This is a genomic window from Rhizobium sp. R86522 (assembly GCF_042466255.1).
Lineage (GTDB): Bacteria > Pseudomonadota > Alphaproteobacteria > Rhizobiales > Rhizobiaceae > Allorhizobium.
Genome location: NZ_JAXHBX010000001.1, coordinates 569,471 through 680,836 on the forward strand (window position 1 = coordinate 569,471; position 111,366 = coordinate 680,836).

The 111,366-nt window shown below is 61.9% G+C and carries 112 protein-coding genes, 1 tRNA gene and 1 other RNA gene (2 of these 114 only partly in view); 40 read left to right on the forward strand and 74 right to left on the reverse strand.

All coding sequences use genetic code 11. The annotated features are described in order from the left end of the window. Positions 1–534 carry the start of an outer membrane beta-barrel protein gene (locus SJY08_RS02640; RefSeq protein WP_377274627.1) on the reverse strand. The gene continues 1,002 nt to the left of window position 1, outside the view, so 534 of the gene's 1,536 nt are visible here — the first part of the coding sequence; its start codon is at positions 532–534; the stop codon falls past the left edge of the window. Between the two features lie 154 nt (positions 535–688). Between SJY08_RS02640 and SJY08_RS02645 the strand changes: the two genes are divergently transcribed. Then, positions 689–1,684 (forward strand): SIS domain-containing protein, encoded by a 996-nt coding sequence (locus tag SJY08_RS02645; RefSeq protein WP_153762745.1) that lies wholly within the window; start codon positions 689–691, stop codon positions 1,682–1,684. Between the two features lie 7 nt (positions 1,685–1,691). On the opposite strand, the gene SJY08_RS02650 is transcribed toward SJY08_RS02645, so the two are convergent. The 17 genes from SJY08_RS02650 to SJY08_RS02730 all read right to left on the reverse strand — a co-directional run bounded on the left by SJY08_RS02650 (position 1,692) and on the right by SJY08_RS02730 (position 17,815). Beyond that, the gene (locus SJY08_RS02650) at positions 1,692–1,952 is read right to left on the reverse strand and encodes a type II toxin-antitoxin system RelE/ParE family toxin (RefSeq protein ID WP_377278451.1); all 261 of its coding nucleotides are present in this window, start codon (positions 1,950–1,952) and stop codon (positions 1,692–1,694) included. A gap of 26 nt (positions 1,953–1,978) precedes the next feature. Further along, entirely contained in the window at positions 1,979–2,215 is a 237-nt protein-coding gene (locus SJY08_RS02655) for a CopG family ribbon-helix-helix protein (RefSeq protein WP_054148226.1), read from the reverse strand. A gap of 46 nt (positions 2,216–2,261) precedes the next feature. Then, entirely contained in the window at positions 2,262–2,720 is a 459-nt protein-coding gene (locus SJY08_RS02660; RefSeq protein WP_006726899.1) for an NfeD family protein, read from the reverse strand. A gap of 5 nt (positions 2,721–2,725) precedes the next feature. Then, the gene (locus SJY08_RS02665) at positions 2,726–3,727 is read right to left on the reverse strand and encodes an SPFH domain-containing protein (RefSeq protein ID WP_153762742.1); all 1,002 of its coding nucleotides are present in this window, start codon (positions 3,725–3,727) and stop codon (positions 2,726–2,728) included. A 190-nt stretch (positions 3,728–3,917) separates the two neighbouring features. Continuing rightward, entirely contained in the window at positions 3,918–5,879 is a 1,962-nt protein-coding gene (locus SJY08_RS02670) for a methyl-accepting chemotaxis protein (protein WP_377274628.1), read from the reverse strand. Between the two features lie 79 nt (positions 5,880–5,958). Further along, positions 5,959–6,567 carry a hypothetical protein gene (locus SJY08_RS02675; RefSeq protein WP_377274629.1) on the reverse strand — a complete coding sequence of 203 codons (609 nt, stop codon included), beginning with the start codon at positions 6,565–6,567 and terminating at the stop codon, positions 5,959–5,961. A gap of 410 nt (positions 6,568–6,977) precedes the next feature. Beyond that, entirely contained in the window at positions 6,978–8,012 is a 1,035-nt protein-coding gene (gene hemH, locus SJY08_RS02680; RefSeq protein ID WP_054148229.1) for a ferrochelatase, read from the reverse strand. A 121-nt stretch (positions 8,013–8,133) separates the two neighbouring features. Beyond that, a complete protein-coding gene (locus SJY08_RS02685; RefSeq protein ID WP_377274630.1) occupies positions 8,134–10,032 on the reverse strand; it encodes a 5'-nucleotidase C-terminal domain-containing protein in 1,899 nt (632 codons plus the stop codon). Between the two features lie 202 nt (positions 10,033–10,234). Further along, the gene (gene omp10 / locus SJY08_RS02690; RefSeq protein ID WP_054148231.1) at positions 10,235–10,597 is read right to left on the reverse strand and encodes an outer membrane lipoprotein Omp10; all 363 of its coding nucleotides are present in this window, start codon (positions 10,595–10,597) and stop codon (positions 10,235–10,237) included. Positions 10,598–10,783: 186 nt separating this feature from the next. Further along, a complete protein-coding gene (locus tag SJY08_RS02695; protein ID WP_153762739.1) occupies positions 10,784–12,226 on the reverse strand; it encodes a homospermidine synthase in 1,443 nt (480 codons plus the stop codon). A 136-nt stretch (positions 12,227–12,362) separates the two neighbouring features. Further along, a complete protein-coding gene (locus tag SJY08_RS02700; protein ID WP_377274631.1) occupies positions 12,363–13,232 on the reverse strand; it encodes a DUF3445 domain-containing protein in 870 nt (289 codons plus the stop codon). Then, complete coding sequence (locus SJY08_RS02705; protein ID WP_377274632.1) at positions 13,229–13,627, reverse strand: type II toxin-antitoxin system HicB family antitoxin; 399 nt, start codon at positions 13,625–13,627, stop codon at positions 13,229–13,231. The genes SJY08_RS02700 and SJY08_RS02705 overlap by 4 nt, the downstream gene beginning before the upstream one ends. A 20-nt stretch (positions 13,628–13,647) precedes the next feature. Continuing rightward, positions 13,648–13,830 (reverse strand): type II toxin-antitoxin system HicA family toxin, encoded by a 183-nt coding sequence (locus SJY08_RS02710; protein WP_153762737.1) that lies wholly within the window; start codon positions 13,828–13,830, stop codon positions 13,648–13,650. A 56-nt stretch (positions 13,831–13,886) separates the two neighbouring features. Beyond that, the gene (locus tag SJY08_RS02715) at positions 13,887–14,171 is read right to left on the reverse strand and encodes a YciI family protein (protein WP_377274633.1); all 285 of its coding nucleotides are present in this window, start codon (positions 14,169–14,171) and stop codon (positions 13,887–13,889) included. A gap of 8 nt (positions 14,172–14,179) precedes the next feature. Beyond that, positions 14,180–14,800, reverse strand: coding sequence for an aminotransferase class IV family protein (locus SJY08_RS02720; protein ID WP_083229681.1), 621 nt, complete (start codon positions 14,798–14,800; stop codon positions 14,180–14,182). Beyond that, positions 14,785–15,948: an aminodeoxychorismate synthase component I gene (locus SJY08_RS02725; RefSeq protein ID WP_377274634.1), complete on the reverse strand. Its 1,164-nt coding sequence runs from the start codon at positions 15,946–15,948 to the stop codon at positions 14,785–14,787. The genes SJY08_RS02720 and SJY08_RS02725 overlap by 16 nt, the downstream gene beginning before the upstream one ends. 19 nt (positions 15,949–15,967) lie before the next feature. Beyond that, complete coding sequence (locus SJY08_RS02730) at positions 15,968–17,815, reverse strand: M3 family oligoendopeptidase (protein WP_377278453.1); 1,848 nt, start codon at positions 17,813–17,815, stop codon at positions 15,968–15,970. 256 nt (positions 17,816–18,071) lie between these two features. On the opposite strand from SJY08_RS02730, the gene SJY08_RS02735 reads away from it, so the two are divergent. Further along, the gene (locus tag SJY08_RS02735; RefSeq protein ID WP_377274635.1) at positions 18,072–19,589 is read left to right on the forward strand and encodes a sigma-54-dependent transcriptional regulator; all 1,518 of its coding nucleotides are present in this window, start codon (positions 18,072–18,074) and stop codon (positions 19,587–19,589) included. Positions 19,590–19,777: 188 nt separating this feature from the next. Further along, positions 19,778–21,622 (forward strand): DUF882 domain-containing protein, encoded by a 1,845-nt coding sequence (locus tag SJY08_RS02740; RefSeq protein WP_054148240.1) that lies wholly within the window; start codon positions 19,778–19,780, stop codon positions 21,620–21,622. A gap of 79 nt (positions 21,623–21,701) precedes the next feature. Here SJY08_RS02740 and SJY08_RS02745 read toward each other — a convergent pair whose 3' ends face one another. The 3 genes from SJY08_RS02745 to SJY08_RS02755 form a co-directional block, all read right to left on the reverse strand. Next, on the reverse strand, positions 21,702–21,968 hold the full coding sequence (locus SJY08_RS02745; RefSeq protein ID WP_054148241.1) for a DUF2312 domain-containing protein: 267 nt from the start codon (positions 21,966–21,968) through the stop codon (positions 21,702–21,704). 105 nt (positions 21,969–22,073) lie between these two features. After that, positions 22,074–22,379: a DUF1244 domain-containing protein gene (locus SJY08_RS02750; RefSeq protein ID WP_377274636.1), complete on the reverse strand. Its 306-nt coding sequence runs from the start codon at positions 22,377–22,379 to the stop codon at positions 22,074–22,076. Positions 22,380–22,390: 11 nt separating this feature from the next. Continuing rightward, positions 22,391–23,200: an N-formylglutamate amidohydrolase gene (locus SJY08_RS02755; RefSeq protein ID WP_054148243.1), complete on the reverse strand. Its 810-nt coding sequence runs from the start codon at positions 23,198–23,200 to the stop codon at positions 22,391–22,393. 302 nt (positions 23,201–23,502) lie between these two features. Between SJY08_RS02755 and SJY08_RS02760 the strand changes: the two genes are divergently transcribed. Beyond that, entirely contained in the window at positions 23,503–23,892 is a 390-nt protein-coding gene (locus SJY08_RS02760) for a DUF1036 domain-containing protein (RefSeq protein WP_085942941.1), read from the forward strand. Then, entirely contained in the window at positions 23,892–25,331 is a 1,440-nt protein-coding gene (gene pyk / locus SJY08_RS02765) for a pyruvate kinase (protein ID WP_054148245.1), read from the forward strand. Before SJY08_RS02760 ends, pyk begins: the two co-directional genes overlap by 1 nt. 57 nt (positions 25,332–25,388) lie before the next feature. Here pyk and SJY08_RS02770 read toward each other — a convergent pair whose 3' ends face one another. The 6 genes from SJY08_RS02770 to SJY08_RS02795 all read right to left on the reverse strand — a co-directional run bounded on the left by SJY08_RS02770 (position 25,389) and on the right by SJY08_RS02795 (position 29,370). Next, positions 25,389–26,429, reverse strand: coding sequence for an alpha/beta fold hydrolase (locus tag SJY08_RS02770; protein WP_377278456.1), 1,041 nt, complete (start codon positions 26,427–26,429; stop codon positions 25,389–25,391). A gap of 105 nt (positions 26,430–26,534) precedes the next feature. Beyond that, positions 26,535–27,170 (reverse strand): tetratricopeptide repeat protein, encoded by a 636-nt coding sequence (locus tag SJY08_RS02775; protein WP_377274637.1) that lies wholly within the window; start codon positions 27,168–27,170, stop codon positions 26,535–26,537. Positions 27,171–27,283: 113 nt separating this feature from the next. Then, complete coding sequence (gene ykgO / locus SJY08_RS02780) at positions 27,284–27,409, reverse strand: type B 50S ribosomal protein L36 (protein WP_006726873.1); 126 nt, start codon at positions 27,407–27,409, stop codon at positions 27,284–27,286. A 178-nt stretch (positions 27,410–27,587) separates the two neighbouring features. After that, on the reverse strand, positions 27,588–28,652 hold the full coding sequence (locus SJY08_RS02785) for a 5-(carboxyamino)imidazole ribonucleotide synthase (protein ID WP_377274638.1): 1,065 nt from the start codon (positions 28,650–28,652) through the stop codon (positions 27,588–27,590). Next, a complete protein-coding gene (purE, locus tag SJY08_RS02790; RefSeq protein ID WP_006726871.1) occupies positions 28,649–29,149 on the reverse strand; it encodes a 5-(carboxyamino)imidazole ribonucleotide mutase in 501 nt (166 codons plus the stop codon). The genes SJY08_RS02785 and purE overlap by 4 nt, the downstream gene beginning before the upstream one ends. Positions 29,150–29,166: 17 nt before the next feature. After that, positions 29,167–29,370, reverse strand: coding sequence for a YdcH family protein (locus SJY08_RS02795; protein WP_006726870.1), 204 nt, complete (start codon positions 29,368–29,370; stop codon positions 29,167–29,169). A 234-nt stretch (positions 29,371–29,604) separates the two neighbouring features. Here SJY08_RS02795 and SJY08_RS02800 point away from each other — a divergent pair, with 234 nt between their 5' ends. Then, the gene (locus tag SJY08_RS02800) at positions 29,605–29,781 is read left to right on the forward strand and encodes a YdcH family protein (RefSeq protein WP_069043460.1); all 177 of its coding nucleotides are present in this window, start codon (positions 29,605–29,607) and stop codon (positions 29,779–29,781) included. 145 nt (positions 29,782–29,926) lie between these two features. Here SJY08_RS02800 and SJY08_RS02805 read toward each other — a convergent pair whose 3' ends face one another. Both SJY08_RS02805 and SJY08_RS02810 read right to left on the reverse strand, forming a co-directional pair. Then, complete coding sequence (locus SJY08_RS02805) at positions 29,927–30,187, reverse strand: helix-turn-helix transcriptional regulator (RefSeq protein WP_040300270.1); 261 nt, start codon at positions 30,185–30,187, stop codon at positions 29,927–29,929. A gap of 84 nt (positions 30,188–30,271) precedes the next feature. After that, positions 30,272–31,048, reverse strand: a complete 777-nt coding sequence (locus tag SJY08_RS02810) for a sulfite exporter TauE/SafE family protein (protein ID WP_054148249.1) — start codon at positions 31,046–31,048, stop codon at positions 30,272–30,274. Between the two features lie 104 nt (positions 31,049–31,152). Between SJY08_RS02810 and SJY08_RS02815 the strand changes: the two genes are divergently transcribed. The 7 genes from SJY08_RS02815 to SJY08_RS02845 all read left to right on the forward strand — a co-directional run bounded on the left by SJY08_RS02815 (position 31,153) and on the right by SJY08_RS02845 (position 39,216). Then, entirely contained in the window at positions 31,153–31,800 is a 648-nt protein-coding gene (locus SJY08_RS02815; protein ID WP_054148250.1) for a thiamine phosphate synthase, read from the forward strand. Between the two features lie 8 nt (positions 31,801–31,808). Further along, positions 31,809–32,999 (forward strand): tetratricopeptide repeat protein, encoded by a 1,191-nt coding sequence (locus SJY08_RS02820; protein ID WP_377274639.1) that lies wholly within the window; start codon positions 31,809–31,811, stop codon positions 32,997–32,999. A gap of 112 nt (positions 33,000–33,111) precedes the next feature. Next, positions 33,112–34,377, forward strand: coding sequence for an MgtC/SapB family protein (locus SJY08_RS02825; RefSeq protein ID WP_377274640.1), 1,266 nt, complete (start codon positions 33,112–33,114; stop codon positions 34,375–34,377). A 139-nt stretch (positions 34,378–34,516) separates the two neighbouring features. Then, entirely contained in the window at positions 34,517–35,317 is an 801-nt protein-coding gene (locus tag SJY08_RS02830) for an inositol monophosphatase family protein (RefSeq protein WP_054148253.1), read from the forward strand. Positions 35,318–35,417: 100 nt separating this feature from the next. Then, positions 35,418–36,449, forward strand: a complete 1,032-nt coding sequence (locus SJY08_RS02835) for a flagellar motor protein MotA (protein WP_054148254.1) — start codon at positions 35,418–35,420, stop codon at positions 36,447–36,449. Then, complete coding sequence (locus tag SJY08_RS02840) at positions 36,450–37,481, forward strand: peptidoglycan -binding protein (protein WP_054148255.1); 1,032 nt, start codon at positions 36,450–36,452, stop codon at positions 37,479–37,481. It abuts the gene before it with no gap. 88 nt (positions 37,482–37,569) lie between these two features. After that, entirely contained in the window at positions 37,570–39,216 is a 1,647-nt protein-coding gene (locus SJY08_RS02845) for an FAD-binding dehydrogenase (protein WP_377274641.1), read from the forward strand. 12 nt (positions 39,217–39,228) lie between these two features. Here the strand turns inward: SJY08_RS02845 and SJY08_RS02850 are convergent, their stop codons facing one another. Further along, complete coding sequence (locus SJY08_RS02850; RefSeq protein WP_054148257.1) at positions 39,229–41,031, reverse strand: ABC transporter transmembrane domain-containing protein; 1,803 nt, start codon at positions 41,029–41,031, stop codon at positions 39,229–39,231. 188 nt (positions 41,032–41,219) lie between these two features. Here SJY08_RS02850 and rpmE point away from each other — a divergent pair, with 188 nt between their 5' ends. Further along, on the forward strand, positions 41,220–41,441 hold the full coding sequence (gene rpmE, locus SJY08_RS02855) for a 50S ribosomal protein L31 (RefSeq protein ID WP_054148258.1): 222 nt from the start codon (positions 41,220–41,222) through the stop codon (positions 41,439–41,441). 82 nt (positions 41,442–41,523) lie between these two features. Here the strand turns inward: rpmE and SJY08_RS02860 are convergent, their stop codons facing one another. The 4 genes from SJY08_RS02860 to SJY08_RS02875 all read right to left on the reverse strand — a co-directional run bounded on the left by SJY08_RS02860 (position 41,524) and on the right by SJY08_RS02875 (position 45,092). Beyond that, positions 41,524–42,585, reverse strand: coding sequence for a patatin-like phospholipase family protein (locus SJY08_RS02860; RefSeq protein WP_377274642.1), 1,062 nt, complete (start codon positions 42,583–42,585; stop codon positions 41,524–41,526). A 141-nt stretch (positions 42,586–42,726) separates the two neighbouring features. After that, entirely contained in the window at positions 42,727–43,245 is a 519-nt protein-coding gene (locus SJY08_RS02865; RefSeq protein WP_054148260.1) for a DUF1465 family protein, read from the reverse strand. A 360-nt stretch (positions 43,246–43,605) separates the two neighbouring features. Continuing rightward, entirely contained in the window at positions 43,606–43,800 is a 195-nt protein-coding gene (locus tag SJY08_RS02870; RefSeq protein WP_377274643.1) for a DUF1192 domain-containing protein, read from the reverse strand. Further along, a complete protein-coding gene (locus tag SJY08_RS02875) occupies positions 43,797–45,092 on the reverse strand; it encodes an MFS transporter (RefSeq protein WP_069043466.1) in 1,296 nt (431 codons plus the stop codon). Before SJY08_RS02875 ends, SJY08_RS02870 begins: the two co-directional genes overlap by 4 nt. A gap of 207 nt (positions 45,093–45,299) precedes the next feature. Here SJY08_RS02875 and SJY08_RS02880 point away from each other — a divergent pair, with 207 nt between their 5' ends. Further along, on the forward strand, positions 45,300–45,455 hold the full coding sequence (locus SJY08_RS02880; protein WP_171901601.1) for a hypothetical protein: 156 nt from the start codon (positions 45,300–45,302) through the stop codon (positions 45,453–45,455). A 9-nt stretch (positions 45,456–45,464) separates the two neighbouring features. Here SJY08_RS02880 and SJY08_RS02885 read toward each other — a convergent pair whose 3' ends face one another. From SJY08_RS02885 to tkt, 8 genes are all read right to left on the reverse strand, one after another. Further along, the gene (locus tag SJY08_RS02885) at positions 45,465–45,908 is read right to left on the reverse strand and encodes a PACE efflux transporter (protein ID WP_377274644.1); all 444 of its coding nucleotides are present in this window, start codon (positions 45,906–45,908) and stop codon (positions 45,465–45,467) included. A 150-nt stretch (positions 45,909–46,058) separates the two neighbouring features. Next, positions 46,059–46,982, reverse strand: a complete 924-nt coding sequence (locus tag SJY08_RS02890) for a PhzF family phenazine biosynthesis protein (protein ID WP_377274645.1) — start codon at positions 46,980–46,982, stop codon at positions 46,059–46,061. A 125-nt stretch (positions 46,983–47,107) separates the two neighbouring features. Beyond that, on the reverse strand, positions 47,108–48,022 hold the full coding sequence (locus tag SJY08_RS02895) for a fructose bisphosphate aldolase (RefSeq protein ID WP_377274646.1): 915 nt from the start codon (positions 48,020–48,022) through the stop codon (positions 47,108–47,110). A 428-nt stretch (positions 48,023–48,450) separates the two neighbouring features. Next, positions 48,451–49,650 (reverse strand): phosphoglycerate kinase, encoded by a 1,200-nt coding sequence (locus SJY08_RS02900; RefSeq protein ID WP_377274647.1) that lies wholly within the window; start codon positions 49,648–49,650, stop codon positions 48,451–48,453. Positions 49,651–49,734: 84 nt separating this feature from the next. Continuing rightward, complete coding sequence (locus tag SJY08_RS02905) at positions 49,735–51,564, reverse strand: potassium/proton antiporter (RefSeq protein WP_377274648.1); 1,830 nt, start codon at positions 51,562–51,564, stop codon at positions 49,735–49,737. Positions 51,565–51,780: 216 nt separating this feature from the next. Then, the gene (locus SJY08_RS02910; RefSeq protein ID WP_377274649.1) at positions 51,781–53,439 is read right to left on the reverse strand and encodes a BCCT family transporter; all 1,659 of its coding nucleotides are present in this window, start codon (positions 53,437–53,439) and stop codon (positions 51,781–51,783) included. A 250-nt stretch (positions 53,440–53,689) separates the two neighbouring features. Further along, positions 53,690–54,700: a type I glyceraldehyde-3-phosphate dehydrogenase gene (gene gap / locus SJY08_RS02915; RefSeq protein WP_054148269.1), complete on the reverse strand. Its 1,011-nt coding sequence runs from the start codon at positions 54,698–54,700 to the stop codon at positions 53,690–53,692. A 76-nt stretch (positions 54,701–54,776) separates the two neighbouring features. Further along, on the reverse strand, positions 54,777–56,759 hold the full coding sequence (gene tkt, locus SJY08_RS02920) for a transketolase (RefSeq protein ID WP_377274650.1): 1,983 nt from the start codon (positions 56,757–56,759) through the stop codon (positions 54,777–54,779). A 342-nt stretch (positions 56,760–57,101) separates the two neighbouring features. On the opposite strand from tkt, the gene SJY08_RS02925 reads away from it, so the two are divergent. From SJY08_RS02925 to ssrS, 3 genes are all read left to right on the forward strand, one after another. Then, complete coding sequence (locus tag SJY08_RS02925) at positions 57,102–57,374, forward strand: DUF4164 domain-containing protein (protein WP_006726844.1); 273 nt, start codon at positions 57,102–57,104, stop codon at positions 57,372–57,374. Positions 57,375–57,445: 71 nt separating this feature from the next. Continuing rightward, entirely contained in the window at positions 57,446–57,826 is a 381-nt protein-coding gene (locus SJY08_RS02930; RefSeq protein ID WP_054148272.1) for a cell division protein ZapA, read from the forward strand. 54 nt (positions 57,827–57,880) lie between these two features. Next, positions 57,881–58,039: non-coding RNA, 6S RNA (gene ssrS / locus SJY08_RS02935), on the forward strand. A gap of 80 nt (positions 58,040–58,119) precedes the next feature. On the opposite strand, the gene SJY08_RS02940 is transcribed toward ssrS, so the two are convergent. Beyond that, positions 58,120–60,144 (reverse strand): methyl-accepting chemotaxis protein, encoded by a 2,025-nt coding sequence (locus SJY08_RS02940; protein ID WP_377274651.1) that lies wholly within the window; start codon positions 60,142–60,144, stop codon positions 58,120–58,122. Between the two features lie 164 nt (positions 60,145–60,308). Here SJY08_RS02940 and SJY08_RS02945 point away from each other — a divergent pair, with 164 nt between their 5' ends. Then, positions 60,309–60,890 (forward strand): 5-formyltetrahydrofolate cyclo-ligase, encoded by a 582-nt coding sequence (locus SJY08_RS02945; protein ID WP_054148517.1) that lies wholly within the window; start codon positions 60,309–60,311, stop codon positions 60,888–60,890. Between the two features lie 10 nt (positions 60,891–60,900). Continuing rightward, complete coding sequence (locus tag SJY08_RS02950) at positions 60,901–61,725, forward strand: TIGR00282 family metallophosphoesterase (protein ID WP_054148274.1); 825 nt, start codon at positions 60,901–60,903, stop codon at positions 61,723–61,725. A gap of 35 nt (positions 61,726–61,760) precedes the next feature. On the opposite strand, the gene SJY08_RS02955 is transcribed toward SJY08_RS02950, so the two are convergent. After that, on the reverse strand, positions 61,761–63,116 hold the full coding sequence (locus SJY08_RS02955) for a methyl-accepting chemotaxis protein (RefSeq protein ID WP_377274652.1): 1,356 nt from the start codon (positions 63,114–63,116) through the stop codon (positions 61,761–61,763). Between the two features lie 225 nt (positions 63,117–63,341). Between SJY08_RS02955 and SJY08_RS02960 the strand changes: the two genes are divergently transcribed. Continuing rightward, positions 63,342–64,184, forward strand: a complete 843-nt coding sequence (locus SJY08_RS02960) for an MBL fold metallo-hydrolase (protein WP_377274653.1) — start codon at positions 63,342–63,344, stop codon at positions 64,182–64,184. Positions 64,185–64,199: 15 nt separating this feature from the next. Here SJY08_RS02960 and SJY08_RS02965 read toward each other — a convergent pair whose 3' ends face one another. Then, entirely contained in the window at positions 64,200–64,703 is a 504-nt protein-coding gene (locus SJY08_RS02965; RefSeq protein ID WP_377274654.1) for a pyridoxamine 5'-phosphate oxidase family protein, read from the reverse strand. A gap of 147 nt (positions 64,704–64,850) precedes the next feature. Here SJY08_RS02965 and SJY08_RS02970 point away from each other — a divergent pair, with 147 nt between their 5' ends. Then, the gene (locus SJY08_RS02970; protein WP_054148278.1) at positions 64,851–65,597 is read left to right on the forward strand and encodes a YebC/PmpR family DNA-binding transcriptional regulator; all 747 of its coding nucleotides are present in this window, start codon (positions 64,851–64,853) and stop codon (positions 65,595–65,597) included. A gap of 80 nt (positions 65,598–65,677) precedes the next feature. Here SJY08_RS02970 and glmM read toward each other — a convergent pair whose 3' ends face one another. The 20 genes from glmM to ruvC form a co-directional block, all read right to left on the reverse strand. After that, entirely contained in the window at positions 65,678–67,033 is a 1,356-nt protein-coding gene (glmM, locus tag SJY08_RS02975) for a phosphoglucosamine mutase (RefSeq protein ID WP_054148279.1), read from the reverse strand. Between the two features lie 250 nt (positions 67,034–67,283). Continuing rightward, positions 67,284–69,215 (reverse strand): ATP-dependent zinc metalloprotease FtsH, encoded by a 1,932-nt coding sequence (ftsH, locus tag SJY08_RS02980; RefSeq protein ID WP_054148280.1) that lies wholly within the window; start codon positions 69,213–69,215, stop codon positions 67,284–67,286. Positions 69,216–69,335: 120 nt separating this feature from the next. After that, positions 69,336–70,661 (reverse strand): tRNA lysidine(34) synthetase TilS, encoded by a 1,326-nt coding sequence (gene tilS / locus SJY08_RS02985; RefSeq protein WP_377274655.1) that lies wholly within the window; start codon positions 70,659–70,661, stop codon positions 69,336–69,338. Continuing rightward, entirely contained in the window at positions 70,661–71,659 is a 999-nt protein-coding gene (ybgF, locus tag SJY08_RS02990) for a tol-pal system protein YbgF (protein ID WP_054148282.1), read from the reverse strand. Before ybgF ends, tilS begins: the two co-directional genes overlap by 1 nt. A 162-nt stretch (positions 71,660–71,821) precedes the next feature. Beyond that, positions 71,822–72,361, reverse strand: coding sequence for a peptidoglycan-associated lipoprotein Pal (gene pal / locus SJY08_RS02995; protein WP_054148283.1), 540 nt, complete (start codon positions 72,359–72,361; stop codon positions 71,822–71,824). 165 nt (positions 72,362–72,526) lie between these two features. Beyond that, a complete protein-coding gene (gene tolB / locus SJY08_RS03000; RefSeq protein WP_054148284.1) occupies positions 72,527–73,831 on the reverse strand; it encodes a Tol-Pal system beta propeller repeat protein TolB in 1,305 nt (434 codons plus the stop codon). A gap of 21 nt (positions 73,832–73,852) precedes the next feature. Further along, positions 73,853–74,887: a hypothetical protein gene (locus SJY08_RS03005; protein WP_300889140.1), complete on the reverse strand. Its 1,035-nt coding sequence runs from the start codon at positions 74,885–74,887 to the stop codon at positions 73,853–73,855. A gap of 10 nt (positions 74,888–74,897) precedes the next feature. Beyond that, the gene (gene tolR / locus SJY08_RS03010) at positions 74,898–75,350 is read right to left on the reverse strand and encodes a protein TolR (RefSeq protein WP_054148286.1); all 453 of its coding nucleotides are present in this window, start codon (positions 75,348–75,350) and stop codon (positions 74,898–74,900) included. A gap of 24 nt (positions 75,351–75,374) precedes the next feature. After that, positions 75,375–76,094 (reverse strand): protein TolQ, encoded by a 720-nt coding sequence (gene tolQ, locus SJY08_RS03015; RefSeq protein WP_377274656.1) that lies wholly within the window; start codon positions 76,092–76,094, stop codon positions 75,375–75,377. A 246-nt stretch (positions 76,095–76,340) separates the two neighbouring features. Beyond that, entirely contained in the window at positions 76,341–76,781 is a 441-nt protein-coding gene (gene ybgC / locus SJY08_RS03020; RefSeq protein WP_377274657.1) for a tol-pal system-associated acyl-CoA thioesterase, read from the reverse strand. Positions 76,782–76,961: 180 nt separating this feature from the next. After that, a complete protein-coding gene (locus SJY08_RS03025) occupies positions 76,962–77,627 on the reverse strand; it encodes a hypothetical protein (RefSeq protein WP_054148289.1) in 666 nt (221 codons plus the stop codon). 269 nt (positions 77,628–77,896) lie between these two features. Beyond that, a complete protein-coding gene (locus SJY08_RS03030) occupies positions 77,897–78,463 on the reverse strand; it encodes a DinB family protein (protein WP_377274658.1) in 567 nt (188 codons plus the stop codon). Continuing rightward, entirely contained in the window at positions 78,460–78,969 is a 510-nt protein-coding gene (locus SJY08_RS03035) for an NUDIX hydrolase (protein ID WP_377274659.1), read from the reverse strand. Before SJY08_RS03035 ends, SJY08_RS03030 begins: the two co-directional genes overlap by 4 nt. 4 nt (positions 78,970–78,973) lie before the next feature. Continuing rightward, complete coding sequence (gene ruvB / locus SJY08_RS03040) at positions 78,974–80,014, reverse strand: Holliday junction branch migration DNA helicase RuvB (protein WP_054148290.1); 1,041 nt, start codon at positions 80,012–80,014, stop codon at positions 78,974–78,976. Next, positions 80,011–80,415: a PIN domain-containing protein gene (locus SJY08_RS03045; protein WP_377274660.1), complete on the reverse strand. Its 405-nt coding sequence runs from the start codon at positions 80,413–80,415 to the stop codon at positions 80,011–80,013. Before SJY08_RS03045 ends, ruvB begins: the two co-directional genes overlap by 4 nt. Continuing rightward, the gene (locus SJY08_RS03050) at positions 80,412–80,678 is read right to left on the reverse strand and encodes an AbrB/MazE/SpoVT family DNA-binding domain-containing protein (RefSeq protein ID WP_377274661.1); all 267 of its coding nucleotides are present in this window, start codon (positions 80,676–80,678) and stop codon (positions 80,412–80,414) included. The genes SJY08_RS03045 and SJY08_RS03050 overlap by 4 nt, the downstream gene beginning before the upstream one ends. 94 nt (positions 80,679–80,772) lie before the next feature. Next, complete coding sequence (gene ruvA / locus SJY08_RS03055; protein WP_069043484.1) at positions 80,773–81,390, reverse strand: Holliday junction branch migration protein RuvA; 618 nt, start codon at positions 81,388–81,390, stop codon at positions 80,773–80,775. A 16-nt stretch (positions 81,391–81,406) separates the two neighbouring features. Then, complete coding sequence (locus tag SJY08_RS03060; protein WP_054148294.1) at positions 81,407–81,823, reverse strand: type II toxin-antitoxin system VapC family toxin; 417 nt, start codon at positions 81,821–81,823, stop codon at positions 81,407–81,409. A 3-nt stretch (positions 81,824–81,826) separates the two neighbouring features. Further along, complete coding sequence (locus SJY08_RS03065; RefSeq protein WP_054148295.1) at positions 81,827–82,078, reverse strand: AbrB/MazE/SpoVT family DNA-binding domain-containing protein; 252 nt, start codon at positions 82,076–82,078, stop codon at positions 81,827–81,829. A 57-nt stretch (positions 82,079–82,135) separates the two neighbouring features. Beyond that, positions 82,136–82,648 carry a crossover junction endodeoxyribonuclease RuvC gene (ruvC, locus tag SJY08_RS03070; RefSeq protein WP_377274662.1) on the reverse strand — a complete coding sequence of 171 codons (513 nt, stop codon included), beginning with the start codon at positions 82,646–82,648 and terminating at the stop codon, positions 82,136–82,138. Between the two features lie 152 nt (positions 82,649–82,800). Here ruvC and SJY08_RS03075 point away from each other — a divergent pair, with 152 nt between their 5' ends. The 8 genes from SJY08_RS03075 (at position 82,801) to SJY08_RS03110 (ending at position 94,235) form a co-directional block, all read left to right on the forward strand. Beyond that, positions 82,801–83,802, forward strand: coding sequence for an LLM class flavin-dependent oxidoreductase (locus SJY08_RS03075; RefSeq protein ID WP_377274663.1), 1,002 nt, complete (start codon positions 82,801–82,803; stop codon positions 83,800–83,802). A gap of 155 nt (positions 83,803–83,957) precedes the next feature. Then, positions 83,958–86,237, forward strand: coding sequence for a methyl-accepting chemotaxis protein (locus tag SJY08_RS03080; RefSeq protein WP_377274664.1), 2,280 nt, complete (start codon positions 83,958–83,960; stop codon positions 86,235–86,237). A gap of 231 nt (positions 86,238–86,468) precedes the next feature. Continuing rightward, positions 86,469–87,305, forward strand: coding sequence for an outer membrane protein (locus SJY08_RS03085; protein ID WP_054148299.1), 837 nt, complete (start codon positions 86,469–86,471; stop codon positions 87,303–87,305). A 199-nt stretch (positions 87,306–87,504) separates the two neighbouring features. Then, entirely contained in the window at positions 87,505–88,683 is a 1,179-nt protein-coding gene (locus tag SJY08_RS03090; RefSeq protein ID WP_377274665.1) for a phosphoserine transaminase, read from the forward strand. Between the two features lie 88 nt (positions 88,684–88,771). Further along, the gene (gene serA, locus SJY08_RS03095; RefSeq protein ID WP_377274666.1) at positions 88,772–90,367 is read left to right on the forward strand and encodes a phosphoglycerate dehydrogenase; all 1,596 of its coding nucleotides are present in this window, start codon (positions 88,772–88,774) and stop codon (positions 90,365–90,367) included. Positions 90,368–90,575: 208 nt separating this feature from the next. Beyond that, entirely contained in the window at positions 90,576–91,988 is a 1,413-nt protein-coding gene (locus tag SJY08_RS03100; RefSeq protein WP_153762687.1) for a cytochrome ubiquinol oxidase subunit I, read from the forward strand. Next, on the forward strand, positions 91,978–92,982 hold the full coding sequence (gene cydB, locus SJY08_RS03105) for a cytochrome d ubiquinol oxidase subunit II (protein ID WP_069043490.1): 1,005 nt from the start codon (positions 91,978–91,980) through the stop codon (positions 92,980–92,982). Before SJY08_RS03100 ends, cydB begins: the two co-directional genes overlap by 11 nt. A gap of 239 nt (positions 92,983–93,221) precedes the next feature. Next, positions 93,222–94,235 carry a Tim44 domain-containing protein gene (locus SJY08_RS03110; protein WP_377274667.1) on the forward strand — a complete coding sequence of 338 codons (1,014 nt, stop codon included), beginning with the start codon at positions 93,222–93,224 and terminating at the stop codon, positions 94,233–94,235. 66 nt (positions 94,236–94,301) lie between these two features. On the opposite strand, the gene SJY08_RS03115 is transcribed toward SJY08_RS03110, so the two are convergent. Beyond that, entirely contained in the window at positions 94,302–94,775 is a 474-nt protein-coding gene (locus SJY08_RS03115; RefSeq protein WP_246727402.1) for a GNAT family N-acetyltransferase, read from the reverse strand. A gap of 153 nt (positions 94,776–94,928) precedes the next feature. Continuing rightward, positions 94,929–95,513, reverse strand: coding sequence for a transglycosylase SLT domain-containing protein (locus SJY08_RS03120; RefSeq protein ID WP_069043493.1), 585 nt, complete (start codon positions 95,511–95,513; stop codon positions 94,929–94,931). 161 nt (positions 95,514–95,674) lie between these two features. On the opposite strand from SJY08_RS03120, the gene SJY08_RS03125 reads away from it, so the two are divergent. The 3 genes from SJY08_RS03125 to SJY08_RS03135 all read left to right on the forward strand — a co-directional run bounded on the left by SJY08_RS03125 (position 95,675) and on the right by SJY08_RS03135 (position 97,967). Further along, entirely contained in the window at positions 95,675–96,076 is a 402-nt protein-coding gene (locus tag SJY08_RS03125) for a four-helix bundle copper-binding protein (RefSeq protein ID WP_082347569.1), read from the forward strand. Positions 96,077–96,202: 126 nt separating this feature from the next. Further along, positions 96,203–97,303: a Gfo/Idh/MocA family protein gene (locus SJY08_RS03130; protein WP_377274668.1), complete on the forward strand. Its 1,101-nt coding sequence runs from the start codon at positions 96,203–96,205 to the stop codon at positions 97,301–97,303. 22 nt (positions 97,304–97,325) lie between these two features. Continuing rightward, positions 97,326–97,967 (forward strand): ThuA domain-containing protein, encoded by a 642-nt coding sequence (locus tag SJY08_RS03135; RefSeq protein ID WP_377274669.1) that lies wholly within the window; start codon positions 97,326–97,328, stop codon positions 97,965–97,967. Between the two features lie 7 nt (positions 97,968–97,974). Here the strand turns inward: SJY08_RS03135 and SJY08_RS03140 are convergent, their stop codons facing one another. The 3 genes from SJY08_RS03140 to mnmA all read right to left on the reverse strand — a co-directional run bounded on the left by SJY08_RS03140 (position 97,975) and on the right by mnmA (position 99,870). After that, positions 97,975–98,289 (reverse strand): hypothetical protein, encoded by a 315-nt coding sequence (locus tag SJY08_RS03140; RefSeq protein ID WP_377274670.1) that lies wholly within the window; start codon positions 98,287–98,289, stop codon positions 97,975–97,977. 148 nt (positions 98,290–98,437) lie between these two features. Continuing rightward, a tRNA-Met gene (locus tag SJY08_RS03145) sits at positions 98,438–98,514 on the reverse strand. A gap of 159 nt (positions 98,515–98,673) precedes the next feature. Continuing rightward, a complete protein-coding gene (gene mnmA, locus SJY08_RS03150; RefSeq protein WP_377274671.1) occupies positions 98,674–99,870 on the reverse strand; it encodes a tRNA 2-thiouridine(34) synthase MnmA in 1,197 nt (398 codons plus the stop codon). Positions 99,871–100,051: 181 nt separating this feature from the next. On the opposite strand from mnmA, the gene dgcA reads away from it, so the two are divergent. Next, on the forward strand, positions 100,052–101,035 hold the full coding sequence (gene dgcA, locus SJY08_RS03155; protein WP_377274672.1) for an N-acetyl-D-Glu racemase DgcA: 984 nt from the start codon (positions 100,052–100,054) through the stop codon (positions 101,033–101,035). Between the two features lie 201 nt (positions 101,036–101,236). On the opposite strand, the gene SJY08_RS03160 is transcribed toward dgcA, so the two are convergent. Then, the gene (locus SJY08_RS03160; RefSeq protein ID WP_377274673.1) at positions 101,237–101,926 is read right to left on the reverse strand and encodes a hypothetical protein; all 690 of its coding nucleotides are present in this window, start codon (positions 101,924–101,926) and stop codon (positions 101,237–101,239) included. A 186-nt stretch (positions 101,927–102,112) separates the two neighbouring features. Between SJY08_RS03160 and SJY08_RS03165 the strand changes: the two genes are divergently transcribed. Both SJY08_RS03165 and SJY08_RS03170 read left to right on the forward strand, forming a co-directional pair. After that, complete coding sequence (locus SJY08_RS03165) at positions 102,113–102,883, forward strand: HpcH/HpaI aldolase/citrate lyase family protein (RefSeq protein ID WP_069043501.1); 771 nt, start codon at positions 102,113–102,115, stop codon at positions 102,881–102,883. Positions 102,884–102,916: 33 nt separating this feature from the next. Next, on the forward strand, positions 102,917–103,909 hold the full coding sequence (locus SJY08_RS03170) for an Ldh family oxidoreductase (protein WP_377274674.1): 993 nt from the start codon (positions 102,917–102,919) through the stop codon (positions 103,907–103,909). Between the two features lie 20 nt (positions 103,910–103,929). Here SJY08_RS03170 and SJY08_RS03175 read toward each other — a convergent pair whose 3' ends face one another. Together SJY08_RS03175 and SJY08_RS03180 are read right to left on the reverse strand one after the other, a co-directional pair. Then, complete coding sequence (locus SJY08_RS03175) at positions 103,930–105,267, reverse strand: sigma-54-dependent transcriptional regulator (protein ID WP_377274675.1); 1,338 nt, start codon at positions 105,265–105,267, stop codon at positions 103,930–103,932. Next, positions 105,264–107,096: an ATP-binding protein gene (locus SJY08_RS03180; RefSeq protein WP_377278458.1), complete on the reverse strand. Its 1,833-nt coding sequence runs from the start codon at positions 107,094–107,096 to the stop codon at positions 105,264–105,266. The genes SJY08_RS03175 and SJY08_RS03180 overlap by 4 nt, the downstream gene beginning before the upstream one ends. 260 nt (positions 107,097–107,356) lie before the next feature. On the opposite strand from SJY08_RS03180, the gene SJY08_RS03185 reads away from it, so the two are divergent. Continuing rightward, positions 107,357–108,688, forward strand: a complete 1,332-nt coding sequence (locus tag SJY08_RS03185; RefSeq protein WP_150127506.1) for a dicarboxylate/amino acid:cation symporter — start codon at positions 107,357–107,359, stop codon at positions 108,686–108,688. Positions 108,689–108,768: 80 nt separating this feature from the next. Here SJY08_RS03185 and SJY08_RS03190 read toward each other — a convergent pair whose 3' ends face one another. Continuing rightward, positions 108,769–109,077, reverse strand: coding sequence for a ribbon-helix-helix domain-containing protein (locus SJY08_RS03190; RefSeq protein ID WP_054148520.1), 309 nt, complete (start codon positions 109,075–109,077; stop codon positions 108,769–108,771). 232 nt (positions 109,078–109,309) lie between these two features. On the opposite strand from SJY08_RS03190, the gene SJY08_RS03195 reads away from it, so the two are divergent. The 3 genes from SJY08_RS03195 to SJY08_RS03205 all read left to right on the forward strand — a co-directional run. Further along, the gene (locus tag SJY08_RS03195) at positions 109,310–109,705 is read left to right on the forward strand and encodes a VOC family protein (RefSeq protein WP_377274676.1); all 396 of its coding nucleotides are present in this window, start codon (positions 109,310–109,312) and stop codon (positions 109,703–109,705) included. 123 nt (positions 109,706–109,828) lie between these two features. Further along, positions 109,829–110,359, forward strand: a complete 531-nt coding sequence (locus SJY08_RS03200) for a twin-arginine translocation signal domain-containing protein (protein ID WP_153762673.1) — start codon at positions 109,829–109,831, stop codon at positions 110,357–110,359. Positions 110,360–110,460: 101 nt separating this feature from the next. Beyond that, on the forward strand, positions 110,461–111,366 hold the 5' portion of the coding sequence (locus SJY08_RS03205) for a GMC family oxidoreductase (protein ID WP_377274677.1). Its footprint extends 666 nt past the window's final position; only the first 906 of its 1,572 coding nucleotides appear in the window; the start codon lies at positions 110,461–110,463; the stop codon falls past the right edge of the window.

Genomic DNA, 111,366 nt, shown 5'->3' on the forward strand with positions numbered 1-111,366 from the left:
CAGTCCGGTTTCCGAGAATGTGCGGTTGGTTTTGACGTCGCCGGACTTCTCCCGCTCGGTGCCCAGTTTCTGGCTGATCGACGGCCGAAGGATCATGCTGCCAAGGCGAATGCCGGTGCCGTCTTCGGCGTCCAGGGCGTCGCGGCGAATGCGGGCAGCGGTCGGGTCGTCTAGCCTGGTCTCGCGCAGGTTCTGGCGTCCAATGTCGTCGTCCACCGGCAGGGCATCGGGATCTGAAAGCGGGTCCACCGGGAATGTGTTCGGGGCAATCGTGGCCGTCGTGGTCGGATCGGTCGCCACGGCAGGTGCCGATGTCGACGTTTCGCCCGCGCGAGTCGCGATGCCTTCCGGGCCGATTCCCCGCGTCTGCGTGCCGCTTGTCGCAGCGCCTGTCGAGGATTGCGGCGTGGGGCGGGTCTCTTGGGCTGCGACCAATGACGGGTGCACAAGTGCCGACAGCGCGAGTGCGCCGGCAAAAGCGCGCAGTCCCAGGCGGCGTGCGCCGCGCGTGTCCCGATTTTCGACTGAAGTCATGCTTGCGCCCGGCGATCTGTAATGCTTACCCAATCGTAAAGCCTGGTGGTTAATGTTTGGTTTCGCCGGTGAATGGCGATCAGACAGGCGTTGCCGAAGACGCGGCATGCACCACGAGAATTTACAGCAGCCGACAAACGCAGTATGGGACGACATGATCAAGCGCGCAGTCAATCTCGTTGAAGCCAGTGCCACCGAATCCGCTCTTCGCGTCATCTCGACCGAGCGGGAGGGGCTTCGTGTCCTCGAAGAGGCCTTGGCCGGGCCCTTGGCCGCACCCTTTTGCAATGCGGTGAAGACGATCGGCGGGATCGGCGGTCGCGTAATTGTCACCGGGGTCGGCAAGAGCGGGCATATCGGTTCGAAGATTGCCGCCACCTTTGCCTCGACCGGCACGCCGGCCTTCTTTGTCCACCCATCGGAAGCCAATCACGGCGATCTCGGTATGATCGCGCAGGATGATGCGATCCTGGCGATCTCCTGGGGGGGCGAAACGACGGAACTTCAGGGCATTCTGAGCTTCTCGCGCCGTTTCTCGATCCCGCTGATCGCCATTACGGCGGGTGAAAATTCCACGCTCGCCCGCAATGCCGATGTCGTGCTGTTGATGCCGAAGGTTCAGGAGGCCTGCCCGCACGGGCTCGCGCCGACGACCTCGGCTGTGCTGCAGCTTGCCATCGGCGATGCGATTGCGATTGCCCTTCTTGAAGCCCGCGGGTTCTCGCCGTCGGACTTCCGTACCTTCCATCCAGGCGGCAAGCTCGGTGCGGCGCTCACCCATGTGCGCGACATCATGCATACCGGCGAGCGCCTGCCGCTGGTGGCGCTCGGTACGCCCATGCCCGAGGCGGTCAAGACCCTGTCTCACAAGCATTTTGGCTGTGTGGGCATCGTGGACGACGCCGGCAAGCTCTGCGGCATCGTGACGGAAGGCGACATGGCGCGTAATCTCGCCCGGGATCTGTCTATCCTTGACGTCGATGATGTGATGACCCGCAATCCGAAGGTCATCAAGGGCGACGCCCTCGCGACGACCGCCGCGGCGATGATCAACAAACATGGCATAGGTGCGCTGATCGTCGTCGATGACGAGAACACGCCCGTCGGCCTCATTCACTTCCACGATCTGCTCAGGATCGGTGTCGCCTAAGCGGGCCTCAAGAGAAGCTCTCAGGCCAATCTCGTGCGCCATGAATGATCGCCAGGATTTCCACGCGCGCGCCCACTCTGTAAACGACGATGTAGGGTGTGCGGGAAACCACGAGTTCCCGCGTGCCGCTCACCCTGCCTAGGCGGCCGACGTTCGAATTTTTAGCCAATAGCGCCTTCGTTTGATCGAAGATCCTTTTGGCCAGACGTGTCGCTGCCGCTGGTCGCCTGTCTGCAATGTAATCCTGGATCGCTTCCAGATCTTGGATCGCTGGAAGTGTTCAGACCACCAGCATTAGCCGGGCCGATACTTGTTCAATACCCGGTCTATTTCCGCCTCAGACGCGAAGTCACCCCGATCGGCTGCTTCGATTGCAGCCTTAACTTTGCCGATGAAGTGCTCCTGCCAGGCAATCGAGTGACCCTGCTCCAGGGCATCCTGGATGATCCTGGAACGCGATACGCCCGCGCGCGCGGCAAGCGCATCGATCCTGGCTGCGAGATCCGGCGTGATGTCGAGTTCGATTGTCATGGACCCACTATGCCATGCTTTGCCGCGCATTCAAGCGTGGCCCGACTCAAGCCTCTTCCACTGTCAGATCGCGACCATCGCTTGAGACGATCCGCACACGGGCGCCGCCGGGCAGGTCCGGGCCGGAGACCAGCCAGAAGGTGTCGTCCAGCCGGATACGGCCGCGGCCCTCGCGGATGGGCTCGGCGAGCACGGCGGTGCGGCCGACGAGGCTTGCGCCACGCTGATTGAGGAGTGGTTCGTCGCTCGACGTCTCGAGGCGGGTGAAGAGACGGCGACCGGCAAGCGTGAAGGCGACGGCGCTTGCCGCAAAGACCAGCGACTGGATTTGCCACGACCAGAAGCCCGCATCCCAAAGCAGCAGCGACAGCACACCTGTCAGGATGGCGCCGAGGCCGATCCAGACCAGGAAGACGCCGGGCATGACCAGTTCGGCCGCAAGCAGCAGCATGCCGAGGACCCACCAGCTCCAGGGGCCGAGTTCGGCGATGATCCGCGCCAGCATGGCGATCACTCGCCGTTCGGGTTGAAGGAACTGATCGGCGGCGTGGTGCGCGGCGCGGCGGTCGGGCGCGGTGGTGCAGGGCGCTTGTCGTCGCCGAAGACCTCGCGGGCAATCGCGCCGATGCCGCCGAGCGAACCGATCAGCGACGTCGCTTCCATCGGCATCAGAACCACCTTGGAATTGCTGGAGGTGCCGATCGCGGCCATTGCTTCTGTGTATTTCTGGGCGACGAAGTAATTGATGGCGTTGACGTCGCCGGCGGCGATCGCTTCCGAGACGAGGCGGGTGGCCTTGGCTTCGGCTTCCGCCAGACGCTCACGGGCCTCGGCCTCGCGGTAGGCTGCCTCACGCTCGCCTTCGGCCTGAAGGATGGCGGCCTGCTTGGCGCCTTCGGCCCTCAGGATCTGGGCATTGCGGAAGCCTTCGGCTTCCAGGACCTGGGCGCGCTTCTCGCGCTCGGCCTTCATCTGGCGGCCCATGGCGTCCACCAGGTCGGCCGGCGGCTGGATATCCTTGATCTCGACGCGCGTGACCTTGATGCCCCAGGGGCGGACGGCCTCGTCGACGACGCGCAGCAGGCGGTCGTTGATGACCTCGCGGTTGGAAAGCAGTTCATCGAGATCCATCGAGCCCATGACCGAGCGGATATTGGTCATCGTCAGGTTCAGGATGGCATTTTCGAGGTTCGAGACCTGATAGGCGGCTTCTGCAGCGTTCAGCACCTGATAGAAGGCGACAGCATCGGCAGAAACCGAGGCGTTGTCCTTGGTGATGACTTCCTGGGTCGGCACATCGAGTACCTGCTCCATGACGTTCATCTTCGCGCCGATCCGCTCGAAGAACGGGATGATCAGGTTAAGGCCCGGCTCCAGCGTGCGCGTGTAGCGGCCGAAACGCTCGATCGTGTAGCGGAAGCCCTGCGGTACGGTCTTGATGCCGGCAAAGAGGACCAGGATCACAAGCAGTACGAGTGCGATGACGACGATGTCCGGACCGGTAACGGGCATGAATTCCTCCAGCATTGGCGCAAACGGAAATTGCGCCCCTTTGGTCTAACATCGTGGCGTGACAGGGTAAATGCAAGGGATCGCGGTCACACACGGCGTGCGTTTGCGATTCGGACTAGTGGGCTACACGAAAAAGAATAGCGGCGGGATTTCTCCCGCCGCCTCGGTTTTCAGGCTGATCGACCTGAGCTTAAAACTCTTCCCAGTTGTCCTGGGCCACTGCCGCGTTGCCGTGGCTGCGTGGCGCCGGGGCGGCGCGCCGGGCAGGCTCTGCCGCACGCGGTGCAGGAGCGCGGCTGGGCGATGCCGTGGGTTGTGCCATCGTACGGGCCGTTTCGCGCAGCGCCGATGCCTGGGTTTGCTGGACGCCGTCGATGCTGAAGTGCGAGATCAGTTCGCGGAGCTTTGCGGCTTCGCTCGCAAGCGCGCCGGAGGCAGCGTTGGATTCCTCGACCATGGCGGCGTTCTGCTGGGTCGTCTGGTCCATCGAGTTGACCGCATGGTTGACTTCCGAAAGGCCGGTCGCCTGTTCCTTGGCGGAAAGGGCAATCGCATCCATGTGGGTGTTCATCTCGGTGATGAAGCCGCCGATGGTGCGCAGCGCTTCGCCGGTCTTGCGGACGAGATCCACGCCGCCAGCAACCTCGGTCGAGGAGTTCTGGATGAGAGCCTTGATCTCCTTCGCAGCATTGGCAGAACGCTGGGCGAGCTCGCGAACTTCCTGGGCGACGACTGCAAAGCCCTTGCCGGCTTCACCGGCACGCGCTGCCTCGACGCCAGCATTCAGGGCGAGCAGGTTGGTCTGGAAGGCGATTTCGTCGATGACGCCGATGATGTTCGAGATCTGCTGCGAGGAGTTTTCAATCCGACGCATGGCTTCTTCGGCGCGGGAAACGACTTCCGACGACTGGTTGGCGGAGGTGTTGGCATGGGCTGCCACGCCGCGGGCCTCTTCAGTCCGCTTGGTCGAGTTGACGACGTTGGCGGTAATCTCTTCGACTGCGGCTGCCGTCTGCTCAAGGGCGGCGGCCTGCTGCTCGGTGCGCTTCGACAGGTGATCGGTCCCCGAGGCGATCTCGCGGGTGCCGGTCTCCATGGTCGCGACGCTGTTGTTGATCGAGGCCATGGTCTGGTTCAGCTGGCGGATAGACTGGTTGAAGTCGTGGCGGAGTGCCTCAAAATCAGGGGCGAAGGCTTCGTTGATCTGGAATGCGAGATCGCCGGCGGCGAGGCGCTTCAGACCGGCAGCCAGGCCGGACGTGGCAATGCGCAGACGTTCGGCGGCTTCAGCTTCGGCACGCTGCTGTGTCGCGATGCGATCGGCCTCTGCCTGACGACGGTTACCGTCGGCCTCGGCTTCGAGCCGCTTGTTGGCGATGGCTGCCTCACGGAAGATCTGCATCGCAGCGGCCAGGCGCCCGATTTCGTCCTTGCCACCCTGATCGATCGTGACGTCGAGGTCGCCGTTTGCGAGGCGCGTCGTGTTGTCGGCGAGCTTGCCGAGCGGACGGGAAACAAGTTGGAAGTTCAGGAAGCCGAGGAGAGCAGCAGCGATGCCGACGATGATCGAAGCGGCGAGGCTGACCGTTTCCACAAGCGAGAGGGCTGCGGTCTGGTTTTCACCAGCGGTGACGGCACGCGCCGAGAGAGAAGACTTGATCTCGCGGATTCGCACCTCGAAGGCCTGGACTAGAGCCTCTCCTTCACCAGTTACTTCGATGGCGCGGGCAAGTTCAACCGTTTCCGGGGCGCGCATCAAGAGGATCTGGCGGTCCATGAAGTTTGTCTTCCACGCGTCGAAGTCGACCACCGCGTCTCTGAACTTCGTAAGTTCTTCCGGTGCCGATGCCGATAGCATTGCTTCGATGTTGGGACGGTCCGCGCTCATTTCCGCAGCAATCTCTTCTGCGCCAGCTGCGTAGTCGCGGTTGCCGGTCAACAGGAAGGTCTTCAGCTTGAGGTCCGCGACATAGAGATCGGCGGCGAATTCGTCGATCACCGCAACGGCGCGATTCATCGTCGTGGTTTCCGCGACCTGTTCACGGGCCATAATGGTGCGATTGTGCATGAAGGTCGAGGCTGCGATCGCGATGGCGGCGAGGAGTCCGAAAGCGAGAAAGCCTTTGGCGCTTACGGATAGATTCTTGAGCATAGTAAAATCCTGTCCCGGTCGGGGTCGAATTGAATCATGGTTTACAGGACGGCCGCCATCATGGGGTCGTGTCGACGGATCAGCTGCCGGCCAGCGCCCGGCGCTCAAGTTCCGTCAGGTTGAGTTCGACGGTAACGGCACCAATCTTCTTCTTGGCGCTATCGACCAGCGTCAGGCTCACCTGGTTTCGCCAGATCTTCATGTCGTCGTCCCACTCGGCTTCATCGATGAAGATCGCGTCCTCCGAGACGTCATAGGTCTTTTGGAACTTCGCCTCGTCGCCCTGCCAGAAGTCGCTGGTGATCGAGCTCTGGCCGACATTCAGGCCGTTCTTGTCCATCACGAAGATTTCCGGATAGAGGCCGAGCGATTTACCCTGAATGCGGGCGAGATAGACGGAGAGCGGGCTGGAGAGCGTCGCGGCGATCAGCGGCTTGTCGGCTGCCTCGCGCTCGGCCTTCCATTGATTGTCCAGCTCGTCGATCTTGTCCTGGGACAGGTCTGTGAGCCGAGCGTTCTGTGCCTCGACCGATACGGTGACAATCTCGGTGGACACGAATTCCTGGATCTGCTTGATGAGCTCGGGCGAGACGAGCTTGGCGATATCAGGCTGGGCCGGTTCTGCATGGGCAGTGGCGAGTGACGCTACGATGAACGTCGATGCCAATGCTGTCGTGACGAATTTCATGATGGTCTCCTTCAACTCCCCCTAATTCTAGGGATCATTACTAAACGGACCATTAATATAAGAAATTGCCTATCTAGAATTGTAATTAAATCCAATGATTTAAGTAGGCTTTTCCGTCTCGGATTTGCGCTTGTGGGCAGCTTGAGGTTGTCTTTTCGGTTGTGTTGTTTCGGAGCCCGACACGCTAAGCAAATGAAAAGATGCGTTAAAGCTGGGCATATGTACCGAAGATTGGGCTTTTTCTCATTAGCTCGCCATGCGTGTTCGCCGTCTCGGTTGTACCGCTACCGTAGCTCAAATGCCCCTCCGGAAGGCACGGTGCGACGCGAAGTGACATTGATATAAATGAAAAAAGGACCGCCTTCCGGCAGTCCCTTGGTCATGTTGCATGTAGCTTAGCCTATTGAGCTTCAGGCCCAGCCCTGGAGCTCGCGGCGGACGACGTTCTCGATCACGCGCATGCCGTCGTCGCTGTCGTTGAGGCAGGGAATGTGGGTGAACTTCTCGCCGCCATTGTGCAGGAAGTCCTCGCCGGCTTCACCGGCGATTTCCTCCAGTGTTTCCAAACAGTCGGAGACGAAGCCCGGGTTCATGATGGCGATGCGCTTGACGCCTTCCTGGGCCAGCTTTTCGACCGTCTTGTCGGTATAGGGCTGCAGCCATTCCTCGGGCCCGAAACGCGACTGGAAGGTCACCATCAGCTTTTCCTTCTCCCAGCCGAGATGCTCGCGCAAGAGACGCGTCGTCTTGTGACACTGGCAGTGATAGGGGTCGCCCTTCATGAAGTAGGACTTCGGAATGCCGTGATAGGAGGTGATCACCAGTTCAGGCTCCCAGTCGAGGGTCGCCAGATGCTGGTTGATGGAGTTGGCAAGGGCGGCAATGTAGACCGGATCATCGGCATATTGCGGCACGGTGCGCAAAGCCGGCTGCCAGCGCATCTTCAACAGCGCCTTGAAGGCTTCATCGTTGACGGTCGCCGTGGTTGCCGCCGCATAGTGTGGGTAGAGCGGATAGACGAGAATCTTCTCGCAACCCGCCTTCTGCATCTCGTTCATCTTCGCCTGGATCGCCGGCTGGCCGTAGCGCATGGCCCAATCGACATGCACGTTCGGCAGATCCTTCAAGGCAACCGCGAGCTTTTCCGCCTGGCTGCGGGTGTAGGTGCGCAGGTAGCTTTCGTCGAGATCCTTGTTCCAGATCTCTTCATAGGCCTTGCCGACCTTCTGCGGGCGTCGGTTGAGAACAATCCCGTACAGAATGGGGTACCAGAACCACCGTGACCACTCGATGACGCGCTTATCCGTCAGGAATTCCTCGAGATAGCGGCGCATGGACTTGTAGTCCGTGCCATCGGGCGTTCCAAGGTTGACGAGGAGGACGCCGACCTTGCCGAAATTGACGGGCGGATGGTCGGAGGGCCAATGGGCAGGCATTACATTCATCTTGATATCCTGGTGATGAGATCTCGACCGATACGTGGCGAAGGCCAGTTGAGATCATCTGATAAAAGCAAAAGCCGGCCCGGGGAAGCCCGGACCGGCTTTTGTCATGCGTCAAACGGTCTTACTTCGGCGGAAGCTGCAATTCCCGGCCGATCGAGAGCACGTTCGGATTGCGCAGCGTGTTCGCCTCGGCGATCTTGCTCCACATCATGCCGTCACCATAGGTGGCCTCGGCGATCTTCCAGAGGCTGTCGCCGGCAACCACCTTGTAGACGGTTTCGGCAGTCGCCATGGCCGCATCCGCGGCGGTTGCCGCCGGAGCTTCTGCGGCAGCCGGAGCCTCGGTTGCTGCCGGAGCCTGAGCGGGCGCTTCGGTTGCCGGCGTGGTCGTGTCGCCTGCCGGCGGTGCCGTCGCGGAGATCACGGTGATGCGACCGTCGGTGTAAGGCCTGTAGGGGCTGTTCTTGGCGATGTAGTCGGCCACGACAGTTTCGAGGCCCGGGCCGAAATCGTAGGCGTTCTGTCCGCCGCTCTCGAACACGCCATAGCCATCACCACCGGTGCGCATATAGTTGTTGGTGGCCACGCCGTAGACCTTCTCGGGGTCAATGGCGACGAAGGCGTCACCTTCCTTGACCTCGACGGAGGAGATGCGGCTGCCGGCCGGCTTGGTCAGGTCGGCGGTGTATTTCAGACCGGATACCTGCGGGAAACGGCCGGCCGCTTCCTCGACCTGGCTCACGCCGTTCTCGAGGGCGGCCACGATGTCGGAGCCCTTGAGCTGGAAGGAGGCAAGCGTGTTCTGGAAGGGAAGCACCGTCAGGACCTCGCCCATGGTGACGGTGCCGGCGTCGATCGACGCGCGCAGACCGCCGCCATTCTGGATGGCGATGGTGATGCCCTGATCGCTGAGGCGATCGACCATGGCGTCCGCCACCAGATTGCCCATGGTGCATTCAACTGCACGGCAGGTTTCACGCGAGCCGTCGATGGCTTCGGCGCTCTCGCCGATCTCCTTCAGTTTCAACTCCTCGATCGGGCCACCGAGTTCGGCCACCTTGGCGACGAAGCCTTCATCCGGGGTCACGGAGGCGTCTAGCAGCTTCGGTTCGCCAGTCGCGGTCTTGACGACGCCTGCGTCATCAAAAACGACCGTCAGGTCGCCGAGATACTTGGAATAGGCATAGGCCTGGACGATCGGCACATCCGCGCCGGACGGGTTCTTCACCAGGGTCGGGTAGGGGCCCGCTGCCTTCTCGTCGGTATTGGACAAAAGCGTATGGCTGTGGCCGCCGACGATCACGTCGATGCCGTCAACGGCTGCCGCGATTTCCTGATCCTTGACGTAGCCGACATGCGAGAGCAGCACGATCTTGTCGATGCCCTGGCCTTCGATTTCGGCCACGGCTTCCTTCAGGTAGCCGATCTCGTCGGCAAACAGGATGGTGTCGCCAGGCGAGGAGGTCTCGTCCGTGTCGGTTGCGAGGACCGAGACAATCGCGACCTTCTCCGCGCCGAATTCCTTGACGATGTAGGGCTTGAACTTGTCGGCGACCGGAGAGTTGAGGCCAGCCAGCGTGTTGCCGGAGATCATCGGGAATTTCAGCGCGTCGATGAACTTCGCCAGTTCTTCCGGGCCGTCATCGAATTCGTGGTTGCCGATGGCCATGGCGTCGAAGCCGATGCCGTTCATGAAGTCGGCAATCGGCGCGCTCTTGTAGGTGGTGTAGAAGAGCGAGCCCTGGAACTGGTCGCCAGCGTCGAGCGTCAGCACGTTCTTGCCCGTGAGTTCTGCGCGGCGCGCATCGATGGCGGCCTTCACGCGGGCGATCCCGCCGAAGCATTCGTTGGCGGCCGCATCTTTTGCCGAGCAGGTCGAATCGGATTTGCTGATGGCCTCGATGCGGGAATGCAGGTCATTGATGTGCAGGATATTGAGTTCGAAATCGGCCAGAGCTGTTCCGGCGGTCAGGGCCAGCACCGAGGCGCTGAAAAGGCCAATCTTCAAATGTCTGAACATCTTATCTCTCCTGTTGCAATCGATCACCGGAAGTCTGGCACGGATTGATGACAGTCACGCGCCAGAATTCGGATGGCGGATGTTTTCATCAAGACCGGAACAGGGCAAGCAAAATTCACTTGATGTCCGCATGTTAGCGGGGCCAGAAACGAAAGAAGCGGCCACTTGGGCCGCTCCTCGATAAGTCTGTCCTGGCGCCGGCTCAGCCGCGTCGGGCGAGCGAGAACTGGGCGCCGCTGTCGGAGGTGCAGTTCAGCTGTGTCGGCGTGACGAGTGCGCAATTCACCTTCTGCTGCGTGTTGCGAACCAGAGACGTCATGTTGATCTCGACCAGGCGGTCATTGACCAGCGTGTAGGTGCCGGATGCGAGGATCTGGTTGGAATCGGTCGTCCGCGTGGTGAAGGTGCCGCCCTGGAAGGTCGAGGCGATGCCATTCGGATCAACCCAGGCGCCTTCGATCGACGGACCCTGCTGAACGGCCGGCAACTGGCGGGGAGGGCTGGAATAGCAGGACGAAAGGGCAAGGCTCATCGCCGTTACAGCCACCAGGGATCTGATTTTCATTCTTGTCTCCCACCATCTCGGCGGTTCGGTCCGGCCGCCCACCGTTTGCGTTGTCATCGAGAACATGCCGCGAAGCCTCGGCCAAAGCAAGGCGAAAGCCTTGTATTGCCGGGGTTATCCCGTCCTTGCTTGCAACGAGAAAGGCCCGCCGCGAGCGACGGGCCCCAAGCTCTGGCCTGAAACCGTTTATCGGACCAGGATGTTCCGGAACTGCCACGGATCCTTTTCATCGAGGTCTTCCGGGAAGAGGCCCGGGCGACCATCAAGAGGCGTCCAGTCGGTGTAGTGGCCTTCGACCGGGCCGAGATAGGGCGACTGCACTTCCAGGCAGCGCTTGTAGTCCATCTCGTCGGCTTCGACGATGCCGGCCTTCGGGTTCTCGAGCGCCCAGACCATGCCGGCGAGCACGGCCGAGGTCACCTGCAGACCGGTTGCGTTCTGATAGGGCGCGATGCGGCGGGTTTCTTCGAGCGACAGGCGCGAACCGAACCAGTAGGCGTTCTTTTCGTGGCCGTAGAGCAGCACACCGAGCTCGTCGACGCCATCAACCAGTTCGTCTTCGTTCAGCACGTGCAGAACAGGCTGCTGCGTGCCGCCATTGCCGAACATCTCGTGCAGCGAAAGCACGGCGTCGTTGGCCGGGTGGTAGGCATAGTGGCAGGTCGGACGATAGACGACTTCGCCGTCTTTCTCGACGGTGAAGTAATCGGCGATCGAGATCGACTCGTTGTGGGTTACGAGGAAGCCGTATTGCGGGCCGGGCGTCGGGCACCAGGTGCGGACACGGGTGTTGGCGCCCGGCTGCTCCAGATAGATCGCGGCCTTGCAGCCCTTCTTGTGCTTCTTGGCGTTCTTCGGCATCCAGTTTTCATGGGTGCCCCAGCCGAGTTCGGAGGGCTGCAGACCTTCCGAGATGAAGCCTTCGGCCGACCATGTGTTCCAGAAGACGTTGAGCGGCTTCGGGTTCTTGGTGCGCTGGGTATCGCGTTCGGCGATGTGCACGCCCTTGACGCCGACCTTCTTCATCAACTTGGCCCAGCCGTCACGATCGTTCTGGTCGGGCTCTTCGAATTTCAGGCCGATTTCATGGGCGAGGTTGACGAGGCCCTGCTTGACGAACCAGGACACCATGCCCGGGTTTGCGCCGCAGGTGGACACGGCCGTCGTGCCGCCCGGGTTCTTCGCCTTTTCCTGGCGCACGGTTTCGCGCAGCGCATAGTTGGTGCGCTCGGAATTCTTCATGTTCTTGTCGAAGTAGAAGCCGAGCCAGGGCTCGACAACCGTATCGATGTAGAGCACGTCGAGCTTGCGGCAGAGCTTCATCAGATCGAGCGAGCCGGTGTCGACCGACAGGTTGACGCAGAAGCCCTGGCCTTCGCCTTCGGTCAGAAGCGGCTTCAGGAGCTTCTTGTAGTTGTCCTTGGTGACATGCGCCTGGATGTGCTTGATGCCATGCTTGGCAAGCAGGTCGGCTTCATCATTTCGGGGATCGATGACGACCATCCGGCTCTTGTCGAACTTGAAGTGGCGTTCGATCAGCGGCAGGGTGCCGCGGCCGATCGAGCCGAAACCGATCATCACGATCGGGCCGGTGATCTCGCCATAAACCGGGTAGGTCATTTCGCTCATTTCCGTCTCCTTGGAGGCCCGGTCGTTGTGCCTGGGCCATGTTTCCGGCCTGTCTTGTGCGGCCGGAGCGATACTGGCGGTTCTAGATCACAAAAATCTGACACAATAAAGGGTAGGGGCATGGGGGTGAGGGGCCTCACCGCTGATTTTCGAGTGCTGTATCTTGCCGCAGGTGGGCGACGAGCCGGTCACGCTGGGTGTCGAGGCCCTTGTATCGGAGCTGATCGCCGGCGAGGCCCTCCAACTGCTCGGCCAGGGCGGCGCCGAGCCTTCTGCCGTCAGGATGGTTCCTGAACGCTGTGACCGGATCCAGATAGATGCGGATCGTGAAGACGATAGCGCCTGTCACAGGCAGTTTCGTCAGCGTTTGGCGCTCGACGCGTACCACGGCCTCATGCGGTTGGGCGTCGTCGTTGCGGCCGGTTTCCGGGTGAAAGAGCTTTTCCTTCCAGTTGACCGACCAGTTGAAACGCTCGGCGGGCAGGTCGGGCGCCAGATTGTCGAAGATGCGGTTGATCATGGCCGCGTTGCGCGTGCCGCCCTGGAACCCCGGCACATGCTCGTGGACCTCCTCCATTGGCCGATCGAACTTTTCCGCAAGCGACCAGGAGGATGGGAAGGAGAGATGAGCAGCCGCGATGGACCAGCCGGCGTCGCGCTTCATCATGATGACCAGGTCGTCCTGTACGAGCATTCCGGCGCGGAGCAGCGGGGAGAGGGTTTCGTCGGTCAGGGAGGGCGCATGCATGTGTTGCGGATGATGGGCCTTGAGATGGGCGACGAGGGCTGCCAGACATTCCTCCTGGGCGGGGAGACTGTCTTCGGTCGCCCGGAAGACGTCCTCGTGCCGTGCCGCTGCCAGCGCGCGCTTTTCGTTCAGGTAGCGATCGCAGTCGGCATCCGGTTCGATCCAGCGGGTCGGGGCGAGGGCGGACAGGCCGATGGTGAAGGGGCGCGTCGGGCCGGCGTATGGTGTGTGGGTGAGTTTCGGTCGCGCCTTGATCACGCCGAGCGCTCGATCTCTTTGCGAGCGCAGCTTGCCAGGAAGGCCGACCGGGTGAGGCCTCGCTGCTTGGCTGCCTGGTCGATTGCGGCCAGCGTTCCTGCTTCCATCGTGATGTTCGCCCGGACAGTCCGTGTATCTTCTTCGATCAGGGGCACGCGGATGAGGAATGCGCCGGCAGCCAATTCGTCACGAACATCGGAACGCTCGACGATATCCTGATGAGAGGAGGGGACCGGAAGCTCTTCATCCTCTGCCCAAAGCCTCAAGGCTTCGATTGCGTTGATGACAAGGTCTTCATCGCGATCCGCTGCCGAGAATACGGTTGGCAAATCGGGGAAGCTGATGCCGTAGGCACTCTCCAGGTCCTTATGGACCAAAGCCACGTAGTATCGCATATGCCGATTTCTCTTGCTCTTCAGATCCAGCCCGCCTGTTTCGCAATCGCCCGGGCGGTGCCAAGCGGGAGATCCTTCTTCGGATGGGGCACGATGATCGTCTTGCCACCTTTCCGAAGCTTGTGATGGGAGCCAGACACCGAAACAAGTTCATATCCCTCGGCCTTCAGGCGCTGGATGATCTTGCGCGAGTCCTTCTCCATTACCTTTCTCCATGCGCAAATATATGCGCATCAATTCTTTTCTTCAAGGGATTAACCTAGCCCTTCAACCCTTCCAGCCCCGCCGCCGTCCGGGTGACCACAACCTCCGTCACTTCATACATCGCCACACCCTCGACCTTGAAGGGATCGGCCGCGACATAAGCCTCGATCTCGGCCTGGTCTCCTCTGGCCAAAATCACGCCGCCGGTGCGCGGGTTCTTGCGCCCCGACGCCAGAAACAGGCCGTTGTCATAGCCGGCGTTCACCCAATCCATATGCGGGGCCATGAAACGATCGGCCTCTTCGGTGGGCTTTACATAGGTGAGGGAGAGAATGAACATGTGTGGCCCTAATCAATGAGTTCTGCGCGGATCAGGCCGCGCAGGGAATTGCCGACGAAAAGCTTGCGCTGGTGAAGGTCGTTGAGTTTCAGCACCTCGCCACGCGCCTTGCGCTCCCGGATGAGTTCGGCCCGCAACACGCCGGGCAGGAGGCCGCTGGCAAGCGGCGGGGTGAGCAGCATGCCGTCGGCGGCTTCGGCGAAAATGTTGGTGATCGTGCCTTCACAGACCTCGCCACGCTCGTTGAGCAGGATCACTTCGTCGACCTCATCCCTGGAAAACTCGGCGCGCGCGGCCTCGTAAGGCTCGCGGCGGGATGTCTTGTGGCGGAAGAGGCTGTCTTCGGACTGCAGACGGGTCTTGGCGACCTTCAGGCGCCAGACCGTTTCCTCCGGGATCGGCTCGAAGGGTGTCGCCGTCACCTCCATCTTGCCGCGATAGGTCATGACGAGGCGCACACGCAGTGATGTATCGCCGGAGACTGCCTTCTCCAGCTTGCCCTTCGCGTCCTGCGGCTGCCGAAAACCCAATGCATCGGCAGACCGGGACAGACGACGCAGATGCTGGTCGAGCCGCAGAAAGCCTGCGTCCGGCTGCCACCGCATCGTCTCGATCAGCGAGAAATCCATTGGTCTCCCAGGGCAAAACGCGCCTTCAGCAGGCATTCCTCGTATTCCGCCTCGGCCTTCGAATCGAAGACGATGCCGCCGCCGACATTGAAGACGGCGCGTCCGCCGTTGAAAAGGGAGATGGTGCGGATTGCCACTGAAAATCGCATGGGGCCTGCCGGGTCGCACCAACCGATCGCGCCGCAATAGACGTCACGCGGACCGGCTTCGAGTTCATGCAGGATGCGCATCGCCCACATTTTCGGCGCGCCGGTCACCGAGCCGCAGGGGAAGAGGGCGGCCATGATCTCGGGCAGGCCGATTTCGGGCATGAGCTTGGCGCGCACATAGCTCACCATCTGGTGGACCGTCGGATAGGTCTCGATCGCGAAGAGTTTGGGGACCGAGAGGGTGCCGACCTCTGTGATGACGGAGACATCGTTGCGCAGAAGGTCAACGATCATCCGGTTCTCGGCCTGGGTCTTTTCGTCGGCGAGCATCGCTTCGATGATTGCCTCGTCCTCCTCGGGGCTTGCGCCGCGCGGTGCCGTACCCTTCATCGGGCGGGTTTCGATCCAGCCATCCTCGTCGACCGAGAAGAAGAGTTCGGGCGAGCGGGACAGTATGACAGGGCCGGTGCCGTAGTCGATCAGTGCGCCATAATACACGGGCTGGCGACCGACGAGCGACCAGAAGGCGGCACGGGGATCCCCCTCCCAGCGGGCTTCCACCGGCATGGTCAGGTTTGCCTGATAGCAGTCACCCTTGCGCAAGTGATGATGCAGGCGATCGAAGCGGGCGCTGTAGGCTTCGAAATCCCAGCCGGCCCGGGGATCAGTCAGGAGAGGCGCATTCGGGATGTTCGAGGGCGCCTCAGCCAGCGGGTGTTCGGCCGGTGCTGGGGCGGCGAAGACCCCCATGGCGATGAGCGGGGTTTCCCGTCCGTCTTCCACCAGAGGACGCAGCTTCGGTTCGAAAACGAAGCCCGCCTCATAGGATATGTACCCCGCCAGCCACTTGCCGGCCTTCCGGGCTGCCTCCAGTCGGGCAAGCGCCGGTTCGACCTCGTCCGCCGTCCGGGCGACGACGAGCGTCTCCGGTTCGGCAAAGACGAGGCTTGTCCCCGCGCGGTCGTCGCGGAAGAGCGCATAGGGCGCGTGGTCATGCATGGATGTCGGCTGCTCCGGTTCAGGCGGCCTTATCTAGCGCTTCCAGCTCGTCGATCAGCCCCTCGATCATCGACAGTCCCTTGGCCCAGAACGACGGATCGGTGGCGTCGAGGCCGAAGGGGGCGAGAAACTCGGAGTGATGCTTGGTGCCGCCGGCCTTCAGAAGCTCGAAATACTTGTCCTGGAATCCCTGGTCGGCGTTCTGGTAGACGGCATAGAGCGAGTTCACCAGGCAGTCCCCGAAGGCATAGGCATAGACGTAGAAGGGCGAGTGGATGAAGTGGGGGATGTAGGCCCACCAGTTCTCATAGCCTTCCGAGATCTTGATCGCCGGCCCAAGGCTTTCCTGCTGCACGGAGAGCCACAATTCGCCGATTTTTTCGGCCGTCAACTCACCTTCCTTGCGAGCCGTGTGGATCTTGCGCTCGAACTGGTAGAAGGCGATCTGGCGGACGACCGTATTGATCATGTCCTCGACCTTCTGGGCGAGCATGGCCTTCCTCTCGCGCTTGTCCGTCGTCTTGTCGAGGAGGGCGCGGAAGGTCAACATCTCGCCGAAAACGGACGCGGTTTCAGCCAATGTCAGCGGGGTCTGGCACATCAGGGCACCCTGACCGCCGGCCAGAACCTGATGCACGCCGTGGCCAAGCTCATGGGCAAGCGTCATGACATCGCGCGGCTTGCCGAGGTAGTTGACGAGAACATAGGGGTGAGCCGAAGGCACCGTCGGATGGGCAAATGCACCCGGAGCCTTGCCGGGGCGGGCGGGGGCATCGATCCAGCCGCCGTCGAAAAAGCGCCCGGCGATGTCAGCCATTTCGGGCGCAAAGCCGCCATAGGCCGAGAGCACCATGTCCTTGGCCTCGTCCCAGGAGATCAGGCGGTCCGGTGTTTCGGCAAGCGGCGCATTACGGTCCCAGAAGTTCATCTGGTCCATGCCGAGCCACTTTGCCTTCATCTTGTAATAGCGATGCGAAAGGCGCGGATAGGCTTCGCGCACGGCTTCAGCGAGCGCATCGACCACTTCGCGTTCCACGCGGTTGGCGAGATGGCGGCTGTCAGCGATGTCGTCGAAACCGCGCCAGCGGTCGGAGATGTCCTTGTCCTTGGCGAGCGTGTTGGTCACCAGGGTGAAGATGCGGATATTGTCCTTGAAGGTCTTCGACAGGGCTTCGGCGGCGAGCTTGCGCTTGGCCGGGTCGGCATCCTGCAGAAGCGTCAGCGTCGGCTCCAGCGGCATCTCGTCTTCGCCCACCTTGAAGCGCAGCGAAGCCAGCGTCTCGTCGAACAGGCGGTTGAAGGCGGCGGCACCCGTCTGCGACTTCTCAAGGAAGAGCTGCTCGATCCGGTCATCGAGCTGGAAGGGCTTGTCCTTGCGCAGGTCGACGATCCAGGGGCGGAAGTGGGCGAGAGCGGGATCACGGTCCATGGCGGCGTCGACGGCGTCGTCGGGCAGGCGGTTGAGTTCCAGCGGGAAGAAAAGCAGGCGTGACGACATGTCCGTCAGCGTGGCCTGGATATCACCGAAGAACTTGCCGTTCGCCGGATTGGTCATGTCGGAGTAATAAGTGAGGCCCGCATAGGAGGCGATCCGGCCGAGCAGGTCTTCCAGTGCCTCCATCTCGCGCAGCGTTTCGGCCAGAGAGCCGTCACCAACGGTTTCGAGAGACGCTGCGAGTTTGCCCTTCCACTTCGTCTCAAAGGCAAGCGCATCGGCGCCGGCCTTTTCCACGGCGCCGAGAAATTCCGGCGAGGTCTGGCCGGGATAGAGGTCGCCGAGTTTCCAGACGGGAAGGTCGCCGAGGTTTTGATCCCTGCTCGCGGAGGCCTGGGTAACGGGGCTTAAGGCGGGGCGGCGGTCGATCATCATGGTGACGTCCTTTCTCTCGTTCTTTGCGGAGATGTAGTCAGTCGCCCGCCGATGGGCAAGCAGCCGGGTGTGTCGGAGTGGTGCGACCTGAGCGAGCCGATTGCCGCAGCGCCTCTGTGGATTGTGCCAGAAACGGTTAAGGACCGTTAAAATGCTAGGTTTTCTCCCAAGAACATCTTCAGGCCTTTCTGCCAGTCTCCCTCGCGATAACCCAGGAGCGCGAACGCGCCGAAACAGCCTCGGGGAGCGCAAGTTGACCGCACAAATTCTACTCATCGATGAAGATGCCGCCGAGCGCCGCAGCATGAAGGCTGCGATAGAAGCGCACGGCCATGCCGTTCATATCGCCGACACCGCGCCTGCGGGCCTCGAACTCTTCCGCCGCCAATCCGAGCAAATCGGTGTTGTGGTGCTCGACGTAACATCCGCAGACGGCCCAAACCCCAGCGTCATTCCCATGCTCGCCGAGATCAATCCGAGCGTACCGGTCATCGTCTGTACCACGGAAGGCGCGACCGAAACCGCGCTCAACGCCGTGCGTGCGGGCGCCTTTGACTTCCTCGTCAAGCCGATCGCCCAGGAACGGCTGATCGGCGCCATCGAGTCGGCACTGAAGATCCATCGTACCAGCCTGCAGGGCCGCGCGCCGCGCCGGGCTCGGAGCGGTTCGGTCAGCTTCTCTGACGTCGTTGCCGCGAGTGCGGCCATGTCGCGCGTCGTGGAACTCGGTCGTCGGGCAGCGCAGTCGATGATCCCCGTGATGCTCGAAGGGGAAGCCGGCGTCGGCAAGGAACTCGTGGCGCGCGCCATCCATGCCGCCAGCGATCGGTCGTCCCGTCCGTTTGTTTCGGTCAACTGCAATGCCATCACGCCTGGACAGATCGAAGATGTGCTGTTCGGCAGCGAAGCCCAGATGGGCAAGGTTGCCGAGGCTGAAGGTGGCACGCTTTTCATCGAAGAAATCAGCGAGTTGCCGCCCGTTGGCCAGATGCGCTTGCTTGAGATCGTGCAGTCCGGCGAAGTTCATCGCAGCGGACATGCCAAGCCTTTGAAGGCCAATGTGCGGCTGGTTCTGGCGACCAACAAGGATCTGATCGAGGAAGTGAAGGCCGGACGTTTCCGCGAGGATCTCTACTACCGGGTCAACGTCTTTCCGATCACCATTGCCGCGCTCCGCCGCCGCAAGGAGGACATTCCGCATCTCATCAGGGCCTTCGTCGAGCGCTTTTCGCTCGAGCAGCGCCTGCCGCGGACCCTGCCGGTCGAATCTTCCGCACTCGCCTTGCTGACCTCCTTCGACTGGCCCGGCAACACGCGCCAGCTTGAGAACGCGATCTTCCGCGCCGTTGTTCTGGCCGAGGGCGCCAGTCTCAAGGAAAGTGACTTTCCGCAGATCGCAGCGCAGGTCACCAGTCATCGAAGCGCGACTGTCGGTAGCGAGGCGCAGGCCGTCGTTTATGAGCCGAGCCCGATCGCCAAGGTTCAGGCCGCTCTTGCCGAGCGTGCAGCGAGCTTCAGCGGCGGCCAGTCGGCTCCATCCACAGGTTTTCAGGGATCGGCCTCCGGCAATGTCATCGTCAGCACCGACGAGGCCGGCAATGTGCGCAAGCTGGCGGAGATCGAGGAGGAACTGATCCGCTTCGCGCTGAAGTTCTATCGCGGCCAGATGAGTCAGGTCGCCCGGAAGCTCGGCATCGGCCGGTCCACGCTCTACCGCAAGCTCAAGGATTACGGAATCGATCCCGACGATCCGCAGAAGGATGCCGCTTGATTTACCTCAACCGTTCGATGTTAACTCTGGGGTAAGCTTAATCGCTTACCCAAGGGCTAAGCATTTGTTAGGCAAGCGTTCACCATAAAGGGATAGCTTGTGCGGATGTGGCAAATTTGCCATGGTATGACCGCATTTGACGTTCAATTCGGTTGGCGTGGGACGTAGTCTTTCGGACGGGGATTGCATTGCAGGCATCGCAGGACATCAGCGCGCTCTCTAGACGAAACGAGCGCAAAATCCGGCTTGCGTCTGCACAGTCGGTAAACCGGCTGTTGTCTCCGCTGTTTGCCGCCGTTCTGATGAGTTTCTGCTTCTTGCTTGGCAATGCCGCCACAGCGCGCGCCGAGAGCCGCACCCTCAACATCGAGTTCGTGCATACCGGCGAACGCGCTTCGATTACCTTCAAGCGCAACGGGCGCTATGACCCCAAGGGGCTGAAACAGCTCAATTATATTCTTCGTGACTGGCGCCGCAACGAGCCGACGAAGATGGACCCGCGCCTCTTCGATCTCGTCTGGGAAGTTTATCGCCAGTCGCGTGCCAAGGGTTACATCAAGGTCGTCTCGGCCTATCGTTCGCCTGCTACAAACAACATGCTGCGTTCGCGCTCCAAGGGTGTCGCGAAGGAAAGCCAGCACATGCGCGGCACCGCGATGGACTTCTACATTCCCGGTGTGCCGCTGAAGACGCTGCGCGAAATCGGCGTGAAGATGCAGGCCGGTGGTGTTGGCTATTATCCGAATTCCGGCTCGCCTTTCGTCCACATGGACGTGGCCGGTGTGCGTGCCTGGCCGCGCATGAACCGCCAGGATCTCGTCCGTCTCTTCCCCGACGGCAAGACCGTCCACATTCCTTCCGACGGCAAGCCGCTGCCCGGCTACCAGCAGGCGCTCGCCGAATACAAGCGCCGTGTCGCATCCGGCAACACAGTGATGATCGCCGAGGAAAAGTCCTCCGCGCGTCCGCGCAACTTCCTCGCCATGCTGTTTGGCGGTGGCGATGAGGATGAGGTCGAGGATGTGCCGGAACCTGCCGCTCGCCCGGCAACGGCCCAGCCGCAGCCGGTACCCGCTGCGCCGCGCCAGCAGCCGGTCGGCGCGGCACAAGACCCGGTCATGGTCGCCAATGCGCTCCCGGGCGTCGATGCGGCCGATGCGCCTGTCCCGCAGGCCCGCCCTTCGCTTCGCCCGGCTGACAACAGTCTTGCCGTTGCGCTCTATCAGCCGCCGCGCAATGCCGCCGAGGACGCGCTGCAGCAGGTCGCAAGTGGCGTGCCCACGCCGGCCAGCGCGCCGTCTGATGAATTTCCTGATCTCGCCTCGGTGAACGTGCCTGTACCGACGCTTTTGAATACGCGTCCTGGTGCTGGTCCCGAGGAAGGGGTGATGACGGCATCGATCGATCCGAGCTCGGAAGCCATGCTTCTGGCCGAGGGAATGGCCGTGCCGGTTCCGGCAGCCCGTCCGCAGGTCGCCGAAGCACTGCTCGCCTCCGCCCAGGCGGAAGCCGAAGCGGAAGTCGACGAAGTCGAGCAGGCGATCCTGTCGCCTGAGGCCGCTGCCGCCCTTGAAGATAGCACCATGCCGGAAATGGCCGCACCGATCCCGGCGAGCCCGCCTGCCCAGGCTGAACTTCGTGCCGCACCGGCACCGGCTGCAAAGCCTGTCGAGGTGGCCGCAATCCCGCCACAGCCGGAAACCGTGGTGGAGTCGACCACGCAATTTGGCGACATGTTCGATGCGCCGTCCGAACCCGTGGCGGATGCCGATGCGGCGCTGCCGAAGAAGGGCGGTCGTCCGGGACAGGAAGATGCGGAGCGCGCGCACATGGCCATGTATGGCGGCACCCAGCTGACCAAGAACATGATCGAGCAGTGGGCGCTGAACCAGGGCAAGTTTGAATCCGTCGCCAAGCCGGTGAAGGCCCCGCGCGTCGTGTCCCGTTCGCTCGTGGCTCCTGCGACTGCCGTTCCGGATGGGTTCCGCCTCGATGCGACCACGGTCGATCCGAGCCGCTTTGGCGCTCCCTGATCTCAGGCTTTTTCCGCAGCGCAGACAAAAAGAAACCCGCCGGATCGGCGGGTTTTTTGTTGGTCGCAGCGAGGGTGCCTCAGCCTTCCGGCGGGCTCTCGATCATGCCGAGCGCGTGCAGGTAGGTGTCGAGGATCAGATCCTCTTCCATGCGCTCCTGGTCGTCCTTCTTGCGAAGCGCGATGACCTTCTTGAGGATCTTCGTGTCGAAGCCCATGGACTTGGCTTCGCCGTAGACATCCTTGATGTCGTCGGCGATGGTCTTCTTTTCTTCTTCCAGGCGCTCGATGCGTTCGACAAAGGCACGGAGCTGGTCGCGGGCGACGCCGTGAGCGGCATCAGACATGGGCAATCTCCTTCATTGCGGGGATGGCATTCTCGGGATGGTTTTCGTGGCGTCCACGTGCCGCGAAGCAGCGTCCGCGTCAAGTCCCAAAGCTTGAGGGACGCGTCATTCCTTCGGGCGGTTCTCTTCGAAGGCTTGCTGTTTCTCGGCGCTTGCCTCGCGCTGATTGAGCGACTTCCACGCGTCATAGGGCATGCCGTAAACGATCTCGCGGCTTTCGTCCTTGGTGAGGTCGATACCGCTTTCCTTGGCGGCGTCGAGATACCAGTTCGACAGACAGTTTCTGCAGAAGCCGGCGAGGTTCATCAGGTCGATGTTCTGGACGTCAGGCCGATTGCGCAGATGGGAAACGAGCCGGCGAAAGGCGGCCGCTTCGAGTTCGGTCTGCTGGTCCTTGGTCGGGAGCGTCATGCTGTCCTCCTTCAGGGCGCGATGGGTTGAGCGGGGTAGGGGCCGGTGCGCGAGGCATGGATTTCATATTCGTGCAGCTTCGGGTCGGCATTGAGGCGTTCGAAGATCGGCGCGAGGCGATCGGCCCAGGCGGTGACGCCGGCCTCGTCGGCGATCAGATCCTGACGCACTTCGAGAAGCGCATGCGGAATGCCCGTGATCATGCAATGACGATACATGGTGTCGCCCTTCAAGGCGCCGTCATAGGGCTCGTTGTCGCCGACGAGGATGTCACCCGATGCCTGCAGACCCTCGATCAGCGGGCGGACGGCGCGGGCGTCGGTGTCCCAGAGAACGGCGGCGTGCCAGGGGCGGGGCACGCCCTTCCAGGCGGGTGTATAGGAGTGCAGGGAGAGAACGAGCGGCGCCTTGCCCGAGGCGTCCGCGACCTTGGCGATCACATCGGAGACCGCACGGTGGTAGGGCCGATGATAGGTCTCGATGCGGTGCTGCCATTCGTCTGCGGTGATCGGATGATTGCCAGGCACAATGGCGCCGTCGGAGATGCGCATGATGATGGTCGGATCATCCTCGCCGCGATTCGGATCGATCAGCAGGCGGGAGAAGCGCGACATGACGGCGGGGACGCCAAGACGGGCGGCCAGCTGCCGGGTCAGCGGCTCGATCCCGATGTCATAGGCAATGTGACGGCCGAAGGCGCTGTCGGGCAGGCCAAGCTTTTCGTAGGGCTCGGGCACGATATTCGTCGCGTGGTCGGCGAGAAGCACCAGGCCGGCGTCAAAACGGCCATCCAGAATCTCAAAAGCGGGGGAAACATTCATCAGTTTGAAGCCATCGTCTGGTACAAGTGCTTGATCGCATGGGGAATGGGGGAGCGCAAGCTTTCATGGCTGTCACGTTTGTGCCAAGATCGAACATATAGGTTCTGAGCTTGGCCAAAGGCAGAAAATATAATCGATTAGAGTTGCGTTGACATTCTCTGGTCAGCATCGCAAGAAGGCATCCCATGCGCATTTTTGGAGTTCCGGCGGCAATCGTGCATCAACCGATCAGACAGACTTTCGACCGTGCTGCGGCACGTTTTCTGAAGCCCCTCCTGATCGCGGGTGCGCTGTTTTCGCCCATGCTGGCAGCCTCTGCCGCCCATGCCGAGTTTCGTGTCTGCAACGGCACGCAGAACCTGGTCGGGGTCGCGGTCGGCTACCGGGCTGAAGAGGGCTGGATCACGGAAGGTTGGTGGCAGGTCCCTGCCGGCACCTGTGCCACGCTCATCGAGGGCGAGCTCCAGTCGCGCTATTATTATCTCTACGCTGAGGATGCCGCTCGCGGTGGTCGCTGGACTGGTGACATCAACATGTGTGTCGCCGAAAACGAGTTCAAGATCGTTGGTGTGAAGGACTGCTTCGCACGCGGCTATCAGCAGATGGGATTCAAGGAATACGACACCGGCAGGCAGGGGAGCTGGATGGTCCAGCTGTCCGATACGTCGGGCACCCAGGAAAGCCAGAACTGATGAAGCGAAACCGCAAAGTAAAGATCCTCGCCACGCTTGGTCCCGCCTCTTCCGATGAAGCGATGATCCGGAAGCTGCACGAAGCAGGGGCCGATCTTTTCCGCATCAACATGAGCCATTCAAGCCATGAGATGCTGCGGACGCTCATTCAGCGCATTCGTAGCGTCGAGGCTGCCTGTGGTCGCCCGATCGGTATCCTCGCCGACCTGCAGGGTCCGAAACTGCGGGTGGGCAAGTTTGCCGAAACGACCGTCGAGCTGAAGCCCGGCCAGACCTTCACGCTGGACAGCAACGAAGCGCCCGGTGATGCAAGCCGCGTCTACCTGCCGCATCCGGAAATTCTCGAATCGGTCAAAGTTGGTGACCGTCTGCTCATCGATGACGGCAAGCTGCACCTGAAGGCTGTCAAATGCGACGGCAAGACGATCGTCACGGAAGTCGTTTCGGGCACGAAGATCTCTGACCGCAAGGGTGTCAGCCTGCCCGACACCATTCTCGCCACCGGTGTGCTCACCGACAAGGACCGCGCCGACCTGGATGCCGTGCTCGCCACCAATGATGTCGACTGGGTGGCACTTTCCTTCATTCAGCGCCCGGAAGATCTGGCGGAAGTCCGCAAGATCGCCAAGGGGCGTGTTGGCCTGATGTCGAAGATCGAAAAGCCGCAGGCCATCGAGCGGATCGACGAGATCATTGCGCTCTCCGACGCTCTGATGGTCGCCCGTGGTGACCTTGGCGTTGAAATGCCGCTCGAGCGCGTACCCGGCATCCAGAAGCAGCTGATCCGCGCCTGCCGTCGCGAAGGCAAGCCGGTCGTCGTGGCCACCCAGATGCTGGAATCGATGATCACGGCACCGGTTCCAACCCGCGCTGAAGTCTCTGACGTCGCGACCGCCGTCTTCGAAGGCGCCGACGCCATCATGCTTTCGGCCGAGTCGGCTTCCGGCCAGTATCCGGTCGAGGCCGTCGCCACCATGGCTTCCATCGCCCACACGGTCGAGCGCGAGCCTCACTATCCGGGCATCATCTATGCCCAGCGCGCCCAGCCGGAAGCGACCGGCGCCGATGCCATCTCGCTGGCTGCCCGCCAGATCGCCGAGACGCTGCGTCTGCAGGCGATCGTCTGCTACACCTCATCGGGCAATACCGGTCTGCGCGCCTCGCGCGAGCGTCCCGAAGTGCCAATCATCGCGCTTTCGCCGGTGATCCAGACCGCGCGTCGCCTGTCGGTCGTCTGGGGCCTGCACTGCGTTGTCTCTTCCGAGCCGACGGATCTCGACGACATGGTCAACCGCGCCTGCCGCATCGTCGTGGAAGAAGGTTTCGGCAAGCCGGGTGACCGCATCATCATGTCGGCCGGCGTGCCGCTTGGCACACCTGGTTCGACCAACATGCTGCGCATCGCCTATATCGGTTCGGACGGTCAGTCGGGCGTCTGAACTCGACCGCATCCTTGATCTGGAAAAGCCGCCTTCGGGCGGCTTTTTTCATGGCGGCTACTGGCCAGCCTGAAGGGAAGGGGCGGCTCCCGTCGGTACCACGCGTGTCGCGGCGAGCCTCGGCTCCGCTGCGCGCGCCATGGCTTGCAGATCGCGTGTTTCGCCTGCGATCTTTTCCAGGGCAGCGATCGCGATATCGGTCACGATGTAATCCGGCTTGTGGCCGAGGCCTTCGATCCAGACCAGTTCAGAGCCCGAGATGTCGCGAGCGAGGCCCTTCGAATGGATCTCCTCCAGTACGATTTCGTCAGCGTCGCCGGTGATCACTACCGTCGGCTTGGCGATCTCGCGGTAGCGCGGGGCGAAGGTGCTCACATAGGCATGGAGGCCGGCGACATCCTTTGCGTTGGATTGGAAGGTTGAGGGGCGCAAGACGAGGGCCGGGCCGGTATCTTCGAGATAGGTGTCAGGGCGTGGATTGGGTGCGAAGACATGATCCGTCGCCGGCTCGATACGCATCATGCCCGCATGCAAAGCCAGCGTGTGGCAGAAGATCGGTCCGATCACGGGCGCAGAGGCGAGGTGGTAATACCAATCGACGCCGCCCGGCCAGGGATGCGTGGCCGCTGCCAGGAAGACAAGGCCTTCGACCTTGTCGGGATGCAGAACGCCGAAACTCGCGGTGATCGCGCCGCCGAAGGAGTGGCCGACGATGATCGCCCGCTCGATGCCCTTTTTCTCCATCAGTCGCGCGATGGCGTTGGCCTGTCCGTCCGGCGTGTCGTTCTCCGGCCCGCCGCGCTCCGAATAACCGTGTCCCGGGCGATCGACGAATAAAAGCTCGGCGCGACCGCGCAAGGGCTCCAGGAAGGCGCCCGCTTGATCCCTGAGGTTGCCGGAGGCGCCATGGATGAACACGATCGGCGGCAGGTCGGCATCGGCGTCTGCGGTGATATGCAGAGCGTTCAAACGAAAACCGCCGACATCGGTGAGCTCGCCGATATTCGGCGTCTTCGCCTCAATGGCGCGGGCACGAAGTTGCGTGGCGATGGCGAGCGCCGCCAGCACGGCGATGAGGATGAGGACGATGACGAGCAAGACGAAACCGATACGGGGGAGGAGCAAGAGCGAAGCTTCCGAGCTGGACGATATGGCAACAAGATCGTGCGGCGGTGCGGTTCGTCAAGGGAGGTTGATGCTACCTCACGTCCGCTGGCCGGCCAGTTCCTCTGACAGCTTGGCGACGATCTCCTGAGCCTCGCGGTCGGCGGGGAAGACTTCGAGGTAGCGTTCCCACGCCTTCAGTGCGGCATCCTTGCTGCCGCGTTCGGTGAGGATGCCTGCAAGACCGGCAATGGCGCCGAAGTGGCGGGGCTCCAGTTCCAGCACCTTTTCGATGTCGGAGACGGATTTCTTGTAGTTGCCCATGGTGAAATGCAGCGTGGCGCGCTGATTCCACGCGCCGAAGAAATCCGGTTTCAGGATGATCGCCTGGTCAATGAAGTCGAGGGCGGCCGCGTTGCGCTTCTCGGCGGCGGCCTTGGCAGACCACTGCATCAGGAGGTTGACCGTCGGGCTAGACGAGTTGCTCCAGGTCGCCATCGTGGAATTGGCGATCTGGCGGGCCGCCTGCGGATTGCGCTCTCGTTTCAGTTCGGCGAGCAGATCATCGACAGTCTTCGGCTTGGCTGGCGGCCTCAGTGGGATCTGTTCGACAGGCATCTCAGTCGCCTGCGTGCCACCTTGCTCTTCCGGCGCCTGTGAGGCGACGGTCCCCGCGAAGAGCAGGGCGGGCAGAAGCGGGAGGGTGAGGGCGAGTCGCAAAGAAAAACGGCGCATGAAGGGAAGGTAGTCCCTCAGCGCCGTCTTTCAAACTCAAATTTCCGATATCAACACGCCGCAGATGCAGCGGGCAGTCCGTCCGGCTCATGGGATCCTAAGATCCCGGGGCATCAGCCCTGGCGAGCCTTGAAGCGCGGGTTCTGCTTGTTGATGATGTAGATGCGGCCCTTGCGGCGAACCAGACGGTTGTCGCGATGACGGGCCTTAAGCGCTTTCAGCGAGTTCTTGATCTTCATTTTTCTGGTCCACAACGATTGTCGGGGAATGTGTCATTCACCCACTGTGTTCAAACAATCAAAAGCGCGCCGCTGGGCGCGCCCCTGAAGAGTTGGCGGCAATTAGCCCGAGGGAGGCCTTGATGTCAACATGCCCGGCGGAAAATGCGGGACACATCAGGCTAAAAAACCGGGAAAATCAGTCGCGAAACGGCAGGATTTCGGTGACATGGCCCATCTTGCGACCGGGGCGAGCTTCCGTCTTGCCGTAGAGATGGACGAGCACGTTCGGCTTTGCGAGCCAGGCGGGGACAGAATCGATGTCGTCGCCGATCAGATTCGTCATAACGCAATCGGAGTGGCGAACGGTGTCACCGAGCGGCAGAGAGGCAACCGCGCGGATGTGCTGCTCGAACTGTGAGACGATGCAGGCAGCCTCCGTCCAGTGGCCGGAATTGTGCACGCGCGGGGCGATCTCGTTGGCGATCAGGCTGCCATCTTCGAGCACGAAGAACTCCATGCCGACGACGCCGACATAGCCCAGGGCGTCCAGCAGCTTGGTCGCGGCCTCGCGGGCGGCGGTTGCTGTTTGTGGGGTAATGGCCGCGGGCTGCGTCGAGGTGTGCAGGATGCCGTTGCGGTGAACGTTCTCGGTCGGGTCGTAGCAGCGGACTTCGCCATCAGTGCCGCGGGCGGCTATGATCGAGATCTCGCGGACGAAGGGCACGAAGCTTTCGAGAATCAGCGGGACCGAGCCGAGTGCCTGATAACCACCGTCTGAGCTGTCACCCTTGCGATAGACCTTCTGTCCCTTGCCGTCGTATCCGAGGCGGCGGGTCTTCAACACGCCTTCACCGCCGAAATCGGCGAGGGCTGCTTCGAGGTCGGCCTGGCTGTCCACGGCGTGGAAGCGGGCGGTCTCGATGCCAGATTCGTTGAGGAAACGTTTTTCCGTCACGCGATCCTGGGCAACTTCGAGAGCCTTTGGCGGCGGATAGACGGGCACGCTGGCAGCCAACGTTTCGGCGGCCGAAACGGGCACGTTTTCAAATTCGTAGGTAACGACGTCGCAGAGGCGGGCGAGTTCGGCGAGTGCTGCCGGATCGTCATAGGCGGCCGTGATCTGCTGGTTGGCCACCTGCTCAGCGGGGCTGTCGGCCTGCGGCTCGAGAATCACTGTGCGGAAATTCAGTCGGGCGGCGGACATGGCCAGCATGCGGCCAAGCTGGCCGCCACCGATGATGCCGATGGTGCGGATGGTCATGGGGCCTCGTCCACGGGGTATTCAGCGACCGATGCCGTTTGGCGTTCGACCCATTCGTCGAGGCGGTCGGCCAGTTCTTCGTCGAAAGCGGCCAGCACGCGGGCGGCGAGCAGGGCTGCGTTGACGGCTCCAGCGCGGCCAATGGCAAGCGTGCCGACGGGAATGCCGGCGGGCATCTGGACGATGGAATAGAGGCTGTCGAGGCCGGACATCGTTTTCGACTGAACGGGCACGCCGAAGACGGGCAGGTTGGTCATCGAGGCGACCATGCCCGGCAGGTGGGCAGCGCCACCGGCGCCGGCGACAATCACCTTGAAGCCCTCGTCGCGGGCGCCCTTGGCAAAGGCCACCATGCGGTCGGGCGTGCGGTGTGCCGAAACGATGCGGGCTTCATAGGAGACGCCGAGTGCGTCGAGCGTGTCTGCGGCATTCTTCATGGTTTCCCAGTCGGACTGGCTTCCCATGATGATGGCGACGGGCGGGCACTCAGCTGTCATCTCGTATCCTTATGCCTTCAGGCGATGATGTCGGGGATGATCTGGTCTTCCAGCGCGGTGATCTTGTCCTTGATGGACAATTTCTTCTTCTTCATCCGCTGGATCCGCAGGGCATCACAGCCAGTCGTGATCATCGCGTTGATCGCCGCATCATAGTCTTCATGTTCCTGGCGAAGCCGTGCCAACGAGAGCCTGACGTCGGCCTGTTCCTGATCGGCCATGCTTGTTCCCCATTATCGCCGTGTGGCCCATCCTTTAAGGATGCCCGGAAGATTCGCGCAAGCTCCTATCACCAAATACCGGTAACGGGAAGTTATCCTTGTCTCCGATTTTCGAGGTCGTTTTTGGCCAATTCGCCTTCGACAAACCGCATTTCTCGTGTCACATTATCTTCGCAAAGCCTGAAACTCCAGCGGATGAGGGCTGGAGGTAGGCGATAAGGAAGGACGCATCAAATGACCATACAGGCTCATCTTGAATCGCTGCAGAAGAAGCATGGAGCCCTCGAGGAAAAACTCCATGACGCGCTTGCATCCCCCTCCATCGATGACCGGCACATTGCCGAACTGAAGCGCCTGAAACTGCGTCTCAAGGATGAAATGGAACGCCTGAGGGCCTCCACACGCCACTGATCCCACCCTTCCGGCTGCGCCGGGATCTGGCGGACCCAAAGACCGATCCCGATGTATTCATGAAGCAGCCAAGACACTACCTTCAGCCCCGGAGTTCACATGACTTCGGGGCTTTTGTTTTGCCTTGACGAGTGTTTTCTGGGTTTCAGGACCAGAACTGGTCGAGCCACATGTTCATGCGGTCGAAGCCTGGTCGATTGATCACATAGATCCGCCGCGTGCCTTCGGAGCGGACATCGACAAGGCCGCTGTCGAGCAATGCCTTGAGGTGTTGCGAGACCGCAGGGCGGCTGATCGGCAGCTGCGCGGCCAGTTCGTTCACGGTTTTTTCCCCCCGACGCAGATCCTCGAGGATATGCCGCCGGTTCGGGTCTGCGATCGCCATGAACGGGTCTGCGTTCGTCATGTCGGAAAGGTTATGTCAAAGGCCCTTCCGCGGCAAGCGCCGATGTGCGCTGCAGCAAGCTGCGGCCGAACACGAAATCGCGCGTCAGATGCCGAAAAGCCCCCGGGTGCCGTCCCAGGTCAGCTTGCTGCCGGCGATCAGGACCATGCCGTACATCAAGGGATAAAAAATCGCCGGTTTCAGGTAATGCACGAGGCGTGCGCCTGCGAGCGTCGACACCAGCGCGATGGGCAACAGGGCCGCCGACAGGCTGAGATTGGTCGCATCCAGCTCTCCGAGCGCAAAATAGGGGATGACCTTGATCGCATTGAGGATGGCGAAGAAGCGCGTCGAGGTTCCGGTATAGGTCAGCGGATCGAGCTTCAGCGGCAGGACATAGATCTGGAAGGGCGGGCCGCCGGCATGGGCAACGAAGCTCGCATAACCCGACAGGGAGCCCCAGAAGCTGCCGGCGATCGGGCGTTGTCCGACGGGTACCGTTTCCTGGCCTTTGTAGGCCGCCCAGCTTTCGAGGAAATATTTGAGCGAAAAGACGATCGAGATGCCGCCGAGAACCAGGCGCATGGCGTCTGCCGAGACATAGGTCGACGTCGCCCAGCCGAGCCCGATGCCGATGACGGCGCCCGGCAGCATGGCCACGAGCGTTGCCTTGTTGTTATGATGGCGCCAGGCCCAGAGTGCGACGGCATCCATGACGAGAAGGATCGGTAGGAAGATCGCGGCGGCCTGCATCGGCGGTACGGCAAAGGCGAGGAGGGGCACGCCGATCAGCGCGAAAGCGCCACCGAGACCACCTTTCGACAGGCCGACAAGAGCAACAGCGGGAATGGCGACGGCATAGAAGTTCGGGTCTGTCAGCATTGCGCGGTTGATCCTTTCGGAAGAGCGGTCTATCGGATTTGTCTAGAGAAAACGAGGACGAAATCCTGAGAAACGGACCTGTCCCGCACACGGAAACACCGCGCATGATCGAAAATCGCTGCCGCCTGGTCCTCATCGTTCCCGATATGGCGGATCCCGCCGAACGCGCCGAGGTGCTCCGCAATGCGCTGCGCGGCGGCGACGTCGCATCGGTCGTCATCCCGCAGTACGGGCTCGACGACACCGTCTTCCAGAAGCATGCCGAAATGCTCGTTCCGGTCATCCAGGAGGCGGGTGCCGCTGCGCTCGTCGTCGACAACAGCCGCGTCGCCGGTCGGGTGAAGGCCGATGGATTGCATGTCACCGGCAATGCCGAAGCACTGGCAGAGGCCGTCGAGAAGCATGCGCCGAAGCTGATCGTCGGTGGTGGCAATGCGATGGACCGGCACCATGCGCTGGAGATGGGTGAGGTTCAGCCCGACTACATCTTCTTCGGCAAGATCGACGGGGACATCAAGCCGGAGGCGCATTCGAAAAATGTCGCGCTCGGCGAATGGTGGTCGTCGATGATCGAGATCCCGGCCATCGTCATGGGCGGCTCGGATCCAGCCTCGGCGGTCGTCGTTGCCGAGAGCGGCGTCGAATTCGTGGCGCTCGGCAAGGCCGTCTTCGCCGACCCTGCACAAGCTGCCGCGATTGTGACCCGTGTGAATGCCGAGCTTGACGAAAAAGCGCCACGGTTTGAGGATTGAACCGCCTCATGCGTTCAATCTCGTTCCATCATCGCCTGATTCTCGCCGCGCTCGCCGGGGCATGCCTTGCCTTTGCCAGTCCGGTGATGGGACAGGAGAGCGAGGATGGTCTCGAGATCGGCGACGCACCGGCTATCCTGCCGGCCGATCCCGGTAACGCAGGCGAGATCGAACGCGGGGCACGGCCCAGCAGCAGCACGGGTGATGCCAACACGCTCGACCGCGGCGACAGGGATTCCCTGCCTCCGGTAACCAAGGGCGCGAAGCCGACGGCCGACGACAAGTCGGAGGAACTGCAGGGCATCAACATCTACCTGCGCATGGGCGCGCCACTGCCGGAAGTGCCGCCGGAAAAACCCTATGATGGAAAGCCCGACGAGGCCTATGGCGCATTCCAGCGCGGGCTGTTCCTGACGGCCGTCGACAAGGCGCTGCCGCGCGCCCAGCTCGGCGATCCGGCTGCCCAGACACTGCTCGCGGAAATCATGTCGCGCGGGCTCGGCGTCAAGCGCGATCTGAAAGGGGCTGCCTTCTGGTATGGCCAGGCTGCCCAGGGCGGCGATCCTTCCGCCATGTTCAAGTATGCGCTTCTCCTGATGGAGGGCCGGGAGGTCCCGCAGGATCGAGCCAAGGCCGACGAGTTCATGCGGCGCGCGGCCGATGCCGGCAATGCCTCGGCGCAGTTCAACTGGGCGCAGATCCTGGTCTCGGGGACGCCCGGCGTGCGCGGCCTGACCGCCGCCATGCCCTATTACGAAAAGGCCGCCGAACAGGGAATTGCCGACGCGCAATATGCGCTGGCGCAGGTCTATTCCGCATTGAAGGACGTGCCGCCGGAAAAGAAGGCGCGCGCTCGTGAATGGATGATGCGGGCGGCTCGTGCCGGTTTCGACACGGCTCAGCTCGACATGGGGCTCTGGCTGGTCAACGGCTACAACGGCCCCCGCGACTACGAGGCCGGTTATCGCTGGCTGAGCATTGCGGCTGCACGTGGCAATGTGGTTGCCCAGAACCGGATCGCCCATCTCTATATCAATGCGCTCGGCACCGGCCCCAATCCGGTCGAAGCCGCCAAGTGGTATGTGCTGTCGCGTCGTGCGGGTCTCAAGGATCCGGCGCTTGAGGACTTCTATCTGGGGCTCAACGAGGAACAGCAGAAGCAGGCGATCGATCTCGCCAACCGCTTCCGTCGGATCTGACGCAACCGCGTTCTGCGGCTGTATACCAAGTCTCGATGATGGGAACCCACAGGGTCTGGAAGCCGACTGAAGGTGGCTTATCGAGATTTGGTATCAAGGGGAGGGCGGCGGCATGGATCTGATCGATGTCTTTCAACGTCTCGGGCTTGCGATCGCCATCGGCGCCGCTGTCGGCGTCGAGCGGCATTGGCGGGAGCGTGACGAACCCGAGGGTGCACGTATCGCCGGCATCCGGACCTTCACGCTGATCGGAATGACCGGTGGGATCAGCGGCCTCCTGGATCAAGGCATGGCGCCGTCCGGACTGTCCGGGCTGATCATTGCGAGCTTTCTGATCGTCATCTCCGTGGTTCTCCTGCGCTTTGGCCTGATGGAGGCGCGGGCCGAAGGCTCGTTCAGCGCGACGACTGTCATTGCTGGCATCACCACGTTTGGCCTCGGTGCGCTTGCTGTTGCGGGAGATATGTCGGTTGCCTCTGCGGCGGGCGCTGCCACGGTCACGATCCTTGCCAGCCGCGAATTCCTGCATGCCGCGATCCGGCGGCTGACCTGGATCGAACTGCGCTCGGCGGTCGTGCTGCTCGCCATGGGCTTGGTGCTCTTGCCGCTTATTCCGGCCGATCCCTATGGTCCGTTCGGCGGGGTGTCGCCTCGCAGCCTTGTCATCCTGGTGATCACGCTCGCCTCCATTTCCTATGTCGGCTATGTCGCGGTCCGGCTGATCGGTGGCGGGCGCGGTGATCTTGTCGCCGGTGCCGTGGGTGGGCTCGTCTCTTCGACGGCAACGACGCTCGCCATGGCGCGCCAGAGCCAGAACACGACGGCAGCCGCCGGTCCTGCGGCCGGTGCGATCGCGGCAGGGAGCATCTCGCTTTTCCGCACGGCGCTTCTCCTCCTCGCACTGGCTCCGGCGCTCGGCTGGCGCCTGTTGCCCGGCCTGCTCGTTGCCGGTGGCGTAATGCTTGCGGGTGCCATGACGGCGATCGCTCGCGGCGACACGGCGTCAGAGGCAGACCTGCCCGGTAATCCGTTCGAGCTGTCGCAGGTCATCAAGATGGCTGTTCTGATCACCGTCATCGCCTTCATCGCGCGTGCGGCAAGCCAGATCTTCGGTGACGGCGGCCTTTACGTGGTCTCGGCTCTGACGGCTCTTGCCGATGTCGATGCGGCAACGGTCACCGTTGCGGCGATGCTGCCTGCGCTTCCCATCGACGTGGCGCTCATTGCTGTCGGGATCGCCGTGAACGCCAACATGGCGGCTAAAGTGGTCTATGGGGCGGTCGCGGGTAGCCGTGGTTTTTCGCTGCGGCTTGCAGCCGCCTCGGTGGTTGCTGTCGCCGGCGGCCTGATCGTCACCTTCGCTGCAGGGCACATCTGAGCCGCATGCATGGGCCGAAAGGGCCAAGCCCCTTGAATTCCGGCGGCATTTGTGGTCTTGAACCGGCCAAACACCGCCGCCGACGCGCGCTCGCCCGTCGCCGCCTCCCGGCGTCTCCCAGTTTCAAGGAATTCGATCTATGGCCCGCTCCGCCCTTCTCAATGTCATGGTCCAGTCTGCCCTCAAGGCCGGCAAGTCGCTGTCGCGCGATTTCGGCGAAGTGCAGAACCTGCAGGTCTCGGTGAAGGGCCCCGGCGACTTCGTCTCGCAGGCCGATTTCCGCGCCGAGAAGATCGTGCGTGAAGAGCTGCTCAAGTCCCGCCCGACCTATGGCTTCCTCGGCGAGGAAGGCGAAGAGATCAAGGGCACCGACGGCGCGCATCGCTGGATCGTCGACCCGCTCGACGGCACCACCAACTTCCTGCACGGCATTCCGCAGTTCGCCGTGTCGATCGCGCTTGAGCGCAATGGCGAGATCGTCGCGGGCGTCATTTTCAATCCGGCGACCGATGAACTCTACACGACGGAAAAGGGTGGCGGCGCCTTCCTTAACGACCGTCGCATCCGTGTCGGCGCACGCAAGGTGTTGTCCGATTGCGTCGTCGGCTGCGGCGTGCCGCATCTCGGTCGCGGCCAGCACGGCAAGTTCCTCGTCGAACTGCGCCATGTCATGGGCGAAGTCTCCGGCGTTCGCCGCATGGGTGCTGCTGCCCTCGACCTCGCCTATGTCGCGGCCGGTCGTCTCGACGGCTTCTGGGAAGCGCAGCTCAATGCCTGGGACATCGCAGCCGGCATTCTCTTGATCAAGGAGGCCGGTGGCTTCGTCTCCGACATGAAGGGCGGCCAGGACATGTTCGAGAACGGCACGGTGCTTGCCGGCAACGAATATATCCGCAAGGCTCTCGAAGAGGTCGTGAACCGTCCGGTGCCGCAGGCCTGATTTCGGCCTTAGGGAAAATTTTCCCAAAGTCCGCGGCTTCAATTCGTCTCAATTTTGCACTAGCCTCCGGGTCCAAGATTCCCCGGAGGTTGAGCGTACCATGGCGAAAGTGAAGTTGGAGGATCTCGAGGTGGGCGAGACCCGTCCGGGAGCATACGGCCAGAAGCTCTCCAGCCCGATGCCCTTCTTCACGACGATGGTGATCTTCCTGATCATCGTGTGTTTCATCGCGGCAATCCTCTACCGACAGGCGCATGCTGCCTTCATCACCAATCCCGGCCTGAACGGCCTGATCCTCGGCGTTCTCGTCGTCGGCATCATCCTCGTCTTTGCCCAGGTGCTGGCGCTTCGACCTGAAGTCCGCTGGTTCAATTCCTTCCGCGCTGCCGGCGACAATGCGATGCTGGTGGGCCGCGATCCGAAACTGCTCGCCCCCATGCGGGCGCTGATCGGTGGCCGCCGCTCGATGGCGATTTCGACGGCCGCCCTGCGCTCCATTCTCGATTCGATCGGCACGCGACTCGACGAGTCGCGCGACACCACTCGCTATCTGATCGGTCTGCTCGTCTTTCTCGGACTTCTGGGAACGTTCTGGGGACTGCTCGGCACGATCGGCTCGATCAACGAGGTCATCGGTTCGCTCGATCCTGCGTCGGGAGACAGCAATGACATTCTGCAATCGCTGAAGACGGGCCTGACGGCGCCGCTTTCCGGCATGGGCACGGCCTTTTCCTCGTCGCTGCTCGGTCTTTCAGGCTCTCTGATCCTCGGCTTCCTCGATCTGCAGGCCGGCCGTGCGCAGAACCGCTTCTACATCGAACTCGAAAACTGGCTTTCCTCCGTCACCGATCTCGACTCGGAGCGCCCCGTGGCTTCGGAATCCAACGGCGGTGTTGCGAGTGACGATATCCGCCTGCTGGTCGAGGAGATCCAGAAACTCGCCAGTCGCGAGGGCAATGATCGCTCGGTTGCCGCGATTGCCGGCCTCGCCGAAGGCATCCAGGGGCTGGTCAAGAACATGCGCAACGAGCAGCAGATGCTGCGCGACTGGATCGAGGCCCAGCAGGAAGATGCGCGCGCCATGCGCAAGACGCTGGACCGGTTGAACGACAAGATCGGCGGGGCGAAGTAAATGGCGCTCGGGCGCAACCGCCGCCGCGAGCGCGGGGTCGATTATTGGCCGGGCTTTGTCGATGCCCTGTCGACGCTCTTGCTCGCCATCATGTTCCTGCTCACCGTCTTTGTCGTCGCGCAGTTCATCCTGGGACGCGAGATCTCGGGAAAGGACGAAGTGCTGAACCGGTTGAACAGCCAGATCGCCGAACTCACCCAGTTGCTGGCACTGGAAAAGAGCGGCAATCAGGATCTCCAGGATACACTGGCTTCACTGCAATCCTCTCTCTCCTCGTCCGAAAGCGAGCGCAGCCGGCTGCAGCAGTTGCTCGATAGCGGTGCGGGCTCGGCAGACGTCGCCAACCAGAAGGTTGGCCGGCTGACCGATGAACTCGATGCCGAAAGGCAGGTGAGCGCGCGGGCAATGAGCCAGATCGAGCTCTTGAACCAGCAGATCGGCGCGCTTCGTGCACAGATCGCCGCCATCGAAGGGGCGCTCCAGGCCTCCGAAGCCAAGGACCAGGCCTCCCAGGCCCGCATTGCTGATCTCGGCCGCCGCCTCAATGTGGCGCTTGCCCAGCGTGTTCAGGAACTCAACCGGTATCGCTCGGACTTCTTCGGACGGCTGCGCGAAATTCTCTCCGATCGCGATAACATCCGGATCGTCGGCGACCGCTTCGTCTTCCAGTCGGAAGTGCTCTTCCCCGTCGGCGGCGCCGATCTCGATGCGGCCGGGCAGGGGGAAATGGACAAGCTCGCTGCGGCCATTCTCGAACTTGCCCAGGAGATTCCCGAGGAAATCAACTGGGTGCTCCGGGTCGACGGGCATACCGACGCATCGCCGCTCACGGGCACCGGCCGGTATCGCGACAACTGGGAGCTCTCGTCCGCGCGCGCGACATCGGTGGTGAAATACCTGATCTCCAGAGGCGTTCCAGCCAACCGCCTGGTCGCTGCCGGCTTCGGCGAGTTCCAGCCGATCGCGGAAGGCGACACGCCGGACACCCTGGCACAGAACCGTCGCATCGAACTCAAGCTGACCGAGCGCTGATTTCGTTCGCAATTGTTTGTGTGCCAGACAACTTGCGGCCTTGCTTACGTGCGCGTAAAGGTAAGAAAAGGCTTGTCGGGAGGAAGGCATGCGAGAATTCGATGTACTCGTCATCGGGGGAGGGTTGGCCGGTCTCGTTGCTGCAACCGAGGCTGTCGATCGCGGTCTGAAGGTCGCGCTGATCGATCAGGAAGGGGAGCAGAACCTCGGAGGGCAGGCTTTCTGGTCCTTGGGCGGCCTGTTCTTCGTCGACAGTCCCGAACAGCGGCGGATGCGCATTCGCGACAGTCTGGAACTCGCACGGCAGGACTGGCTCGGATCCGCCGCCTTCGACCGCACGGAAGATTTCTGGCCTCGCCAGTGGGCTGAGGCCTATCTGCAATTTGCCGCCGGCGAAAAGCGCAGCTGGCTGAAGAGCCAGGGTGTCAGCTGGTTCCCGGTGGTGGGCTGGGCCGAGCGCGGTGGCGGTCATGCCGACGGGCATGGCAACTCCGTGCCGCGTTTCCACGTCACCTGGGGCACGGGCCCCGGCGTGCTCGCGCCCTTCGTGCGCCGTGCCAAGGCGGCATCGGACGAGGGCAAACTTACCTTCCTGTTCCGGCATCAGGTCGACCGTCTGACCGTCACCAACGGAGCGGTGACCGGTGCCACCGGCGTTCTTCTGGCCGGTGACGCGACGCCGCGCGGCGGATCGAGTTCCCGCAACGTCGTCGGCGATTTCGAAGTCAAGGTCGGGGCCGTCATCGTGGCCTCGGGCGGCATCGGCGGCAATCACGATCTCGTCCGCAAGAGCTGGCCGGTCGAGCGCCTGGGGCCGCCGCCGAAACACATGGTCGCGGGCGTGCCTGTCCATGTCGACGGGCGCATGCTGTCTATCACTCAGGCCGTCGGTGGCGAGATCATCAATGGCGACCGGATGTGGCACTATACGGAAGGCCTGAAGAACTGGGATCCGATCTGGCCGAACCACGGTATCCGCATCCTTCCGGGGCCGTCCTCCTTCTGGTGCGATGTCGACGGCAATCGCTTCCCGGCGCCGGCCATGCCCGGCTTCGATACGCTCGGTACTCTCAAGGCAATCCGAGCGCGCGGGCACGAGTATTCCTGGTTCATCCTGACCAAGGCGGTCATCAAGAAGGAATTCGCACTGTCCGGTTCGGAGCAGAACCCCGACCTGACGGACAAGAACTTGCCGCTGCTGTTGAAGCGTCTCGGCAAGAACCCGCCGGGCCCGGTTCAGGCTTTCATGGACAAGGGCGAGGATTTTGTCGTGCGCGACAATCTCGAAGATCTCGTCGCCGGGATGAACGAGCTTTCCGGCGAATACCGGCTCGGCGTCCACCATCTGCGCGCGCAGATCGAAGCGCGCGACCGGGAGATGGAAAACAGCTTTTCCAAGGACGCGCAGGTGACTGCGATCCGTGGCGCCCGCAATTATCTCGGCGACAAGCTGATGCGGACGGCCAAGCCTCATCGCCTGCTCGATCCGGCCGCCGGGCCGCTGATCGGCGTCAGGCTGCATATCCTGACCCGCAAGACGCTGGGCGGCTTGCATACGGATCTTGAGGGGCGCGTCCTGAACCGTGAGAACAAGCCGGTGCCGGGGCTCTACGCCGCCGGCGAAGTGTCCGGTTTCGGCGGAGGCGGCATGCACGGCTACAATGCGCTCGAGGGGACGTTCCTCGGCGGCTGCCTGTTCTCCGGCCGCGTGGCAGGGAGAAGCGTCGGGCGGTAAAGCCGGCCGGCCTTACTGCGCGGCTGCGGTGAAGTCGCGGCCGCCCGTCTCGAACTGCAGACGCGCGAGCTTGGCGTAGAGGCCGCCCTGCTGGATGAGGCTCTGGTGGGTACCTTCCTCGACGATGCGTCCATCGTCGAGCACGAGAATTCGGTCGGCCTTCAGGACCGTTGCGAGCCGGTGAGCGATGACGATGGTGGTGCGGTCGCGCATCAGGCCGTCGAGTGCCTTCTGCACGAGCGTCTCGCTTTCGGCATCAAGGGCCGACGTCGCTTCATCGAGCAGCAGGAGAGGGGCGTCGCGCAGCAGGGCACGGGCAATCGCGATGCGCTGGCGCTGACCGCCCGACAAGGTCACGCCCCGTTCGCCGACGATCGTATCGAAGCCGTTCTCGAGGCGACCGATGAACTCACTCGCCTGAGCCGCTTCGGCCGCAACTTCGACCATGCCGCGACAGGCGTTGGGCGTGCCGAAGGCGATGTTATCGTGGATCGACGATGCGAAGATCGTGGTGTCCTGCGGGACGATGGCGATCCGGGCGCGTACGGCCTCTGGATCGGCTTCGCGGATGTCGATGCCGTCCAGCCGGATGGTACCGGATACCGGATCGTAGAAGCGCAGAATGAGAGAGAAGATCGTGCTCTTGCCGGCGCCGGAGGGGCCGACGATCGCGACCGTCTCGCCGTGGCTGACGGAGAAGGAGAGACCATTCAGCGCAGACTTGGTTCTTGCCGAGGGGTAGCTGAAGTGCACGTCCTCGAAGCTGACACTGCCCTGGGCGGGTTCCGGGAGCGCCTTCGGCACGGCAGGTGCTGCAATCGCCGGGTGTTCTGCAAGCAGTTCATGCAGACGTTCGGCGGCACCGGCGGCTTGAGAAAGCTCACCCCAGACTTCCGAAAGCGTGCCGAGCGAGCCTGCTGCAATCAGCGAATAGAGGAGGAACTGGCCGAGCGTGCCGCCGCTCATGGTCCCCGCGAGCACGCTTTGCGCGCCGTACCAGAGGACGCCGACGACACTGCCGAAGACGAGGGCGATCGCAACGCCGGTCAGGAGAGAACGGGAGCGGATCGCGGAGCGTGCGGCTTCATAGGCGCTTTCGACGGAGGACGAGTATCGCGTGCGTGCGGCTTCCTCGGCATTGAAGGCCTGGAGGGTGCGGGCGGCGCTGATGACTTCGCCGGCATAGGACGAGGCTTCGGCGAGCGTGTCCTGGGCGGCGCGCGAGCGCTGACGGACGGAGCGCCCGAAACCAACCAGCGGGAAGACGATGACGGGAATCGCCGCAAGCACCATGATCGAGAGCTTCGGGCTGGTCGCGATCATCATGACGACGGCGCCGAGACAGAGAATGGTGTTGCGGAGCGCCAGCGAGGCAGTGGCCCCGACGGCCGACTTCAACTGAGTCGTGTCGGCGGTGAGGCGCGAGACGATCTCGCCGGACTGGTTGATGTCGAAGAAAGAGGGCGACAGCTTCGTGACATGAGCGAAGACGTCGCGGCGCAGATCCGCTACCACGCGCTCGCCGATGGTGATGACGTAGTAATAACGAAGGGCGCTGGCGACGGCGAGGACGAGCGCCATGACGATCATCATGGCGAAGTATGCGTTGATGAATTCGCTGTCAGCGGCCTGGAAACCGTGGTCCAGCATGCGCCGGATGGCGATCGGCAGCGCCAGCGTCGTCGCGGCTGCGAGGCAAAGAAAGATCAGCGCGCCGGCAACCAGACCCCGGTAGCGCTTGAGATAGGGAAAGAGGCTGGTCAGAGGCTTCAGAGAGCGTCGTTTCTTGTCTGTTGTGTCGGCTTCCAAGGTCACTCTGTCATGCTCCTTCAGTACCAATGTGCTTTCGTGCCATGGCACTTGTTATCCCTGCGTCCTTCATGTATAGGCACGGCATCGAATTGGGAAGCCGTAGACCAGACGGACTGTGGCTTCATCTATTGAATAGGTCCTGCCGAGGCAATTGCGGCATATGGACCCCACGGCACAGCAGGAATAGAGCGATGAAGGCTGACATCCATCCCGACTACCACGTCATCAAGGTCGTCATGACCGACGGCACCGAATACGAGACCCGTTCGACCTGGGGTTCGGAAGGCGCCGTCATGAACCTCGAAATCGATCCGAGCTCGCACCCGGCCTGGACCGGTGGCAACCAGCAGCTGCTGGACCGCGGTGGTCGCGTTTCCAAGTTCAACAAGCGCTTCGGCGGCCTCGGCCTCTGATCGTTTAGAACGATATCATACAGAAAGCCCGGCCGTCGTGCCGGGCTTTTTGTATTTGTGCTGAGTGCTGCCGCTTGCTCAATCAGATGGCTGCGAGTCGGTCGGCGATCTCTTCGAGTGCAAGATCGTGTTTTTCAGCGAGCGTCAGGCCGACGCGCTCCAGCTTCGAGATGTTCTCAGGCGTCGCATCGTCGAGCGCGTCATTCACCCCGACGAGCGGCGCATCCAGCCGGAAATAATTGAGCGTCTTCCGGTTGGCCGTCGTGACCACCGTCGCACCATCGGAGAAACGGGGCGGGTCGGCGTTCAACAACTTGTTCAGCTGATAGGATGTCGTGCTCGACTGTCCCTGCATCAGCACGGAAATCAGCGGCGTGCCATTGGCCGGACTGATCCAGCCACCCGCACCCCAGCTCTTGGCTTGCTGGTAGGGGATCTTGCGGTTGGCCGAGCCCGTTCCCAGCGAAAGGATGACGAGGTCGTTGTCGCGCCAGCCGAGCTTGCAGCCTTCGACATAGGCGGCCATGGCCGGATCGTTGGCAAAGACGCCGCCATCGATCAGCGGGATGGCCGGGATTTGTCCATGGCTTTGGCCGGCAAGGTCCTCAACCATTGCCGGCTCGAAATAGGTCGGTGCAGCGGAGGAGCCGCGCACCGCCTGCCAGAAGAGGAAGCGTTCGTGATCCTTGTCGGCATTGGTCATGAAGACCGCACGCCGCGCATGGATGTCATAGGCGGTGATAAGCACCTTGCCGAGCGCGTCCTTGATTTCACTCCGTTCCCCAAGCATCTGACGCAGGATCTTTTCGAGTGGTGCGGCGTCGTAGCGTTCCTCGAACAGACCGCCGAGATTGGCGATCTTGCGGAAGAGGCCGATGTTGAAGATTTCGGCGCCCTTGCGCTTGTAGAGATCGAGCAGTGTCCTGGGGTCGGCGGCCGGCTCTGCGGGTTTTCCTGGCTTCGGGCAGGTCAGACCCGCCGCTATGATCGCACCCGTCGACGTCCCGGCAATCAGATGAAAATAGCGATGCAGTGGCAGGCGCTTGTCCCGCTTCTCGAGCTTGTCCTTCAGAACGGTCAGAATAGCGGCTGGGATCGTACCTCTGATGCCGCCACCATCGATCGAAAGAATGAACCTTGCCATGTGCGACACTCCCCCTGTTCAGGAGAGTGTCGCACAATATTTAAAGTTGTAAATCCTGATTTATGCAATCCATCGGCTCTCAACATGAAAAAACCCGGCGCAGCTTTCGCTGGCCGGGTCGAAGTCGTGCTTGAGGCGTGATCAACCTGCGTTGAATGCGGTGCGCAGCAGGTTCAGCTGTGCCTGAACGCTATTTTCGTTGTCCGGCTGGAATTCTTCTTCGCTGGCCGGACGGTAGATTTCGCGGTCGAGCAGGGCGATGCGGTTCTGGAGTCGCAGCGAACGCTCGACGAGATCGCGGAAGGCTTCCGGCAGGTCATTCCAGCCGGGTGCAGCGCGATCGACGTTGAAGCCGTCGAGACGAACCTTGCTCTTTTCGGAGAGAACCTGATCGCGGCTCATCTCGCCATTGTTGACGGCGCGCTGCAGCAGCAGCCAGGAGGCCATCTGCATGAGGCGCGTGGTCAGGCGCATCGACTCCGCCGCGTAGAGTACGGAAGCCTGGCGCGGCAGTACCTTTGCGGCTGCGCGACCTGGGCCGTCGAGATAGGCGGCGGTTTCCTCAACAAGGCCCATGCCTTCGGCATAGGTCGCCTTGAACTGGCTGGACGCTGCCACACGACCGGCAAAGCTAACCGTATTCATACCGAGCTCAGACATGGATGTTTCCCTGTAAACGCATCACTTAGGCATGTAACGACAGCGCTACAAACTTGTTCCTGCCGCATTTTGTGAGGCTACGATGCTACCAATAGCCCAAATCCGCAAGGCGAAACTTAAGGAAGGGTTAATTCCCACACTTTCGTGAAACCTTTGGCGATTTGGGCAAAAAAAGAGCCGCAAATGCGGCTCTCAAGGTAAAACAGGGAGAAATCAGAAGGAGTTTCCATGAAACGAACCAGCTGAGCCCGAAGATCGGGGTGACTGTAGTTTCCCTGAAATGGCTTAATAAACGGTAAACGCCAAGATGAGATTCAGATCGTTTCAAGACATCACGAGCGTCTCACCGAATATTGACGGCTAAGACCTCGGTCCAAACAGGCTGTCAGCGGCTTTCCTGCCAGCTTCCTTGCGGTCGATCTCCGCCCTGATTCGGTCGATCTCGGCTTCCAGAAGCGAAATGCGGTTGCGCAGTTCGTCAGCCGAGATTGCCGAGAGCTCGCAGCCAAGCTCGTGGCCGGTGCTGCGCTTACGTGCTTCTTCATCGATGATCATGTGCGTGCCTCCATTGGCGGAGTGTCGTCCAATTCATCCTGCTCCGGCAAGGGGGCGGCACGCGGATCGAGGCTCAAGCCTTCCGGCGTGCTGCTCATCGGCGATGCCGAGATCGGCAGGTTCGGCACGTTCTCACGATCCTCGGCCGGGATCGCGGCGCGTGTCCGGCTGCGATAGATCGCATAGGCCGAAATCAGCAGGTGCGCGACTGCGGTCACCGCAAAGAGCGCATAGGGGCCGGCAGCCGTCATGACCGGGCCGCCGAGCGTCGGTCCGATGATCGTGCCGATGCCGAAAAGCAGCAGCAGGCCGCCGGAGACCTTCACGAACTCGTCGGGTTTGGCGAAGTCGTTGGCGTGGGCAACGGCGATCGGATAGAGCGCATTGGCGGCGGCGCCGTATATGCCGACGAAGATGAAGATCCAGAGTGGATCGGAAGGCGTGATGGTGACCATGGCGAGCGCCGCGAAGGCGGCGAGCGCGGAGAGTGCCGCCAACACGTAGCGGCGATCGATGCGATCGGAGAGCTTGCCGGCCGGAAACTGCATGATGGCGCCGAGGAAGATCGTGACCGACAGGAGTAGTGCGATGGTTGACGGGTCGAGACCGACACGTGATCCAAAGACCGCCCCGAGCGTTCCATAGGCGCCATTGGCGATGCCGATCATGAGGATGCCGACGAAGGAAACGGGTGAGTTGCGGTAGAGCAGTGGCAAGTCGAGCTTGATGGACCGGAGTGGCTGCGGCGTGGCTGCAGTCGACATCAAGGTTGGCATGATCGCGAAGCCGTAGACGATGCCGCAGATCATGAAGAGAATGGTCGTTGCCGGGTCAAAGGCGCCTACCAGCATCTGTCCCGCCACCACACCGATCAGCGTGATCGAGATGTAGAACGAGAAAATCATGCCGCGGCTCTCATTGGTCGCGCGCTCGTTCAGCCAGCTCTCGATAATCATCGACGTGCCTGCGGTGCAGAACCCGGTGATGACGCGCAGCGCGACCCACCAGGTGGCATCGACAACGATGCCGGTGAGGAGCGCGTTCACCAGGATCAGGGCAACGAAGGTCGAGAAGGCCCGGACATGGCCGACCCGAACGACCAGCTTCGGTGCCACGAAGCAGCCGAGCACGAAGCCGGCAGCCCAGGTGGTGCCGAGCAGGCCGAGGATTTCGTTGGAATAGCCTTCGGCTGCCCCGCGCACTGGCAGGAGCAGGCCGTGCAGGCCGTTTCCGAGGAAAAGAAAGAGCGTGCCCAGAAGCAGGGCCATTACCGGCAGAAGATTACGTCTCATGGCATTCTTGTCGATTGGTGTGGAGGGCGCCCGAATCGGAGGAGCACGGCACGATCACAATAGAAGGATCTTCCTACCGTTGTCTGAATGCGACCTTGGTGCTTGCAGGATCAAGTTCTGGCGGGCAAAAGTGACAGTGGTGTGGCTGCCCCGCCGCAGCAAGAGCGGCAGATATGACATTTCGTGCTGCCTCCACAGGGAAATTCAATGACCAAGGCCATATCCGCCTTCCTGATCCTCGCCATGATCGTGCAGATCATCAAGCCGCTCGGTCTTCCGGGTCTGAGGCGACGCAGCGATTTCTGGAAGCTCGCCATCGTCGCCTTCGTCACCTGGTCGGTCACGCTTCTGTTTCGACCGTGAGATCTCGCTTCACCGAGGCGCTGCGGCCTTCTCCGTTTTCCACTCGGGCAGCGGGAAGACGCGGTCGTAGGCCCAATTGAAGATGAAGGCATAGACCAGATAGAAGAGGGCAAAGGCGACGTCCATGACGAAGGCCTGCCAGAGGCTGATCTGCAGATACCAGGCGATGAACGGCATCAGGATCATCAGCAGGCCGGCCTCGAAGAGGACGGCGTGAAGGACACGCACAGGCACCGTCTTCAGCGTCGTGCCGGTAAGGCGGCGCAGAAGGTGGTCGAATCCAAGATTGTAGAGATAGTTCCAGAAGGTCGCGAGGGTCGCGCCGACGACACCGACGACACCGATGTCTTTCGCTGGCATTGCGAATGCCAGGGTGCCGAGCGGGATGACCAGGCCCAGTCCGATGAGTTCAAAGCTTATTGCGTGACGAATACGATCTGCGGTCTTCCGCATGTTCTTCCCTCCGGGAAAACAGGCGGGTCGTCCCGCAGTCAATCAGGCCCATTGTGGGGAGGTCGTCCTCGGGTTTTGATATAGTCGTGTGGCGCTAAGGCGGCAAGGTACGCTCGTCGAAGTTTTCGGCGGGTATTATTGTCCGGGAAACTAGAGTGCCAGTTGACCCCGCATGACAAGGACGGAGCTTCCGGTGATCTCGACATGGTCGAAGGCGCCGTTGCTTGTCCCTACGGCAAGCCTGATCAGGCTGCGGCGTCCCATCTCCACGCCCTGTTCCACGAGAATGTGTCGCTCTTCCGCTGCAGGTGCGAGCGTCGTCAGGAAGGCGCCGAGGGCTGCGGATGCGCTGCCGGTCGCCGGGTCTTCGATCACATTGTCGAACGGTGCAAACATGCGCGCACGCAGATGGTCCGGCCCGACCCAGGTGTAGAGGAAGGTGGCGCAGTCGCAATCTTCGTCGGCATGCATCTGCCTCAGGGCGGTCAGCGGCTCCAGGCGAGACGCAGCCCTTGCCAGCGCGTCGAGGTTTGCCACCTCGATCAGAATGAATTTCAGGCCGACGCTTGCGAATATGGGCTGGTGCCGGCTGGTGACAATGTCATCCGGCGCAAGGGCGATGCACGGCGCCATGATCTCAGGTGCAATCGATGCGCCTGTTGTCAGGGGCCCGGGTGCCCGGATGGTGGTTCCCGTCACGATGCCGTCTGCGCCACGGTTCACGCTCACCTCGACGAGCCCTGCCTTCTCCTCGAAGCCGATGCGATCTCCGACAGGCTTGCCGAAGATGTTGCCCTCGATGGCCAGCGCGTGAGCTGTGCCGACATTGGGATGTCCGGCAAAGGGCACTTCCGTGACCGGTGTGAAGATGCGGACTTCTGCTGTGTTGTCTGGATCTCGAGGCGGCAGCACGAAGGTGGTCTCGGAATAGCCGAACTCGGCCGCAATTTCCTGCATTTCCTTATCGCTCAAGCCCCGGGCGTCGGTGATCACGGCAAGCGGATTGCCGCAGAAGCGGGTGTCGGTGAAAACGTCGAGGGTGACGAAGGGAATGCTGCGGGAAGGGGACGGCATGATGGCTCCAGAGGATTCTAGCGCATCCTGATAACGCAAGAAGCCCGGCACATGGCCAGGCTTTCGTGTCCTGATGACAAGATTTCGCGTGCGGCCTCGGATCAACCGAGGGCCGGGGTCGATGCTTATTCGGCGGCGATCGCACCGACCTTGTTGACGCTTGCGGCATAGATCTGGTCGATGGTTGCGGCGATGCTCGCATTAAATTCGGCATCGCTCATCGAGACGCGAAGTTTCTCTGCCAGAGCACGCGAGAAGCTTGCGATCATGCCGTGGTTCTGGCTCAGCTTCTCACAGGCATCCGCAGTGCTGTAACCGCCGGAAAGTGCGACGACGCGCACGACGGCAGCGTGGGACATCAGCGGGGCGTAGAAATCGGCGACCGTCGGAATGGTCAGCTTCAGCATGACCTTGTCGCCGGATGGCAACTTGTCCAGCTCGGCCGCGATCGCATCGCGAAGGATTGCCTCGGCCTCGGCCTTGGTCGGGCTCTTGATCGAGACTTCCGGCTCAACGATCGGCACAAGACCCTGGCCGATGATCTGGCGGGCGACTTCGAATTGCTGCTTGACGACGGCGGCGATGCCGGCCTTGTCGGCATGGGCGATGACCGAGCGCATCTTGGTGCCGAAGATGCCCTTGTCGCGGCCGCGGATCAGGAGCGCGTCGAGGTCGGGCATCGGCTTCATCAACTGGACGCCGTTCTCTTCGTCGAGCAGGCCCTTGTCGATCTTGAGGAAGGGCACGACGCCGCGCTTCTCCCAAAGGAAGGTCGGGACGGGCTCGCCGTCGACATCGCCGTCCATCGTGCGTTCAAAGAGGATCGCGCCGATGACCTTGTCGCCGGAGAAGGCCGGTGCCTTCATGATGCGCACGCGCATGGCGTGGATCAGGCGGTACATCTCGTCGTCGCCGTTATAGTCGGTTTCGGCGACGCCGTAGAGGCGCAGGGCGCCGGGTGTCGAACCCCCACTCTGGTCCAGCGCAGCGATGAAGCCGGGCGCCGAGGTGATCTTGTTCAACATTTTCGCGTCCACCATAACTCACTCCTATCCCGATCATGGCGCGCAAGGCGCCGGACTGTTGTCTTGCTCTTAGGACGGACATTCTGGCCGTCCGGTCACTCCCTGACCCTGTTCGGTCCCTCAGGACCGTGGTGACTTCGGCGATAACAGAACTTCCCCAAGGGGAAAATGGGCTGCTAAGCTATTGAAACGATTGAAATCATTTCAATCGTTTGAAAATTCAAAGATTTTTAAACCCGTTTCAATTGACGTGAGTTGCGCGGTCCATCCAACGCCTTCTTCGCGATCCGCCTCTTCACGATACAAACCCATTGCGTGTGACCGAGGTTCCCTTGGGCGGATGGTAACACGTCTCTGTCGACGGCCCAACGACGCACGAAAAAACCGCGCGCCCGGAAGGCACGCGGTTCATTCGAAATATCGGGCTGTTGAGCCGCTGTCGTTCAGCCCTTGGTGAGGACAGCCACGCCCGGCAGTTCCTTGCCTTCCATCCATTCCAGGAAGGCGCCGCCGGCGGTCGACACATAAGAAAAGTCGTCGGCGACTTCGGCATGGTTCAGGGCGGATACCGTGTCGCCACCACCTGCGACCGAAACCAGCTTGCCAGCTCTGGTCTGTTCAGCGGCATGCAGGGCTGCAGAAACCGTCGCCTTGTCGAAAGGGGCGATCTCGAAGGCGCCGAGCGGGCCGTTCCAGACCAGGGTTGCGGCCTTCTCGATCCAGCCATTGATCAGCTCGACCGACTTCGGGCCGACATCGAGCATCATCGCGTCGGCGGGGATCGCATTGATGTCGACGGTTTCGTTGGCGGCATTTGCCTTGAATTCCCGAGCGACAACGCCGTCTACCGGAAGCACGATCGCGCAGCCTGCGGTCTTCGCCGTTTCCATGATCGAGCGGGCGGTATCTGCAAGGTCGTGCTCGCAAAGCGACTTGCCGACATCGATGCCCTGGGCGGCGATGAAGGTATTGGCCATGCCGCCGCCGATGACGAGCGCATCGACCTTGGTGACGAGGTTGGACAGGAGATCGATCTTGGTCGAGACCTTGGCGCCGCCGACAATGGCCACGACCGGGCGGGTCGGCTGTCCAAGACCCTTTTCGAGTGCTTCAAGCTCGGCCTGCATGGTGCGGCCGGCATAGGCGGGCAGGTGATGGGCGAGGCCTTCCGTCGAGGCATGGGCGCGGTGGGCGGCGGAGAAGGCGTCGTTGATATAGATGTCGCCGTTCTTCGCCAGTTCGGCGGTGAATTCGGGTGTGTTCTTCTCTTCGCCCTTGTGGAAGCGGGTATTTTCCAGAAGCAGGATGTCGCCATTTTCCATTTTGGCGATGGCATCTGCTGCCGGGGCGCCGATGCAGTCGGAGGCGAAGGCGACGCGCTGGTCGAGCACTTCCTCAACGGAGGGTGCAATCAGCGACAGCGACTGGTCGGCAACCGGTTCACCCTTTGGGCGACCGAAATGCGCGAGCAGGATGACCTTGGCGCCCTTTTCAGAAAGTTCGAGGATCGTCGGCGCCACACGCTCGATGCGCGTCGTGTCGGAAACCTTGCCGTCGGTGACGGGAACGTTGAGGTCGACGCGGACAAGCACGCGCTTGCCTGCGATGTCGGTGAGATCGTCGAGTGTCTTGAAAGCCGGCATGGAATTACCCGTCTTGAATGCTGTTGAATGGGGCTGACGGGCCGGACCTTACACCGCTTGCGTGACGGCGCAAGGCGAGCGCCGTCATTTTTCGCCGCCGACTTCGCCTCTTGCTGCAGCCTGCTTGCGGCGCAGGTAATCGCGGGTCGCGAGGGCAAGTTCACGCAGGTTGAGAAAGATCGGCCAGGTGGTCGCCGGCTCCACCGGCTCCATGGAAACGCCGACCGTGGCAATATGGCCATGTTCGTCTATATCGCGAACAATGAGCACGATGGTGCCGAGACGGACACGATCGGCATAATCGGCGCGACCGCCGAGACGCTGGGTGATCATCTCGGCAACCGTCTTGCCGCGTTCACTGTCTGTGATCGAAAGAGGCCCATAGGCTTCGTCGAGGTCGCGGACATGGGTCGAGGGCGAAATGGCAAAGGTGCCGAAGAACTCTCCATCGTCCTCTTCGACGGGTGCCTCGGTTGCAAACAGGCGGTCGAGCAGTTTCGAATAGCTGGGGGCGATGAAGAGATAGACCTGATCATTCTCGCGCAGGCGTCCAGCGTATTGATAGCGCATCGACTTGCCATCACGAATGACCAGCGAAGGCATCGCCCAGCGGGGAATGCGCTCGCCCCGCAACACGGGGCTGCCAGCGACCACACGATAGGCCAGCAGCTCATGATTGGCCGTCCCCGGCAGGTCGAGTTCGACCTTGTCGATCGCGCCGATGCGCGGCGGGATGATCAGTCCGAGGCGTTTGGCGAGCGGCTTGATCGTCCAGCCCTGCAGGACGAGCGAGATCATGACGACGATGAAGGCCGTGTTGAAGAAGGTCTGGCCGTTTTCCATCGCTCCGACGACGGGCACGATGCCGAGCAGGATCGAGACCGCGCCGCGCAGGCCCACCCAGGCGATGAAGCCGGTTTCACGCTGGGTGAAGTCGAAGGGCAAGAGACACAGCCAGACAGCGATCGGTCGGGCGATGAAGACCAGGAAAAGAGCGAGCAGAACTGCCGGCAGCAGGATTTCCGGGAACTGCGATGGGGTCGCCAGCAGTCCGAGGACAAGGAACATGATGATCTGGGCAAGCCAGGTCATGCCGTCCTGGAAGCGCTTGATCGAGACCGTTGAAGGCAATTTCCGAGAGCCTGCGTAGATGCCGGCCACGTAGACGGCGAGGAAGCCGCTGCCGCCGATCAGCCCGGTGAAGGCGAAGATCATCAGCGCCATCGCCAGCATGAAAATCGGGGCCAGTCCCTGGTCGATCTGCAGCTTGCGCAAGATGAAGGCGATCGAGGCGCCACCGAGGAGGCCAAGGATCAGGCCGATGCCCATCTGTTCGATGAAGAGCCTGAGCAGTTCGAGCGACAGTCCTTCGGAGCCGCTGCCGCTTCTAATCAGTTCGACGAGCGCGATGGTGAGAAAGATCGCCATCGGGTCGTTGGTGCCGGATTCGACTTCCAGGGAGGAACGAACCCTGTCGCGGATGTTGATGCCACCGATACGGAGAAGGAAGAACACGGCTGCGGCGTCGGTTGAGCCAAGGATTGCGCCGAGCAACATGCCTTCGAGATAGCTGAGGCCGAACAGAAAATGCGCGGCGACCCCGACGAGAAGGGTGGTCAGCAGCACTCCCAGTGTCGCCAGAGTGAGGGCAGGGCCTGCCGAAAGTCGGAAGGACTGGAGCGAGGTGCCGAAACCGGAATCGAAAAGAACAACCGCCAGGGCAAGCGAGCCGATCACGTAGGCAAGCGGGAAGTTCGAAAACTCGATGCCGAGACCATCGACGCCGGCACCAAGGCCGATGGTCAGGAACAGAAGGAGAAGGGGAGCACCGAAGCGGAAGGCTATGAGGCTCGAAAAAGCGGCCAGGAAAACCAGGGCTGTCGCAACCAGCGTGACCGCATAGAACTCACTCAATCCTCTTCCCCTCTCACCCTATTCCCAATCCCCGAGGTCCTGCTCGTTCTACGACAGGCATGGCGACTGTCAGACCGATTGCGTCTGCGCGAGCGACATGCCTACAGGCTGACAATTTCATGAAACTCAGATTTGCCGGATGGCACGAAGAAAATGGAATGGGATCATGATGATATTAGGGCGGATTTAATTTTTTAAATCCGCCCCAACCGAGTTTTATCGTGGTTCCGACAGGAGCCCCTTGATCAAGGCATAGCTCGCGCCAAGCAGGACGATCGCGAAGGGCAGGCCGGTGGAGACCGCCATGGCCTGGAGCGCCACGAGCCCCCCACCGAGAAGCAGGGCAACGGCCACCAGGCCTTCGAAAGTCGCCCAGAAGACACGCTGGGGAACCGGTGCGTTGACCTTGCCGCCAGCCGAGATCGTGTCGATGACCAGCGAACCGGAGTCCGACGAGGTCACGAAGAAGACAATCACGAGCACGATACCGACAAACGAGGTTACCGCCGTGATCGGGAGATGCGCCAGCATTTCGAAGAGCTGCAGTTCAAGGGCGGCATCCTGAACGCTGGTCAGGCCGTCGTTGACGAGCTGGCTGATCGCCGTGCCACCAAGCGCAGTCATCCAGAGGACGGAGACGAGCGAGGGGATGAGCAGGACTGCGGTCAGAAGGCCGCGAACCGTGCGACCACGGCTGACGCGTGCGATGAACATGCCGACAAACGGCGACCAGCTGATCCACCAGGCCCAGTAGAAGGCCGTCCAGCCCTGCGAGAAGTTGGTATCTTCTCGACCGAACGGATTGGCCAGAGCCGGCAGATAGGTCGCATAGGCCTTGAGGTTCAGGAAGAAGCCCTGGATGATCTGCATGGTCGGGCCAACGGCGATGACGAAGACCAGCAGCAGCGCTGCCAGACCAAGGTTGACCTCCGACAGAAGTTTCACGCCCTTGTCCATGCCGGCAACCACCGATGCGATGGCAATGCAGGTGATGGCGAGCACAAGCAGGATCATCGTGGTTTCCGTCGAGGGAATGCCGAAGAGGAATTCCAGGCCGGCACTTGCCTGCTGCGCTCCGATGCCCAGCGAAGTCGACAGGCCGAAGATGGTGGCAAAGACCGCGAGAATGTCGATCACATGGCCCGGCCAGCCCCAGACGCGCTCGCCAAAGATCGGGTAGAAGACCGAACGCAAGGTGAGCGGCAAGCCCTTGTTGAAGGAGAACAGGGCCAGCGCCAGCGCGACGACAGCATAGATCGCCCAGGGATGCAGGCCCCAATGGAAGATCGTGGCGGCCATGGCGAGGCGGCGCGCTGCTTCCGGATCGCCAGCAGCGCCATTCAGTGGTGCCCAGTCCGTGCGAACACCGTCTTCGAAGACCGGTCCACCCAGCGCTGCCGTGAAATGCCCCATGGGTTCGGAGACCCCGTAGAACATCAGGCCAATGCCCATGCCGGCGGCAAAGAGCATCGAGAACCATGCGAGATTGCCGTAGTCCGGTGTTGCTTCCGGTCCGCCAAGACGGATTCGCCCGAGCGGCGAGAGGATGAGGCCGATGCAGACGAGCACGAAGACATTGCCGGTCAGCAGGAAGAACCAGTCGAGATTGCTCGTCAGGAAGTTCCTGAGACCCGTGAAGGCTGGTTCAAGCGTGGTCTGGAAGGCCAGCGTCAGGAAGGTAAAGAGTACGATTGACAGAGCCGAGACGCTGAAGACGACATTATGGATGTCGAGCTCGAAGACGAAACGGCGGCGAAAGTTGATGTTGTCTTGACCGATCTCATAATCAGTGTCGATGATTTCGGTCCGCCCTTCGGGCGCCGGTATCGCATCTTCGGCGACGGCTGTATGGGGATCGGTCGTTGTGAGAGCCAATGGTCTGGTATCCTTTCGATGTCATCAGGGGCAAAACAATCCCCGGGAGAAGGCGCAGGTTCTGCGCCAGAATGTGGTGAAGCGACCACAAGGGTGGCCGCATTTGCGCCACAATTCGTAGGGGCAACTGACGAGGCGGCTTATTGTTCCCGTGCGGAACAATTTTTCCTGCCTGTTTTGGGGAGCTGCCCGGAATAAAAAAAGGCGGGCCATTGCTGGCCCGCCTTCATGCGAGATCAGTTGGTCTAGCTCAGATGAGCTTGGCCAGTGCCACTGCCGTATCCGACATGCGGTTCGAGAAGCCCCACTCGTTGTCGTACCAGGTCAGGATGCGCACGAAGTTGCCTTCGAGAACCTTGGTCTGATCGAGGGCGAAGATCGACGAGTGGCTGTCGTGGTTGAAGTCGCGCGAAACCAGCGGCTCGTCGGTGTAGCCGAGGATGCCCTTCAGCGCGCCATCCGAGGCGGCGATGATGGCGTCGTTGATTTCCTGAGCCGTGGTGTTCCGCTTGGCGACGAACTTGAAGTCGACGACCGAGACGTTCGGGGTCGGCACGCGGATCGAGGTGCCGTCGAGACGGCCCTTGAGGTGCGGCAGGACCAGGCCGACGGCCTTGGCGGCACCCGTCGAGGTCGGGATCATGGAGAGCGCTGCCGCGCGGGCGCGGTAGAGATCCTTGTGCATGGTGTCGAGCGTCGGCTGGTCACCCGTGTAGGAGTGGATCGTGGTCATGAAGCCATGGTCGATGCCGACGGCGTCGTCGAGCGTCTTGACGACCGGAACCAGGCAGTTCGTCGTGCAGGATGCGTTGGAGATGACCAGGTGGTCCTTGGTCAGCTGGTCGTGGTTGACGCCGAAGACGACGGTGAGGTCAGCGCCATCGGCGGGAGCCGAAACGATGACGCGCTTGGCGCCAGCCTGGAGATGCAGGGCGGCCTTGTCACGCGAGGTGAAGATGCCGGTGCATTCCATGGCGATGTCGACGCCGAGTTCCTTGTGCGGAAGCGTTGCCGGATCCTTGATCGCGGTGACCTTGATCGGCTTGCCGCCGTCGATGATGATCGTGTCGCCATCGACCTTGACCGTGGCCGGGAACTTGCCGTGGATCGAGTCGTAACGCAGCAGATGCGCGTTGGTCTCGACCGGGCCGAGATCATTGATGGCGACGACTTCGATGTCGGTGCGGCCGGATTCGACGATGGCGCGGAGAACGTTACGTCCGATACGGCCGAAGCCGTTGATGGCAACTTTCACAGTCATTGGTGCACTCCCGATTGAATATTGAGCTCTTGGGCAATGTCAGGGCGCCCCGGGGGGACGCCCTGGCGGGATGGTGTCAGGCAAGCTTGGCTTCGGCGGCTGCCACGACTGCGTCCGCCGTGATGCCGAAGTGCTTGTAGAGTTCCTTGGCCGGGCCGGAGGCGCCGAAGGACTTCATGCCGATGAAGGTGCCGGTGGAACCGATGATGGCGTCCCAGCCCTGGCGGATGCCGGCTTCGATCCCGATATTGACCGCAGCATGACCGATGATCGCTTCCTGGTAGTCGGCGTCCTGTTCGAAGAAGAGTTCGAAGCACGGAACGGAGACGACGCGGGCCGGAATGCCCTTGGCTTCCAGCTGCTGCTGGGCCTTGATCGCGATCTCGACTTCCGAACCGGATGCGAAGATCGAGACCTTGGCGTCGCTGGCCGAGATCAGCTCATAGGCGCCCTGGGCGCAGAGATTGCGCTCCTCATACTCGGTGCGGGCCGGGATCAGGTTCTGACGCGTCAGGGCGAGGCCGGACGGACGCTCCTTGTTCTCCAGTGCCACCTGCCAGCACTCGACCGTTTCGGTCGCGTCTGCCGGGCGGAACATCAGGAGGTTCGGGATGGCGCGGAGCGCTGCCATATGCTCGACCGGCTGATGCGTCGGACCGTCTTCGCCAAGACCGATGGAATCATGGGTCAGGACGTGGATGACGCGGATGCCCATGAGGGCGGCCAGACGGATCGACGGACGGCAATAGTCCGAGAAGATCAGGAAGCCGCCGGAATAGGGGATCAGACCGCCATGCAGCGCAATCCCGTTCATCGCAGCCGCCATGCCGTGTTCGCGGATGCCGTAGTGGATGTAACGGCCGGAGAAGTCGGTCGGGGTGATCGACTTAGTCTGGCTGGTCTTGGTGTTGTTCGAGCCGGTCAGGTCGGCCGAGCCGCCGAGCGTTTCGGTGACGACACCGTTGATGACTTCAAGTGCATCTTCCGAAGCCTTGCGGGTTGCGACCGTCGGCTTGGTTTCAGCGAGCTTCTTCTTGTAGGCGTCGACGGCACCGGCGAGCGTGCCCGGCAGTTCGCCAGCGAAGCGGCGGTTGAACTCGGCGCGCTTCTCAGCATCGGCAGCCGCCAGACGCGCTTCCCAATCCTTGCGGGTCTTGGTCGAGCGCAGGCCGGACAGGCGCCAGGCGTCGAGCACGTCGGCGGGGATCGAGAAGGCTTCTTCTTCCCAGCCGAGCGCCTTGCGGGTGGCGGCGATTTCGTCGGCGCCGAGCGGTGAGCCGTGAACCTTGTGGGTGCCGGCCTTGTTCGGGGCGCCGAAGCCGATGACGGTCTTGGCGGCGATCATGGTCGGCTTGTCGGAGGCCTTGGCGGTTTCGATGGCAGCGGCGATCGCTTCCGGATCATGGCCGTCAATCGCGATCGTGTTCCAGCCGGCGGAGCGGAAGCGGGCGTGCTGGTCGGTCGAGTCGGCAAGCGAGATCGCGCCGTCGATCGAGATGCCGTTGTCGTCCCAGAAGACGATCAGCTTGTTCAGCTTCAGGTGGCCTGCCAGCGTGATCGCTTCCTGGCTGATGCCTTCCATGAGGCAGCCGTCGCCTGCGAGCACATAGGTATAGTGATCCTGCAGCTCCGAGCCGAACTCGTCTGCGAGCTTCTTCTCGGCGAGCGCCATGCCGACGGCCGTGGCAATGCCCTGACCGAGCGGACCGGTCGTGGTCTCTATGCCCGAGGCGTGGCCGTATTCCGGGTGGCCGGCAGTCTTTGCGCCAAGCTGACGGAAGGACTTGATGTCCTCGATCGTCATGTCCTCATAGCCGGTCAGATAGAGGAGCGAGTAGATCAGCATCGAGCCGTGACCGGCCGAAAGCACGAAACGGTCGCGGTCTGGCCAGAGCGGGTTCTTCGGATCGAAGCTCAGGTAGCGGGTGAAAAGAACGGTCGCGACATCGGCGCAGCCCATGGGCATGCCGGGGTGGCCGGAATTGGCCTTTTCCACTGCATCCATGGCGAGGAAACGGATCGCATTCGCCATCCGCTGATGTTTTTCGGGAGAAATCATGGCTTATCCGCTTGTTCCGGGGCTTCGAGACACGGCCTGCCGGGACGGGCCGTCTGAACGGGGGTGATCCTTAGCAGGTGCATCGCGCAAGTCAACAAATGGGCCGGGTTGCGGCGTTTCCGGGATGAAGAAAACATCTCTTTGCCTCTTTCCTGTGCGACGGCGCCGGATGACTTACGGAGCGGCAAGAACGAGACAGTCTTCCACAGAATTGGCTACTTCCGGAGGCGTGCGCTTTATTGACGCGTGCCAAGGGCGGGGCTTACTGTCCCGGCTCACATGATCGGGGCGGCCGTGACAATTCGTGTAGCGAACAGACTTCACTGAGGCAGGGGCAAGAGAATGCCGGCGGAAAATTCGGTGGATGCCGCGCTCGCGGCGCTGCGGCAGGCTGTCGCCGGGCTCGAGAACGCCGTCGACATGCGTTTCGAAGCGGAGCGCGAGAGTATGGAGATCGATGGCGAGGTGCGGCGCGTGCATGCCGATCGCGCCCGCCTTGCTCAGGAACTTGACCAGTCGGAATTCCGGGCCAACCGGCTCGAAGAGGTCAACCGCGAGGTCTCGCGTCGACTGGTGACGGCGATGGAAACGATCCGCGCGGTGCTCGATCGGTAAAATTCGGGCCGCGGGGCGCTTGTTTGCATAAGGTGCGGGAGCACCACGCGTAGAAGAGAGTTGGAACGCCGATGGCGCAGGTCACAGTCACGATCGACGGAAAAGCCTATCGCATGGCGTGCGAGGAGGGGCAGGAAGCCCATCTGACGGAGCTCGCGAGCGAGTTCGATCGTTATGTCGGCCATCTCAAGGGACAGTTCGGTGAGATCGGCGATCTGAGGATTACCGTCATGGCCGGGATCATGGTCATGGACGAGATGGCCGAGATCAATCGTCGGCTTGCCGCAGCCGAGGCGGAGCTCGCCGGTTTCCGCGAGGGGCGCGATACAGTCCTGTCAGGCGTGCATCATCGCGAGGAGGCGGTGGCGCATGCGATATCAGACCTTGCAGATCGCTTGAACGGCATCACCCGCAAACTGACCCAGCGGCCCGCTCCCCAGCCTCAGGCTTAAGGACTATTTTTCGAGCCCACTGGCGCAGTGCCCGCGAAGCGCCTATATCTGAGTTGCGATCTGCGCCTCACGACAGGAACCACAATCCCTGGGGCCATACTCGATCCAAAGGGAGCTGTCCCTGGCCGGGCCCGTGGGCTCGGACATATGGCGCCCACCTACGTTTGTAGGCACCCAGGATCGTAAATCTCCATCGGTTGCCGTGGATCGCACTTTCCTCTTCTGATCAGACATGATGCAAAAAGCCGCCGCGATCACTCGCGACGGCTTTTCTTTTTGATCGGTTCCTGGGATCAGAATTCTTCCCAGTTGTCCTGCGAGGTGGCGGCCGCCGTGCTGCCGCCACCGAAGGCCTTGGCGAGGTTGCCGACCATGCGGCGAGCCGGGGAGGCTACTGGGCGCGTCGCGGCCTGAGCCGCGGCCGGGCGTGCTGCAGGACGGGCCGTCGGTGTTGGTGCAGTGTAGCTCGGCGCGGGAGCGCGGTTCGAGGAGGCTGCGCCGCCTGCGACACGGAACTGCGCGACGAAACTCGCCAGATTGCGGGCGCTGTCGGCCAGACGGTGGGTCACGGCGGTCGCCTCTTCCACCATGGCGGCGTTCTTCTGGGTGAACTGGTCCATGTGGTTGACCGAGCCATTGATCTCGTTCAGCGCGGTGGACTGCTCACGGGCAGCCGAGGCGATCGAGGTGATGTGGTCGTTGATGACGGCCACCTGGTTGGAGATCTCGGAGAGTGCCGAGCCGGTCTGCTGGACCAGCGACACGCCGCCGGCGACGGCTTCACCCGACTTGTTGATTAGCGCCTTGATGTCCTTGGCCGCATTGGCCGAACGCTGGGCGAGTTCACGGACTTCCTGGGCGACGACGGCAAAGCCCTTGCCGGCTTCACCGGCGCGCGCTGCCTCGACGCCGGCATTAAGCGCCAAGAGGTTGGTCTGGAAGGCGATTTCGTCGATGACGTTGATGATCTTCGAAATCTCGCTCGACGCCTGCTCGATGCGGCTCATGGCCTCGATTGCGTTGGACACGACCTTGCTGGAGTTCTCCGTGCTCTGGCGCGCCTTGGTCGCCATGGTTGCAGCTTCGTCTGCCTTGGCCGACGAGCCACGCACGGTCGATGTGATCTCCTCAAGGGCGGCGGATGTCTCTTCCAGAGAGGCAGCCTGCTGTTCGGTGCGCTTCGACAGGTCGTCGGTCGCGGAGCGCATCTCGGCCGAGCTCGCTTCGATGCCCGAGGTTTCGTCGCGGATTTCGGCAAGCGTGCTGCTAAGCTTCTCGACAGAGGCGTTGAAGTCGACGCGCAGACGGTCGAGGTTTCCAGTGAAGGCGCGATCGATGCGAACAGTCAGGTCGCCGTCGCTCAGGCGGTTCAGTCCGTCGGCGAGGGCATCAACGGCTTCCTGAACGAGACGCGCGTCTTCGGCCTTGGCGCGCTCACTCTCGGCACGTTCCTGATCTCCTTGGGCTGCTGCTTCAGCCGCGCGGCGCTCGACCTCAATTTTCTGGATGGCGCTTTCACGGAAGACGTTGATTGCACGCGCAAGTGCGCCGACCTCATTCTTCAGGTCCTGATCCGGCACCTCGGTTTCGAGCTGGCCGGAGGCGAGACGGTCTGCAACGGCCGTCAGGCGCGGCAGGGAGCCAATGATGCGACGGACGAGAAGGGTGATCAGCGTTGCGGCGATCAGAAGCACGATCAGCGCAGTTGTGCCGATCGCATAGGTCATCTCGGTTGCGATACTGTTGATGTCGGCCTTGCGCACGCCGGCATAGAGAATGCCAAGCACATCTCCGGCCGGCGAGAAGATTGGCTGATAGATCGTGTAGTATGGCGTCTCAAGGATGACGGCTTCGCCGCGATAGATCTCGCCCTTAACGGAATAGGGATAGACAGCCCCGGTCTGGCCGAGTGCGGTGCCGACGGCGCGGTTGCCATCCGGCTTGATGATGTTGGTGGTGCGGCGCCAGAAGTCCTTGCTTTCTGCATCCCATGCAAAGATCGTGGCCGTCTGGCCGGTCATGCGGCCGATGACGTCGATCATGCCGTGCTCGGTGAATTCAGCCGGAATGGCTTCCATGACGATGCGCTGGACATTGCCGTCTGCGGCCCATGTCACGGTCGTGCCGGGCAGATCCCGTTCGATGATCGTGGCCGCCGTGCGAAGACTTGCATCCTGGCCGGAAATCGCCTGCTGCTGGATGCGGGTTTCGATGCTGCCGGAGATGACCCATGCGACGGCTCCGAGTGCCGCGATCAGGATCAGGACCGTCGTGGCGGTGATTGTTTTCGTGATGCCGAAGCGCGAAAAGATCTGCATTGGGAATGGCCTTTGGTCGTTGACTTGGACGTAAGTCTAAGCGCTTTGAGTTAATCCTTGGTTTTTTAGGGGTTTTCGAAACAGGCTTGACCAAGCGCAAAAACACGATTTTCTGTTGGACTGCCTCCCCAAATCTGGTGTGGCTGGAAGAAAAGAGCCTTGTGATGGTAGAAAAGCGGGAGTTGAAGGCCGAGATCCGGAAGGCGCGGCTGGCGGTCCGGGACGCGATCCCGGCGGAGATGAGACTGGAGCACAGTCTTGCCATGGCGGAACTTGCGGGAGACGATCTTTCGCTGGAGCCTGGGCTCGTCGTCTCCGGTTTCTTCCCGATCCGTTCCGAGGCGGATATTCGCCCGCTGATGGCACGGCTGAAGGCCCGGGGTGCGCGGCTCTGCCTGCCTGTCGTTCTCGACAAGGAGACGATTGTCTTCCGCGAACTCGCAGCCGGCGCGGAACTCGTCGATACCGGTTTTGGCACCCGTGGGCCAGGCCCGGAAGCTGCGGTGCTCGATCCCGATCTGCTTCTGGTACCTCTGTCGGCATTCGATGCCGGGGGCAACCGGATCGGCTATGGTGCGGGTCATTATGACAGGGCGATCGCCCGTCTCAGGGAAAAAGGCCGGCATCCGCGGCTGATCGGCATTGCATTCGACTGTCAGGAGGTGGCAGAAGTGCCCTATGAGGCCCATGACGTCCGGCTGGAAGCCGTGCTGACCGAGAGCGGCCTTAGAAGATTCATGGAGTGATTGGACGAAAATGCGACTTCTGTTCCTCGGAGACATGGTGGGCAAGACCGGACGTACGGCTGTATGGGAGCGGTTGCCGGGCCTGATCTCCGACCTGAAGCTCGATTTCGTTATCGTCAACGGCGAGAACGCCGCTGGTGGCTTCGGCATCACCGAGGACATCTATCTCGAGACGATCAATGCCGGTGCCGATGTGGTGACGACCGGCAACCATGTGTGGGACCAGAAGGAGGCCGTGTCGTTCTGCACCCGGCACGACCAGTTCCTGCGCCCGGCCAACTATCCGTCCGGCACGCCCGGTAAGGGGTCCGGCCTTTTCTACGCGCGCAACGGTGCGCGCGTGCTCGTCGCCAACATAATGGGTCGGGTGTTCATGCATCCCGAGCTCGACGATCCCTTCAAGTCCGCCGAGACGATCCTGGCTGCCTGCCCGCTGAAGGAGCAGGCAGACGTCATCGTCTTCGATTTCCATGCCGAAGCGACCAGCGAGAAGCAGTGCTTCGGACATTTCGTTGATGGCCGTGCGAGCTTTGTCGTCGGCACCCACACCCATGTGCCGACCGCCGACCACCAGATCCTGAACGGTGGTACGGCCTATATGTCGGATGCCGGCATGTGCGGTGATTATGACTCCTCGCTCGGCATGGAGAAGGAAGAGCCGCTCAATCGCTTCATCTCGAAGATGCCCAAGGGCCGCTTCGAGGCGGCAAGCGGCCCCGCTACGATCTGTGGTGTGGGTGTCGAGATCTCCGACAGCACGGGGCTTGCCGAAAAGATTGCGCCACTCCGGCTCGGGCCGCGGCTCGCCGAGACGATCCCGCCCTTCTGGGCCTGACGGCGGGATCGAGTGTCATGATGGCGACGGGGTCATCAATGGCGCGACGTCTTGCGCTCCAACCTTCCCAGCTTCTGCAAGACTTCGCTGGATGCGACCTCGACGCATTGCAGCTGCTTTAGCGCCGAACCGATGTCACCAGCGTTGTAGCAGCGGACTGCTTCCAGTCCGTGCTCGTGCACCCGGCAATGTGGTTCGTCCAGCGAAAGGAAGTCGCTGTCCTGGCCAAGGTGCGTCGTGCGTGCGCCGAGATACCATTTGCCGAGGCGGCAGTTCTTGTGGTCGGCCAGTTCCCGAGGATCGAGCCTGTCGCGGCCCACCATCATGTTGGCCAGGCGCCGTTTCCAGATCACATGGTCCGATTGCGCCAGCAGAACGACCTTGCCGGGGATGTCTTCCTCGGCCAGAATCTTCAGCCGCCTGTCGAGGCCGGCCTGGGCACTGGCGACCGCATCCATGACCCGGCCGAGTTGGCGGGTCGCGTCGCCGGCGCTGGTGGCGATATGGGTAATCCCGTTTGCAACGCTCGAAGAGGCGGCCTTCTGCTCGACGAGACCGCTTGCGATCTGGGCTGCGCTGTCGGCGCTCTCGTTGACCTGGCGCAGGGCATCCGCGAGCCGGGTTGAAAGCTTGTCGAGGGCAGTCGTGCCGGCACTTGCAGAGCTTCGGCTGACGGACATCGCCTCGTTCATCGAGGTCAGGCCCTGCTCAAGATCCATAACGATCTTGGAAATCTCCGTTGTCGCATTGGCCGTGCGGTCGGAAAGCGCCTTCACTTCCGAAGCGACGACGGCAAAACCGCGCCCAGCCTCGCCGGCGCGTGCCGCTTCGACGGCCGCATTGATCGCGAGCATATTGGTCTGGGACGCGATCTTCTTGATGTTGGCAGCGATCTCTGAAATGCGCGAACCCAGGGTATGGATCGAGGCGATCCGGTCGGAGGCATCGCCGAGAGCCCGGTTGATGCCCTCCATGGTCGTGCGTGTGTCCATGGCCGACTGCCGAGCCTCGTCACAGGCGGCGCCCGCGCGTCGCGTGCCGCCAGAAATCTCTTCGCCGTGACGGGCGATCTCATCCACGGTTGCCGCCATTTCTTCGGCCGCTGCGGCAATGTCATGCGTGCGGTGGTCGACCTGCTTCAGATCGTAAAGCAGATTGGCCGACATGGTGGCCGTTTCGTTGACGTTGACCGAGATCTCGACAACGTCCTTAAGCTGAGCCCCCGACCGTTCCTGGCAGCGCGCAATCAGGCGGGCGACGGCGCGATCCAGTGGGTCCGAGCCGGACGGCAGTTTGCTGAAATCCTCGTTGAGAGCTGCTTCTATACAATCCAGTAGGGCATAGCCGGTGGTCTGGGTGTCGTGGTCGAATAAGGCTTGCGCCGCCGGCATGGGATGTCCTCTCCAGATGTCTGTCGCAGGATGCAGGCCCCGCGTGGGTGCGAAGATTGACCAGCAGCGCTTAAGGTTCGATTAAGTCTCCCGCCTCGGAACAGGGTATCTTCTGCGCCTGCGATAACGGCAAATTGACAAGCGCTGCTCGGTCTTGTGCCTTTACCCAAGGGATAAGCTGCCTCATGCTCCCATTTCTGATCTGGATGGGATGCAGGGAGCGGCATGATGCTGAGACTGGTGTTGTCCACGATGGTGCTCTCGGCTTTGGCCGGTGGTGCCTTGGCGCAAGAGGCACAGCGACCGCAGGTCAGCCAGTGCCAATTGATCGCCGAGAAAATTCCCAAGGTTCAGTACGCCAACTTCACGCCTTCATCCTCCGGTGCTCCCGCATTGACGCTGGCGCAGGTGCAGGAAGACGTGGTCATCACCTTCGTCGGCCATTCGACTTTCCAGATCGACACGCCAGCCGGCATCTCGATTGCCACCGATTTCAACGGCTGGCTTCGCACGTCGCGCACACCTGACGTGGTAACGATGAACAAGGCGCATTCGAGCCACTATACCCTCAACCCGGATCCGGCGATCGGGGCTGTCCTGCAAGGCTGGAACGAAGCCCAGCCGGGCGAACCCATCGAGCATCGCCTGGTCGTTGGCGATGCCTATGTCCGAAACGTGCCGACGGACATCAGAAGCTGGGGCGGCACCATGGAGTTGAACGGCAACTCGATCTTCATCATTGAGGTCGCCGGCCTCTGCATTGGCCATCTCGGGCATCTGCATCACGAATTGACCGACACCCATTACGGCGAGATCGGCCGACTTGATATCGTCATGGTGCCGGTGGATGGGGGGCTGACGCTCGGGGCCGACAGCATGAGCCGGATCGTGCAGCGTCTGCGCTCCGCAGTGATCCTGCCCATGCATCGTCGTGGTCCGCCGATCGAGACTTTCCTGTCTATGTTCGACGATGGTTTCGATACGCAGATCTCAGAGAATCGCGGCTTCACGGTGTCCATGCGGACATTGCCGAAGAAGCCGCTGATTTTGGTCTTGCAGGGGGTTTAGGACCCCCTATGGGCCTCAGGCGAAGCGCACCTCGCGGTGCACGCCGACGTCAGGCAGTTTATCGTCACTCATGTTCGCCTTGGCGATCTCCCAGCCGAACTTCAGCGAGCTGTTGGTGGACGCCCAGATCTCGCCGTCGTCCAGCTTGAGTTCCAGAAGCGTCAGTGTCGGATCGGACTTTCCACCCTCGTACCAGGCAGCAACGACCGAGTTCCAGTATTCGTCGATCTTCGCCGGATCCTTGTTCTCGACCAACGTGCCTGCGAGGCAGGCGTGATAGTCATGATCCTTGCCAACGACGCAGAAGTGAGCGCGGCTGCCGGGACGCATGGCCTGCACAAGATGGCTATCGGTCTTGGTGAAGAACCAGATGGCGTTACGCTTGCGGTCCGCATTCGGGGCCATCGGCTGCATGTGCATGTTGCCACCCATCAGGCCAAGCATGCCGGCATGGACATTGTCGATTTCATCCCAAAGCTGTTCGACGGGATTTTCGCGGGCTTCGCTGAAACTTGCCATGTTCTATCTCCTTGTCGTGTGTGCTCACAGCAACGAGTTGGGCAGGCACTTGTTCCGGCTTTTTGAACCGCTGTAGCGGCCTTGAAACAGCTGGCTTTCGCCCTTATAAGGCGGCCATTCCCACAAACAGACCTGATCAGGGGTGCCATGGCTGGCCATTCACAGTTCAAAAACATCATGCACCGCAAGGGCAAGCAGGACGGTATCCGTTCGAAGATGTTCTCCAAGCTTGCGCGCGAAATCACCGTTGCCGCAAAGACCGGTCTGCCCGACCCTGCGATGAATGCCGCACTTCGCCTCGCCGTGCAGAACGCCAAGGCGCAGTCGATGCCGAAGGACAACATCGAGCGCGCCATCAAGAAGGCGTCCGGTGCCGATGCCGAGACCTATGACGCGATCCGCTATGAAGGCTATGGCCCTGGCGGCGTTGCCGTCATCGTCGAGACTCTGACCGACAACCGCAACCGCACGGCCTCCGTCGTTCGCTCGACCTTCTCCAAGGCCGGCGGTGCACTCGGCGAAACCGGTTCGGTGTCCTTCTCCTTCGACCATGTCGGCGAAATCACCTACAAAGCCTCCGTCGGCGACGCCGACAAGGTGATGGAAGCGGCGATCGAAGCCGGTGCCGAAGACGTGGTGTCGGATGAAGACGGGCATACGATCTACTGCGCCTTCGAAGACATGAACGAAGTGTCCAAGGCGCTCGAAGCCGTGCTCGGTGGCGCGGAAACCGTCAAGGCAATCTGGAAGCCGCAGAACACGATCGAAGTCGATGAAGAAAAGGCAACCTCGCTGATGAAGCTCATCGACACACTCGAAGACGATGACGATGTGCAGAACGTCTATTCGAACTTCGAAGTCTCCGACGAAGTCATGGCGAAACTCTCGGCCTGATCGTCTGGACCTATCGAGACAAACAAAAGCCCGGCTGCATCGCAGCCGGGCTTTTTGCTATTCAGCGTCCCTGCGTCGGCTCAGGCAGCGGCGCTGCGGACGCTTGCGATGACGTCGACGAGTTCGTTGACGATGCGCTCGACCTGAGCGCGGTCGTCGCCTTCAGCCATGACGCGGATCAACGGCTCGGTGCCCGAGGGGCGGATGACCAGACGACCGGATTTGGCAAGCTCTGCCTCCGCGTCAGCGATGGCCTGCTTGACGACGGCGTCTTCCAAGGGCTTGCCGCCGGAGAAGCGGACATTGCGCAGGAGCTGCGGTACAGGCTCGAATCGGTGGCAGAGCTCGCTGACCGTCTTGCCGGTGCGCTTGACCGCCGCCAGGATCTGCAGGGCAGCCACAAGACCGTCGCCGGTCGTGCCGTGGTCGGCCAGCACGATATGGCCGGACTGTTCGCCGCCAACGTTGAAGTCGTGGTTGCGCATGTGCTCGACGACATAGCGGTCGCCGACCTTGGTGCGGGCAAGCGTCAGGCCCTTGTCGCCGAGGAAGCGTTCCAGGCCGAGGTTCGACATCACGGTCGCGACGATGCCGCCGCCACGCAGCAGCCCATCCTGCGCCCAGGTTTCGGCAACGACCGCCATCAGCTGATCGCCGTCAATGACGGTGCCGTTTTCGTCGACGATGATGACGCGGTCGGCGTCGCCATCGAGTGCGATACCGATGTCGGCGCGGGTTTCATGGACCTTCTTCTGCAGGGCGTCCGGATGGGTCGAGCCGCATTCCAGGTTGATATTCGTGCCATTCGGCTCGTCGCCGATGGTGACAACGTCAGCACCGAGCTCCCAGAGGGCTGCGGGCGCTACCTTGTAGGCGGCGCCGTTGGCACAGTCGATGGCAACGCGCAGACCGTGCAGCGTCACGTCGCGGGGCAGGGTGCGCTTGGCGAATTCAACGTAGCGGTCATGCACGCCGTCGATGCGCTTCGCACGGCCGATGTCGTTGGGGGCTGCGAGCTGGCCATAGAGGTCCTTCTCGAGCAGTTCCTCGATCTGCTGCTCAAGCTCGTCCGACAGTTTGTAGCCGTCGGGGCCGAAGAGCTTGATGCCATTGTCGGCGAAGGGATTGTGCGAGGCGGAGATCATCACGCCGAGGTCGCAGCGCAGCGAGCGCGTCAGCATGGCGACGGCGGGCGTCGGGATCGGGCCGAGAACGAAGGCATCGAGGCCGGCTGCCGTGAAACCCGCGACCATGGCGTTTTCCAGCATGTAGCCGGAGAGGCGCGTATCCTTGCCGATCACCACCCGGTGGCGGTGTCCGCCGCGGCGGAAGATCGTGCCGGCGGCAATGCCGACACGCATGGCGAGGTCGGGTGTCATGGGGAAGCGGTTGGAGAGGCCGCGAATACCGTCCGTGCCGAAGTAACGACGTGTCATCAAGTGTTCCTTCAAGTCCATTTCGCTGGCGGTCGCTGCACGTGATCAGCACAGGCGATCGTGCAGGGGCCCGCGGTTGGCTGCTCATGCCATAGAACGCGACGAAGAACACGTAAAATAGCGCTAAAGCTCATTACATGCCGTTACTGCCGGAAGGGTCATCCACCGGATTTTGCGGCCAAGGTCCGTTGCATACAAAAAAGGCCACTCCGTGAGGAGTGGCCTTTCGCTTGATCTCTATCGCGTCCGATCAGTGCGGCTGGGGTTCCAGCCCGCCTTCCGGTTCGCCACCCTTCGGTGCGTCCTTGCGGCCGGTCGAGGGCACGGCGGAGCCACGGCTCGGTGTGCTGTCGTCACCGCTGTCGCGGGACGGCTTCTCGCCGCGGATGAGGGCCTTGATCTCTTCGCCCGAGAGCGTCTCGTATTCGAGCAGACCTTCGGCGATCGCTACGAATGCATCGTGGTGGTCGGTCAGGATGCGGCGGGCCTCGGTATAGGCTTCGTCGATCAGGCGACGCACTTCCATGTCGATCTTCTGAGCGGTCGATTCCGAGACGTTCTTCGACTGCGAGACCGAATGACCAAGGAAGACTTCCTGCTGGTTCTCACCATAGGCGACCTGGCCGAGGACATCCGAGAAGCCCCACTGGGTGACCATGGCGCGGGCCAGCTTGGTTGCCTGCTCGATGTCGGAGGAGGCGCCCGAAGTGATGTTCTCCTTGCCGAAGGTCAGTTCTTCAGCGACGCGGCCACCCATCATGATGACGAGGCGCGAGACCATCCACTTGTAGCTCATCGAGTAGCGGTCGCCCTCGGGGAGCTGCATGACCATGCCGAGAGCACGGCCGCGCGGGATGATGGTCGCCTTGTGAAGTGGGTCGGCTGCCGGTACCTGCAGAGCGGTAATGGCGTGGCCGGCTTCATGATAGGCAGTCAGCTTCTTTTCGGCTTCGGTCATGGCGGAGGAGCGACGTTCCGCGCCCATCATGATCTTGTCCTTGGCGTCTTCGAATTCCGACATGGTGACGACACGCTTGTTGCGGCGGGCGGCCATCAGGGCGGCTTCGTTGACGAGGTTCATCAGATCCGCACCGGAGAAGCCGGGCGTACCACGTGCAAGAACCTTGAGGTCGACATTCGGGGCCAGCGGCACGTTGCGTGCGTGCACCTTGAGGATGCGCTCGCGGCCGATGATGTCAGGGTTCGGCACGACAACCTGACGGTCGAAACGGCCCGGACGCAGAAGAGCAGGGTCGAGAACGTCGGGACGGTTGGTCGCGGCGATCAGGATGATGCCTTCGTTGGCTTCAAAGCCGTCCATCTCGACCAGCAGCTGGTTCAGCGTCTGCTCGCGTTCGTCGTTGCCGCCGCCGAGACCGGCGCCACGATGGCGACCGACGGCGTCGATTTCGTCGATGAAGATGATGCAGGGCGCATTCTTCTTGGCCTGTTCGAACATGTCGCGGACGCGGCTTGCGCCGACGCCTACGAACATTTCGACGAAGTCAGAACCGGAAATGGTGAAGAAGGGGACGTTGGCTTCGCCGGCAACCGAGCGGGCGAGCAGCGTCTTACCCGTGCCCGGAGGGCCTACGAGCAGCACGCCGCGCGGGATCTTGCCGCCGAGACGCTGGAACTTCTGCGGGTCACGCAGGAATTCTACGATTTCTTCCAGGTCCTGCTTGGCTTCGTCAACGCCAGCCACGTCATCAAAGGTGACGCGGCCATGCGCTTCGGTGAGCAGCTTCGCCTTGGACTTGCCGAAGCCCATGGCACCGCGGGAGCCACCCTGCATCTGACGCATGAAGAAGAGCCAGACGCCGAGAATCAGCAGCATGGGGAGAAGCGTGCCGATATAGCTCAGGAAACCGGAGGAGCCGTCCGTTTCGGGGCGGGCGACGATCATGACGTTCTTGGCTTCCAGCTTGGTCAACAGGTTGTCGTCGACCACGGGTGCGTAGGTCTGGAACGCCGTTCCAGACTCGACATACTTGCCCAGAACGCGGTTGCCAGTGACCGTCACTTCACGCACGCGCCCCGCATCCACCTCGCGGAGGAACTGCGAGTAGGGAACCTCGCTGGAGGCCGTCTGCGACGGCGAGGTCTGGAACATGCTGAAGAGCGCGATCAGCAACAGTGCGATAATCGCCCAGAGCGCGAAATTGCGAAAATTTGGGTTCATTGAACTCCCCGAACCTGTGGTGCGGGACGAAGCCCCGCAGAATTACTCTCTAACATAGGATCGCGCCGCATCCTTGCCAAGGCAAACGGGGCGTCGCAGATCGTTTTCCGTCAATAAGTCTTAAATCGGACATGCGGGGCTCGGATCCACGCCTATCAACGTGGCAATCATGTCGGCCAATGGCTGGTCAAAACAGGGCATGAAGTCGGCATAGAGCGAGAGCCGCGGGGTTATCGTCACGGCGGCGCCCCCAGTATCTCGAACCTCTTTGTTTTCAATGATTTGTGGTGCATTTTCCTGCAGTGCAGAGCGGATCGAGCCGGGTAAGGTGCGATCGATTGTGGGTGCCGGACCGCCCGTAACCGTGATCTCGCTGCCGCTCGAATTCACGATTGTGTAGCGGCCGTCCCAGATGCCGGTCGCACCGGGCGCAAGCGACAGCGGCAAAAGACCGCGCCTTTCGCGCACGAGATGGAGCCGGTCGCGCAGTCGAATGACCAGGGTACCCGACAGGGTCAGGCGAAAATCCGAGCCTTCGTCCAGTTTGAGGCTGAGCCGCGCGAGGCTGTCGGCACCAGGACGATGCAGCTTGCCGCCGAGCACGGCTACGAGTGCGCCGAGGGCATGATCGCGGATCCCTTTCTCCAAATGTCTGGAGGCATCCAGCGACACGCTCACCAGCATTGCGGGGCCAGCAGTCGCATGGCGCTTCAGCCAGTCTGCCGCTTTTGCCGAAAGCGATGTTCTTTGTCCGACGGCAGCGTCGATCGTTGCTGCATCGAGTGTCTGAGCCGCGCGCCGGGTCCGGACCCGCTCGTAGCGGGGGTCGTCATTGCTCGGGTCATCGATCCAGCTCCGGCCATCGGCCTCAAGACAGCTGCGGATCGCTGTGCGACGTGTGCGCAGAAACGGGCGGAGGATCCAGAGGTGGCCGGCACAAAGCGTAGCCGGCGCCATGCCGGAAAGACCGAGGACTGCGTCTGCAGAGCGATCCGCGCGCATGGCCACGGTCTCGATCTGATCGTCCAGCGTGTGGCCGGTGACGATCGCATCGGCCTTGAGGTTGCCTGCTGCATGCGCGAGTAACCGGTAACGCGCTGCGCGAGCGGCAGCGGGCAGGCCGCTCCCCGGTTTGTTGCCCGTCCAGCGTTCGATCCGATGCTCGATGCCGAGTTCTCGGCAGAGCTCCGCGACCTCGCCGGCCTCGTCGGCAGCTTCCGGCCTCAGGCCATGATCGATGGTTGCGGCGGAGAGTGTGTGGCGGTGGGGATAGGTCTGCCCGTCGATCGCGCGCTTCAGGAACAAGAGAAGTCCGAGCGAATCGCTGCCACCGGATACGGCAACGAGAAGGCGCATGGGACGGCTGAGCGAGACGAGAAATTTTTGGATCGCGGCTTCGGGCGTAAGTTCGGGCAGTAAAGAGCCTGCCGCGAGGGGGGCGCTCATCAGCAGCCGAGGCGTTTCTGCTCGCTCGCAACCTTGGAGACGACGGCGCGGGAAGCCTTGGGGTAACGCTTGGAGACTTCACGCAGCGTTGCGCAGGCCGTCTCGTTATTGTCGAGGGCGGCGAGCGACATGCCGAGCTTCAGCAGCATCTCGGGCGCCTTCGGCGAGGTGTTGTAGGTCTGATGGGCGTTGAGGAAGGTCTTGGCCGCTTCGTTGTAATTGCCCTGAGAATAGAGCGCTTCACCGAGCCAGAAATTGGCATCAGCGATTCTCGCGCTGCTCGGATAGGCCGCGATGAAATCGCGGAACTCGCTTTCGGCCAGCGAATAGTCGCCTGACAGCACATGGGCATAGGCAATCTGGTAGACGTCGCTCTCGGAATTGAGCGAGGCGGTCTGCTGCGGCGCGGACTGCGGCGTCGCCGAGGGTGCCGTGACGCCGGTATCGACGCCGGGCAGGGCGGTCGAGCTGTTGTTCAATGCATCCTGATTGAGCGTGGCCGTTACGGGCATTCCGTTTTCGTCGAGCGCAATGGAGCCCAGCGTCTGTTCGCCGGGTGCCGTGCCTGGCGACTGGCCGAGACCGGAAGCGTCGGCGGTTACGCCGACGTCCGGGGTTTCGGTGATGATTTCAGCAACCGAATCCTGCTGTCCGTCGCCGTTCGCAGGACGGGTCAGCGAGCCGCTCTTCTTTTCGAGATCCTGGAAGCGGAATTCGTTGTCTTCCTGCTGCTTGCGGATGGCTTCCTGCATTTGCAGAAGCTGGAAGGTCATTTCCTCGATCCGCCCGTTCAGGGCGCGGATTTCTTCCTCAAGCTGCTGGACACGCAAAGTCGGATCCGTCGCCTGAGCGAACTGGACTTCGGCCTTCGGCGTATGCCCGGGCGCAGCTTTCTGGCCGAGCTGGACATTCGGAAACAGCTGAAATGCGTTTGCAGTTCCGCTCAGTCCCGTCAGCGAGGCCGTCGCAAGCAGAGCGGCCATCACAAGTTTGTTCATGTTCCTTCTTCCTGTTTTCGCGACGAATTGCGCCGAACCAGCGCCGACAGGAGTTTTCCCAATTGCCTGCAAAAAGCAACCAAGTTCGGCCAAAGTATGGAGAAATGTAAAAGGCGGCCCAAGGGCCGCCTTCAAGCTCTGGTGATGCCGGTGTGAACCGGATCACATGCCGGCGCCACCCAGAACGGTGACGGCGCGGCGGTTCTGCGACCAGCAGGAAATGTCGTCGCAAACCGCGACCGGACGTTCCTTACCGTAGGAAATGGTCTTCAGGCGCTGAGCCGGAACGCCACGCTGTGCGAGGTAGTCGCGGGTTGCCGCTGCACGGCGGGCACCGAGTGCGAGGTTGTATTCGCGCGTGCCGCGCTCGTCGGCGTGACCTTCGATCGTGATTGCGTAGTTCGGATAACGCTGCAGCCACTGTGCCTGACGATCGAGCGTCTGGGCGGCATCGGCGCGGATGGCGGTCGAGTCGGTGTCGAAGAAGATGCGGTCGCCGACGTTGACGGTGAAGTCCTGGGCAGAGCCCGGGGTGGCGGCGCCAGCGCCACCGGCGCCGAGGCCAAGTTCGCCGGCGCTGTTCGGCAGGTTCTTCTTGTTGGCGCAGCCGGCAAGAGCGAGGGCCACGGCAAATGCGACCATGGCCGGATTGGTTGCCATCTTCTGCAGGCGGCTCTTGGCCGGGGAATGAATGCGGCTCATCGCCGGTCTCCTTGAATTCTCTGTTAGGGTTGCCGGAGCATAACCAATCGCGGTTAACCGGCTTCCAACAATTATGGTGAACGAAGCGTTAATTCTCGTCGGAAACAGTGCAATTGCAGGGCCTTTGAGGCGAGAAAGAGGCGCAAATGCGCCTCTTTCCAGTCACTATTCCATCAGCGGCGACCAGGCCGGGTCAGAGGCGAAGGATGGCGTCTTCACCAATTGCTCGTTGTAGCCGGTGAGGTCGATCGAGTAGAGTTGCGGGCCACCAGCGCCAGCGTTCTGGCGGAAGAACATCAGCACGCGGCCGTTCGGTGCCCAGGTCGGGCCTTCGTTGTGGAAGCCCGTGGTCAGGATGCGCTCGCCAGAACCGTCGGTCTTCATGACGCCGATCGAGAACTTGCCGCCGGACTGCTTGGTGAAGGCGATCAGATCGCCGCGGGGCGACCATACCGGTGTCGAGTAGGAACCGTCACCGAAGGAGATACGACGCTGCCCGGAGCCGTCGGCACCCATGACATAGAGCTGCTGGCGGCCGCCACGGTCGCTTTCGAAGACGATCTGGCTTCCGTCAGGCGAGTAGGACGGCGATGTGTCAATCGCGGCCGTATTCGTCAGGCGTGTCGTGGTGCGCGAGCGCAGGTCCATCGTGTAGATGTTGGCGTTGCCGTCCTGCTGCAGGCTCATGATGACCCGCTGGCCATCGGGAGAGAAGCGTGGCGCAAAGGTCATGCCGGGGAAATTGCCGACGACTTCACGGGCGCCGGTTTCCAGCTGCAGGAGATAGACGCGCGGCTGCTGGCCTTCGAACGACATGTAGGTGATTTCCTGGCGGCTCGGCGAGAAGCGCGGCGTCAGGACGATGTCGTTGCTGTTGGTCAGCATGCGGATGTTCTCGCCGTCCTGGTCCATGATGGCCAGCTGGCGCTTGCGGTCGGTCTTCGGGCCGCTCTCCGAGACGAAGACGACACGGGTGTCGAAATAGCCCTTTTCGCCGGTGATGCGCTCATAGATCGCGTCGGCGATCATGTGGGCGACGCGGCGCCAGTTCTTCGGATCGGTGAAGAACTGCTGGCCGGTCATCTGCTGGCCACCGAAGGTATCCCAGAGGCGGAATTCGGCGCGCAGGCGGCCATCGGGTTCACGCACGATGCGGCCGACCACCAGGGCCTCGGCCTTCAGGGCTGTCCAGTCGGGAAAGCGCGGTGCCTGGTCAGGGTTCTGGATCCGCTCGATGAAAGCGGCACGGTTGACCGGGGCGAAGAGGCCCGAGCGCTTCAAGTCGGCTTCCACGACCGCAGAGATCTGCGCGCCGATGCCGTCTGCCGAGATGAAGTCGGTGATGGCGATCGGCAGCGGCTGGACGTTGCCGCGGTTGATGTTGATTTCAACGGCTGCGTTTGCAGGCGCCACGAAGGCAGATGCCATGCCGGCACAGACCAGCAGAATTCGGAGGAGGAGAGTTTTCATGCTTATCAAGCCTTTCAGCTCTTACATCAGTTCGCTGGGGTCGAAATTGACGACAACTTCAGACCAAGCGTCGTATTTGTCCGGGGGCAGATTGGTGAAGGGGGCGGACTTGCGCACGGCGCGCACGGCGCCGCTCATGAGGACCTGTTGGGCCGAGGGCGAACCGCCAGTGGCAGTCGCCTCTGGTTCGCCGATCAGGGCGCCATTCTGGTCGAGGCGGAAGGTGACGCGGACACGCACGTCGGCGGCATCCGCCATACCCGGCGTGATCAGCCAGTTGTCCTGGATGACGCCACGCAGCGCGTCCAGTTCGCTCTGGCTCAGTTTCGAGCCGCCTGTATCGCTGCGGCCGCCGAGTGCTTCCTGATCGGTGGAGCGTTTCGCACCACCGCCGGCAGCATCCGTCTTGTTGAGAAGGGCTGCCACTTCGTCGGCGTTGAAGTCGCTTTCCATCTGCGGTTTGGATTTCGCCGTTTCCTGCGCTTTGGTGTCCTGCTTGGCATCAGGCTTGGGCGCCGGCTTCTTTTCCGCCGGCTTGGCGATCTCGGGCTTCGGACGCGCAGCCGGGATCGGCGCCTGCTCGGGCAGGGGGATCTCTTCGGCTACAGCTTCTTCCGCGGGTTGGGGCTCAGTGGGCTGGGGTTCCGGCTCTGGCGGCGGGGCCGTGTCTTCCTTAACCACTTCCTTCACCTCGTTCGCCTTTGGATCAGGCGTCGGCGCCGGTGTCTCGACCTTCTTCGGCGCGGCCGCGACTTCCTGTTCGACCGGACGCTTGGAGGGAGTGGGTGGTGATTTCAGATCGACGTCGTTGTCGCCGATATTCTCGGCCGGCTCGGCAATCGCCGGCTTCTGGGTCGGCACGGGTGCGGATTTCTCCGCCAGCGGCGCGTCTGTCGAACCCTTCTGGATCTGGGTGAACTCCTCGATCGGAACGATATCGACCGGGAGCGTTTCCATGGGGGCAAATTCGAGTTTTGCGGGCGAGCCGAGGCTCACCAGCGCCGCCGAGAGCGCCAGAGTGTGCAGAAGCGAGGATGTGAAGAGGCTGCCCTTCATGTCCGTCCGATCAGTTCTGCTGTTCCTGCAGGGTCACAAGACCAATATTGGTGAAACCTGCGGCCGAAATCCGCGCCATGACCTGCATGACGATGCCGTAGGTGGCGGCGGTATCGGCGCGCACGAAGATGCGTTCACTGTAGCCGGTGGTGGCTATCGCCTGCAGTTTCGGGACGACTTCCTCAATCGGGATCGCCGTTTCCTGCAGATAGATCTCGCCGGCGGGATTGACCGAGACGGTGATCGGCTGATTTTCGCTGCTCATCGCCTGGGCCTGGGTCTGCGGCAGGTCGATCGGCACGCCAACGGTCATCATCGGGGCTGCGACCATGAAGATGATCAGCAGAACGAGGACGACGTCGACGAAGGGCGTGACGTTGATTTCGCTCACGAGCGCGCGCTTGCCGCCCCGCCGTCCGCGGCGTCCGCCACCCTTGCTCCCTGATCCAACCGACATACCCATGATGCGTCTCCTGCCTTCCGGGCCTTACTGTGCTGCCTGGCGCGGCTGCAGCTTCTCGTCGATCTGGCGCGACAGGATGGCCGAGAATTCGTCTGCAAAGCCTTCCATGCGGGATGCGAGCTTGCCGGCCTCACCGGAGAACTTGTTGTAGGCGATGACGGCCGGGATAGCGGCGATCAGGCCGATGGCGGTTGCGAGCAGTGCTTCGGCGATACCGGGGGCGACGACTGCAAGGCTTGCATTGTTCGAGCCGGCAATTGCCTGGAAGGAGGTCATGATACCGATTACGGTACCGAAAAGGCCGATGAAGGGGCCGGCCGAACCGATGGTGGCCAGAGACGACAGGCGCAATTCGAGCGCTTCGGATTCGCGTGCCATGGTCACATCCATGGCGCGGTCGATGCGCATCTGCAGGCCGATCGGTGAACGGGCGCCGCGCTCGAAGCTCTTCTTCCATTCGCGCATTGCCGCGACGAAGATGGCGGCAAGGCCGGTGTTGCTGCGCTCGGCAAGCGTGCGATACAGCTCTTCCAGCGACTGGCCGGACCAGAAGACCTGTTCGAACTGGTCGAACTGGCGTCGCGCGCGGGCATAGCTCACATACTTGTCGATGACGATTGCCCAGGTCCAGACGGAGGCGGCCACCAAGCCGATCATGACCAGCTTGACGATCAGGCCTGCCTGCATGAAGAGGCCCCAAAGGCTCACATCATGCGCTGCTGCAGCCATTCCAACTTGTTCCATCGCCTTCAATTCCCCGAAATCCAAACGCCCGGTGGGTTGGACCGGGCGGTGACATGAGCTCTACTGGTGGAAAATGTTTGCGGTCGCAGCCGCCGAAACCCTTTTCCCGCCTTAGCTCCCAGAGTGCTTCTGGTATGAAAATTTGGTCAAAGGAAGGCGTGCGATGCACAAACTTCCAGCCTCCGAGTAAGACCCGATTAAGGTTAAAAAGGGGTTACCGCAGAGCTCGCTCAGGGCTTTGTGAAGTCAGGTGAGGAACTGCCTGGCGAGATCGTCCGGCAGGCGTCTGGGGCGGCCGTTGCGATTGACGACAGCGATCACGACCTTTGCCGCGATCAGCAACTGATCCGTGCGGCGGACCTCCTGTTGCAGGATCATCTTGGCGCCCCCGGCCTTCTCCGTTCGCGTTACGACAGTGATGATGTCATCCATGCGGGCAGGGGCCTTGAAGTCGATTTCCATCCGATGAACCATGAAGGCGAGGCCCTCGTCGGATGTCTCGAAAAGGGTCGATTGCTCGACGCCGAGGCAGCGCAGATAGTCGGTCCGGGCGCGCTCCATGAAATGGAGGTAACGGGCATGATAGACGGCACCGGAGAAGTCAGTGTCTTCATAGTAGACGCGCTGGGTCAGGTGATGGCCGTCTGCTGTCAGTCTGCCGGAGAGCGATATTTCCATCGAAGACATTGCCGTCCCTGGTCCTGCATGGGCGTGCACTGCTTGGTGCCTGCCCCGGTGATTTTATCTTAAGGCGCATAGCAGAAAGTGGCGGCGCTTCGCAAACCAGGATCGCGTCTGCCTGGGCTGTCCGCTTGGGCCAGATAGAAAGGCCGGCCCTTGAGCGCCGGCCTTCCGTTTCAGTCTTGATCAGGCAAGCCCCATGACGGGTTCCGACCGATCGCGCAGGCTGGATGGGTGTTCGGATCGCTGGTCGTCACCGAGCGCCAGAAGCATGAGCTGCGTCGCCAGCAAGGCCAGCGTGAGCAGCAGTGCATAGGCAAGCAGGATCGTCGTCATCGGGACGACGAAATTGAGCTGCGGCATCGCCCCGAGAAGCAGGGGCACGTACCAGGAGGTGGCCGACAGGGCGCCTGAGGCAAAGAACAGGCTGCGCTGTCCGGTCGACATTCCGTCGAGCAGCGAGCGCCCGATCTGCGCTTTTACCTTGGGGAGTACGGCCATGTGCAGGAAGACCCCGTTGATCGTCAGGATGAGGACGATCGTCATTTTGGCCCAGACCTTTTCATTCTCGAGCCGGATCGGATCGAAGGCGCTGTAATAGGCGAGAAAGCCAAGGCCTGTAATCCACAGGAGGATCAAGCCGGCATTGACGATGCGGGAACCGAAATGGAAGACGTTCCACTGGTCGCTCGTCACCTTGCCCTTTAGGAAAAACTTCAGGATCATCAGGTCGAGAACGGTTGCCGCTCCCAGGCCCAAGGCAAGGCCTATGAAGTGGACAATGCGCAACCCCGTCTTGATGGATGCGACGGGATCGAGGCGTAAAGTATCGATAAGGTACATGAGGCCCATAACGGGAATCCTTCAGGTTCTGCGAGGCCCCCACTTCCTCCTTCTGTCCAGTTTTACAGACGTGCGGAACCATTTCCGCAAACGCCGGGCGTATGCTGACTGTGAATTCAGGAATTACGCATTGCGTCGACTTAAGGGGCCGCACTTAACCTTAGGTCCGCCGCCTCATTACTGGCGTATATGGACGGAAAAGGGGCTGGCATGTGGCGTCATTATGATATGCAGATTGTCTGATGCACGCGCCCCGCAGATCCGTTGCGACCGCGTTGTCAGACTTCGCCCGGGTTCATGACCTGCGCTTCTGTTATCCCGAGACGCTGAAGAACATCCGAACGACTTGCCGCGTCATCGGCGACGATGAACTCATCGATCTGTGGTGGCTTGATGCTTGTGCCAGCCAGCATGGCATGCGCCTGGCCGCGATGATGGGTCTGGTGCTGGAAGAGGTGGGAGAGCACGTCGTCGCAGCGCTCCACCTGGATGCGCCCTCCGCGGTGAATACTCACAGGGCGGTCGAGGTTTTCATGATTCAGGGCCAAACAAAAGGCGAGCAGCCGCCGGTCGGATGCCAATTGCGCTGCGCGGAGTTCGGTCCGGTCCGGAAACGGGATCTGATCGGCCCATGCCTTCGGGCCAAGATCACCGCCTTCAAGCGCGTCGACATAGAACCAGTCGATGATCAGGATATGATTGAGTGTCGCGACGAGCGAGGGAAAGAAGCTCGTGCGGGGTGCCTCGAATTCTCCGGCCTCCAGCTGCGAAACTGCCTCATGCAGGCGATCATTGGCGAGCATGTTGGCATAGGCGAGCTTGCGGACGAAGCGAAGGGCGCTCATGACCGGTCGAGATCCCCGTCGTGCCAGACGATGTGTTTTGGAGATGTCGGCAGGTTCTCGATCTCGTCGGCGATAAAGTAGGGCGGTATGTCGAGTGCGATCAGCGCATCCCGCGTGGCCGGCACCCACTTGAACTCAAGGCTATTCTTGCCGTCCTCGTTTCGATGGATGATGTCGGTCGCATGAAAGGGGAAGACCTCGGGGACCTCCATCCGATAGTAGAGCCCGAGTTCGTGCCAGGCCTTCTGTTCGTAGTCGAAGAAGTTTTCGACGATCCAGAGCAGCTCGCGGACCTCTGCGGTCACACCCAGCTCCTCCTGCATTTCACGCACCAGCGTCTCAGACGAGGTCTCACCGATCTCTGCCCGACCGCCCGGAAAGGTCCAGAAGGTCTCATGCGTTGCGCGGTGGACCAGCACATGGCCGTCGCGGAAGGCAAGGCCCGCTATGCGATGATTGAAGCGCCGCTTGCCGTCCTTGATGGTGACCAGGGTGCGTTTCGACACGGGTTCAGTCATCCTCAAGCGTCAGCCGGAATTGCGCGGCCTCGAGATCCTTGGGCGGGGTCATGCCGAGGTGCTTCCAGGCGGTGGCCGTCAACACGCGACCACGTGGTGTGCGCTGGATGAAGCCCTGCTGGATCATGTAGGGCTCGATAATGTCCTCGATCGCGTCGCGCGGTTCAGACAGGCCAGCGGCGATGGTCTCGATGCCGACGGGGCCGCCGCCGAAATTGACGGCGATCATCGAGAGGTAGCGCATGTCGAGCTGGTCGAGGCCCATATTGTCGACATTGAGCCGCGTCAGGGCTTCGTCGGCGATCTGGCGAGTGACGGCCTCGGCGCGGGCGACTTCGGCGAAGTCGCGGACGCGGCGGAGCAGGCGACCGGCGATGCGTGGCGTGCCGCGCGCGCGGCGGGCGACTTCACGGGCGCCGTCCTCGGTCATCGGCAGGTTAAGGAGCCGGGCGCCGCGACGGACAATCGATTCCAGTTCCTCGACGGTGTAGAAATTCAGCCTGACAGGGATGCCGAAACGGTCGCGCAGCGGGGTCGTCAAAAGGCCGAGGCGCGTGGTTGCGGCCACCAGCGTGAACTTCGACAGGTCAATCTTCACCGACCGGGCTGCCGGGCCTTCGCCGATGATCAGGTCGAGCTGGAAATCCTCCATGGCCGGATAGAGGATTTCCTCGACGGCGGGGCTCAAGCGATGGATTTCGTCGATGAAGAGCACGTCGCGCTCTTCGAGATTGGTCAGAAGGGCCGCGAGGTCGCCGGCCTTGGCTATGACGGGCCCGGAGGTCGAGCGGAAGTTGACGCCGAGCTCCTTGGCCATGATCTGGGCGAGCGTCGTCTTGCCAAGACCGGGAGGGCCAACGAAGAGCACATGGTCCAGTGCCTCGCCCCGGTTCTTCGCCGCCTCGATGAAGATCTTCAGATTGGCGCGCGCCTCGGCCTGACCGGTAAAGTCGTCGAGCGTCTGCGGGCGCAGCGCCGCGTCCAGGTCTTCGCCACGCTTTTCCGGCGTCAGGATCGGGTTGTTTGTGTTCATGCGAGAAGTTCCATGCCGGGCACGCGGGAGGCGGCGCGTTTGTCGAAGGTCTTTATGGAGGCGCAGCCTTCTTGAAGAGATCGGGCCGCAATCAAGGCATCGGCAAAGTCGGCGTTTTTCTGTTCGACGTGTCGCAGCGCCTTGACGACCAGATCGTGACTTTCAACCGTCAGTCCCCGAACCTGCAGGAGCTTGGCGATGGCCGCTGATGCGTACCGTCTCGAATAGCCGAGTTGCGAGCGCAGTGCCCAGTCCAGTTCCAATACGCAGATCAGTGGGAGAAAGGCGAGATAGTCCTTCCCGAGCCCTTCGGCAAAACGCAAGGCAAGTCGTCGTTGGTCAGGATCGTCATTTGTCAAAAGCCGGATAACGATGTTGGTATCGAGGCCGACCAGGGTCATGCCGCGATGTCCGAGGGATCGTCGCCTCCGGTGAGCAGCGCGTTTGCGCCCGCCGTCCGGATGACCGCTTCGTCAATCTCTTCCAATGTCGCGCGCCCGTTGGGCGGGGTCCCCAGAAAACCCGCCAGATCCTTCATGTCGATGTTCTTCGGCGTGATGACGATTTCTCCGCCGACAACGCTATAGACCATCTGATCTCCTGGGTTCAGCTTCAAAAGCTCACGCATCTCCTTGGGAATAGTGATCTGGCCCTTGGCCGACATGGTAGCTTCCCAGACCTTCATCGAGCACTCCGACATTTTTCGATTTTTCCGACTATACTCGAAATTTCCGCAGGCATCAATTTTGTCGGAGTGATCACCGCGACAGCTCCTTCAGCCCCAGCCGGATCAACTTGGCGCTGTCAGCCCCTTCGCCGCCGTTCTTCAAGGCTGCTGCGATCGCGTTTGCAGCCTGATCGCGGGAATAGCCGAGATTGGTGAGCGCCGAGACAGCATCGGCGACGGGGGCGGAGGCTACGCCTTCGCCAAGTTCCTGCTTGAGGCCGATATTGGCGGCGGCCTCGCCGGCAAAGGCGGGTGCCTTGTTCTTCAGTTCTGTGACGAGGCGCAGCGCGACTTTCGGGCCGACGCCGGGTGCGCGGGAGATTGCAGCCTTGTCCTGTAGCGCGATCGCATTCGCCAGTTCCGACGGGGTGAGCGTCGAGAGGACGGCGAGCGCCACCTTGGCGCCGACACCTTGCACGCTTTGCAAGAGGTTGAACCACTCGCGCTCTAGCGCGCTCATGAAGCCGAAGAGTTTCAGCTGGTCTTCGCGCACATAGGTCTCGATGAACAGGACGACGGCTTCACCGGCAGAGCCGATGCGCGACAGGGTGCGGGCCGAGCAATGCGCGACGTAGCAGACGCCGTGGACATCGACGAGGACGTAATCGTCGCCGATTTCGTCGATGGTGCCTTTGAGTTTGCCGATCATGGATGCGTCCGTCGCGTTACAGGGGATGGGTTTCGGGGGAGATGAGGGGCACGTCGGGAAAGTAGGTGCGATAGCCCTTGGGGTCTCTTGTCAGGATCTTGTGATTGCGGATCGCGGCGTGGGCGCCGATGAGGAAGTCGGGGAGAACCCGATCACGTCCTACGCCGGCGCGGCGATAGATGCGAAAGGCCACGCCGGCTGCGAAAGCGGCTGCCCAGGGCAGGTTTTCCCGGTGGAAATCTGACGGCGGAAGCAATTCCTCGACTTCATCGCGATCGGAATATCGTACCGAAAACTCCGAATAGATGATCGGGTTGATGACAAGCGGCTCGTCTTTTGCCAGCCGCATCAACTGGCCACGCGACCAGGCGAGCCATATTGGATCGCGCACCGCGACGTCCACCAGCACGTTGGTGTCGACCATAACAGCCATCGTTCAGCGATCCCTGGTCATCTGCATCAGCGTGTCTGCATTGATTTCCGGATCGCCGGTCCCTTCCAGTCGCGCCAATGCTTCCATCAGGCCTGCCAACCGCGTCTTTTCTTGCTGGGCCTCGGCTCCATTTTTCGGCGTCAGCATCAAGCGGCCGTCCTCGACGGTAAACACGACTTCGGAATTCGGCTCGATGCCGATGAGTTCACGCAGATCGCGGGGAATGGTTACCTGACCTTTTGATGTCACACGCATGGCTCGCCTCCGATCAGGTAAGAATAAATCTTACAGTCGGAACAAGTCAAGAACAAATCAGGTGGAGGCCAGCACCTTTCGCATGCGATCACCGCCGCGATTATGGGCATGACAGATGGCGATGGCGAGGGCATCGGCCGCGTCATTGCCCTTGAATTCGGCCTTCGGCATCAGGATCTTCAGCATCATGTGGATCTGTGCCTTTTCGCCATGGCCGACGCCGATGACGGCTTTTTTCACGGCATTCGGGGCATATTCGGCAACCGGCAAACCGGCGCGGGCAGGGACCAGCATGGCGATCCCACGTGCTTGACCGAGCTTCAGGGTGGCCACCGCGTCCTTGTTGACGAAGGTCTGTTCGACGGCCGCTTCGTCGGGTTTGTAGGCATGGACCACTTCGGCCAATCCGTCATGCAACTGGCAAAGGCGCGATGCGAGGTCCATGTCTCCGTCGGAGGTGACCGTACCCGAAGCGACGAACCGCAGCGAGTTGCCGAGTGTCTCGATCACGCCCCAGCCGCAGCGGCGCAGGCCCGGATCGATGCCGATGATGCGAATCGTTGAAGTCATGGCCAAATCCTAGTGCAGGTCAGGGGAGGAGTGCCACTGAAATGTGAACAAAACAAAAACAAACGAAGTGATTATAATTTATCATCGTCACCTCTTGGGCGCCTGTTCGGCTCTCCCTACATGATAGGTCTAACAGACCAAAGGCTGCCAACATGATACCGTTTTCCATTCTCGACCTCTCCCCCATTGCCGAGGGGCATAGTGTGCGCGAAGCGCTGGATGCGTCGCGGCGGCTTGCCCAGGTGGCCGAGAAAAACGGATATCGTCGCTTCTGGCTGGCTGAACACCATGGCATGCCCGGTATCGCCAGCGCTGCAACCGCGCTCGTCATTTCGCATGTCGCTGCCGGCACGAAGACGATCCGCGTCGGTTCGGGCGGCATCATGCTGCCCAATCACTCGCCGCTGGTGATTGCGGAACAGTTCGGAACGCTGGAGGCGCTTTATCCCGGGCGCATCGAGCTCGGTCTCGGTCGAGCTCCGGGCACTGACATGCGCACGGCACGCGCACTTCGCCGCAACATGGAGGCGGGGGCTGAGAGCTTCCCCCATGACATCATCGAATTGCAGCGGCTGCTCGGGACTCCGGATGAAGAAGCCGGTTTGATCGCCGTGCCCGGCATGAACAGTCATGTGCCGATTTGGCTCCTCGGTTCCAGTCTCTACAGCGCGCATCTCGCCGCGGCGCTGGGGCTGCCTTATGCCTTCGCCTCGCATTTTGCGCCCGATCAGCTCCTCGAAGCCGTCGAGATCTATCGCGAACGCTTCCAGCCCTCGGCGGGCCTGCAGAAGCCGTATGTCATGGTCGGCGTCATGGCCGCCGTCGCCGAGACGGATGCGCAAGCGTCGCATCTCTTCACATCTGCACAACAGCAGTTCGTCAATCTGCGACGCAACATCCGGCGACCTTTTCCGCGGCCTGTCGATACCATGGAGGGCTTCTGGACCGATATCGAGCGCATCGGGGTCGAGCACACCTTGCGTTATGCGATCGTCGGGTCTCGGGAGACGGCATCGGACAAACTGGAGCGCTTCCTCGCGGCGGTCCGTCCCGACGAGGTGATCGTCTCGACGCCGGTGCATGACCTTGACGCCCGTCTACGGTCTGTCGAACTGTTTGCAGGTCTCAGACAGGGCGTCGAACAGACGGCCTGACCCCCTGGATTACAGGGTTTAGCCTGAGATCTTTACCCCCGATTAAGCGCCAAGGGTGATTGTTCCCGCATAAGGGGAGCCTGCCGACTCGAATTGGCAGGCCATGAACTATGGGCGCAGGTCTTCTGGCCGGGCTGCTCAGGGGAACAACAATCATGACAGCTCGCATCCACTCGCTTTCGTTCAAAGTCATTGCGGTCTTTCTCGTTCTGACTTTCATCACCGTCGCGCTCCTCAACGTCTTTGCCTATCGCAGCTCCAGTGCGCTGTTCGGCGAGCAGACCGAGAAGGCGATGACCAGCATGTTGACCTTCCGCGGCGACATGCTGACGGAGAAGCTCCAGGCCCTGGAAAACCAGGCGGCCTCCATCGCCAAGATCGAGACGCTGCAGCAGTCGATGACCGGACTGAAGAGCGGTTGGAACACGATCAGCAAAAGCACGGGCGACGCGAAAGCCGAACTGCAGCGGGTCTTCGTCACGGAAAATCCCAATCCGCCCGGCGAGCGCGAGAAGCTGCTGAAGCCTGAGGGTCCGAGTGGCTTCTATTATTCGACGCACGAGACCACGCAGGCCCAGATTGGAGCCTATCTCGAAGGCACGAGCTTCAGCGACATGCTAATCGCCGACCAGAACGGCAACGTCATCTACTCCTTCAGGAAGGGGGCTGCTTTCGGGGAAAATATCGCGGAGGGAAGTTATGCCGCGACGAACCTCGGGCGCGTGTTCCAGCAGTCGGCGCAGGCGGCGGCAGCAGCGGTCGACGATGTCGTCGGCGTCAACTTCTCCGGCCTGTCGGTGGGTGCAGATCCGGCTGCCCCGGACATTTATTTCGCCGTACCCTTCGTCAAGCTCGGTGGTTACAAGGGCAGCCTGATGTTCCAGGTGAAGGCCGATGTCTTCGAGAACCTTCTGTCCAAGGGCATTGTCGCCGGAAGCAGCCAGAAGGCCGCCATCCTTTCAGGCGAGGGGACCGGGATCGCGCTTGATGCCTCCGGCAAACTCACCGACATCAAGGCTGATTTCACCATGTCGGGTGATGGCGTTTCCGTGCAGTCCGGCGAACGTCCCGAAGGTGCCGCCATGGTCTATGGCCGGCGCATCGGCTTCGGTGACCAGAGCTTCGTGGTGACGGAAAGCCTGACAACGGCGGAGCTCGAAGCCGGCTCGATCCGCATTGCGACGATCCTGTTCGTGACCGGCCTGATCGCGCTCGGCGTGCTTGCCGCCGCGACCTGGGTCTTTACGCGCCGATTGTTCGCGCCGCTTGAGCGCCTTGTCGCTTTTACTGGTGCTGTGGCCGATGGGGAAATCGAGCATCCCGTTGCGAACCAGGAGCGGCGCGACGAGATCGGCAGCATGGCGCGGGCGCTCGAACGCTTCCGACTGGCGCTGATCGAGCAGCAGCGGCAATCTGCCGAGCGCCGGGAAGAACGGGCGCGCGCCGAAGAGGAACGCCGCCAGCGTATGGAAGAGCGCGACAGCGAAGCTCGAACCCTGCAGGACGTGGTCGAAACCCTCGATCAGGGGCTGGACAGGCTGGCCGCGGGCGATCTCGCCTTCCGCATCGAATCCCGTTTTCCGGCCGATCTCGAGGCGCTGCGATCCAACTTCAACAAGGCGATCGAGACACTGAGCGCCACGCTTGGCGGTATCGGCGGTAATTCGGTCGCCGTCCGTGAAGGCTCCGAGGAGATGCGGGCGGGTGCCGACCAGCTCGCCGAACGGACCGAGCGGCAGGCGGCTGCGATCTCGGAGGCTGCCACGGCAATCCAGGAGATCACCGGTGCGGTCAAGGTACAGATCGCGCGGGCCGAGGAAGCCGAGCGGATCGCCCGGGCCGCGCGCGACGATACCGCGATGTCCGGTCACATCATGCGCGATACAATCGCTGCCATGGAGGCGATCCAGGGATCATCGATGGAGATCAATAAGATCGTTTCGGTGATCGACGAGATCGCTTTCCAGACCAATCTGCTTGCGCTCAATGCCGGCGTCGAGGCGGCGCGTGCGGGCGAGAGCGGCAAGGGCTTCGCCGTTGTCGCGCAGGAGGTTCGCGAGCTCGCCCAGCGGTCGTCGAATGCGGCGAAGGAGATCGCCGGTCTGCTCTCCAAGTCACGCGGCGAGGTCGATCACGGCGTGAAGCTGGTCGAAAAGGCCGGCAATGCGCTTGATGGTATCGGCTCGCATGTGCTGTCGATCAACAGCCATATCGCCGAGATCATGGAGTCCACCCGTGAAGAGGCGCAAACGCTGGTCGACATCAACACCTCGGTGAACCAGCTCGATGCGATGACACAGCAGAATGCCGCCATGGTCGAGGAGACGACTGCCGCCATCCATCGTCTCGCGAGCGAGGCCGCGGAAATGGACCAGCGGCTCGGGCTGTTTACCCTGGGGGCCGAGCGCTCCGGCTCGGTGCGCCACGCCGCCTGAGCATTCCGCGGACACACCGGCGAGATACTGAAATGCGGCCCTGCGGGGCCGCATTTTGTTTTCGCCCTGACGTCTCGCGGCAAGTATCAAGGTAAGCAAATAGATAATGTCTAAAGTTAAGATCTGTAGTTAATCCGAACTTAACCTTTCCACTCCATTATCTGTCCCAATTCAGGATGTTGGGTCTGCGACAGCCTGACGCGACAACGCTGGGATTTGGAGTATCCTGTTATGACGAAAACCATTCTTGCCGTGGCAACGGCCGCACTGCTTGCCAGCTCGGCCGCCTACGCCGCCGATGTCTATCAGCCTGAACCGCAGCCCGTTTATGTCGATGCTCCCGAGGTTGCCGTTGCGGAAGCCTCAGGCTGGTATCTGCGCGGCGATCTTGGCTACAGCTTCAACAAGCTGCGCGGCGCCAACTATTTTCAGGGCAGCAACAATAACCAGGTCGATTTCGCCACGTCCTCTATCAAGGACAGCTTCTGGGTCGGCGGCGGTGTCGGTTACCAGATCAACAGCTATCTGCGCACGGACTTGACGTTTGATTACCTGACCAAGGCCGACTTCAACGGTTCGACCCGCGGCTCCTGCGGCGTTTCGACCGCATGCACCTCGCGCGACATCACGTCGATGCGCGCCTACACGCTGATGGCCAACGCCTATGTCGACCTCGGCACTTATGCGTATTTCACGCCCTATATTGGCGGTGGTATCGGCGGTTCCTACGTAAAGTGGGACAAGCTTCGCAACACTTCGTGTGCGGACAACAACTCGTCCAACTGTGACGCAACCGTCGAGCATCACGGCGCAGGCAGCTGGCGCTTCGCCTATCAGCTGATGGCCGGCGCCTCGATCGATGTAACCTGCAACGTCAAGGCCGATGTCGGTTATCGCTTCCGTCACACAGCCGGCGGCGACATGTTCGGCTACGCTCTGAACGGCGGCCCCGGCTACGACAAGGGCTTCAACAGCCACAGCGTCCATGCTGGCGCGCGTTATGTCTTCGGTGGTTGCGAAACGCCTGTGGCCTACCAGCCGCCGGCAGAGCTGCCTGTCTACAAGTAAGATCCATTCCGCGATCATGCACAGGGCTGCCTTAGGGCAGCCCTTTTGCGTTTCAGCCCGTCGCTGTGGCGGCGCAGACGGAACAAAAATTTCTCCTCATGCGACAAAGACCCGCTTGACTGACATGGGCGACAGGAGTAGTTCCGACGGCGGGACACCTCTCCCCAACGAGAGGCTAATTACCTGGAAGGGTATCTATATGGCTGATATCGTCGCCCCCGCCGCGCGTCCGGCAAACTCTCATTTTTCGTCTGGCCCCTGCTCGAAGCGTCCCGGTTGGTCGCTCGATGCGCTTTCCGATGCCCCGCTCGGTCGCTCGCACCGCGCCAAGGTCGGCAAGGAAAAGCTGAAGCTGGCCATCGACCTTACCCGCGAAATTCTCAACGTTCCCGCTGACTACCGCATCGGCATCGTTCCGGCCTCCGACACGGGCGCCGTTGAAATGGCCATGTGGTCGCTGCTCGGCGAGCGCGGCGTGGATATGCTTTCCTGGGAAAGCTTCGGCGCCGGCTGGGTCACCGATGTGGTGAAGCAGCTGAAGCTTGCCGATGTCCGCAAGTTCAATGCCGATTACGGCCTGCTTCCGAACCTTGCCGAAGTCGATTTCGACCGCGATGTCGTCTTTACCTGGAACGGCACGACATCGGGTGTGCGCGTTGCGAATGCCGACTTCATCCCTGCGGATCGCAAGGGCCTGACGATCTGCGACGCCACCTCGGCGGCTTTCGCGCAGGACCTCGACTTCTCCAAGCTCGATGTCACCACCTTCTCCTGGCAGAAGGTTCTGGGCGGTGAAGGCGGTCACGGCGTGATCATTCTCTCTCCGCGTGCTGTCGAGCGCCTGACGACCTATGTTCCGGCCTGGCCGCTGCCGAAGATCTTCCGCATGACCTCGGGCGGGAAGCTGATCGAGGGCATCTTCGTCGGCGAAACCATCAACACGCCGTCTATGCTCTGCGTTGAGGACTATGTCGATGCGCTGAAGTGGGCAAAGTCGATCGGCGGCCTCGAAGCCCTGATCGCTCGCGCCGACGCCAATGCCAAGGTCATCTTCGACTTCATCGAGGAAAACGACTGGATTGCCAATCTGGCCGTTGATGACGCGACGCGCTCCAACACCTCGGTCTGCGTCAAGATCGTTGACCCTGCGATTACGGCACTCGATGCCGATGCCCAGGCTGCCTTTGCCAAGGGTATTGCCAGCATCCTCGAAAAGCAGGGTGTTGCCTATGACATCGGTGCTTACCGCGATGCGCCGGCCGGCCTTCGCATCTGGGCGGGTGCCACGATCGAGACCGCTGACATGGCAGCACTGATGCCGTGGCTCACCTTTGCCTACGAGACGCAGAAGGCATCTCTGGCCAAGGCTGCCGCCTGATCCTGGACGATTTCGGCTCCGCCTGACCGGCGGAGCCCCGCAATTCTCATCATTTTCTTCAAACGAACTCTCTGAAGGAGGCCTCGTCATGGCACCTCGCGTTCTCGTATCCGACGAATTGTCTGAAACCGCCGTCCAGATCTTCCGTGATCGCGGCGTCGAAGTGGACTTCCAGCCGAAGCTCGGCAAGGACAAGGAAAAACTCGCCGAAATCATCGGCAATTATGATGGCCTCGCCATCCGCTCCGCCACCAAGGCGACGGAAAAGCTGATCGCTGCTGCGACCAACCTCAAGGTCATCGGCCGCGCCGGCATCGGCGTCGACAATGTCGATATCCCGGCTGCCTCCAAGCGCGGCATCATCGTGATGAACACGCCCTTCGGCAATTCGATCACGACCGCCGAACACGCCATCGCCCTGATGTTTGCCGTTGCCCGTCAGCTACCGCAGGCCGATGCCTCGACCCAGGCCGGCAAGTGGGAAAAGTCGAAGTTCATGGGTGTCGAAATCACCGGCAAGACGCTTGGCGTCATCGGCGCTGGCAATATCGGCGGCATCGTCTGCAAGAAGGCCATCGGCCTGGGCATGCATGTGCTGGCCTATGACCCCTTCCTATCGACCGAGCGCGCCCAGGAAATGGGTGTGACCAAGGTCGAGCTCGACGAACTGCTGGAAAAGGCCGACTTCATCACCCTGCATGTGCCGATGACCGACAAGACGCGCGGCATCCTGTCCAGGGACGCGCTCGCCAAGACCAAGAAGGGTGTCCGCATCATCAACTGCGCCCGTGGCGGTTTGGTCGATGAGGCAGCCCTTGCCGACGCCATCAAGTCCGGCCATGTCGCCGGTGCTGGCTTCGACGTCTTCGAAGTCGAACCTGCAACCGAAAGCCCGCTGTTCGGCCTGCCGAACGTCGTCTGCACGCCGCATCTCGGCGCCTCGACCACGGAAGCCCAGGAAAACGTCGCTCTGCAGGTTGCCGAGCAGATGTCGGACTATCTGATGAAGGGTGCCGTCTCGAACGCCATCAACATGCCGTCGATCACGGCTGAGGAAGCGCCGATCCTGAAGCCGTTCATCCGTCTCGCCGACGTGCTCGGCTCGTTTGCCGGCCAGATGACCGAAAACCCGATCAAGGAAATCGAGATCCTCTATGACGGCGTGACCTCCGGCATGAACACCAAGGCGCTGACGTCCGCGCTGCTCGCCGGTCTCATCCGTCCGCAGGTGGCGGACGTCAACATGGTTTCGGCTCCGATCATGATCAAGGAAAAGGGCATCATCGTTTCGGAAGTGAAGCGCGACAAGACCGGCGTCTATGACGGTTACATCAAGCTGACTGTCACGACCGAGAAGCAGACCCGTTCTGTCGCTGGCACGGTCTTCTCCGACGGCAAGCCGCGCTTCATCCAGATCAAGGGCATCAACATGGATGCCGATGTCGGTCCGAACATGATCTACATCTCGAACACCGACGTTCCCGGCATGATCGGCTTCATGGGCACCACGCTCGGCAATGCCAAGGTCAATATCGCGAACTTCCAGCTCGGCCGCGACAAGGAAGGTGGCGACGCGATCGCACTTCTTTACGTCGATGGTCCGGTGGAGCAGGCCGTTCTCGACCAGCTCACCGCCAATCCGGCGGTCAAGCAGGCCAAGCCGCTGGTGTTCAACGTCGACTGATCGACGTTCTCGATATCATCGACAAAGACGGCGCGGGATCAAACCCGCGCCGTCTTTGTTTTTCAGCTGCTTTCGGCCAAACGCAAAGTTACATATGGAAAAGCATATGCGTTGAACTGACGCATGGCGGGTTGTCGCATTGTTTCTGCGATGCGAGGGTATAGTTGATGTTTATCACCTCCGGGAGGAGAGAAGGAAGGGACATCCCATGTTCGAGCACTTCGACGCACAACTCCTGGCACGCATACAGTTTGCCTTTACCGTATCGTTCCACATCATATTTCCCGCCTTTTCCATAGGGCTTGCGAGCTATCTCGCGGTGCTCGAAGGCCTCTATCTCTGGAAGAAGGACAAGGTCTATCTGGAGCTCTTCGACTTCTGGAAGACCATCTTTGCGGTCGCTTTCGGCATGGGCGTCGTGTCGGGCATCGTCATGTCCTACCAGTTCGGCACCAACTGGTCGGTGTTCTCCGACAAGGCCGGGCCGGTCATCGGTCCCTTGATGGGCTATGAGGTCCTGACCGCCTTCTTCCTCGAGGCCGGCTTCCTCGGCGTCATGCTGTTCGGCCGCAACCGGGTCGGGCCGGGGCTGCATTTCTTCGCGACCCTGATGGTCGCCTTCGGAACCCTGATCTCGGCCACCTGGATCCTCTCGGTCAATTCCTGGATGCAGACGCCTGACGGTTTTGCCATGAACGATGTCGGCCAGTTTGTGCCGGTTGACTGGTGGAAGATCGTTTTCAATCCGTCCTTCCCCTATCGCCTTGTTCATATGGTCATCGCCGCCTATCTGACCACCGCCTTCGTCGTCGGCGCCGTCGGAGCCTGGCACCTTGTCAAGCGCACGGCACCGCGCCGCGCAGGCAAGATGTTCTCCATGGCCATGTGGATGGCGGCGATCGTTGCGCCGATCCAGATCTTTGCCGGCGACATGCACGGCCTCAACACGCTGGAGTATCAGCCGGTCAAGGTGATGGCCATGGAGGGCCATTTCGAAAGCCATCCGGAGGGCGCGCCGCTGATCCTGTTCGGGATCCCGAACCAGGACGAGCAGCGGATCGACTATGCAGTGCAGATCCCCAAACTCTCCAGCCTGATCCTCAAGCACGATCTGAACGCGCCACTGGACGGTCTTGATACGGTGCCGCGCGAGCTGCAGCCGCCGGTCGCCATCGTCTTCTGGTCTTTCCGGGTGATGATCGCCATCGGGTTCGCGATGCTGGGGGTCGGCCTCTTCTCACTCTGGTGTCGCTGGAAGGGCACGCTTTATTCCAATGGATGGCTGCACCGCGCGGCCCTCGTCATGGGACCCTCGGGTTTCGTCGCCGTGCTTGCCGGTTGGATCACCACCGAGGTCGGGCGTCAGCCCTATACGGTCTATGGCCATCTGCTGACGGCTGATTCGATCTCGCCGATCGCGGCGCCCGCGGTCGCGGCCTCGCTGATCGCCTTCATCGTGGTCTATTTCATCGTCTTCGGTGCCGGTACCTTCTACATCCTGCGCCTGATGGGCCGCCTGCCGCGCGATCCGATGCCGGATCTCGACGATGGCCCGATCCGCACCTCCGGCATCACGCCGGCCGCCCAGCCTGGACACCATGGAGGCAGACATGCCCATTGATCTTCCCTTCATCTGGGCCGGCATCATCGCCTTTGCCGTGCTTGCCTATGTCATACTCGACGGTTTCGATCTCGGCGTGGGTATCCTCTTTCCCTTCTTCCCGGAGAAGCATGAGAAGGATCTGATGATGAACTCGGTGGCGCCCGTCTGGGACGGCAACGAGACCTGGCTCGTGCTCGGGGGCGGCGGGCTGCTCGCGGTCTTCCCGCTCGCCTATGCGACGATCCTGCCTGCGCTTTATGCGCCACTGATTATCATGCTGCTTGGCCTGATCTTCCGTGGCGTTGCCTTCGAATATCGCTGGCGCACGAAGCGGGCGGAGCATCTCTGGAACTGGGCCTTTGCCGGCGGCTCCTTTGTCGCGGCCTTCTTCCAGGGCGTGGCGCTCGGGGCACTCGTGCAGGGCATTCCGGTTGCAAACCGCGCCTATTCCGGCGGCTGGTGGGACTGGCTGACGCCGTTTTCGCTTGCGACCGGTGCCGCTCTCGTCATCGGTTATGCGCTTCTCGGCGCGACCTGGCTCGTGATGAAGACGGAAGGGGAGATCTCGGATCGGGCGCGGTCCTTCGCGCTGCCTCTGTCGTTTGCCACAGTCGGGGCGATGGGCGTCTTCAGCCTCTGGACCCCCTGGCTCGAACCACTCTATTTCGAGCGCTGGTTCAAGTTCCCGACCCTGATCTTCTCGATCATCGTTCCGGTTCTGGTGCTCGGCTGCCTCTACGTGATCGTCAACGGGTTGCGCAAAGGCCATGACGCGCGGCCCTTCCTGGCGGCACTTGGCCTCTTCGTACTCGGCTATGCCGGGATCGGGATCAGCTTCTATCCCTATATCGTGCCGACATCGCTCACCATCTGGGAGGCGGCAGCACCCGACGAGAGCCTTGCCTTCCTGCTCTACGGTGCCGTCATCCTCGTGCCGATGATCCTCGGATACACGGCCTATGCCTATTGGGTCTTCCGTGGAAAGCTCAATCCCGACGAGGGCTATCACTGATGGACAAACGCCTCTTCGCCAGCCGTTTGCTATGGTTCGTCGGCCTTTGGGCCGGCGGCGTGATGGCGATCACGATTGTCGGACTGATCATCAAGTTCTGGCTTGGGGCCTGACTTCGATCACCTGAAATTCAATGGATATTCGCTCGCTCTCTCTTCAAAAGAGAGCGAGCTCTCTCCATATGAGAGACAAGCCTGAAAAAGGCATTCAAGACTGCTTCGAGGAGGACAGGAAACACGATGCGGCAATACGCAAAAACATTCGCGACGCTTGCGCTTGGCATGATGGTCACGTTGGTGGCCGTCGATTTCGCCGAGGCGCGTCGCGCCAGCGGCGGCTTCGGCAGCCGCGGCACGCGTACTTTCGACGCCCCTGCTGCAACACGCACGGCGCCGGCACCGGCCGCGCCGATCGAGCGGACAATGACGCCGCGCACCAACGCGAACCAGCCTGCAACCAATCCGTCCACCGCCGCCAATCAGGCTGCGCGTCCGGGTGGCCTGTTCGGTGGTCTTGCCGGCGGTCTGATGGGTGGCCTGCTGCTCGGCGGCTTGTTCGGCATGCTGATGGGCACAGGCTTCGGCGGCGGCTTCGGCATCCTCGGCCTGCTCCTGCAGGGCCTCTTGATCTTCTTCCTGATCCGCTTTGCGATGCGCATGTTTGCCAATCGTCAGGCGACGGCGTCCGGTCCGGGCAATGCCCCGGGTTTCGGCGGCTTTGGGGGCATGGCGCGTGACAACCAGAGCGGTGATCAGGCTCGTCCGAGCTTCCAGATCCCGAAACTCGGTGGCGGCGGCGTATCGTCGGCGGCTTCCGCTCGCCGATCCGGCCAGCCCGACGAACTCGGCATCACGCCGAAGGATCTCGAGCGCTTCGAGGAACTGCTGCAGGAGATGCAGCGCGCCTATGCGGCCGAGGACTATGGTTCACTGCGCCGCATCACGACGCCGGAAGCCATGTCCTATCTCGCCGAGGAACTGAGCGAGAATGCCACCAAGGGCGTCAAGAACGAGGTGCGCGACGTGCATCTGGTGCAGGGCGACGTGGCTGAGAGCTGGGCCGAAGACAAGATGGAATATGCGACCGTCGCGATGCGCTACGAAGCGATCGACTATGTCGTCGACCGCCAGAGCGGTGACGTGGTCGAAGGCGATCCGAACACGCCCACCGAATTGGTTGAGCTCTGGACCTTCGCGCGGCGTCCCGCCACAAAGTGGCAGATCTCGGCGATCCAGGGTGTCGAACAAGCCTGAGTGCGTCGGCACTCTCCAACCCAAAACATGTTGGGGCCCGGCTTTTCGGCCGGGCCCCTTTTTGCGTCAGCGCACGAGCTTGATCAACTCGAAGGGAAAGCCGCTGTCATCGTTCGGACGACGGCCTGTCTCCATGAACCCAAGCCGGTCGTAGAAGCGGCGGGCGCGTTCGTTGAGCGTATAGACCTCCAGCTCCAAACATGAGCGGAGTTGCGAGGCATGTTCCACGAGTTGCAGGCCGATGCCCGTTCCATGGTGGTTCGGATCGACAAACAGGCCACCGATGGTTTGATCCAGCAGGCTGATGAAGCCGACGATCTCGCCGTTCCGCAGCGCCACATGGGTCTCCGCCAGCGGCAAGTAATGGTCGGCCACGAGGGTCGCCTGGATGTCCAGTTGCTCGCGGACGAGGAAGGGGTGTCCTTTCTCAGATGCCGAACGCCAGATAGCGACGAGGCGAGTGGTATCCTCGGGCAGAAAAGCCCGGATTTGCAGGTCGTATTTCATGATTGTTCCGTCAGTCGTGTTGTTGATGCGCATGCGACAGCGTTCGGCTGTCGAGCCGTTCCCATAGGGTTCAAAGGCTGTCGTTACTGCGCATCAAGCTCCTTCTTGCTGACGATCCTGAAGCTTTAGACCTTGAGGCGTTTCGCCTCAAGTGTTGAATGGCCTGACCGCCCGGCCAGCTCTCCCTCAGCCCGGGCACTGCTGCAACTGCTTGGCATAGGTATAGGTGATGTCGGTGAAGCGCTTGGCACCTCTCAGCGCCTCCGGGCGCTTGTTGTAGGCGCCGCGCAGATAGCCGGTATGGCCGGAGTGATATGCCAGATAGAGCTTGTAGGGGTCGTTCAAGGGGATGTTGACCTTCGTCGCGCTCTCCCGGTGATACCAGCCGATGAAGCGGATGGCGTCGGCGAAGTCGGTGCGGCGGGCGCCCCAGCGGCCGGTTTCGCGCTGATAGCGTTCCCAGGTGCCGTCGAGGGCCTGGGAATAGCCATAGGCGGTCGACTGGCGCTTGCCGGGGATGAAGCCGAATATCATCTTGCGCGGCGGCTTGGCGTTATGGCGGAAGCTCGATTCCGTATAGATCGTCGCCATCAGGATAGGGACGGGAACGCCATATTCACGCTCGGCGGCGATCGCTGCGCGGCGCCAGTTGTTGAACAGCCCGTCGCGCTGCTCGAAAATCGCGCAGGCATTGCGGGTCTGGGATGGCGGCTTGGCACAGGCCGACAGCATCAGCATGACGCCGAGGGCAGAGTAAAGAGCGGTACGCATGACAAAACCTCGCTACAGGCCCGCCATTCTATTCATTAAAATTTAACGAAAGGTTTTCTTAACCGCCCCCGGATCTTGCATCCCCTGATCAGGGGTGGGGAACACTCCGCCTTGCATGCTGTTACGCCCTAAGTAGCAATCGCAGACAGGAGGCAAGACCCATGTCCATTCGCGCCATGATCGAAACCCATCCGCAGATAGAAGGGGGCGCCAATGACGCGCTGATCGCCTGCATTCAGGCCTGCTTCGACTGCGCGCAGACCTGCATTTCCTGTGCCGATGCCTGCCTTGCCGAAGACATGGTGGACGAGTTGCGCCAGTGTATCCGGCTGAACGAGGACTGCGCTGATATCTGCCTTGCCACCGGGCGTGCGGCGATACGGCGCACGGGGCGGAATGCCCAGGTGCTGCAGGGGCTCGTCGAGGCCTGCACCCGTGCCTGCGCCGCCTGCGGCGAGGAATGCGGCCGCCATGCCGAGATGCATGACCATTGCCGCATCTGTGCGGAGGCCTGCCGGGCTTGCGAACAAGCCTGCCGACAAGCGACCACCCGGATACAATGAGGCGTTGACGGCAGTCGTATTTGCACCCAGTCTGCCGGGCGGTCGTTAGGCAGCGAGGAGGAACGGTTGCGTTCTTGCCCGGCGATCGCAGGTGGACGTTCGTCCGGGAGCGAGGATCTTCAAGGCATGCAGCAGGTCGGCATCGGCATCATCGGATGCGGCAATATTTCAGGCGCTTATCTCAAGGCGCTCCAGCATTTTCCCATTCTGAAGGTCAGCGGTATCGCCGATCTGAACAGTGATCTCGCCGCAAGTCGGGCTGCAGAATTTGGCGTTCCTGCGCGCACCATCGACGAACTGCATGCCGACCCGGAGGTGCAGATCATCGTCAACCTGACGATCCCCAAGGCGCATGTCGAAGTGGGACTGAAGGCGCTTGCCGCCGGCAAACATGTCTATTCGGAAAAGCCGCTCGGTGTGACCTTCGCCGAGGGCAAGCGGCTCGTCGAGACAGCGGAGTCGCTCAATCTCAGGGTCGGCTCAGCCCCCGATACCTTTCTCGGTGGCGCGCATCAGACGGCGCGTGGGCTGATCGATCAGGGCGTCATCGGCCAGCCGATTGGCGGTACCGCCTTTTTCATGTGCCCCGGCCATGAGCGATGGCATCCCAATCCGGACTTCTACTATGAGGCCGGTGGCGGGCCGATGCTCGACATGGGGCCCTATTACATCACCGATCTCGTCAATCTCTTCGGTCCGGTGGAGAAGGTGGCGGGCTTTGCCACCAGGGTGCGCGACACCAGAGAGATCGGCAGCGAGCCGCGCCGGGGCGAGACGATCCCCGTGCATGTGCCGACGCATGTCGCAGGGTTGATGTCCTTCGCCAATGGCGCGGTGGTGCAGATCTCCATGAGCTTCGATGTCGCCGCCCACTGGCACAAGCCGCTCGAGGTCTATGGCACCGAGGGCACGCTGATCGTGCCCGACCCCAATCATTTCGGCGGCGACGTCTTCGTCCTGCCGCTGACCGGCGAGGCGCAAGGACGGCCGGTGACGCTGCCCTATGCGGAGGGGAACTGGCGCTCGCTCGGCGTGGCCGACATGGCGCATGCCATTCTCTCCAACCGGCCGCATCGGGCAAACGGCGATCTCGCGCTGCATGTGCTCGAAGTTATGGAAGCCTTCCAGACGGCTTCCGACCGGGGCGAGACGGTCAAGATCACCACCAGCGTCGAGCGGCCGGCGCCGCTCGAACAATCGCTCGTCGATGGCCTGATCGGCCGCTGAAGACAAGAACAGGGAAGTTTACATGCGTCAGGTTCTGATTTGCTGGGGCGGCTGGGATGGGCACCAGCCCGACCAATGTGCGGCCATCGTTTCCGACATGCTCAAGGCCGAAGGGTTTGCCGTTCGCGTCGAAGCGGGCACGGCGGCCTTTGCCGATCCCGCGATCCGCGACTACAGCCTCATCGTGCCGATGCTGACGATGACCAAGATCGAAAAGCCTGAAATCGAGAACCTGGAACTCGCCGTGCGCGGCGGCGTCGGCCTCGGCGGCTTCCACGGCCAGGCGGGCGACAGCTTTCGCGATTGCGTGCAGTATCAATACATGATCGGCGGCCAGTGGGTCGCCCATCCCGGCAATATCTATGATTACACGGTCAATATCATGAAGCCCGAAGACCCGCTCGTCTCCGGCATCGGCGATTTCCCCTATCGCTCCGAGCAGTATTACATGCATGTCGACCCCAACAACGAAGTGCTGGCGACGACCACCTTTACCGGCGAGCACGATGCCTGGATCGACGGGCATAAGATGCCGGTCGTCTGGAAGCGCCGCCACGGAAAGGGCAGGGTGTTCTACTCCTCGCTCGGCCACCAGGCGGCGGAGTTCGAGGTGCCGCAGATGCGGGAGATTGTAAGGCGGGGGCTGGTTTGGGCGGCGCGGTGAAGGCGGATTAGCCGACGAACCAGGAGCGCACGGCCGTCCAGTTGTTGAGAATGACGATGACGGCGGTCGCGATCGACAGCATGGCGGCGGCCTTGCCCATGGTCGGTAGGCTGTTGACGCGGCCCTTGAGTTCGCCGAACTCGATCGCGGACGGTGCTGCCCTCAGCATGCCCTTGATCTCGGCGGTGTCCTGCAGGACCCGCTTCATATCGTCTTCGAGAGCTTTGACGCGCTGTTCCATGGCTTCAAATGTGCCACCGCCATCGCTGTCTTTCAAGGCGGCTGCCATCGGAACGCGGCGTTTCGGCGTATTGCTGGCCATGTCATGTCATCCAATCGCGTATCCACAATGACTGGTGCAATCTTTGCGGGAAATTCGTTGGGCGTCAAGAATGGCAAACAATCAGCGGCCAAACGTGGAGGCGCCGATCCAGCAGGTCGTCCTAACAATCTTCTAAATAGGAGATTTTTGGTAGCGGGGGGCGGACTTGAACCGCCGACCTTGGGGTTATGAATCCCACGCTCTAACCACCTGAGCTACCCCGCCACACATCGAACATTCGGGCCCTGAGGCCGTCGCCGTCCGAAGCGATGGGCGGCTTATAAGGCGAGGGTCTGATCAAAGTCAAGCGCGGTCTGGGCAAAAACAGCGTGGCTTTCCACCGGTTTGACGCGAGACCTTGCACGCGGCCCGAAAGCCTTGGCCTCAGGCCGCCACGGGGCTGGCGAGAAGCGCCTTCAGGGAGGCTTCTGCGGTGCCTGAGCGTTCCGACCGCTCGATGAAGCCGCCGCCATAGACGCGGGCGTCGGCACCGGTTGCCGAATAGAGCACGCAGGCCTGGCCAGGTGCGACACCGGCTTCGCCGATTTCGAGATCGACATAGACGCCGCGCTCGTCGGCATGCAGTACCGCCGGCGTCGGCGGGCGGGTGGAGCGGACCTTGGCGAAGCAGGGCATGCCGTCTGCGGCATCTTCGGCGAGCGTGCGGTCGCCGAGCCAGTTGATGTCGCGCAGATAGACGCGGTGGGTTTCCAGCGCTTCCTTCGGGCCAACGATGACGCGGCGCGATCGCGCGTCGAGATAGATGACGTAGAGCGGCTCGCCGGTGGCGACGCCCAAACCCTTCCGCTGGCCGATGGTGTAATGCAGGATGCCTTCGTGATTGCCCAAAACGCGACCATCGAGATGGACGATCTCGCCGGCCAGTGCTGCATTCGGCTTCAGCTTGTTGATGACGTCGGCATATTTGCCCTGCGGCACGAAACAGATGTCCTGGCTGTCGGCTTTCTGGGCGACGACGAGGCCCATCTCTTCGGCGAGCACGCGGACTTCCGCCTTCGACATGGCACCAAGCGGGAAGCGCAGATAGTCGATCTGCTCCTGCGTCGTCGCAAAGAGGAAATAGCTCTGGTCGCGCTCGCTATCGATCGGGCGGAAGAGGGCGCGGTGGCCGGGGTCATTGGCGAGCGGCACCGACTTCGAGCGGATGTAATGGCCGGTCGCCAGCGCGTCGGCGCCGAGCTCCTTCGCGGTCGCCAGGAGATCGGCGAACTTGACCGTCTGGTTGCAGGCGACGCAGGGGATCGGCGTTTCGCCGGCGACATAGCTTTCCATGAACGGGTTGATCACGGTGTCGCGGAAACGCTGTTCATAATCGAGCACGTAGTGGGGGATGCCGAGGGTTTCGCAGACGCGTCGGGCATCGTCGATGTCCTGGCCGGCGCAGCAGGAGCCGGCGCGGTGGACGGCGGCGCCATGGTCGTAGAGTTGCAGCGTGATGCCGAGGACGTCATAACCCTCGCGCTTCAGGATGCCGGCGACGACGGACGAATCCACGCCGCCCGACATGGCGACGACAACGCGCGTATCTTCCGGTCTCTTGTCAAAATCCAGCGTGTTCACGGGCTTCGTCTCTGTGCTTCATGCGACCGTTCATCCCGCCCATTGCGGGGATCTGAGGCAGGCTTTGCAGGGTTTTTGGCCCGCTGCCGGTACCGGTCCTTTAGTTGACGGATATAGAAAGGATTGCATCTTCGTGCAAGAGCAGCGATTCGCGGGGATTGCCCGCGGTAGGAGATTCCCCATGCCCGTCCAGATGACCGTCACGCCGGAGAGCTTTCCGATCGCTGGCAGCTTCACCATTTCGCGCGGGTCGAAGACCGAGGCGAAGGTGGTCACGGTGCGGCTGACGGATGGGGTGCATGTGGGGCAGGGCGAATGCGTGCCCTATGCGCGTTACGGCGAGACGGTGGAGAGCGTCGTCGAGGTACTCTCGGCGCTGGTGCCGGAAGTCGCTGCAGGTCTGGATCGCAAGGGGTTACAGAGCCGGCTGCAGCCGGGGGCGGCGCGCAATGCGCTGGACTGCGCGTTCTGGGATCTCGAAGCCAAGCGGGCGGGTGTGCCTGTCTGGCAACTTCTCAAGTTACATGGGCCGAAGCCGCTGTCGGTGACCTATACGCTGTCGCTCGGCAGCCCAGAGAGCATGCGGGCGGCGGCGGAGAAGGAGGCCGCGCGGCCGCTGCTGAAGGTCAAGCTCGGCGGCGATGGGGATGTAGAGCGGATCCGGGCCGTTAGGGCTGGCGCGCCGAATGCTGCAATCATCGTCGATGCCAATGAGGGATGGAGCCTGGAGCAATACAAGGCGTTGGCGCCTGTGTTTCTCGATCTTGGTGTGAAACTCGTCGAACAGCCGTTTCGGGCGGGTTCTGATGATGCGCTGCTTGGGTTGGACCGCGTTCTGCCCGTCTGTGCTGACGAGAGCTGCCATGACACAGCATCGCTCGCTTCGCTGAGGGGCAAGTATGATGCCGTCAACATCAAGCTCGACAAGACGGGTGGGCTGACCGAGGCGCTTCTGATGCGCGATGCGGCTGTTGAAGCCGGTTTCGAAATCATGGTCGGCTGCATGGTCGGCACTTCGCTTGCCATGGCTCCGGCATTTCTGATCGGGCAGGGGGCGGCGTTTGTCGATCTCGACGGGCCGCTGCTTCTGGCGCGCGATCGCGAGCCGGGCATTGCCTATGACGGCGCGGTGATGCCGCTGCCGCCGCTTGGGCTGTGGGGCTAGGCCAGAAGAGAGTCCCCTCCCAAACTCTCCCCACGAGGGGGAGGGCTTAACCCGGCCGCGCCGTCTGCGCCTCAAATCGCCCTCTTTGCCATCGGCTGAAGGTTCTTTGCGCTCAAGCTGGCAGAAGGGCATCCGGGGGTCCTCTCCCCCCTTGTGGGGGAGATGGCCGGCAGGCCAGAGGGGGTCTGTTGGCGTGTCGGCTCAGCTCTTCGGAGCCAACGGTCCGTTCTTCGCCATCCAAATCACATGCTTCTTGCCGCGACCGGTTCTCCCCGCGCGGACGGGAATCTCCTCCACGCCATAGCCGCAATCCTTCAAGCGGCGCGTGAAGTGCTGATCTGGCCCCTGCGACCAGACGCCGAGCACACCGCCTCGGGTGAGGGCCGACTTGGATTTGCGTAAGCCATCATGGGAATAGAGGCCGTCGTTCGCCTCGCGTGTGAGGCCATCTGGTCCGTTGTCGACGTCGAGCAGGATGGCGTCGAAGATACCCCTGGATTTGGCGATCAGTGCGCCGACATCGCCAACGTGAATTGCCACACGCGGGTCGTCGAGGCTGCCGGCGTAAATTTCCGCCATGGGGCCGCGTGCCCAGTCGACGACGGCGGGAACGAGTTCGGCGACGGTCACCTTGGCATCCTCGGGCAGCACGGCGAGGGCGGCGCGCAGGGTAAAGCCCATGCCAAGGCCGCCGATCAGGATATGCGGACGCTTGTGGTCAGCGATGCGCTCGAAGGCGAGCGTGGCCAGCGCTTCCTCGGAGCCGCTGAGGCGGCTGTTCATCAGCTCGTTGGTGCCGAGCATGATGGAGAATTCTGATCCTCGGCTCTTCAGCCGCAATTCGCCGCCGCCGGGTATCTTGGCCGTGTCGAGCTGGATCCAGGGGAGCATGGGTCAATTCCTGCGCGTTGGGGTCTCGGCTGCCCGTATCACGCCGGGACGGCCGGCTTCAACTGTGGCTGCCAATCGCCGTCCGTACCAAAGCCGTCTGATTGGCCCTTGCGGTTTGCGTCCGCCAGAGCGCATCTTGCGCCTCGAAGACGCCGTGTCGACACGTCCTGCAGCTGGAGAATGCCCATGCCCGCCCCCAAGAATGCCTTCAAGGCCGCCCTCTACGAAACCAACGAACTGCTTGTCGGCTTCTGGGTTGCGCTGGCGAGCCCGCATGTCGCGGAAGTCTGTGCCGGGGCCGGCTTCGACTGGATACTCATCGATGGCGAGCATGGACCGAACGATATTCCGCTGATGGCGGCGCAACTCGCCGCCGTCGCGCGGCATCCGGCCCATCCGGTCGTACGGCTGCCGGTCGGCGAAAGCTGGCTGATCAAGCAGGCGCTCGATATCGGCGCGCAGACTTTGATGATCCCGATGGTCGAGACGAGGCAAGAGGCAGACCGCCTGGCCAAGGCCCTGCGTTATCCGCCGGAGGGCATCCGCGGCATGGGCGCGAGCCTGGGCCGCGCCTCCGATTTCGGCCGTATTGCCGATTATGCGGAGACGGCGAATGCCGAGGTCTGCCTGATCGCGCAGATCGAAAGCCGTCTCGGTGTCGAGAACGCCGATGCCATCATTGCGACGCCGGGTGTGGATGCGATCCTCATCGGACCGGCCGACCTTGCGGCCGACATGGGCCATCGCGGCAATCCCACGCATCCAGAGGTCATGCAGGCCGTCGAAACCGTGATCGGCAAGGGTGTTGCTGCCGGCAAGCCGGTCGGCATCATGTCCGGCGATCCGGCCATGCTCGCGATGGCGCGCAAGGCCGGCATCCGGTTCTTTGCCTGCTCCACGGATGTCAGCCTGCTTTCCGCTGCCGCCACCAACCTCGCAGCGTCGATGCGCGGCTGATCCTGTTTCCCGCGACATGCACATGGACATCCGATGAAGCTCAAACTTGTAGAAGCCGAGGCGCTTGTGGTCGACGCCCTTGGCCGTTCTGGCGTGGATGAAGCCAATGCGCGATCCGTGGCCCGCGCGCTTGTGGCCGCCGAAGCTGCCGGACAAGGCGGTCACGGCTTGCGCCGGGTCGAGGCCTATAGTTCCCAGGCGCGGGCCGGCAAGGTGGATGGCTTAGCCAAGCCGCAGGCGTCGCGACCAAGGCCGGGCGTGCTGACCATCGATGCGATGAACGGCTACGCCTATCCGGCGCTCGATCTTGCCGTCGAGATGTTGCCCGGCATCGCGCGCGAGCAGGGTATTGCGATCGCCACCATTCACCGCTCGCACCATGCCGGGGTCATGGGGCTGACGGTCGCGCGTTTTGCAGAGCGCGGGCTGGCGGCGCTGATGTTTGCCAATGCCCCGGCCTCCATGGCGCCCTGGGGCGGCAACAAGGCGCTTTACGGCACCAACCCCATCGCCTTTGCCGTGCCGATCGAGAATGGAGATCCCATTGTCGTCGATCTGGCGCTGTCCAAGGTGGCGCGCGGCAAGATCATGGCGGCGCGGCAGAAGGGGGAGGCCATCCCCGACGATTGGGCCTTTGATGCCGATGGCCAGCCGACGACGGACGCCAACCGTGCGATGGACGGCTTCATGGCGCCACTCGGCGGAGCCAAGGGAGCAGCCCTTGCGATGATGGTCGAGATCCTCTCGGCGGGCCTGATTGGCGCAAACTATGCCTTCGAGGCCTCGTCCCTGTTCGACGACAAGGGGCCGCCCGTGGCGCTCGGCCAGACGATCATCGCCATCGATCCAACGGCGACAGGTGGGCCCGGCGTCTTCTCTCGCCTGGCGCTGCTGGCGGATGAAATCGGGGCGCAGGAAGGCGCGCGCATTCCAGGACGGCGAGGCCAGGATCTGGCTCGTGCCGCCGAGATCGACGGCATCGTGATCGAGGATGAGGTCGTCGCGGCCATCCGGGCGATTGCCTGACGGGAAATGACGATCTCCAGCTATTCGTAATCGGCGCGGTTGATGCCGTGGCGTTGGAGCTTGTCATAAAAGGTCTTGCGGGGAATGCCGAGCGTCTCGAGCGTCGAACGCACGTCGCCCTTGTTTGCGATCAGTGCCTCGCGGATCAGCTCGGCCTCGTGGCGTTCCATTTGCTCGGGCAGGGTGAGGCCCGGTGTGGCTGACCCTGACGCCTGTTTCGGCGGCGGCGTAATCCCGAGCACGACCCGCTCGGCAAAATGCGAGAGCTCGCGGACATTGCCCGGCCAGTCGTGCCTCTCCAGATGTCGGCGCACCTCGGTCGTCATGACCGGTATGTCGCGGCGGAAGCGTCCGGCGGCGCGGGTGGCGAAGTGGGCAAAGAGCAGCGGGATATCGGCGCGGCGTTCGCGCAGTGGCGGGATGGAGATCGTCACGACGTTCAGGCGATAATAGAGGTCCTCGCGGAACTCGCCGCGCTCGGCCGGATTGCCGAGATCGAGTTTGGCGGCGGCGACGACGCGCAGGTCGACGGGCCTCACCTCGTTGGTGCCGAGCGGGCTTACCTCGCGCATTTCCAGAACCCGCAGCATCTTCACCTGGGTGGAAAGCGGCATGCTCTCGATCTCGTCGAGAAACAGCGTGCCGCCGCTTGCATGTTCGATGCGGCCGACGCGCTTCTTCTGCGCGCCGGTAAAGGCGCCGGCCTCGTGGCCGAAGAGCTCGCTTTCGATCACCGTCTCGGGCAGCGCGCCGCAATTCAGCGCAACGAAGTTACCTTTTGTGCGGCGGCTCCAGCGATGCAAGAGTGTTGCCACCACTTCCTTGCCGCTGCCGGTTTCGCCGGCGATCAGCACGTCGACATCGGTATCGGCGATCTGGCGGAGCGTCTGGCGCAGATGCTCCATGGCCGGTGTCTGGCCGATGAGGGGCAGATCGTCGGGCATGGTCGTGGCTGCCTCACGCAGGCGGCGGTTTTCGAGCACCAGCCGGCGTTTTTCGGCGGCGCGGGCGACGCTCTGGACAAGGCGGTCGGCGGGGAAGGGTTTGGCAATGAAGTCATAGGCGCCGTCATGCAGCGCCCTGACCGCCATGTCGACATCGCCATGGCCGGTGATCAGCAGGACCGGCAGATCCGGGTCGAGGCTGCGGATGCGGGCGAAGAGTTCCAGCCCGTCCATGCCGGCCATGCGGATATCGGTGACGACGATGGCCTCGCTTTTCTGCGAAACTTGGGCGAGCGCCTGGGCTGCCGCACCGAAGTCGTGCACGGCATAACCGGCAAGCTCCAGGGTCTGGCGGGTGGCGCGGCGTAAAGCCTGGTCGTCGTCGACGAGGATGATCTCGATGCCGCTGCTCATGCCCGTGCCCTCGTGAGAGTGATGGTGAAGGTGGTGCCTGACGCGCTCGTCTCGACCGAAAGCCGGCCGCCGTATTCAGTGACGATGTCACGGGCGATCACGAGGCCCAGGCCGAGCCCTGCCTCCTTGGAGGTGGTGAAAGGTATGAACAGGTTGTCCCTAACGTGAGCCGGCAGGCCGGGGCCAGTATCGCTGATCGCAAGATCGACCTCGTCGTCGGAGAGGCGCGCAATCCCGACGCGGATATCGCCATCCGCTTTGCCTTCAATGGCTTCAAGCGCATTCTGCAGGAGATTGATCAGCACCTGTTCTAGGCGGATGCGCTGGCCAAGCACTTTGAGATCGGCAGGGATGTCACTGATGGTGAGGCGATCGAAGCTGCCAGCGAAGCGGCTCTTCAACAGGAAGAGGGCCCCGTCGACCGCGGCCTTGAGTTCGACAGGTTCGCCGGCCTGGCGGCCCTTGCGAGCAAGACCCTTCAGCTCGCCGGTGATTGCGCCGATGCGGTCAGTGAGCTCGGCGATCAGGCCAAGGTTCTCCCGTGCCTGATCGCCGTTGCCGCGAGCGAGGAAGGTTTTCGCATTGTCTGCATAGGCGCGGATGGTGGCGACCGGCTGGTTGATCTCATGCGCCACGCCGGCTGCGACCTGGCCGAGGATCGCCAGACGGTTGGCCTGGACGAGATCCTGCTGCACGCCCTGGAGGCGGGTGTCGGTTGCCCTGTGTTCGGCGATCTCGGCCTCAAGGCGGTCGCGGGCTTCGGTGAGTTCTACCGTGCGCAGGGTTACCTGGCGTTCAAGTTCCGCCTGCGCGGCCTTCGCCTCTGCTGTGCGGCGGGCAGCGCGACCGCTGCGATACAGGAAAAAGCCAGCCGCGGCGAGCAAGGGCAGGCCAAGCGCGACCGCAGTGGTGCGCCCCTGCAAGGTGCCTGCATCCATCGCTGCTGCGGCGGGTGCCAGCAGATGCAAGGTCCAAGGCGTTCCGGGCACCGGCAGGGTCTCGGCGACATGCGGCTGGCGCGGACGCGCGCCGGAGGTGTCGGTCGCCACCATCGTGTGTCCGTCAAGGTCGAAGAGCGACCAGATCGGGACTGGCAAAAGCGGGGCTTCGCCAAATTGCAGGCTGTCGCGGATTGCCAGTCGATCTTGCTGGGGGATGTCGGTGATGGTGAAAAAACGCCAGTCCGGACGGCTGGTGATCAGCACGATGCCTCTGGTATCGGTGACATAGGTCGGGCGCCCGGACCGCTGCCAGTCCTGCTCCAGCGCGTTGAACTCGACCTTGACGACGACGACGCCCAGCGGCTTACCGGCAGCGTCATCGACGCGGCGGGAGAGGTAGAGCCCCGGCCTGCGGCTGACATTGCCCAGCGCATATTGTTCGGCTGTGCCGTTCGCCATCGCCTCGGTGAAGTATTCGCGGAAGGCATAGTTGCTGCCGACGAAGCTGTCGGGCTGACGGAAGTTGCTGGCGGCGATCGTCAATCCCTCGGTGTTGACGACATAGATCACGGATGCGCCGGTTCCCGAGGTGAGGGCCTCCAGCTTTTCGTTCAGGCGGTTGACGCTGTCGGGGCCGGGTGCCTGCAATGTGTCGGCCAGTTCGGTGTCCGTGCCCAGCACGAAGGGCAGGGTGCGTGAGCGGTCGAGCACGGCAATCAGCAATGCGCGCTTCAGCTCGGCATCGGTCTGCGCGTCCTCTGCGACGGCGTCCAGCGCCAGGATCTTGCCCTTCTCGCCGGCGTAGAACAATGCGAGGCCTGACAGCAGAACTGCCACAACGGCACAGATGAGCCAGAGTGTGTGACTTGAGCTTCGAAAGGGCGGCATCACGTATGTTGGTCCTGATAGGGCGTGTGGTAGATCGCACTCTAGCACATCACACTTGTGTGGAAAACCGCACGCTCTTATGTGGTGAATCAAGTCTGAGTGCGTATAAAATTCAATCCTATCAGCGTTTTAGATCCGTTTCCTCGGTCTGGCACGCGCCTTGCTAACCTTTCTTCCAAGCGGCCGCGCCGCTCCCAGTCAGTTAAGCCACCGCCCGGGAGGCCGGAACTCGTTCCGTCAGGGCGACCATGGAGGAAAACATGCATATCGATACCGCAGAGCACGCGCCCGTGGGCCGGCAGCCCTTCTATAAGCTTCTCTATGTCCAGGTTCTCGCCGCGATCGTCGCTGGCATCCTGCTCGGCCATTTCTATCCCGAGATCGGCGCACAGTTGAAGCCGCTGGGTGACGCCTTCATCAAGCTGGTCAAGATGATCATTGCGCCGGTCATCTTCCTGACTGTCGCCACCGGCATTGCCGGCATGAGCGACATGAAGAAGGTCGGTCGCGTTGCCGGGAAGGCGATGCTCTACTTCTTCACCTTCTCGACGCTTGCGCTTGTCGTCGGCCTCGTCGTTGCCAATGTCGTGCAGCCGGGTGCGGGCATGCATATCGATCCGGCCACGCTCGATGCGGCGGCTGTGGCGACCTATACGGAGAAGGCGCATGACTCGTCGATCACAGGCTTCCTGATGAACATCATCCCGACGACGATCGTTGGGGCCTTTGCCGATGGCGACATCCTGCAGGTGCTGTTCTTCTCGATCCTGTTCGGCATTTCGCTGGCGCTTGTCGGCGAGCGCGGCAAGCCGGTCACCGACTTCCTGCAGGCGGTCATCGCGCCAGTCTTCAAGCTTGTCGCCATCCTGATGAAGGCCGCACCAATCGGTGCCTTCGGCGCCATGGCGTTCACCATCGGCAAATATGGCATCGGCTCGGTCACCAATCTCGCCATGCTGATCGGCACGTTCTACCTCACGTCCTTCCTGTTCGTGGCGGTGATCCTCGGGGCTGTCTGCCGTTACAACGGCTTCTCGATCCTGGCGCTCATCCGCTACATCAAGGAAGAGCTGCTGCTCGTTCTCGGGACGTCGTCCTCGGAAGCAGCCCTTCCGGGCCTGATGAACAAGATGGAAAAGGCTGGCTGCAAGCGCTCGGTCGTCGGCCTCGTCATCCCGACCGGCTATTCCTTCAACCTCGACGGCACGAATATCTATATGACGCTGGCGGCGCTCTTCATTGCCCAGGCGACGGATATCCATCTGCCGCTCGGCGACCAGATCCTGCTGCTGGCCGTTGCCATGCTGAGCTCGAAGGGCGCGGCCGGCATCACCGGTGCTGGCTTCATTACCCTCGCGGCCACTCTGTCCGTCGTTCCCGCCGTTCCGGTCGCGGGCATGGCGTTGATCCTCGGCATCGACCGCTTCATGTCGGAATGCCGGGCGCTCACCAACTTCATCGGCAATGCGGTCGCAACCGTCGTCGTCGCGCGCTGGGAAGGTGAACTCGACCAGACGCTCTTCCATGCAGCCCTCGGTGGCAAGGTTCTCGAAGAGGACGACATCCAGCCGGCACTTCAGCCGGCTGAATAATACTTCCGCGCCGACCCAAGACGGCGATCGGAACTGAAGCGCGGCCCGGCTATCTGTCGGGCCGCGCTTTTTGTTTGCCTCTACTCGGCGGCGATGATGTGGAATTCGGGCGGCTGTGCCGGGTTCTGCGCCTTGCTCATCAGGTAGATCAGACAGCTCGTCCGAAGCAGGGATGCAAAGTTCGACACCGAGCCGTTGATCTGCAGCGCTTCGTCGTAAAGCGTCGACAGGAAGCGGGATGTCGAGAAATTCTGGCTGGCGGCGATCTCGTCGATCAGCACCCAGAAGGCGGCTTCAAGCTGGATGCTGGTGGAATGACCACCAATGCGGACGGAGCGGTTGACCGCGCGATAGCGGCCCGGGTCCTGTCCTGCGAAGACTTCACACATGGCATGCTCCTCCCTGATATCAGTTTTTTCGTTCTTCAGTGTTTTGAGCATTATGTTGCGCGCCGGCGCTTCGGTCAATTTCCGTCTTTTCTAAACTGCCACGCCCGGGTGCGAAGAATGAACACATCTTTCGGCGAAAATAATCGGCTGCGGTAATGGGCTGCTACCAGCCTTCCGGCAAATCGCGACATTCTGCAAACATGACATTTGTCAGCATGCGAGGAGCAGCCCATTGGCGAAAATGATCCATTCGATGATCCGTGTCCTTGAAGAGGTCCGATCCGTTTCCTTCTACGTCCAGGCATTCGGTCTGGAAGTCGCAGAACGTCTCGATTTCGAGACCTTCACCCTGATCTATCTCAGCAATCCTGAGAGCGAGTTCGAGCTTGAACTCACGGTCAACAAGGGTCGCGAGGAGGCCTATGAGCTCGGGACCGGCTACGGCCATCTTGCCGTCAGCGTCTCGGACCTCGACGCCGAACACAAGCGGTTGACGGATCTCAGCCTTAACCCGGGCAAGATCGTCGAGTTCAACCGCGACGGGGCGCTGCTTGCCCGCTTCTTCTTCATCACCGATCCCGATGGCTACAAGATCGAAGTCCTGCAGCGGCACGGACGGTACAAATGATCGTATGGCCGGGGGAAGAGGAGCCCTCGGTCGTATGTTTTCGCAGCCGGCGGGCGCGGCAGCGCGCCTTCCAAGGGTGACGGTAAAACGCCGTTGCGCATCATCTCATGGGAGGAGAATGACGTGGTTACGATACTCGACAAGACCGGGGGCATGTCCCGTCGCCAGCTTCTGAAGACCGGTGCGGCGAGTGCCGTGCTGATGGTCACCGGGACTGCGGTGATCTGTCCCGACCAGGCCTGGGGCCTGGAGGCGACTGCCCTGAAGCCGGACACGCTCGCGACGCTCATCAAGATGGCGCGCGACATCTACCCGCATGACCAGCTCGCCGAGCGCTTCTATGCGGCCGCCGTCAAGGGTCAGGACACGATGGCTGCTAAGGACGAGAAGCACAAGGCGCTGATCGAAGACGGCATCGCCGATCTCGACAAGCGCGCGGGTGCCGGTGGCTATCGCGGCCTCGGTTGGGAAGATGACCGCGTGGCGATCCTGCGCGACATCGAGACGACGCCGTTCTTCCAGGCTGTGCGTGGCGACCTTGTGGTCAGCCTCTATAACCAGAAGGAGATCTGGCCGATCTTCGGCTACGAGGGCGAGTCCTATTCCAAGGGCGGCTATATCGAGCGCGGGTTCGACGACATCACCTGGCTCTGAGCTTAACCCTAGGACAAGCATTCATCGTCGCCGGAAGGAGGCCCATCGCGGATGGGAACGGCGGCGCTTACCCAAATTGACCGATTTCCCGGGAGGAAAACATGGCAGCGCCCTATGATCTCAACGACGACAGCGTGGTCGTCATCATCGGTTCCGGTGCAGGCGGCGGCACGCTTGCCAACGAGCTTGCCCAGAAGGGCATCGACGTGGTCGTGCTCGAAGCCGGCGCCCGTATCGAATACGAGGATTTCATCAATGACGAATGGGAGAGCTTTTCTCAGCTCGCCTGGCTCGACAACCGCACCACCGGTGGCGGCTGGCGGGTGTCGAAGGACTTCCCCAACCTGCCGGCCTGGATCGTCAAGGCGGTCGGCGGCACCACCACCCACTGGGCGGGTGCCTCGCTGCGCATCCAGGAGCACGAGTTCAAGACGCTGACCCATTACGGCAAGGTCGAGGGCGCCAACCTCCTCGACTGGCCGATCACACTCGCCGATCTCGAGCCTTACTATGCCAAGGCCGAAGACAAGATGGGCGTCACCCGTACCAATGGGATCGAGGGCCTGCCCGGCAACAACAACTTCAAGATCCTGAAGGCCGGTGCCGACAAGCTCGGCTACAAGAACTGTCACACCGGCAACATGGCGATCAACTCGGCCGATCGCGATGACCGCATGAGCTGTCAGCAGACCGGCTTCTGCTTCCAGGGCTGTAAATGGGGCGCGAAGTGGTCGACGCTCTACACGGAAATCCCGAAGGGCGAGGCGACCGGCAAGCTCGAAGTCCGGCCGAACTCGCATGTCGTCAAAATCGAGCATGATGACACGGGCAAGGTGACCGCCGTTGTCTATGCCGACAAGGATGGCAATCTGCAAAGCCAGAAGGCGCGCATCATCTGCGTTGCCGGCAATTCGATCGAAAGCCCGCGCCTGCTGCTCAACTCCGCCTCGTCGAAGTTCCCGGATGGTCTCGCCAACTCCTCCGGCCAGGTCGGCAAGAACTACATG

Coding starts and splice junctions, on each gene's coding strand:
- SJY08_RS03175 (WP_377274675.1), bottom strand. CDS start 105,267: ATGAGCAGCGGCATCGAGATCATCCTCGTCGACGACGACCAGGCTTTA.
- glmM (WP_054148279.1), bottom strand. CDS start 67,033: ATGACACGTCGTTACTTCGGCACGGACGGTATTCGCGGCCTCTCCAAC.
- ybgC (WP_377274657.1), bottom strand. CDS start 76,781: ATGTCTTCGATGGAAATATCGCTCTCCGGCAGACTGACAGCAGACGGC.
- SJY08_RS02940 (WP_377274651.1), bottom strand. CDS start 60,144: ATGCAGATCTTTTCGCGCTTCGGCATCACGAAAACAATCACCGCCACG.
- SJY08_RS02795 (WP_006726870.1), bottom strand. CDS start 29,370: ATGGCCGATCAGGAACAGGCCGACGTCAGGCTCTCGTTGGCACGGCTT.
- SJY08_RS02725 (WP_377274634.1), bottom strand. CDS start 15,948: ATGCATGACCACGCGCCCTATGCGCTCTTCCGCGACGACCGCGCGGGG.
- SJY08_RS02760 (WP_085942941.1), top strand. CDS start 23,503: ATGCTGGCAGCCTCTGCCGCCCATGCCGAGTTTCGTGTCTGCAACGGC.
- SJY08_RS02720 (WP_083229681.1), bottom strand. CDS start 14,800: ATGGATTTCTCGCTGATCGAGACGATGCGGTGGCAGCCGGACGCAGGC.
- SJY08_RS03135 (WP_377274669.1), top strand. CDS start 97,326: ATGCGTCAGGTTCTGATTTGCTGGGGCGGCTGGGATGGGCACCAGCCC.
- SJY08_RS03110 (WP_377274667.1), top strand. CDS start 93,222: ATGCGGCAATACGCAAAAACATTCGCGACGCTTGCGCTTGGCATGATG.
- SJY08_RS03125 (WP_082347569.1), top strand. CDS start 95,675: ATGTCCATTCGCGCCATGATCGAAACCCATCCGCAGATAGAAGGGGGC.
- omp10 (WP_054148231.1), bottom strand. CDS start 10,597: ATGAAAATCAGATCCCTGGTGGCTGTAACGGCGATGAGCCTTGCCCTT.
- SJY08_RS03170 (WP_377274674.1), top strand. CDS start 102,917: ATGAAGCTCAAACTTGTAGAAGCCGAGGCGCTTGTGGTCGACGCCCTT.
- SJY08_RS02805 (WP_040300270.1), bottom strand. CDS start 30,187: ATGACGAACGCAGACCCGTTCATGGCGATCGCAGACCCGAACCGGCGG.
- SJY08_RS02840 (WP_054148255.1), top strand. CDS start 36,450: ATGGCGCTCGGGCGCAACCGCCGCCGCGAGCGCGGGGTCGATTATTGG.
- SJY08_RS02955 (WP_377274652.1), bottom strand. CDS start 63,116: ATGCCGGCGGCGCAAGCCTTATTCGACCACGACACCCAGACCACCGGC.
- SJY08_RS02715 (WP_377274633.1), bottom strand. CDS start 14,171: ATGTTCATTCTCTCCCTCACCTATGTAAAGCCCACCGAAGAGGCCGAT.
- tolR (WP_054148286.1), bottom strand. CDS start 75,350: ATGGGTATGTCGGTTGGATCAGGGAGCAAGGGTGGCGGACGCCGCGGA.
- SJY08_RS02775 (WP_377274637.1), bottom strand. CDS start 27,170: ATGCGCCGTTTTTCTTTGCGACTCGCCCTCACCCTCCCGCTTCTGCCC.
- SJY08_RS02970 (WP_054148278.1), top strand. CDS start 64,851: ATGGCTGGCCATTCACAGTTCAAAAACATCATGCACCGCAAGGGCAAG.
- SJY08_RS03130 (WP_377274668.1), top strand. CDS start 96,203: ATGCAGCAGGTCGGCATCGGCATCATCGGATGCGGCAATATTTCAGGC.
- SJY08_RS03165 (WP_069043501.1), top strand. CDS start 102,113: ATGCCCGCCCCCAAGAATGCCTTCAAGGCCGCCCTCTACGAAACCAAC.
- SJY08_RS02785 (WP_377274638.1), bottom strand. CDS start 28,652: ATGACCATCCGCACCATCGGCATCATCGGTGGCGGCCAGCTTGGCCGC.
- SJY08_RS02670 (WP_377274628.1), bottom strand. CDS start 5,879: ATGCTCAAGAATCTATCCGTAAGCGCCAAAGGCTTTCTCGCTTTCGGA.
- SJY08_RS03065 (WP_054148295.1), bottom strand. CDS start 82,078: ATGCGTGTGACATCAAAAGGTCAGGTAACCATTCCCCGCGATCTGCGT.
- SJY08_RS02930 (WP_054148272.1), top strand. CDS start 57,446: ATGGCGCAGGTCACAGTCACGATCGACGGAAAAGCCTATCGCATGGCG.
- SJY08_RS02750 (WP_377274636.1), bottom strand. CDS start 22,379: ATGACGCTCCCGACCAAGGACCAGCAGACCGAACTCGAAGCGGCCGCC.
- SJY08_RS03090 (WP_377274665.1), top strand. CDS start 87,505: ATGGCTGATATCGTCGCCCCCGCCGCGCGTCCGGCAAACTCTCATTTT.
- SJY08_RS03120 (WP_069043493.1), bottom strand. CDS start 95,513: ATGCGTACCGCTCTTTACTCTGCCCTCGGCGTCATGCTGATGCTGTCG.
- SJY08_RS03025 (WP_054148289.1), bottom strand. CDS start 77,627: ATGGGCCTCATGTACCTTATCGATACTTTACGCCTCGATCCCGTCGCA.
- hemH (WP_054148229.1), bottom strand. CDS start 8,012: ATGAATGTAATGCCTGCCCATTGGCCCTCCGACCATCCGCCCGTCAAT.
- SJY08_RS02660 (WP_006726899.1), bottom strand. CDS start 2,720: ATGCTGGCGCGGATCATCGCCGAACTCGGCCCCTGGAGCTGGTGGGTC.
- SJY08_RS02865 (WP_054148260.1), bottom strand. CDS start 43,245: ATGTCTGAGCTCGGTATGAATACGGTTAGCTTTGCCGGTCGTGTGGCA.
- SJY08_RS02820 (WP_377274639.1), top strand. CDS start 31,809: ATGCGTTCAATCTCGTTCCATCATCGCCTGATTCTCGCCGCGCTCGCC.
- tkt (WP_377274650.1), bottom strand. CDS start 56,759: ATGATTTCTCCCGAAAAACATCAGCGGATGGCGAATGCGATCCGTTTC.
- ftsH (WP_054148280.1), bottom strand. CDS start 69,215: ATGAACCCAAATTTTCGCAATTTCGCGCTCTGGGCGATTATCGCACTG.
- purE (WP_006726871.1), bottom strand. CDS start 29,149: ATGACAGCTGAGTGCCCGCCCGTCGCCATCATCATGGGAAGCCAGTCC.
- tolQ (WP_377274656.1), bottom strand. CDS start 76,094: ATGGAACAAGTTGGAATGGCTGCAGCAGCGCATGATGTGAGCCTTTGG.
- SJY08_RS03100 (WP_153762687.1), top strand. CDS start 90,576: ATGTTCGAGCACTTCGACGCACAACTCCTGGCACGCATACAGTTTGCC.
- SJY08_RS03190 (WP_054148520.1), bottom strand. CDS start 109,077: ATGTGTGAAGTCTTCGCAGGACAGGACCCGGGCCGCTATCGCGCGGTC.
- dgcA (WP_377274672.1), top strand. CDS start 100,052: ATGCCCGTCCAGATGACCGTCACGCCGGAGAGCTTTCCGATCGCTGGC.
- SJY08_RS03050 (WP_377274661.1), bottom strand. CDS start 80,678: ATGTCGGCCAAGGGCCAGATCACTATTCCCAAGGAGATGCGTGAGCTT.
- SJY08_RS02745 (WP_054148241.1), bottom strand. CDS start 21,968: ATGTCTGATGCCGCTCACGGCGTCGCCCGCGACCAGCTCCGTGCCTTT.
- SJY08_RS03180 (WP_377278458.1), bottom strand. CDS start 107,096: ATGCCGCCCTTTCGAAGCTCAAGTCACACACTCTGGCTCATCTGTGCC.
- SJY08_RS02875 (WP_069043466.1), bottom strand. CDS start 45,092: ATGAGACGTAATCTTCTGCCGGTAATGGCCCTGCTTCTGGGCACGCTC.
- SJY08_RS03080 (WP_377274664.1), top strand. CDS start 83,958: ATGACAGCTCGCATCCACTCGCTTTCGTTCAAAGTCATTGCGGTCTTT.
- SJY08_RS02860 (WP_377274642.1), bottom strand. CDS start 42,585: ATGGCAAGGTTCATTCTTTCGATCGATGGTGGCGGCATCAGAGGTACG.
- SJY08_RS02845 (WP_377274641.1), top strand. CDS start 37,570: ATGCGAGAATTCGATGTACTCGTCATCGGGGGAGGGTTGGCCGGTCTC.
- SJY08_RS02655 (WP_054148226.1), bottom strand. CDS start 2,215: ATGACAATCGAACTCGACATCACGCCGGATCTCGCAGCCAGGATCGAT.
- ykgO (WP_006726873.1), bottom strand. CDS start 27,409: ATGAAGATCAAGAACTCGCTGAAAGCGCTTAAGGCCCGTCATCGCGAC.
- SJY08_RS03075 (WP_377274663.1), top strand. CDS start 82,801: ATGATACCGTTTTCCATTCTCGACCTCTCCCCCATTGCCGAGGGGCAT.
- SJY08_RS02645 (WP_153762745.1), top strand. CDS start 689: ATGATCAAGCGCGCAGTCAATCTCGTTGAAGCCAGTGCCACCGAATCC.
- SJY08_RS02815 (WP_054148250.1), top strand. CDS start 31,153: ATGATCGAAAATCGCTGCCGCCTGGTCCTCATCGTTCCCGATATGGCG.
- SJY08_RS02705 (WP_377274632.1), bottom strand. CDS start 13,627: ATGCGATACTACGTGGCTTTGGTCCATAAGGACCTGGAGAGTGCCTAC.
- ruvB (WP_054148290.1), bottom strand. CDS start 80,014: ATGAACACAAACAACCCGATCCTGACGCCGGAAAAGCGTGGCGAAGAC.
- pal (WP_054148283.1), bottom strand. CDS start 72,361: ATGAGCCGCATTCATTCCCCGGCCAAGAGCCGCCTGCAGAAGATGGCA.
- SJY08_RS02925 (WP_006726844.1), top strand. CDS start 57,102: ATGCCGGCGGAAAATTCGGTGGATGCCGCGCTCGCGGCGCTGCGGCAG.
- tilS (WP_377274655.1), bottom strand. CDS start 70,661: ATGAGCGCCCCCCTCGCGGCAGGCTCTTTACTGCCCGAACTTACGCCC.
- SJY08_RS02800 (WP_069043460.1), top strand. CDS start 29,605: ATGACCATACAGGCTCATCTTGAATCGCTGCAGAAGAAGCATGGAGCC.
- SJY08_RS02870 (WP_377274643.1), bottom strand. CDS start 43,800: ATGATCATCGATGAAGAAGCACGTAAGCGCAGCACCGGCCACGAGCTT.
- SJY08_RS03115 (WP_246727402.1), bottom strand. CDS start 94,775: ATGCGCATCAACAACACGACTGACGGAACAATCATGAAATACGACCTG.
- SJY08_RS02685 (WP_377274630.1), bottom strand. CDS start 10,032: ATGTTCAGACATTTGAAGATTGGCCTTTTCAGCGCCTCGGTGCTGGCC.
- SJY08_RS02665 (WP_153762742.1), bottom strand. CDS start 3,727: ATGCCCGTTACCGGTCCGGACATCGTCGTCATCGCACTCGTACTGCTT.
- SJY08_RS02900 (WP_377274647.1), bottom strand. CDS start 49,650: ATGCCGGCTTTCAAGACACTCGACGATCTCACCGACATCGCAGGCAAG.
- SJY08_RS03160 (WP_377274673.1), bottom strand. CDS start 101,926: ATGCTCCCCTGGATCCAGCTCGACACGGCCAAGATACCCGGCGGCGGC.
- SJY08_RS02710 (WP_153762737.1), bottom strand. CDS start 13,830: ATGGAGAAGGACTCGCGCAAGATCATCCAGCGCCTGAAGGCCGAGGGA.
- SJY08_RS02885 (WP_377274644.1), bottom strand. CDS start 45,908: ATGCGGAAGACCGCAGATCGTATTCGTCACGCAATAAGCTTTGAACTC.
- pyk (WP_054148245.1), top strand. CDS start 23,892: ATGAAGCGAAACCGCAAAGTAAAGATCCTCGCCACGCTTGGTCCCGCC.
- ruvA (WP_069043484.1), bottom strand. CDS start 81,390: ATGATCGGCAAACTCAAAGGCACCATCGACGAAATCGGCGACGATTAC.
- SJY08_RS02825 (WP_377274640.1), top strand. CDS start 33,112: ATGGATCTGATCGATGTCTTTCAACGTCTCGGGCTTGCGATCGCCATC.
- ybgF (WP_054148282.1), bottom strand. CDS start 71,659: ATGAACAAACTTGTGATGGCCGCTCTGCTTGCGACGGCCTCGCTGACG.
- SJY08_RS03185 (WP_150127506.1), top strand. CDS start 107,357: ATGCATATCGATACCGCAGAGCACGCGCCCGTGGGCCGGCAGCCCTTC.
- SJY08_RS02835 (WP_054148254.1), top strand. CDS start 35,418: ATGGCGAAAGTGAAGTTGGAGGATCTCGAGGTGGGCGAGACCCGTCCG.
- SJY08_RS03085 (WP_054148299.1), top strand. CDS start 86,469: ATGACGAAAACCATTCTTGCCGTGGCAACGGCCGCACTGCTTGCCAGC.
- ruvC (WP_377274662.1), bottom strand. CDS start 82,648: ATGACTTCAACGATTCGCATCATCGGCATCGATCCGGGCCTGCGCCGC.
- gap (WP_054148269.1), bottom strand. CDS start 54,700: ATGACTGTGAAAGTTGCCATCAACGGCTTCGGCCGTATCGGACGTAAC.
- SJY08_RS02890 (WP_377274645.1), bottom strand. CDS start 46,982: ATGCCGTCCCCTTCCCGCAGCATTCCCTTCGTCACCCTCGACGTTTTC.
- SJY08_RS03045 (WP_377274660.1), bottom strand. CDS start 80,415: ATGACCCTGGTCGGCCTCGATACCAACATCGTTATCCGGCTTTTGACA.
- SJY08_RS02965 (WP_377274654.1), bottom strand. CDS start 64,703: ATGGCAAGTTTCAGCGAAGCCCGCGAAAATCCCGTCGAACAGCTTTGG.
- SJY08_RS03030 (WP_377274658.1), bottom strand. CDS start 78,463: ATGAGCGCCCTTCGCTTCGTCCGCAAGCTCGCCTATGCCAACATGCTC.
- SJY08_RS02755 (WP_054148243.1), bottom strand. CDS start 23,200: ATGAATGTTTCCCCCGCTTTTGAGATTCTGGATGGCCGTTTTGACGCC.
- SJY08_RS02950 (WP_054148274.1), top strand. CDS start 60,901: ATGCGACTTCTGTTCCTCGGAGACATGGTGGGCAAGACCGGACGTACG.
- cydB (WP_069043490.1), top strand. CDS start 91,978: ATGCCCATTGATCTTCCCTTCATCTGGGCCGGCATCATCGCCTTTGCC.
- SJY08_RS03060 (WP_054148294.1), bottom strand. CDS start 81,823: ATGGCTGTTATGGTCGACACCAACGTGCTGGTGGACGTCGCGGTGCGC.
- SJY08_RS02960 (WP_377274653.1), top strand. CDS start 63,342: ATGATGCTGAGACTGGTGTTGTCCACGATGGTGCTCTCGGCTTTGGCC.
- SJY08_RS02830 (WP_054148253.1), top strand. CDS start 34,517: ATGGCCCGCTCCGCCCTTCTCAATGTCATGGTCCAGTCTGCCCTCAAG.
- rpmE (WP_054148258.1), top strand. CDS start 41,220: ATGAAGGCTGACATCCATCCCGACTACCACGTCATCAAGGTCGTCATG.
- SJY08_RS03140 (WP_377274670.1), bottom strand. CDS start 98,289: ATGGCCAGCAATACGCCGAAACGCCGCGTTCCGATGGCAGCCGCCTTG.
- SJY08_RS02895 (WP_377274646.1), bottom strand. CDS start 48,022: ATGGTGGACGCGAAAATGTTGAACAAGATCACCTCGGCGCCCGGCTTC.
- tolB (WP_054148284.1), bottom strand. CDS start 73,831: ATGAAAACTCTCCTCCTCCGAATTCTGCTGGTCTGTGCCGGCATGGCA.
- SJY08_RS02880 (WP_171901601.1), top strand. CDS start 45,300: ATGACCAAGGCCATATCCGCCTTCCTGATCCTCGCCATGATCGTGCAG.
- SJY08_RS02810 (WP_054148249.1), bottom strand. CDS start 31,048: ATGCTGACAGACCCGAACTTCTATGCCGTCGCCATTCCCGCTGTTGCT.
- SJY08_RS02675 (WP_377274629.1), bottom strand. CDS start 6,567: ATGAAATTCGTCACGACAGCATTGGCATCGACGTTCATCGTAGCGTCA.
- SJY08_RS02695 (WP_153762739.1), bottom strand. CDS start 12,226: ATGAGCGAAATGACCTACCCGGTTTATGGCGAGATCACCGGCCCGATC.
- serA (WP_377274666.1), top strand. CDS start 88,772: ATGGCACCTCGCGTTCTCGTATCCGACGAATTGTCTGAAACCGCCGTC.
- SJY08_RS02945 (WP_054148517.1), top strand. CDS start 60,309: ATGGTAGAAAAGCGGGAGTTGAAGGCCGAGATCCGGAAGGCGCGGCTG.
- SJY08_RS02730 (WP_377278453.1), bottom strand. CDS start 17,815: ATGATCGACCGCCGCCCCGCCTTAAGCCCCGTTACCCAGGCCTCCGCG.
- SJY08_RS03005 (WP_300889140.1), bottom strand. CDS start 74,887: ATGAAGGGCAGCCTCTTCACATCCTCGCTTCTGCACACTCTGGCGCTC.